Here is an 81,128-nt window from a genome sequence, read left to right as displayed (position 1 = left end):
TGTGTTCTTTGGGGAAAACCGCTTCCGATCCGCTCAAAAGCTCCCTGCGCTACTTCAGGGATGAGTATGAGGCTGGCATAAAAAAGACTGCTACGGCTTAAATGCTGGTTGGGTCAAACAAGAATTAAACTCTAAAAGAGTGTGGATACAATGAGTGAAATCAATTTACAGATAGATGGAAAAGAAGTTAAGGCTGAGGAAGGGATGACTGTTTTGGAGGCGGCTCAAAGTGCCGGTATATTTATCCCTACGCTTTGTCATAATGAGGTTTTGGAGCCTTATGGCGGGTGCCGCCTTTGCACCGTGGAAGTGGAAGTCAACGGCTGGAGCAAACTGGTTGTCGGCTGCCTTTACCCGGTTGAACAGGGTCTGATTGTCAGAACCAGGACAAAGATGGTGGATAAGGTTCGCAAACTGATTTTGGAGTTCCTGCTGGCGCATTCTCCGGATTCTCCGGCATTGCTGGAGCTGGCGCAAGAGTATGGGGCTGATAAAGACAGGTTTGAAAAAGAGTCTTCGTTTTGCCTGCTTTGTGGACTGTGTGTAAGATACTGTGCTGAAGTTAAAAAGAAAAATGTTATCGGATTGATTGACAAAGGCGGAAAACGGGAAATAAGTTTTATTCCTGAACTGGCCGCCAAAGAATGCTGGGACTGCAAGGAATGTTTTTCACTTTGTCCTACATCCTATCTACAGGCAGCTTACCATTTAACCAAAGCAATTGCGTTTCCTTCTCTTCCGCTTCCTGTCAAACCTGTATCAGAGGGAACAGCAAAAGCGATAAAATAATCTGATGATAATCAGAAGGAAAAAAATGAGAAAAACAAGTCTTGGCTTTAAATATGATATTGTTCCATTCTGATTCAAATAATTTGCTCAGGAGGCCGATTTTCCTCTGGTTGAATACATCAAGCAAAAAGAGATTGCGGCAATAGCCGCCTACATCGTATCCGCAATCTTTCCTTTCTTCAGGCCGTTTGCCTGATGAAGGCCATAATAAAACTGCCTGTTTTTCATCAGGGTTTTGTGGGATCCTTTTTCGATCACCCTGCCGTCCTTGATCACGATGATCTGATCCGAAGTGACCGCGGAACGGAGCCGGTGGGCAATGGTGATGGAAGTCCGGTTCTCCTTCAGGTTGGAAACCGCAATTCGGATTTTCTCCTCTGATTCCGTATCCACATAGGAGGTCGCCTCGTCAAAGATGATCAGGTCCGGCTGATGAGCAAACGCGCGTGCAATGGAAATGAGCTGTCTTTCCCCGCTGGACAGGGATGCACCTCCTCCGGAAATTCGCGTGGACAGGCCCTCCGGCATTTTATCAATGATAGACTGACAGTTGGAGAGCTTCAGGATGGAGTTGAGTTCCTCTTTTGACACATCCTTTTCCGGCGGCAGGATATTCTTCCGAATGGTTCCCGTAAACAGATAGGGGTCCTGGGTCACCAAGGCTATTTTTGACCGTATGGATCGAACGGAATAGCGTTCGATCTCATCTCCATTGATCAGTATCCTTCCACCTTTTGGTTTGTAAAACTGAACAATCAGGTTGATCAGGGTGGTTTTCCCGGACCCGGTGGGTCCCACAATGGCTAAAGAACTTCCCGATTTCAGGTCAAAAGAGAGATTATTCAAGATGTTTTTCCCCTTTTTGTATGCCATGGTCACATGGTCGAAGGAGAGGGTGTCCAGCCTTTCCAGTTCTTTTGAGCCCCCTTCGCCATGGAGCTTTTTGTCCAGGATCTGTACGATTCTTTCGCCGGATGCCAGGGCATTCTGCAGGATGTTATGCTTCTCCGCAATATCACGGATCGGCCTGAAGAACATCTTGATATAGGAGATAAAGGCAACCAGGATTCCAAGACTCACCAACTCCGAGACCACCCTTCCTCCACCGTAAAAGATCACGATAGCCAGGGTAAAGGAACCCAGCATGTCGATCACAGGCATGAAAAGTCCATAGATTCTAATCTGCTGAAGCCCGGCATCATAATTTTCACGGTTTATTTTCCTGAAATCATCCAGAGTCTTCTTTTCCATGGTAAACAGCTGAATCACCTTCATGCCTCCAATGGCTTCGGAAAACATCGAATTGATCTGTGCCACTTTAATCCTCAAAACCCTGAACACTTTCCGGGATTTTCTCGAAAAGAGAATGGCTGCCAGAAACACGAATGGGATCACCGACAAAATCGCAGCAGCGAGCTTCAGGTCCATATACACCAAGACCCCCAATATTCCCAGGAGCATGAAGGAATCTTTCATAACAAACGTGATGATGGAGGTAAACAACTCCTGCATATTCTGGACATCGTTGGTCACCCGTGTGGAAAGCCGACCCACCGTGTTTTTATCGAAAAAGGAGACGGGCAGTCGCTGAATATGCCTGTAGATGGAAAGTCTCAGATCATGCATGACCCACTGTCCGGTGTATTCCATCACCATGATCTGTACAAAGCTGAACAGAAACCGCAACCCCGCAATAGCCAACAACACCAGGCCCACCAGGGCAGTACCACGCAAATCATGGGCACGCATGATGCGCATCTCTTCCCGGGTCAGGCGGTCCAGGTGTTCCGATGAGAGGGTGGCGGTGTTTCCTTGTCTCTCAAAAAGCCCGGGATGACTGAGGATGACCGTTTCCATCTCTTTTGTTTTGATCTCAACTGCCAGGGCAGGGGGAGAACCTTCCCCCTGTATACCATCCCTTTGACTGGAAAAATCGAGTCCGGGTACAATATAGCGGTCCACAGCAATTCGGGTGACATAGGGCATGGCCAGGTCCAATGCAGAGATGGCCATCACCAGCGCCACAGAGACCGTCACCATCAGTTTGCGCTTCATGATAAAGGGGAAAAAACGTTTCAACAACCTTATATCCTTGGGTTTGTCCAGGCTTTCCTCATCCGGAAAATTCATGCTCAGTCTCATAACAGTTCCTTACCCGATCCTTTCTTCCGTAACCTGCATTTCATAAGCGTCCGCATAATAACCGCCGGACTCGACCAGCTCATCATGACGACCAGACTCCGAGATGATGCCGTCCTTTAACACGATGATCTTTTCCGCATGTTTGAACACGGAAAATCGGTGTGACACGATGATTATTGTCTTGTGCCCCTTAAGAGAACGGATCGTCTCTGAGATCGCCATGGCGGTTTCCATATCCACCTGGCTTACCGGGTCATCCAGGATGACGATGGGTGAGTCTTTCAGAAATGTCCTGGCCAGTGCCAGTCTCTGTTTCTGCCCCCCGGAAAGATAAACCCCTTTTTCACCGATCACGGTTTCCAGGCCATCTGGAAAAGACGCGATTGTCTCGGTCAGCCTGGCCATCTCGATCGATTTTATCAAACGTTCTTCCCCCGCACCAGGATCCCCGTAAATGAGGTTGTCCCGAATTGTGCCTGAAAACAGGAACGGCTCCTGGGGCATAAAGGAGATTGCGCGCCTCAATAGTTCAAGGTCGATCTCCTTGATCCCCATACCATCAATGGTGATCCCGCCGGTGGCGGCATCGAAGATCCTCGGGAGCAAACTCACCAGGGTGGTTTTGCCGCTTCCCGGAGGACCTGCTATGCCAAGGGTCTCCCCTGGATTCAAGAAAAAGCTGATTCTTTCAAGTACAGGGATCTGCCTCTCTTTGTTTTTGTAGTTAAAAGACAACTCATCCACACGGATTTCGCCGAAAATCTTTTTAGGAACCAATGCATTGTCTGAATTTCTAATCTCCGGTTCATGGGCCAGTATTTTTTCGATCCGCTGAACAGATGCCATTCCCCGCTGAATCATATTGGTGACCCAGCCAATGGCCATCATGGGCCATGTCAGGAGCCCAAGGTAGCTGATGAAGGCAACAAAATCACCGGGAGAAATGGTCATGGTGATCACCTGCCTCCCCCCTATGAAGATAACTATGGCAAGACTTATGTTGGTCAAAAAAATCATCATTGGGAAAATCAGGCCTGTATATTTCACCAGGCTCATGTTTTTCGACACATAACTCTCCGATCCCCTGCAAAAGGAATCCGACTCAAAATTTTCCCTGTTGAAGGCCTTGATGATTTTAATCCCGGAAAACCGCTCCCTGACCAACTCCATCAGATCAGAAAAACCGGCCTGAACGGTCATGTATTCGGCAAAGAGCTTCTTACTGAAGATTTTGGTAAAAAACGCGATAAACGGCATGGGAATCAAGGCCATCAAGGTCAGGTTAACGTTGATATATCCCATGAAAAAAATAGACGCAAAGCCCAGCACGATGGTGTCGGTGAGCGCCACAAGACCCATTCCCGATGCCATCCTGATATTTTTCAAATCATTGGTTGCATGGGCCATGATGTCTCCTGCTGTAAACGTTTCAAAATACGTGGCCGGCATCAACTGGACATGACGAAACATTTTCTCACGGATTCCTTCCTCAATTCTCCTGGATGCTCCGAAAATAAGCACACGCCATAAATACCTGAAACAACCGATCATCAGGGCGGCACCGAGGATGTAAAGGGCATAGGTCAGAAGACCGGCAGGGGTGATGTTCATAGCAGAGATGTCATCAACTGCCCACTTGATGATCCTGGGAATAAACAGTTGAAAAGCGTCCACCACAAGAAGAGCCGCGATTCCCCAAATGAGGTCCGGCCGGCGCTCGATAAAATAGGGTTTGATCAATTCGAAACTTTTCAATCATGCCTCCATAAAGAATGTTTCAGCAAGTGATACCGTTTAATAATTCGTCTATCCCTGCCTTTTTAAGTTTGGAAATGCAAAAAATATGCCGCCAATTTTATATTTAGAGGCCCGGTACAAAATAGTCATTCTATTTTAGATCTAATCAAGCAATTCCACATTTTAATAATTTTACACTGCAAGGTCCCTTTAATTTTATAAATCAATTCAAGTAGCTAAATAAAGATTTTAAAAAAAGCAATACAAAATTGCTGAAACCCAAATCCACCGCCTATTTTTTTTATACCCGTCCAAAGGTAATTCAGGTTTTTTTTTGCTTGGCGGGAACTTAGTCCGGCGAATGAAAGCCTTTTTAGGCACCATCCACCTGATTCTGAAGAATTTCAGGCGTAGCTATTCTATTGAGGACAAAAAAAAATAAATTTTTTACTGCACAAATCTTCCATCATTTCCATTGCAGGGAAGGGAACTCAAGCAGCTTAGGTCCTTATATGCCGGGCAGAGGCGGTTGTTCCTCAAGGCCTTGGCGTTTGGCAATATAGATGAGAATGTTGACTAAAACCTATCACTATATTACAAGTGAGAATAAATGATTGTTTTCAATTGCTGATTTTTTTAATATTTCAGAAAAAATTAAAGAACCCAAGTAAAAGGTAAAATTGAAGAATCCATGGAAATGGTCCATACCAAATTATTTGCTGTAACTGTTTGCTGCAAAATCTTATTTTAAGGAAATGTAATGAACGGAGAATCAAAATATATTGTTATTTATACGGGGGTTCTGACAACCCTTTTAATATGGTTTTTAAGTCTTTCAGGGGCGTTTAATCTGCCCAGCGGCATCCTTTATGACACTTTTGTCAACCACATCCCTGAACAGCAAAATGCTGCAAAAAAAACACTTCTTGTTGAGATAGATTATGACCAGCAAAAAAGTGGCGATGTGGTTTGGATATCTTTCTTGCAAAACCTTAATGCAATTGGAGCCGGTCAGGTTATATTTTCTTTTTTTCCTCCCAATGTATCGGAAAAATTTTATGACAAAGCCGTTTCCATGGGCAATGTCATTTTTGGCAGACAAAAACTTGGGAAACAAGATCCGGCAGGTGAAGATCTTTTTGATCCTATACCTGCCCGGGCCCGGGGAAAAAAAATTATCACGGCACCCTATGACCTTCCGCCAAACAATTACGGGGTGCATCGTTTTGAGCAGGCATATTTTACCGTCCAAAATAAAAAAACACCAAATTTCCTGGTGCTTGCCGCACAAATGAGAAATACACCAGAGCTTGGCGAAGACAATATCTTTTTTATCAACTTTATGGCGACAACAAAAAAACTTCCCAATATAGACTTTAAACGGATAGTCTCCGGTAATCTTGTCCCGGAACTGGTTCAAGACCGTAGTGTCATCATAGGGTTGAAAAAAGCTGCAAATTCCCCAGGTTTTAACACTCCTGTTCATTCGGGTGGCAACAGTATTTCCCTGGTCGAATATAACGGGTATGCACTCGATACTTTGATTGAACAAACCTCAATCAAGTGGCCTGCCCCCCTTACCACATTATGTTTCATTATTACCATCACCTTTCTTGGACTGACGCTCTATCCGCTGCTGTCTGAAATTATGATACTTGTGTATACCGGGGCGTTTTTCATGGGGTGCGTTATAGTGACCTGGGTTTTGTTATCCCATGCGTTTTTCTGGCCGCCTTTTTTTGAAATTATTCTCACCTGTGCAACCGTCCTGGTTTTTATATTTGCAAGAAAGTGTTCGTTAAAAAGCAGGCTTGCCAAAGAAATGATATTAAACCGGTCCATTCAAATTAAGAAAAAATTTTCTGCCACAGGGTTTTATGAATCCAAAGAGTATTGGTCAAGGATCATCAATATGGTTAACCAGACCCTGAATCTTGAGCGGGCAATTTTTCTTGACAAGGTAGAAAACGACCACAGGGTAAAGGAAATAATTGCTTTGAACACCTCCATCAGTGATATCAAGGAAAGGCGACGGGACTATCAGAGAACACCGTATTCCACTGCAATCAAAGAAAACAAACCCATTGAAATTCATTCTTATTTTAAGACAGCAAAGCCAAATGATGTGCAATACCTTGTTCCTCTGAGTTTTGCAGGCAGGCTTCAGGGGTTTTGGGCATTTGTGATTTCATCCGGCCACGCAGCGGATATATCCACTCTTCTTCCCACAATCAACCGCTTTGCAGTGGAAATAGGCGAAATCCTCTACAAGAGAGACAAATGGCATCTTGAGCAGGCAGGTCAAAAAAGTCTGATCAATAAAATTTTGCGTTTTGAAACAAAGGAAGATCTTTCCCACGAGATAAATAATATCATCAATCTGCTGGGAAGGCGGGTTTCCATTCTGGACCTGGTTTTTAACTCCATTGAATCCGCCGTTATTTTATATGATATTTTCGGACAGGTGACCCATGTCAATCAAGGCATGTCCAATTTTTTAAAAACCATGAACATTGCGCCTTTTAAAATGACGGCCCTTGACCTTGCAGTAAAACTGACGAACCATACGGCTCAACAGATGCGCAATTTGCTCAGCCAGACCATCATCAGCCATGACATATTAACCCTGCCCGTCACCATAGCCTACCATGACAAGTCATTTTTGCTCTCCATTCGTCCTTTGCTCATTGAAGAGGAAAACAGCCTGATTCAGGATGATGCATATCCGTTTGATCTGCATGGAATGCTTTTTGAGATGATTGACGTAACCGATGCCAAAAATTCCGGCACCTTGAAGGCAGACCTTTTTGAGCGCAGCAACATCCACCTTAAAGAAGGGGTAGAGTCCATAAGCAATGTATGCATGATGCTTGAAGATGACAAAATGGTTGCCGAACAGAAGACAAAACTCATTGAAAATCTAAATGATAAAAAAGACAACCTGATTAATTTTATTACAGAACTCAATGATTATATGAGCCTTGATGTGTTTTCAGAAACATATCAGGTGTTTCCCGTAAGCACCCTCAAAATCATTAAAAACTCCATATCCCAGTTGCAAGAAATCGCAGGCAAAAAAAGAATTTCTTTTGAGATTGCATCCGGCAGCTTATCTGATCTGGTTTTAGCCGGTCCCGGAGACCTGAAAAAACTTTTTATCTCCCTGTTTTCAATCCTTTTGCATGATGCCTATGAAGAAACAGCCATCCAAATCAGGTCGGAATCCAAGAACGGCAGTATCTTTTACAGCATATACAATACAGGGTATGGAATGCCGGATGAGGATTTTCAAAGGTATTTATCTTCAGGCCAGTTAAATAACTCAAAGTTTTTTCAAGAGATCCGGCAGCTGTCACCCAAGCTCAAACAATGGAAATGTGATCTGAATGGAACAAGTCAAGTTGGAAAAGGCATTCAATTTAACCTGATGCTGAATAAGTTTTAATCATGATTGAATCCTTTATACTAAATATCTTTCCGCCGGGAAGTCTTGCAAACTCAGTGACCACAACGGTCTGGCTTGGAGTGTGTGTGACCTGTTTTTTTAATCTGCGTCTGGGCTGGGTGTTAAGCGGCCTGGTTGTGCCCGGCTATCTTATTCCGCTTTTGATGGTCAAGCCGTTGTCGGCAGCCGTAATTATTTTTGAAGCCGTCATCACCTATTTTCTGGTCTGGCTTTACTCGGAATATTTTTCAAAATCAGGTTTGTGGAACAGTTTTTTCGGCAGAGACAGATTTTTTGCACTGCTGTTGACCAGCATCATTGTAAGACTGATCTTTGACACCATCCTGCTTCCACTGTCAGGAGAATATGTGACCAGGACTTTCGGGATTGTTTTTGATTACCGCAACAGCCTGCACAGCTTCGGCCTCATTGTTGTTGCCCTGCTGGCCAATCAATTCTGGAAGCCGGGACTGAAAAAAGGATTTCTCCAGGCTTTTATAACCCTTTTGACCACATGGCTGCTGGTCCGGTATGTTCTGATTGAATTTACAAATTTCAACATGGGCAATATCGTATACATGTATGAAGACATTGCCTCTTCAATGTTATCCAGCCCCAAAGCCTATATTATATTGTTAACAACCTCGATTGTGGCATCCCGGATGAATCTGCATTACGGATGGGACTTCAGCGGAATACTGATACCGTCATTGCTGGCCCTGCAATGGTATCAGCCTGAAAAACTGGTGTATACATTTCTGGAAACCTTTATTATTTTGATGATCGCCTCCCTGGTGCTGAGGCTTTCCATCTTTCGCGAAGCCAACATGGAGGGAGCAAGAAAAATTCTTTTGTTTTTCAATGTTGGTTTTTTTTATAAGTTGGTGCTGGGATGGGTCATTATTCATTGGTTTCCCAAAGAGAAAGTGACTGATTTTTATGGATTCGGATATTTGCTGACCACTTTGCTTGCAATTAAAATGCACGATAAAGACATTGCCGTCAGGGTCACACGGGCAGTTCTCCAGACATCGTTGGCAGCGGTCATGGCGGCAACCTGTATAGGTTTTGCCATGACCCATATTCCCAATATTCTATCATTGACTGCACAGCCTTTGACCCGGATATTGAATGTTAAAAAAGAGTTTGGCGACCAGCGGTTGATTGACATTTTAAAAGAAGACAAGGTCAGTCTGTTTACTTCCCTGAAAAAAAATTCCTTTGTGTCTCCTTTGCCCAGGGAGATGGAAATTTTTTCAGAAGCACTCAAATCCATTGAACACTATTGCGTTTCAAAGGATATTAATTCTCTTAAAACAGCTGAAAATCTTCTGGGCCGGATCAATTACGCCCTGGCAAAGGTTGAAGGCCATTATCTTTATGTGTATGAAGCAGAGCCGCGAAACGGGTGGGGAAGTTATGTTTTTAATGTTGATTTTAAAAACCCCATGATCCTTGAAGTCCCGGCTCCCCTTGATGAATGGGGCATCCTGGAAGCCGGGACATGGCTGTTTTCCGCTTTGAACGCCAAGGCTCTTGCCTTTGGCGGATCAGGACTGAAAACCAATGATGACGGGACGTCTGATGTTTTGAACAATCCTTTAACACTGTTTGCCGTGTTTCAGCGTTTTTTTCATGACACCAATATCCTTCAGGTTCGGGGTCACACCCAAAACACCATAAAGGTGCTGACAGGCAAGCGGGTTATCCCTACTCTGGGAGAACCCCCGGTTGTCGATTCCCTTCTCTGGATAAAATCTTCTTTACCGCCCGGGCTGGATCTTGTGCTTTTAAAAAACATACTGGGTACTTTTGGCATAAAATGGGAAACTTCTCCATTCAACAACCGGCTGCAAGACAAGTCGCATTCCGGGTTTGCCGTATTAATGCTGAACCGTCACCATGCAAGGGATTTGATGTTTAAAACACCTTTCAAGGGAATTGAACTGCCTGTTGAACTCAGTGAGCAGAGTATTGTGGGTTATCTTCAAGACTGGCTGCTCAGGGGCAAACAAAAAATTTCAGAAAAAGGATCGGGCCTGTATCAAGTACCAAGATTTGAAGAACTTTTGTTTTTTGACCATGAAATTTTAACCCCTTTGTTAAAGCTGTCCCGGCAATTGTATTCAGATAAGGGATGGGGACCGAATGCTGTAAATGAATTAAAAGCATTAAACACATCGGCTGCCGTTATGGGGTATGAAATCATCCAGTACCGCCATAAAACTTCACACCAGGATTATTTGATTTTATCGGAAAGAGATGATGCAGCCAAGCGGTTCTGGGGAAGTTATATTTTCCGTCTCGGCCCGTCAAATCCCTATCTGATCCAAACACCTAGGCCTTTATCTGAAATGAACGTGTTTGAGTACTCAGTGTCATTGTTTGAACGGACCAAGGCATTGGGCCTGATGATCAGTACGGCCCACCCTTTAACAAACCCGGACGGATCATCGGATATCATCAGGATGCAGAACAAAGAAAGCCTGTACACCCTTGTCAGCCAGGTGATGGTAAGAGAACAAGGATCTGATCCCTTGATGATCGTTCAATGCAGGGCACTTGGATTCAAACCGGATGCGCCTTTGCCGGATACTGATGCATTGCTGTCTTTTCGATCCGGAGTCAAGCTTTACAGTCAACCCGATACTTTGACCCTTGACCTGATCACCTCTTTGAAATCAAACGGATTGAGCATTAAACTGGCGGACGGGTCAAAAGCCACGGCCGGATATGAAGTCGGGGGAATTCCCCAGGCCATGTACCTGGACCAGTCCCGGAATAAAGAGTTTGCCATTATCTGGCTGTCTCCCGTCATAAGAGCCTATTTCAGGCAGCAAACGGAAAACAAGAGACAGGAAAGCCAGTTCAGAGCTTTGGGCATCAACACAATTGAAGCCGATCTTTTCGCCACTATCAACACAAGCCGAAACCAGCCGGTTGATTTGCCAGGCCGGTTTAAAACCCTTATTCAGACCTATATTGAAACCCATGATATTATTGTGCTGGATCAAATTTTGCATCAATGGCCAGGCCTGTCTTATCAAAGAATCATCGACCTGAATTCAAAACAGAGCTTTTTACTTGTATTCACAAAAGCAAAACAGCTTGCCGCAGTTATCAACCTGTTTCCAAAAGATATGGGCACAACACTTGCCGTAAACGTCTTGCAGGTTACTCAAGAACGCATATCCCATTATATTGACGCCAGACTTGCATGGCTGGAGTGGACAAAACAGTGAAAAAATATTTTTTAACGGCTGCTGCCGCATTATTTTTCATATGGCCTTGCCATACAATGGGTTTTGAATTTGAAAGTTTTTTTAAAGGGCTTAGGCAGAACATGCTGAGCTATTTAAAAGCCCCGGATGCAAAGATAAGCTTGTGCTATAAACTGGATCAAAATCACTGGACCAACTTTTATCTTCCCCCGGCAACAGACAGGGTCAAGATCATCACCACTGCCAATATCCCCAAAAAGGCCGACTATGATCCTGATACCCCAATGAAGTATGCCCTGGAATACCAGATTTGCGACAAAGAAAATAATATTATAAAATCAGGAATTTATCACAAACATACTAAAATCACCTTGTATAACGATGCTGCCGGGGACAAGCAATACACGGCAGGGTATTATCTTAAAACACCCCTGGTTCCCGCAGACGGCAGGAGTGTGGTTCTGGATTTTAAGAAAATCCCGGATAACCAGGGTTTAAAGATGAGATTCCGGCTTTTTGGTCATGACCCCATTATCTTTGATGTGGTAATGCGGCTTTATCTGCCTGAAACACCTTCTGAAAACAATTTAAAGCACCAGTGGCAGCGAACCGGCAAGGAAAAAAGAGAGCATCTGTCCCGTTTTAATATCTATCCTCCTGAATTTTTAACGCAGACCGAACAGATAAACCTTATGCGAATGGCCTGGCAACCTCTGGCACCATTGGGATCTGCCAGCAAAGATTATGTATTGCGCAAACTTTATGTCAGAAAAGAGATTGACGCCGACATTGTGCAACCGCCACCTTTCCCAACCGGTCTGGTGATTGATCAGCAGTTGCGGGTTACCGTACCCATCCCGGAACAGGGAATACAAGTCAAATGTGTATTTTCGCATGTTGCCCCCATTGTGGAAGGAAAGCCCCCTGCCCATATACAATTAAAATGGTTTGGCAAAAAACAAAAAAAACAAGAATGGACAGTGCCATGGAACGGCATTTTTGCTGTATATGAAAACCGGCTTGCCGGAGGCATAATGGAATTGAGTTCTGACCAGCCGGTTATTGTTCAGGTCTACAGCATTGACAAAGGCCAGAAGACTGATATCACTCCTGCCCCCCTTGTTGCACGGGCATTTGCCATGGACCAAGAGAACACTCTGACCTATCGGGTTTCCCATGCAAAAGGGCTGTCCACACCCTTTAAGGCCGTGTTCAGAAAAAAAACAAGCGACACAATCTCTGCTGATCAGTCTATTGATTACGCTCTGCTTGATCATAACGGAAAACAAATTTTAAAAAAAAACATTCCTTTTGACCCGGTTCCTTCCGTATATGATCACTTGATTGAAAATGATACCAGGATTATTTTATCCGATCCTGTTGCAGTTTATTTCAGGCTTCCTCCAAAGGTTTCCTCCATCCGGTTTTCATCTTCCAGCCCACTGCTGGCAACTGCATACAACCGTCCTCCTCAAAGGATGGCCCTGACCCGTGTGCCTGAAGACGGGTATGCCTCCATGGACAAAGAAGATGAAAAACAAGTCTCCTGGTTTCCCATAACACCGTTGGGATTTAACACGCTTTTTAAATTGCAAAGATCGGTTTTGCTCAGGCTTCAGCACAGACCGCCGGACATTGATTATGATCTGTCCTCAGGCCGTTTTGTATGGGAATCCTTTGCCCCCCGCGGCAATAGCAATGACAATGGCAACGGGCACTATATTTTAACGCCGGCTGAAAAAAAACAGTATCACCGTGATTCAGCCCTTGTGTCAAATTTTAAAAAAATACCCTTGAACATACCCGTGACAATCAATTTTAAGTCCCAAGGGGCTCTGAAAAAAATGAGGCCCCGGCTGATTTTTTACAGTGAAAACAGATCCCGGCCTTTTCATATCAAGGCGATACTTGACAGGAAAGATTATTTTCAAAAAGATCTGGCAGGGCTCACCGGCAGCGTGATGCTGCCGCCTGTCCAGGCAGGCATACACAAGCTTACCCTATTGTCTTCGGCTCCTGTTCAATGTTTTGTGAACCTTATCCGCTCTGAAGATGCAGGATATCATTTGAGATTTGCCTACCGCCTGACCCGAAAGTCAATGACATTGGACTATACCAAATTGTTTGATGAAGATGAAAATTTATCCCTGGCCCTGTTTTTTCCTTCTATGTATCACTCTGGTGATCAATATGGGGATCAACAAAGTGATCAACATAGCCAAAGACTCGTCTTTACAGCCAAAATCCAAAATCTTTCTTTTACGGATTATGGCCCGTTCAATACCCTTACCCGCAGAAAACGGCAATACAGCCTGAGACCGGACAACAATGAACCCGCCTATATTCTGAATTCATCCACCCCTTTGTTGAGATCCAGGCAGTCTTGTTTTTTTCCGCTCCGCTCGGATCTGAAACCCGGCAAATATGAAATCAGCCTGACCCTGGAACACGGCCCTGATGCCTATATCGTTCCTTACAGGGTAATTTCTGGTGTCTATCCCGAGCGCAAAATATTAAAGGAAATAAAATGATTTTGGACAAAACCGTTGCATGGCAATTTGCGCTGACCTTGTTTTTTTTATTACAGCCCTCCTTATCCCAAGGCGATAGCGGATATTTGCTTGTCAAACAGCATCTTCATGAGGCACGGACAAAAACCGATTTTGTGTTTCCTTCCAAAAAAGAGTTGCAGACAGTTCAGCACCTGTTTTATCGAATGTTAAAAAAAGAGCCTCATAAGGCATTAATTGAAGAGTGGAAACAACTAAATTTTTCCATGACAAATATTGAATGCAAAGGCAAGGAGTATACTCTTTTGTCGGAAGATGAACAAAATCGTACCGGCAGGGGTTTTTATATTTTTCCCACAACCCCGAAGACCAATCGTGTTCTGATGATACCCCACGGACTGCATGACTTTCATACTGACGATATCGGCATTCAATTAAGTCTGGAAGGACACTTTGCAGCTGCAGCATTTAATACTGTTCACAGGTATGGAAACAAAAGAAAAAATTCCCTGCCGCAAAAAAACAATCTTCAGCAGAAAAACCGCCCGAAAAATGATGAAGCCCATGATCTGGCAAAACTTTCAGACACCTTTTTTACGGCATTTACAGCCGCATTTGCCCGGGCATATCCAGACGGATCATTGTTGCAGGTTCATGGATTTTCAAAATCCCGAAGAAAAACACTGGAAGGCCGGAATTCAAACCTTGTGGTAAGTTCGGGAACACGACAGGCAAGCCGCCTGGCCAACAAGTTTGCAGACTGCCTGAAAAAACAATTTACCGGAAACGTCAGCCTGTATCCCCGTGATGTCAGAGAGCTTGGGGGCACCCGGAATATAAGCGGCATTCTTCTTCGATCCGCAGGCCACAATGGGTTTATACACATTGAACTGGATCTTGCAACCCGGCAGCAGATCAAAGATGTCCCTGAGATCAAACAATGGTTTTTAAACTGTATAGAAATGCTTTAAAGGAATTCAAATAATGACCAGATATCTTTTGATCCGGTTGATGGGAGCCGTTTTTTATTTTTTTGTCACAGGTTACGGCCATGCTGCTGTGGATGATCTGCAGATGCATCTTCTGAATGCCTATGACCTTCCGTTGAGATGGGACAATATTGAAAATAAAAAAAACATTATAGAAGGGCCATGCCCCAGGTACAGCCGTGAATACCGCATGCATCTGATAACCCTTGAGCCGGGAGAGGCCGTCAAGGTAAAAATTCCCGAACAGCGCATGCTAAGGCTTATATCACAGGATCACGAAACAGGGCTTGCCCCCTTAAAAATTTCCATGTCCAACGGCACCGGGCTGCATGCTTTTTTGAAAGTTCCCATGACTCCTGATAAACTTTCGGCCCTTATTGATCCTGATACAAATGATCCTGTAATCTGCAAGATTTTTCTTCCAACATACATAAAACATAACATAAGCATTGCCCTGTTTTTTTCCCGGCAGGAACCCTTGGGCACGCTTGCCCCGGCCAGGAAACTGATTCCCCTTGAGGGCACTGCTGTTTCAGTGTCGCATCAGGACACGGCGGGATCAGCCAGTTTTTGGCGCTTAACGGCTGACAAGCCTTCCCGAATCAGCCTGGACGGCCCGGCCCGGCTTGTTGTTGAAAATCGTCTGGTATACCCGGAGCGTGAATCTTTCAGGAGACTCAGGTACGGGTTAAAGGTGTTCATGGATGAAAAAACCCATGCTGTCCTGGATTTTGAAACCGTACCGGAAAGCTCACGGCTCATTTTTATCAACGGCATTCCCCGGCTCTGCGGACGGATCAAAACCTCTTTTCTAACCCTGCCAAAAGGCAACCATACACTTACACTTGTTCCACGTTCGGATCTTATTGTGCGGGTCATAAAACAGGAAGACCCTGATTATTTGTTGGCAAAATTCAATGCGCCAAAAACTTACAAAAAAAGCATGGACACGGTTTTGTCTCAAAAAACAGTTGTCATGCCTCTGAATAAAATGTTTGATATCATACCCAACCCGGCATTTTCTTTCTCCCAAATTGAAGCGGCAGCAAAAAAAACAGCACAAGACAACACACGGCCCCAGAGCGGACTTTTCAGCGCGTCTTTGATGGAAAAACTTGCTGAAACCCGGCCTGATGCCCCGCAACTCAAGCGTGAAGCAAAAAATTTATATGAAGGTCATACATTTTTTCGCAATCTTTTGCCCCGGATCAAGCCGGATAATAAATCCCAGGAACGCCTCGGATTCATCCTGCCCAGGCTCAGGAGAGCAGGGGACACCCGCATGGTTGTGGCACAACAGCACAGACAAAGACTCGTCAGCCTGATTCAAAAAGGATATTTCCTGAGCGTTCCCAATGACAAAACCCGGCCCCTGGTTTACACCATTCCCAAAAGAACGGCATGGTCAAAGCTTAGGGTCATTCTGGAGCCCAATAATCTGGAGACAGGCATTCTGGAGCCAGGAAATGGTGCAAAAAATTTTTTTGTTCAATTTAACGGAAAACCAAAGCTTTGCTTTACCGCTGAAACTAAATATGATGTCACACAAGATATGTTCAGGATCACTCCGGCAGAAGCGGGACTTGTACTCCGGCAACTTGAAAAAACCTTGTCCGATCCTTGTCTTGATCCGAAAAAATTGATCCAACCATCTTATTTTGAATTGGATCTGCCGCCCGGAGCAGATGAATTTTCCTTGTGGGGAGAAAAAAAATTTACAGGCAGAGCAGCAATCCAATACCTGGATTCAAAACCCTATGTCATGTCTGAATCAGACTATCTTTGGATCGGTAAACATAAAAAAATCTGCCCCGGCCTTTTTGACGACTTTGCTGTCCGGCTTTCTTCAGGCCGGAGTACAAAATTTTCAAAAAGTTACGAGGAAGGACAAGAAAATATTATCCGTAATTTAAAAAATTTTCAGACCTCCCTGGTTCGTATGATACGGTCAAATCATGCCGTGTTCACTGCCTCCCAGGCAGATACCCAGGCAGCTTCAAAGGCAAACCAACGGCCAGGCAAGGCTGATCATCGGGCAGCTTGCACAGCTTTTCAAACAGATTGCCAGGCTGTTAAACGTTCATATCCTTTCGGGGCAATGTTTTCAGATGCCCGGACAAACGCCCTGGTTAAAAAAGCCCGATACCTGGAAGACCAAAACCAGGCTCTGCCTGCCCTTGAAAAATGGTCGGCCGTATTCCACAACACTGCCGGGCAAATTCGCTGTACCGCAGCTTTAAAAATAGCTGATCAGCTGATGTCCCTGGGCGAAACCTATCTTGCAGAAGCATGGCTCAAACAGCTTTTTATCAACGCTGCGCAACCGGTTTCTGATTCCGCTTTTGAACGGCTGTTAAAATTTTACCGGCAGGCAAAGGACTGCTCTCAGGTGATGGCTCTGTATTGCACAAGGGCTGTTCGTTATCCCACACCAAATCACATAAGGGATTTGACACAACTTCTGGTCGAGCAGGGGCAGTTTTCCCAGGCATTGTTCCTGGCTGCGGTTCTTCCTTCAGACATTCAGCCCGTAATGCCGCTGTTAAAGGCGGCGGGCACTCTGGGCTGGGTTCGGGTGTATGATGATCTTGTCACCCGCTTAAACTCTTCGGAACAAGCCGCCTACTGGACCGGTATGGGCCTGCTGTACCAGTCAAAACCGGAACAGGCATGTAAAATCCTTGACTCTGCGGGAAAACCGGGAAAAATTCTTCAAACAGCTGTGGAAAGGGGGCTGGAAATCAACTCCGCTCTTTTTTCAGCGACCCCGGCCAAACGGCTTCAAGGCATACTGGACTGGGAAGCCTGGTCCTCCGGCCTGCCGCTGGATTACCATTGGCAGACTGCATCGGATTCGGTTATGGATTATGACGGAAGTGTGACATTATATACTTTGCCAAGAGATCTGTATTCCCAATCTTTCCGGGCCGTGCCTTCAAAACCTGTTACTGCAAGGTTTCACGGTCCCGGAACATTAAAGGTTATTGTAAGAGTTCTGCATGAGCAAACAGACAAACTGCCGGACACAATGCCAATGAACGGGTGGTTTACCATCCAACATAATAACAAAGATCATCTTGTCCCGATTGTCAATAATCTTCCGGTTCAGGCAATGGTGATTTCAGGAGACAACACCCATACTCCAGGAACCAGTATCAGCCATGACATCAATCTGATACCGGGAGCCAATGACATTGAAGTTTACAGCGCAACAACGCCACTTTTGGCTGCATTTCAAGTTTTAAGGCCGGACAGGCCCTTGACTGGTATTTTGCCTCAACTAACAACCGCCAATGTTGACGCGGTTTTAAAAGGGCAGATCATGCAGAGTTCTTGTTCCGGCGGCTCAGCTGCTGCACGGGAGCTGGCCGGATACGACAGCCACAGTCCGAAAACACTGCCGCAGATACCGGTTCTCTCCCGGAAAGATCTTGAAAACAGACGGAAGGCAAAACAGCAGGTAAAAACCCCGGAACCACTTTACCCGGAACCACTTTACCCGGATACATCTTATCTGGAACCATTTTCCAAACAAGGATTTTCCAGTGAAAAAGATCTGGTTTTCAAAACCATGTCCCAGCTTGTGCTGGCCGCGGAAAAACATCCTGAAAACATATTGCAAATCGAAGCCGACGCCCGTCAATTGTTTACAAAATATTCCCATTTAAAAGGATTAAAAGGGCTTTTAGGACAAATTACCAGACAAACTTCCTGGGAACCTGTCTCAATGGTTGAAGCCAATGCTGGAATTGAATCTTTTCCACTGGCCGGATGGGAGCCGGAATCAGATACCCTTCGCATCAGAAAAGCACTTTTGTCCCCGGTATCTTCGGGAGAACAGATCATAACAAAAGAAAACAATCTGGTATTGTTCATGAACAACACCCGGCCCGTTTTGCTCAAAGCAGACATATCCCTGCTGGATCTGCCTTTTTTGCAACCCGCTTTTGTCAAGTTTTTTTACCAGCTGGATGACCAGGCTCCCGAATTTATCACGCTTTTTCCAGGAATGACTGCCCACCAAGCGGCAATCCGGGTCTCAAAAGGGTCTCATAGGCTTACAATCGGTATTTCAGACAGTTATTCAAACCAGTTTTTAAAGGTCAAATTTTGTGAAAACCCGTCCGTTACAAAAACATATAGTGCCGAAAAATCAGTTGGCAAAACTTTAACAAACAGCACATGTACCGAGCTGCTAACAGACAATCCACCCAAGCGTTCCTTTTACAGGGCAACCCACAAAGACCCTGTAAGGGTTCACATCCAGGGACCGGCATGGATACGCATTGATACGCTCAAAAACAACGATACCCGGGTTGAGCATCAATATATGAATCCGGGCTGGCACACCCTTGTCCTGGAACCGGACAAAAATAAATCCCAAGCCCTGTTCAGGGTACACAGGCGAGCTAAGGCCATATTCCCACCCGATCCGTTAAATCCAAGACTGGTGAAAGCCGACTTTGACCTTGTTCCTGCTCCCCATGAAAATTTTTTACAAGATTTTTCTCCCGGCAACACCGTCTGTTTTCAAGACGCTTACGCCCTTGGGTCTCAGGAAGACGGAACCTGGTCTTTGGCCGGATCATATAAAAACTTGTTCAACAGCCTGGAAGATGAGGCAGAAGAAGACCAGGGACATATATATGAAATCTTGGCAACCCATCACTATTATCACGAAACTCTGCCTGGATATACCGACACTGGATTTTTAACCCGCTTCAGGCAAAATGCAGGACCGGTCATCGGACTGACACAAGATTTTTATTATTATCCCAGGCAGGTTCCCCTGGGCCTGAACCTTACAGGCCGCATATACCTGCAAAATCCTGATGCAGATACTTTTGCCATGTTTGACAACAGCCCTGCGGAATATTCCGGTCTTTTCAAAGCAAGAATTTTTCAAAAACGGCCACTATACTTGAAATTTGGCCTGAACTCTGGCCTGAAAGCTTTTCATATCCCATCTTTTTCCCTTTTTGGAAGAATATTGAGCATGGATGATGCAAACCAATATCCCAACCGCCTGGTGGACCGAGATATCTTTACCGACTACAAAAACGACCACAGGGCGGGGGCAACCCTTTCTGAATACGCCTCATACATGCCCTGGCTGGATACTGTATGGTTTTTGCAAGGATCAATCAGCAGCAATGAAAATATGAATTTGCTTCAACCGGATAATATGAAAATGAAAATCGGATGGAAGCAGCTTTTGGGTAATTTTCAGGCAAATCTTTCTTACGGCCACAGGTATTATTTTTCAGATGAGGACCGGTCCGCTGATATCAAAAGAAACACCGGAACCCTTGAATTGTTCTGGAATCACTGGACCCGTGATCAGCAACGGCTTACTTTGGGCCTGACCCTTGAACAGGACCTGGACAACAGTGACACCGCCATTGAGTTTTCAGGAGTCTGGTTTTTCAGCAAAGGCCGGGGTTTAAAAGATATCAGGCCGGGAGCCCTGGATTTTTTCAATATCCATAAACGAAACATGCCCCAAAAAAACAATACCTTTATCCGCAACCATTAGGCAAAATTGATCATGAAAAAAAACATGAAACAGATAAAACAAGAGACTCAACATATTTTAAAAGCAGACCTGTCAAATCTGGAGGACAAATTATTCACAGAAAAAATCAACAAGCTGACTGATAAGTTTCTGGCAGACAGATTTTTGCCCGATAAATTTCTAACAGATAAATTTCTAAACAGGAAGGCATTGAACAAGCAGGCAGCAAATTTTCCTGAAAAACGCCGCCTGTCCTATCAGATCATTAATTTTCTGGTGAATGAGTCCATGGCCGAGCAAGAAGCAATCCGCGCCTTGAACGTATTGCGTGTTGACTATAACCTGCGGTTTGCGTCCGCCAATACTAACATTGAAAAAAAAGCTCTGATCCTTCAGTTTGCCGTTGACCTGGGCGCTTCAGCTTCCCGGATCAAAGGCGACAAGCGGGCCTTTAAGCGCTGGTTCGGGTATGATGTTGTTCTTGAAAGGTGCAGCCGTAAAATTGCCCGGATCGAATACCATCTTGTTTTTCTGCTCAACCGGCTGGGGGTGATTGCCTCAAAAGCCCTGGGTTCGGTTTCAGATAAGGCGGAACAGGAAAGAATACTCAACCGTATCAACATTGAAAAGACATTAAAACCCCTGCTGGCCTTCAGCGGTGACGAGCGGGTAAAAATAGAAACCTTCAGGTGCATGACAAGGATCATCAGGACCCTTCCCTCACAGGTCAAAAATGAGATAATTGAAGAGGAAATTATCACCTTCATCTACCGGGCGTCCCTGGATGTCCGCCAGCAGATATGGATTCAGTGTGAAGCCTTTGACCTGCTTTCAGTACTTGACCCGGACTCTTTTTTCCAGGCAGCCACCCGACGGCTTTTCAATCCAGTAGATGGTGACGACCTGTTTGTCCGCAGAAAAATCATACAGCTGTTCCATGATCATTTTAACAATGAAAAAGAGATTAAAAAATTTATTCCAACCATTTCCAGGGATATCAGCCCTTTTGTAAGGCAGGCTGTTCCAGGGGTTTTGATAAAATTTCTGATCCGCCAAACATCCGGGACACAAAATGAGGATATCGTCTCCTGGCTCAGACACATCCTTTTCAAGGACTTCTCCCCAAAGGTAAGGGCGGCCGGGCTTTTAGCCGTGGCATCATCAGATGATCTGATACTTTTGTTTACCGGCACGGTCTCGGACCTGATTTTTGATCACCTGTCCATGGAAAAAGACCCCTTTGCTGTCCGTGTCAGCTTTAAATGCGTTTATGATATTATAAACACATTAAACACGGCAGGACACCACGATGGTGCAGCCGCGTTTTTTGAACGGCAACTGCCGGTTATCACACAGCTTCATAAGACCGCAAAATCTTTGTCTGTAAGACGCTGGGCTGCATTAACCCGGGAAAAACTGCTCATTCAAACAGATGATGAGGCAAAAGACTTGATGGAGAAACTTGCCGCCATTATCCCCCATATCAGACCCGGCAAAAAAAAGCGGCTTCCCAAGTCCTGGTTTAAAAATATGGACGACAACAGTATCGGCAGAATCCTTTGCGTACTTGCCCTGGAAGATTTCAGCCTGGGTCTTGAAAAAGGCATCACCGGAATTTTTCTTTTCAGAGGAGAGCGTTTTGGTTTCCGGGTCTGGAGATTTTTACATGAATTTTTTTCCCCGTCACCGGATAAACGGCAGGGGTTCAGCCACATCACCGGCAGAAAATATTTTGGACACCTGAGAGCCCCTTCAGGTATAGGCAGCGAACTTACCCGGACAAAAGTTCCGGGAGAACCCTTGTATGTTGACACTGAATCCGGGTGGAGGCCCTATCTTCCTCTGGTTGATGACGCCGTAGGCTGTTCAAAAACAGTTTTTTTAACCAGACCGGTTAAAATCTATACCCCGGAAGGTGTCACAAAAATGTATTCTCCCCGGTCTTTATTCAGGCGTGCCCTGGCCTGGATATCGCTCACCCTGGGATTTTCAAAACATGCGGATTTTAGAAACTGGGAGGAGACTAGCCGGGAAAACCCGGATAATTATATCCGCTCCTTGAGAAAACTGGGCTTTGACATACAATTTGAGGGTTTTGCCGTTATACCGCCACAAAAAGATGAAGATCCTTCAGTAACAAGATTTTTTGCTTTTGGCCTTCCCTTTTTCACCCCGGATGTATGGACCCGGTTCAAATATTATTTTTTTTCAGCCTATGAAAACTCTTTGTATGAACTGGGTCTTTTTTCAGCTGCACTGCTTTTTTTCTTTCTCTATAAAAATCTGTCCTTAAGCCATGCTGTTGCATCTGCCAGAAAACAAATAACCCTTGTCATCGGCGGATGGGGAACCCGTGGAAAATCTGGGGTTGAAAGACTTAAAGCCGCTGTGTTTGAAGCTTTAGGGCATGGGCTGGTGAACAAGACAACCGGATGCGAAGCCATGTTTCTTCATGCCTTCCCCTTTGGGAAAACAAGGGAAATGTTTCTTTTCAGACCCTATGACAAAGCAACCATATGGGAACATCATCATATGATCCGCATGACTCAAAAACTGAAATCAAAAATATTTTTATGGGAATGCATGGCCCTGTCTCCTGCCTTTGTCAAAATTCTCCAGCAGCAATGGACCCGTGACGATGTGTCCACCATTACCAATACTTATCCGGATCATGAGGATATTCAAGGACCGGCAGGCATCAACATTCCACAGGTCATGACAAATTTTATACCGAAAAAAGGTGTGCTGATTACATCTGAAGAGGAAATGAAACCCATCCTTGCCCGGGATGCACAAGAGAAAAAAACAAAAATAGAGTATACAGGCTGGCTTGAATCAGGGTTGCTGACACCGGACGTACTGGGCAGGTTTACATACGAGGAGCATCCCAGCAATGTGGCCCTGGTATTAAAACTGGCCGGTTTTTTAGACATAGATCCCGATTTTGCCCTCCGGGAGATGGCAGACAGGGTGATTCCCGATATCGGGGCTTTAAAAGTCTTTCCTGTTGCGCCCATAAAAAACAAAAAACTTGCATTTATCAACGGTATGTCGGCCAATGAGCGGTTTGCAACCCTGAGCAACTGGAAACGGATGAAACTTGACAGCCCTGATTATGAAAATACTCCTGAAACCATTATAAGCACTCTGGTCAACAACCGGGCGGACAGAATAACAAGATCCAGGATGTTTGCCTCAATTATTGTGGAGGATCTCAGTGCTGATTATCATTTTCTGATCGGATCAAACCTGTCTGGACTCATGGGATTCATTACTGCGGCCTGGGATGAATATCTGGAAAAAATCAATTTGTTCCCAACCGAGACCAATGACCGTAATGCAGGCCTTTCAACATTCCGGCAAGTTGCCGTAAAATTGAGAATAGCACTTTCTTCACAGACGGTTATCAACCGGGCAAAGGTTATGCTCAACAGCCTGGGAGCAAAACTAAGCCAGGAAGAAATCAAAACAGCCGTCACCCATCCTGCTTCATTGCTTGAAAATACGACATTAAAAAACTTGGAATTAAAAAACAGAGCAAAAAAAACAGAGCAAATCATACACCATATTGAGAAATTGAAAAAACAGAACAAAGAGGCTGAAGCATTCCAGGAAAAAATAAAACAGCAACCCAGTACAAAAGCCCTGGAAATGGAGTTTAAAACCCTTGTTACCAGATGGTTTAAGCAAAAATTAATTGTTATTGAAAATGTCCATGCCACAGGCGAACAGATCATCAATACCATTTGCAGCCATACCCCCCCGGGACTGTTGAACAGGGTCATGGGACTGCAGAACATCAAAGGCCCCGGCCTGGATTTTGTTTACCGGTGGCAGGCCTGGGAGCAGTGTTATCTGGCGGGGCAAAATTTATTGAATGACCGGGAACCAGAAGTCTTTGAGCAAGGGTTGAATATGCTCACGTCTTTCCAGGATTATGGCATGTTATGCCGGGATTATCTGATCAATATTTTAGATCAGACAGCAGGCAAAGGGATTGCTCAGACGGAAAAATATCAGGCAGGGATCGCCCTGATCCGGTCAAACCTTGACACTGCCGTCACTGCCATTAAAAATAATCTGACTGTTGCCGGATCTGAAAACAGCATCGCCTCTAAAATAACCGGAATGGTTGAGGCTGTTCTGGATGCAGGTGATGCTGTCAAGCGGCGTAAAATCGCCGACCGGATATACAAAGACCTGATCAATGAACGTATCAGCCATGAACGAGCCGCCATTGAACTGAAAAAATTAAATCAGCGTCAAAAAGGCGGCTGGCTTGCCGGATAACACAACGTGATGCAATGTGATAAAATGTGATGAACAGTTACAGTTAAGGCGGGAAACCCGCAATCCAGATATCTCTTCTAATTTTCTTGTTTTTTTTAACAAAAAATTGAGGAGTAAGGCATTAACAGATCACATGTTACAAAAGGCTGCGGATAAACTCCCCGGCTGCAGCAGCACCTTTTTCTTCCACGATCCTGATAGTCTGGGAGCCGATCACGGCAATATCTGCCTTGCCTTTTAAATAGTCCACATCAGCTTTTTCTTTTACGCCGAATCCCACGGCCAAAGGAAGGTCAGTGGCCTTTCGACACCTTGACAGATAAACGGCAAGATCATCTGAAAAAGCAGTGTCTTTTCCGGTAACCCCTTTCCTGGCAAGGCAATAGACAAAGCCTGAGGCATGGGAGGCTAAATATGCCAGTCTCTCATCGCTTGTTTCCGGGGAAAAAATATAAATGGGGTCCAGATTATTTTTTTGCATGGCACAGATATACTCTTTGCCCTCTTCAGGCGGCAGATCCGGCACAATGGCACCTTTTAGATTTATTTGAACCATTTTGTCTGAAAATTTTTCCATTCCGTATTTAAAAAGAATGTTGGCATAACTCATGAACAAAAACGGGATGGAAAATTCCTTTGATACGGCCCGGGCAAATTCAAAGCATTTTTGAACGGTTGACCCTTTTTCCAGAGCTGCCTGGTTGGCTTTTAAAATCACAGGACCGTCTGCCATGGGTTCTGAAAACGGCAATTGCAATTCCATTAAATCCACTCCGGCATCAACCATCTGCCTTACGATTTCAAAACAGTCTTCAAAGGAGGGATACCCCATGACAATATGGGTCATCAACAAAATATCACGGTTTTTGAGTCGGTCTTTTATATAGGATTCAAGCATTGTATTCTTTGGCCTTTTCAATAATAAATTCTTTCCATTTGGGATCATTAACAGCCTCTGCCACTGTAAAAATGTCCTTGTCACCCCTGCCGGACTGATTGATGATGATCACATCGTCTTTTGAAAGGGAAGGCGCTTCCTTAAATGCCCTGGCAAAAGCATGGGCGGATTCCAGGGCCGGGATAATTCCTTCTTTTTGCATGGTCAGTTTCAGCGCAGCCACAACCTCGGTATCTGTTGCGCTTTCAAACCTTGCTGTTCCCTGGTCATGCATGTGGGATAAAATCGGAGACACTCCCACATAATCCAGCCCGGCTGAAATAGAGTGGGTCTCTTTCATCTGGCCGTCATCATCCTGGAGAAAATAGGTCTTATACCCCTGGGCAATACCATGGCTTCCATCTGCCGAACTCAGCCGGGAGGCGTGCATGCCTGAATTTAAACCCTTGCCTCCTGCCTCAACCCCCACAAGCTCCACAGGATCATTTAAAAATCCTGAAAAAATCCCCATGGCATTGGACCCGCCGCCCACGCATGCATACACCCGTTTGGGAAGTTTTCCTTCCACATCCAGAATCTGCTGTCTTGCCTCCTTGCCAATAATGGATTGAAAATAAGAGACCATTTCCGGGAAAGGGTGTGGCCCGCAGGCGGTTCCCAGGACATAATGGGTGGTGTCCATGTTTGTTACCCAGTCCCGGAACGCTTCGTTGATGGCATCCTTTAAAATTCTTGTGCCGTCTTTTACCGGAACCACGGTGGCACCTAACTGCTCCATCCAGAACACATTGGGACGCTGGCGCAACACATCCACTTCCCCCATGTAGATGGTGCAGTCAAATCCGAACTTTGCCGCCATTGTGGCAGTTGCCACCCCGTGCTGTCCTGCCCCTGTTTCCGCAATCACCCGCTTTTTCCCCATACGTTTGACCAGCAGCCCCTGACCCATTACATTGTTGGCTTTGTGGGCGCCTGTGTGATTGAGGTCTTCTCGCTTGATATATATTTTTGCACCGCCAAATTCCCGGGTAAGGTTGTCAGCAAAGGTCAAAGGGGTGGGACGGCAGGAGTAAGATCCCATCAAGGTTTCATACTCTTTCCAAAAAGACGGATCTTTTTTTATTTTTTCAAACTCAATTTCCAGTTCATCAAACGTGGCAACCAGAATCTCAGGCAAAAATGCCCCGCCATGGTTACCGTAATATCCCCTGTTTTTCATGTTATTTGCTCCTGCTCATGGTTTATACGAAAGAACATTTAACCTGCTGAAATTAAATATTTTTCATTGTTTATTGTGGCAGAGTGATCTGCCATTGCCGTTATATGTAAACCATTGGTTCCAATGGCCGGATATGATCCGGTTTTTTGATTGTTTATGTCGTTTATGTCATCTTAAGGCTCATGGTCTGGGAAAATGCAAATTTATCCGTTCTGCAGTACAAACGTGAAAATATAGCTCCGGGTGCTTCCGGGAAATTCAAAGTCCGTTCCACTTCAAGAACAGGATCGGAAGGATTCAGGTTAAGTGCAGTTGACTTGTTTTCAGGCAGAAAAGATATTTTAAAGGTTTGCCTGCCTGTTTCCGGCTTCAGATAATACTGATCCGACACCACCCCGGAAAGGGATCTGTTTTCAAGATCCACAGTTTCCAGGCCCCTGAACAATACTGGATGAAGATAGATATCCTCCAATAATACAGGATCTGCCTTAACACAGGTTAGGCGCGATAAAAAAAAAGCGGGTTTTCCTTCAAAAGGATTGGTTTTATCATCAGTAACATTCACGGCAGCCAGAGGAGCCAGAAGTTTTGATTCAGTCTTGATCCCTTTTGTTTCAAACGCCTGGGACGTGCCTGCAAGACAAAACAGGTCCACCTGGTTGCCGGGTTGCTTCACAAAAGTTCCAGACCCTCTTTTGCGTTCAACAAGGCCTTTTTTGACAAGTGTATCCATGGCCTGGCGCACTGTTGGACGGCCAATGCCGTACTGCTTTGCCATCCCGTTTTCAGACGGGATAAGATCTCCGGGCATGTATGTTCCGCATCGGATCTGTTCTGTCAGGATGTCTGCCAGCTGATGGTATAAAGGAAGCGGTGACTTGTGGTTGAGCATTATTAACCCCGTAATAATTATTGGAAGAATAGCAAAAGATAAAAAATATCTGTAAAGTTGTCAAGACATTTTAACAAATATTGGATTTTAAGCATTCAAAAATGTTGTTTTTTCAAAATCCTTTTTGTTTTGAAACACTTGCTGTAGGTTTGGGGTAATATGAATTAGTTAAAATAAATTTACCTTGACTTTTTTACTGTCTGTCAATAGGAATACCTGTGTTTTGGTGCTTTAATGCTTAATAGGGAACTCCTGTGAAATTCAGGGACGGGCCCGCCGCTGTAACCCTGCCTCTTTTAAAATAAAGGGGAACTTTTTTGGCTGGAAAATGTCACTGTTTTGTTTGAACAAAATGGGAAGGCTGCCAAAAAAGAAAGGAAGTCAGAAGACCTGCCGAAACCTGATTGATAATCTGCTTTATGGACAGAAGTGGATTAAATGATTTTGAGGATAAAAAAAGGGACTTCCCGGATCAAACATTTGGAGTGATTCGGGATTTTTGTTTGCCCTGTTTCAAGCATATCAAAAACACTTTTGCCTGATGATCAGGAAAATTCCGAATCAATTATGGATTGTTTAATTATAATTGTGAAAGGAATTTAAATGAAACGCTGTCTTGTTGGTTTGATCTTTTTAGCTGTTTTTCTGCCTGCTTATGGAATGGCCTTGGAAATAAAAGAACCTGTTCATAAAATGGATGAATTGGTTGTCACCTCCACCAATAAAATAAATGCAATTAATACGCCTGCCAGTCTTTCCATTATCACTGGAACGGAATTGGAAGAAATGGGGGCAAAAAATGTTATCGAAGCCCTGGGTAAAATTCCAGGTGTTGTTGACAGTAGTGCAAAGCGCGGTACAGTTGTGATTCGCGGCAACAAAAGCGCAATGGCAGGGGGGCCTGTTATCCTGATTGACGGTATCCCGCAAAAAATCGGGGATTCCAGGTATAGTGAATTTGACTTTATTCCCGTAGCTCAAATTGAGCGCATTGAAGTGCTGCGCTCCGCCGGGATTGCATACGGGCCTGGTGCGGCTCGTGGGGTCATCAATATTATTACCAAAAAAGCAAAGCAAGAAGGCATTCATGGTGATGTCTCTGCCGCATACGGTTCATGGGATACCCATGATGAAACCGCATCCCTCCATGGCAGGCAAAACCAGTATGATTACATGTTAAATGTTGGAAACCATCACACTGATGGGTATGAGCAGGAAGAAGAAAACAGGTTATCGGTTCTTGCCAGGCTTGGGTATAATTTGTCTGACCAGACCCGCATTGGCATATGGGTTAATCATATGGACTATGATATGGAGACTGCGTATGGTTTTCGCAAGTACCTGTGGCAATTGGAAAATTACCGCAGGGACATCCATTTTCCGAAAAGTGAAACAGATTCGGATTTGATCTGGCATACTGAAAAAGAGCAGCAAAATTCAATCATTGCCCTTGAACTGTCTCATAAAGATGAGAAAAAATTTATCGATTCCGCACTTTCCTGGACAGGTTATGATGAAACAGACAAGAGCCTTGCTTATCTTTTTGATAAACCCTCAAGTGTGTATCACAATGATTCTGAACAAGATACTTATACGGTCTCAATTTCAGGCGGATACCATTTTAATTTTGGTGCCATAAGCTATACACCCTCAATTGGATTGAATTATGAAAGCATTGATAATGATGTAAGCCGGATATATCCGTTTGATCCGGGTAAAAACACGGATGCATACAATTTTGATCTCCAGGAGAAAACCTATGGTATCTTCTGGGATAATGACTTTCTTTTTCAAGAAAAATGGGGATTTAAAACAGGAGGACGACTGGACAGGACCGAAGTTAAACTGCAAGACAAGGTGCCAAATATTGCAGATGAGGATCGAACCATGTTCAGTTATTTTATGGCCCCGTCCTACCGTTTCACGGACAAGGCAAACCTCTATGTTTCAGCAGGAAGAAATTACTGGTTTCCAACGCCCCGGTATTATGCCTGGGCGGTTGAAGATGGCGGAACTTTTAACCCTCCTGAAAACCTGGAGCCAGAAGAGGTTATGACTTATGAAATCGGTTATAAGCACATGCTGAACAAGGCTTTCAATATAAATGCCACCCTCTATTTTTCAGATTATAAGGACAAGTTCGGCTCAGTCTATGAAGGAACGACATCTCGAGGACGGGGAAATATCGGTGATGCCGAGGCAAAAGGCATTGAGCTTGAAGCCGATGGCCGGGTGTGTTCTTTTTTCGGCTACCGTCTGGCCGGCACCTACCAGGATATCCAATGGACTTCAGGCACAGTATCTGCCAAACTTCATCCGTCAAACACCACGGATAAGCACGCCGACATTGCCGGAAAACAAATTTACTGGGTACCTGAATTCAGCGGTCTTGTGGGGCTTGATTTTTTTCCTTTGGAAGGACTCAAGTTAAGCATGGATATCAATTACATGGGTGAACGATATGTGGATTATTTAAACCGCATAAAATATCCTTCCAAAACAACTGTTGATGCAAGAATTTCCTATGCCTGGAACCAATGGAAATTCTGGGTTCTGGGTAAAAATATTTTTGATGAAGATCTTGAATATGTTTCAAATACTGCAGGCACCTTAACCAGTGCCGACGGCGAGCCTAAAAACGCCTACTATGTTCAGGACGGAGCATATTTTGAAGCAGGTGTCAGCTATAGTTTCTAATTAAAATACAATCAAAGCCTGATCCTTGGAGATGAATTAATGCATAGGCAGGGATCAGGCCAATATCGATTTTATAATCCTTGAAACAAAAAATATTAAAAAAGATCATTATCAAGGATCAAAGATGCCAGGGAAACCATACCGATAAGCTCTCCGCAATCTTCCACAGGAGCTCTTCGAATACCGGCACGGTAAATCAAACGGGCAACGTAACGAATGTCCATATCTGCCGGAACGGTAATAACAGGCTTGGTCATGATTTCATAAACATTAACTTCAGACGGTGAACGACCCGGGATTATCACCTTTTTAATGAAATCTTGAACAACCACCATGGCCCAGGCATCATCCTTGTGCCGTTTGTTGACAAGAAGATAAGAGACTTTTTCAGAACGCATTTTGGCGGCAGCCTCACTGGCTGTTGCAATGCCGTCAATAGAGACAATTCCCTTGGACATCACGTCTCTTGCCCTGATTATTGAGGTTTTGTCAGATACCATATTTTTATTCCCCTGTAGAAATAATGATAATTGTTTAAAAATAACTTTTTTTAACTTCTTCCTTAAAACTTTCTATCTGGCTTTCCAGACCGGCAACCTGCTCAACAGGAATCACAAAAGCAATACCGGTTCCAGGTTTGTGGAATTGTCCCGCTTTTTTTATCGCATCTAAAATTTTGCTAACAAGATGTTCTTCAATAAGCAGCATGGCAATATCGGTCCTGGCTTCCAGTGTGAGGCCAAAAAAGGTTTTCGCCTCATGGATGCCGGTTCCCCTGGCCGGTATAATGGTTGCCCCTGTGGCTCCAGCCTTTTTTGCCGCATCCACTATACGGTCAGTTATATCCTCTTTTACCAGGGATAAAATAAGTTTAAAGCGCATTTGTTTTCTCCAGTATTTTTTTTTTGTGTTTGGCAAACCAGTGCATCAACTGTGCATAGCCCATGACAGCTATAATTGGAAACAGACTGGCAAAGGCAATAAGGCCAAACCCGTCAAGAGCAGGATTCCGCCCAGGTACGGTGGCGGCCAGCCCAAGGCCAAGAGCCGCTACCAGTGGCACGGTAACCGTTGAAGTCGTAACCCCGCCCGAATCATAGGCCAGGGCAATAATGCTTTTGGGGGCAAACATGGTCTGTACGATAACAATCACATAGCCCGCAAGAATATACAAATAAAGCGGCGTACCAGTTACAATCCTAAAAGTGCCAAGACTGATTCCAAAAGCGACTCCCAGGGCCACGGTAATTCTCAGGCCCCATTGTTTGATCGTCCCGGCTGAAACCTCGCTGGCTTTAAAAGCCACTGCAATAAGAGAGGGTTCTGCAATGGTGGTGGCAAAACCGATCATTGCACCAAACAGGTACACCCAGCCATAAGCTTTCCAGTCTGCATGTGTGACAATTTCTTCTGTGCCGTAAATAAAGACCGGATCAGACAGCTGGGTTGCCATTATATTGCCCAAAGGGAAAAGTGCTTTTTCAAGTCCTGCCAGAAATAAAGCAAGACCAATAACAACATAGATGCCACCGACAATGAGACGGCTCAAATGGGGAATTTTTTGGCGTAAAACAAGTATTTGAAAAACGCTGATAAGAATAATGATCGGCAATACATCCCTACAGGTGGCTAACAATATTTTGCTGAAATCATGTATGAATTCCATTATAACAGGCCTTTTTTTATCTGAAAATAATCAATCCATAACCCATGACAAAAATCATGGGAAGAAGAGAAGCAAAAGCGATAAGACCAAAACCGTCCACAAGCGGACTCCGTCCTTTGATGGATGAGGCCAGGCCTACCCCCAAAGCTGCAACCAGGGGCACGGTGATGGTGGAGGTGGTCACGCCACCTGCATCATAAGCGATGCCGACAATTTCTTTGGGGGCGATGAATGTCATCAGCATAACAAAAACATAGCCGCCGATGATCAGATAATGAATTGGCCAACCGCGGATGATGCGAATAACACCGATAAGGATGGCAAGCCCCACGGAAACGGCAACAGACATGCGAAGCCCAAAGGCATATTTTTCCAAAGAGTCCTGGCCCGGATCAATAAGGCCTCCCTTACCGGCAATCTCTGCTGCTTCCCAGGCCACGGCTATGAGGGCAGGTTCTGCCACAGTGGTTGAAAACCCCAGAGCAAAGGCAAAACAGATCAGCCAGAAAAGACTGCCTTTTTGGGCTAAGGCATGGGCCATTGACTCACCAATGGGAAACAGGCCCATTTCCAAACCCTGAACAAACAGGCTCAAACCGGCAACCACAAGCAAAGCACCAAAAATGACTTCTCCCATTTGCGGCAATGGCTGTTTTAAAACGAAAATCTGAAAAAAAGCTATCACTGCAATAATGGGCAGCAGATCCATAAAAGCTTGTTTTAATTTTTTAAAAATTATTTGGATGATCATTATTTTCCTTAATTGTCATATTAACAGCATAATAATCAGTCATCCCATCTTCTTATCATGTATTATGAATATAGTCCTACAAATTTTCTTTTAAAAATCCTTTAAAGCATTCTTCCCGGCCATACAGGCAAAGGGCAGGAAAACATATCCTGCCCTTTGCGGTAAATCCAGAGTTGATCACAACACAAGTCTGACCCTATTGGCCCACTGATTGTGACGAATGGCCGACATTGTTATAAAGCTCGAAAATCCATTAAAAATCCACAAATTCCTTATCATCATCAAACGGTATCACCTGGTCAGGTCTGACTTCTTTTAACGGGGCGATAAGTTTTTTGTTTGCCGGCATAGAACGACGAGAGGTTCCGGAAATTCCTGCAACTGATTTTTGATGAAGTAAAGCAGCAGAGCGTTGTTCATTTTTACCTGTAACCAGCAGAACAAGATCCCCTACATAATCCTTGAGCTGTTCTGCCTGGGCGTTCATTTCTTCGGATGCGGAAGCCGATTCTTCAGCAGTTGCAGCATTTTGCTGAACCACTTTATCCATCTCCGTAATGGCAATGTTCACCTGTTCAATCCCGCCGGACTGCTCTTTGGAAGCTTCTGAAATTTCAGCCACCAATCCTGCGACTTTTTCACTGCTTTTAGCTACGTTGCCGAATGCTTCATTGGTTGTGGAAACAAGTTCTGATCCATGGTTCACTTTTTTCACCGTACCTTCAATTAATTGTGCCGTGTTCTTTGCAGCTTCTGCAGATCGTATGGCAAGGTTTCTCACCTCGTCTGCCACCACTGCAAAACCGGCTCCCGCGTCTCCCGCCCGTGCCGCCTCAACTGCTGCATTCAGGGCGAGAAGGTTGGTCTGAAAAGCGATTTCATCAATGGTTTTAATGATTTTACCGGTCTCATCACTTGCCCTGGAGATATCTTCCATGGAGCTGATCAGCTGGTTCATAGAGTTATTGGCGCTTGCTACCACACCGTTTGCTTCTTTCATCAAGGTGTCTGCATGAGCTGCATTTTCTGCATTCTTAGCTGTCATGGAGGCCATTTCCTCCATGGATGCAGAAGTTTCTTCTATTGATGCGGCCTGTTCTGACGACCCTTCTGCAAGAGACTGGCTCGAAGACGATACCTGCCCTGCTGCCGAGGCTACCTGCTCTGTGCTGGAACTTAATCCGGCGATTACACGGGAAAGGGTTTGAGAAAGATTTTTAACAATAAAAATACTCATTATGATCACAGCCGCAATGACCAGAATAGACACAAGCCCAATCATCCAGACACGGTTGAGCAATATCTGTGCGGCCACAGACTCGGTGACAACCTCTTTTTGATCGATTTCCGCCAGTAACGCCCATGTTGTATTGCCGATTGTGACAGGTGTATAAGCCGACAAAACAGGAGTGTCATTGTAGTCCATGATAATTTGATTGCCGGTTTTGCCGGAAAGGGCTTCAGTTACACCCAGGGTTTTAATACTTCCCTTGCCTGGGTTGGCAAAAGACGCTTTAACAGAATGTGATGCCGGATCAAGAAAAGAATCGGATCTCATCAGATGATCACTGCCGACAAGATATGTTTCACCGGTTTTGCCCAAACCCTCTCGTTCCTGCATGATGGAATTGATGGATTCAAGGGAAAGCTGTAATGCCACAATTATTTCCACTTGTCCATTGTGTATGAGGGGCTGTGCAATAAACGCACAAGGATCGCCGTTGCTGGGTGCATAAGGCGCGAAATCCGCCAGTCCGAATTGTTTGCTCTGCACCACCTGTTGAATCAAAGTTCCAAGATTGGACCGGCTGTATTTGCCGTTTAAAAAATTAGTCTGATAATCGGATTCCCTGGTAACCGTATAAAAAGCATACCCGTCAGGATTGAAAAGGAACAGATCATAATATCCATACAATTCCTTATATTTGGCATAAAACTCATTGCCGTCCGCATCAACGGGGCTCAAGGCTTCAGCCACATCAATTTCAGATATCATGGCCCAATAAACGCCGTTGCCCAGTTCAACTCTGCTCCATGCGGACAATACCGGGTTGCCGTTATAATCAACAATGACCTTGTGATTTGTATTTCCTTGTAGCGCATCTTTAACCGCTTCTGTCTTGACAGGTTTTTTGTTTTGAAAGGATGCTTTTACTGAGTGGCCTTGGGGGTCAAGATAGGAATCCGACCGCATCAGGCCGTCTTGGCCAACCAGGTAGCTTTCACCGGTTTTTCCCATGCCGTCGCGCATAAGCATGATTTGATTAATGCGGTCCAAAGGAATCTGTAATGCAACATATCCTTGAAGATTGCCAAAATCATCATGTATTTGAGCCATCATAAATCCTGCAGGCTTGCCGTTGGAAGGTGAATAAGGTGCAAAATCCGCAATGGCAATTTCGTCTTTTCCCATTGTTTTTGCATAAGTAAAGATTTTGCCCATGCCCTGATTTTTCAATTCGCTGCCGGTTATGTTCATGCCCAGATCAGCTTCACGCATGACCGTATAGATAATATTACCCTGCTTGCCAATCAAAAACATATCATACCAGCCGTTGCCTTCCATGATATTCTTGAGCCGGGAATGATATTCCAGTGCCACTGATTTCCATTCAAAGGACTCAATCTTATTGCCTGCTTTTGCAAAGGCCGTGTCAAACTCAAGCACGGCTTTTTGAACATACGGATCACCCTTTAGGCCCTGAATCGAACCTTTTACAGAACTTACATAATTCATAAGCTGCTGTTTTTTTATTTCCTGAACAGCAACCAGTTTTGCAAAAGCTTCCTGCCTCAAGGTGCTGACGGTTTCCACAAGAACCCCCATGTCGCCTTCCCGTTCTTTAAAAAACTTTTCGATCTGGCCTTTTTTAATGCTCCGGACAGAGGACAATTGTTCAAATTTGCTTTCAACAAATGATTGCTGTGCAGTCTTCACGGCCATTACACCTAAAATGACAAAGGGCACAATGGCAACCAAAGAAAATATCAATGTATTCAGCCCCATTTTTTTTCCGATTGACAGGTTCATGTTTTCTCCTTTCTGCTATTAATAATTAATTGTTGTTGATTGTTTGAATTGTTAAATTTTCCAGTTTTTTTTCTTTTAAGGTATTGTTCCAAATCATCTTGTTCAGCACGGCAGACATATCCTTAAATCCATGGCAGGCAAAAGCAAGATATCTTGGGTATAATAAAAGTCCTTTTTTGATTAATTGTTTATCTTCATTTGGAAGAATTAAAATATACTGTGAAGAAAACAATTTTTGTTTGTTGGAATATAAAAATTCAAGTTCTTCAGCAGATTTAATCAGAAAGACCACTATATACTGGCCATATAATCTGGATTTGATCACATTAAAAAAACTTTTAAAATCAAAAACCATGACAGGCATTATATTGCAAACGTGATAAATCTCTTTTTCAAGTTTGTCCTTTTGAGCGTTGCCTGCATCTGAATAAATAATAATGTCCATTTTCCTCCTTTTTCCAAAATAAAACCAGCCTCAGCATTTAATATTAACCAATACAAAAAGAGTGCCAGAGTGTTTAGCAGAAAAAAGTTTTTTAATAACAAGTAGTTATATGAGGCGGCTTTTTTTGACAATCAAGAACACGAATACAAATCGTACTAAACAATACGAATTTCAAATTTGATATGAATTTTTTTTATAAGAAAGTCTTGGCAAAACAGGTATGGATTTTCAATCTTTGTTGTGGACAGATTTGAATGAAATACCAAGTCTGCCCTTGGAAACTATACGGATCTGGAGATGTTATATTTTTTGAGCAAAGAATAGATACGGCTTTTGCTGATGCATGACAAGGTGCCGGCTTTATCAAGATCTCCGTTGGATGACTGCATCAGCTTTTCAAGATAGATCTTTTCAATTATGCTGATTGCCACGTCTTTTACCTGTTTTAGAGGTTTGATGGGATCTAATAGATTATCCGGCAGATCAATGGATTGAAACTTGTCCGATGTTTGGCTGACACGCTTAAAATCACACCCGGCCCTGGTTTTGTTCATGGAAGATTGAATATAGTGTATTCTTATCGGGTTGGGCAAACAATTGGGATAAAGAATCGGAGACACTGGATCAGCCAGTATGGCTTTTTCCAGGCTGCTGATAAGCTCCCTGATATTTCCGGGCCAGTCATAGGATTCAAGCGCTTTTAAAAACTCGGAGACAAACCCTTTGTTTTCAAAACCGTGATGATTGCACAAGGTATAAATATAATGAAGGGTAAGGTCCTTGATGTCTTCTTTACACTCTTTTAAAGGGGGCAAATCAATGTGAATAGTTCTGAGCCGAAAAAGCAGATCACTTCTAAATTGATTCTCCCTGACCATTTCTTCAAGATTCCGGTTGGTTGCCGAAACAAGCCTGAAATGGCTCACGACCTCGTTTGTGCCGCCAACTGGTTTGAATCTTCGTTCCTGAAGAATTCTTAAAAATTTTTTTTGTATGGATAAGGGCAGTTCTCCGATTTCATCAAGAAAAAGAGTTCCTCCATCCGCTTTTTTCACCAGCCCGTCCTGATTGGAATCCGCCCCTGTATAAGCTCCTTTGACATGGCCAAACAGCACGCTTTCAACAAGCTGTTCAGGAAGGGATGCACAGTCCACCACCACAAAATTATTCTTTTCCTGCCGGCTGTTCATATGAACAACTTTGGCAAACAATTCCTTTCCGGTTCCTGTCTGCCCGGTAATCAATACATTGGCATCACTTTTGGCGCATTGTGCAACCATGTTCAGTCGTGACAGAAGTTTGGGGCTTGACCCAATGATGCTGGATCTGTTTAAAATTTTTTCAGGTGAAGAATTCAGAGCTTTTTTTGATGCCCGAAAATCCAGGGAGCGTTTGACTTGCAGTTTGATTTCATACCCTGAAAAAGGTTTTAATATATAATCCCAGGCCCCGCTGTCAATTGCCATTTTTGCACCTTGCTCATCGCCTTCTCCGGTTATGATAATGACTTCAGGTTCAGATCTTGAGTTTTTGATAAGAGGAAGGGCTTCAATACCATTTCCGTCCGGCAGATTTACATCAAGAAATATAAGGTCAAACGTCCCTGAAGCGACCATCTCCAGTCCATCGGCAAGTGTTTCGGCAACCATTGGCATTTGATCAAGTTCATTCAGGTGTTTTATTAAAAGCTCTCGTATCTGGGGTTCGTCATCTATGATCAATATTCCGGCCATAAAGTTTCCTTTAATATGTTGTCCAATATTTTTTTTCTTTGATATTTATCTCTTTAGTTTCATCCAGAACAGTTCTGACGACATCAGCCAATTCCCTTTTAAGGATCGGTTTTGACAAGTAGGCATTAATGCCCATGGCCTTGGCCTGCTCGGCATTTATTATCTCACTGTATCCTGTACATAAAATCACCGGCATATCGGGTTTTATTTTAAAAATCCGCCGGGCAAGTTCCGCCCCTGTCATGCCCGGCATAGTCATATCCGTCATTACCAGATCAAATCCGTTGGGAGAATTTTGAAACACATCCAGAGTTTCAACGCTGGATGTCAACACAGTAACTTTATACCCAAGTCTTTCAAGCATTTGTTTATGCATCCGGGCAAGGTCTTCGTCATCATCCACCAGGAGAATGTGTTCCTTGCCGGTTGGAACCGGTGCTGTGGATCTTTCCCGAACATTTTTTTGTTTTTCTTCCGCCACAGGCAGATAAACGCAAAAGACTGTTCCTTTGCCGGGTTCACTGTGTACGGTAATATCCCCGTGCAGATTTTTGACAATGCCATGTACGACCGCAAGGCCAAGGCCTGTGCCTTCTCCCATGCCCTTGGTGGTATAGTATGGCTCAAAAATTTTATTTTGAATGTCTTTGGGAATGCCAATGCCTGTGTCACTGACCTCTAATTTCAGACAGGACCCTGTTTTAATACTAAGATTGCCATTAAGATCTTCACGGTTTAATTGTATCTGCTGCAAAGAAATGTTTAAAACACCTCCAGATTCTTTCATGGCATGATATGCATTGGTACACAGATTCATAAAAACCTGATGAATCTGTGTCGGATCAGCAACAACATTTTCACAGCCCGGATCAATATTTTGTTTGATACTAATTGTTGACGGGATGGAGGATCGTAACAGTTTTACAACTTCCTTGGCAATGATCTGGACACGCAGCGGTCTCAGCGTTTGATCGCTTTTTCGGCTGAATGTCAGTATCTGCCGGATTAATTCTTTGGCCCGGTGCCCTGCTTTTAAGACCTGATCAAGCTCGTGTTTTTTTCTGCTTTCTTCAGGAAGATCGAAAAGAGCCAGTTCCGTATATCCCAGGATAGCTGCAAGAATATTATTAAAATCATGGGCAATTCCCCCTGCCAGGGTTCCGATGGCCTCCATTTTCTGGGTCTGGCGAAGCTGCTCGTCTCTTTGCCTAAGCGCCTCCTGAGAATTTTTTCTCTCGGTAATATCACGGTTGATCCCCCGGTATCCCCATAAGGTTCCGTCATCATTGAATATTGGCCTGGCACTGGCTTCAAGAACCACCTTGTTACCGTTTTTATGTGTACAGGTGTTTTCAATGGCACTGAACATCTTCTGCCCGGCAACCATTTCCCGGAAAACAGTCTGCATTTTCAAACCTTCCTCAGGCGGCATAAATTCAAAAGGGGTCTTGCCCACAATTTCGCCGGGATCATACCCGAGCAGATTAAACACCCGTGGGCTGCTATATGTATAGACGCCCTCATGATTTAATTCCCATATCCAATCAACCGTATCCTCTATCAAATCCCGAAACCGGGTTTCACTTGCAAGCAAAGATGCTTCGGACAATTTGCGCCGCACCCCCAGGGAAATGGCATTGGCAACGCTCTCCAGTGATTTCATAACCATATTTGACAGAATGTTTTTCGAGAAAATGGCAACAACCCCAATCACCTTATCATCCACCACAAGAGGATGGCCTGCAAAAGAAACTATTTTTTCCTGCCTTGCCCATTCCTGGTCACAGATCAGCAAGTCACCCATAATGGTATTGGTTGTATGGGGGGATTTGCTTAAAAAAATTTTTCCGATCTTGTTGGTGCAGGCAACAGATTTTCGGCTATGTTTGCCGTTGATACGGGTATACATCCCTGCGCTTGCCTGCAGCACCAGAACATTTTGCATCTCATCAAAAAGCCAGACACGGGTAAACGTCGCATTCAGATGGTGAACAATGAGTTCACAGCATTTTTGCAGCATTTGCGTAATGGTTTCCCCCTGGATAATGGTTTGGCTGATATCAAAATTCAAGGACAGCAGTTTGAGTTGATTTTCTCTGATCACAGCATTTTGTGTGCGTATCTGTAATTCCCGCCTTAATTTATCTTGCTCTTGTTGTAAAGCCAGGGTCCTTTCATGGATTATCAGTTCAAGTTGTTTTTGATGTTGCTGCATCATGATGCAATTCTTGATTCGTGACAACAATTCAACTGCAAAGAAAGGCTTTGTTATAAAATCATAACAACCGGCCTCAAAGGCTTTTTCCTTATCATCCAATTCCGGCAGAGTGCATATAAAGATGATTGGAATATTAAGGGAGATATCATTTGAGTTTAATGTCCGGCATAGTTCAAATTCATGGTTGCCAGGCCTTTGAATATCTATGATGACTATGTCCGGCAGTTTTTTTTTTACAATGTCCAGTACTACCCTACAGGTTTTAGCATAATCAACTCTATAGCCTGCTCCTGAGAGAATTTCAGATAAAATATTCGAACATCCGGTATTGGTAACAATCAAAACAAATTTATTTTTTTCAAAAGGTATAGAAGAAACAGCTTTATTTGACATTTTTATTTGTTTCCTTAAAATACTCTCCGAATTCACAGTCTTTTTCAACGGTATGATGAAGAAACCATTCCGTTAAAAAACTGATAATGTCTTCAATTGTTGATTTGGCCATCTTAAAATAATTGATTTGATCATTTAACTGGCTGATAAGGTTGCGGTGAAGATCCTTATGGTCTTCAATAAACGGGTAGTTGCAGCGAATCATTCTGTTTTCTTCGCTGATAAAGTGAAAGGATGCATACTGTGACAATTCTTCCAATAGTCTGCAATTGTAATACTCATCTTTGGATTCAACCAGATCATCAATCAATTTATTGATCAGCAGAGTAAAATATTGATGCTGGAAGTCTATCTCCTCAATTCCTATTTTATAGTCTTGTTTCCAATCAATTTTTTCCAGCATAGCTCGTCCTTTTCATATGATTTTTACATAATATTTCAGCCTTCGGGATTTATAAGACAAATCACTTTTTTTTTCAACCTGGTTTCAAGTCAGCCTGTATGCGAAAACACAATTTTGAAGGTATTCAGAGGCCAATGCTGATGTTTGAGTATGGGGCTAATCTTAAAAAGAATCATTAAAAATACCGTCAAACCATACAATAATCGTATAGCTTTCAAGAGATGTTAACCGATTATTTTTGCAACAGCATTAAAACCCTGACATACTATTTTAAATTAAGATTTTTTTAATCTGCCAAAACTTTTTCAAGCTGTTTAACCATAAATTCTATTTCCCGGTCATTGATAATGAGGGGCGGAGAAATCCGGATGGTATGCCCGTGGCTGTCATTGACAATCAAACCGAATTTTAACAGCTTGCGGCAAAATTCCATGGCATTGCCGTTTTTCATTTCTATTCCGATGAAAAGCCCTTTGCCTCTGACCTCTTTGACATGAACGGATTTTTTGGCAATTTGTTCAATTTTGGCTTTCAGGATTCTTCCTTGTTCAGCGGCTTTTTCAGCCAGTTTTTCTTGTTCAAAAATCTTTAAAGCAGCTGTTCCGGCAACACAGGCAAGAGGATACCCGCCAAAAGTAGACCCGTCCGATCCTTTGGAGAAAACCATATCCATAATTTTTGCATTGGTAATAAACACGGACAGGGGAACAAGACCTCCGGATAATGCTTTTCCAAGAATCACCCCGTCAGGAACAATGTTTTCATGTTCAAAGGCAAATTTTTTCCCTGTTCTCCCCAGACCAACCTGGATTTCATCACAGATCAGCAGAAGATCATGGTCGTCGGCCAACTGTCGAAGCCCTTTGAGAAAGCCTTCAGGCGGTATTCTCATTCCTCCTTCTCCCTGCATGGGCTCCACAAGGATGCCGCATGTGTTGGGTGTGATGGCCTTTTTGACCTGTTCAAGGTTGCCGAATTCAACGGATACAAACCCGGGGGTCAAAGGTCCAAAGCCCTGTTTGTATTTTGGGGTGGATGAAAAAGAAACAACGCAAATGGTTCTGCCGTGAAAATTGCCGTCAAACACAATGATCTGCTGTTTTCCGTCTTCAATGCCCTTGTGCTTGAATCCAAAATAGCGCATGGTTTTTATGGCCGTTTCAACGGATTCAACCCCGCCGTTTTTGGGCAGCACTTTGTTTCCGTGATTACCAAACCTGGGTGCCATCTGGGGAGCAAAGCTGGCAGCCTTGGACAGAAAAATGCCCAGCGGGTCAGTAAATACGACATTGGACAATACCGAAGCATAATTTCCAGTCAACGCATCCATGACCGCTTGAGTAATAACGGGGTGATGGTGACCCGGATTTGCCGCAGAATAAGCAGCCAGACAATCCAGGTATTTATTGCCTTTTTCATCGGTCAGCCAGCATCCTTTTGCCTGTCTTACAACCAGGCCGATCCTGTCATAATGGTGGGCACCATAATTTTCTTCCAAATTAAAAATGGTGTTGTCATTCTCGGTGGAGAATCCGCTGGGATAATGAATTTTTCTTATTGCAGTCATACGACACCTCCTCTAATTATCCTGTTTGATAATCTGATAAATTCTTTGTTCGTCGTCTGTCAGTTCCTGGTGCCGATCCAGCATTTTTTCCAGAAAGCTGTGGTAGAAATCATGACGCAGACTGTCCCGGTTGGCCAGGATAACCCATTGATTTTTTGTCCAGTTGATGGGAGATTGATCTTCATTGCCGGTTTCAAATATTCCCACAAGGGCTTGTTTTTTATCGATGATCACATCTATGGATTGTCCGCCAATGGTCTGCTGTAATTGATCGCAATCCGGGTGCATCACCTGAATATCAAATTTTTTTTCAATCCTGCCCATGGCAATATAGCGAATATTGACGCCTCGTTTGTCTGCATCCTTCAAATATCTGCCCAGGTGCAGGTCTGCTTCGGGAAACAATCTGACATAAATCTCCTGTTTCGCCTCTTTGATCATTTCCATGGCTTTTTCCATGACCGCGTCATACCCGGTAAGGGGCCAGACATATTCAACAGCATTCTTTTGGCAGGCCTTTGCGATCTGCTCTTCAAATGCTTTGATGCTTGTGTTAAATTTTTTTTTCAGCTGTCTGATCAATTCATCCGGAGGCAGGGGTGCATATTGGCCGGCATTGATGTTCATCACATAACCCTTGGAAATCAGGCTGCGCAACACATCATATATCCTTGATCTGGCAATACCTGATTGCTTGCTCAACTGGGACCCGTTCACCGGGTGATGGCTGACAAGGGCCATATAACAGGCGGCCTCATATTGTGAAAATCCAAGATCTTTTAGATTTGAAAAGGATTCCATTTTATCCTCCAAAATGTTGCTACCCTAATAGCAACATAACTGTAACCCCAAGAATTGTCAACAGTTACGCTTCAAATGCCCGGTGAAAAAAATTATCCCTTTGACACCGGGTTTTGAATCAGGTAAATAGTTTAAAAAAATGAACATCTTAAATCTTATCCAAAAACAGGAGAATATAAATGGCGGGTCTTAATAAAGTGATGCTCATAGGGAACCTTGGCCGGGACCCTGAAATAAGGTATTCCCAGCAAGGATTGGCAGTAGTGAGTTTTTCCCTTGCCACAAGCGAACAATGGACAGACAAAAACACCGGTGACAGACAGGTAAAAACAGAATGGCATCGCATTGTAGCCTTTGGCAAACCAGCTGAAACTCTTGAAAAATACCTGTCAAAAGGCAGTCAGGTTTATATTGAAGGCAGACTTCAGACACGGAACTATGAAAAAGACGGTCAAACCCATTATACTACAGAAATCGTGGTATCCAATTTTCAATTCCTTGGCGGCAGACAGGATAACCAGTTCGGTGGCGGAGGATTCCAAGGCGGCGGAGGACAACAAGGCGGCGGTGGATTCCAGGGAGGTGGCGGTTATCAGAAACCCGATCCAGGAACCGACAGCAATTTCCAGGGTACAACAAGCCCGGGCATGACCGGCGGACAGCAGCCTATTCCTGATGATGATATTCCTTTTTAACCGTTTTGAAAATTTTGTTATTCTAAAAATAAAAAAGCCCCATGGTTGACCAATCGTCTACCATGAGGCTTTTGTTTAAAATGGTTCTAATCAGCCAAGCTGTTCTCTCATTGTAATATCATGCTTCATTTCCCGAAGCGGTTTTTTTACGGGCTTTTTTGCCTGTTCATCAAAATGACTTGCCACACAAACCTTTCTTAACTTTTCAAGGTTGTTTCCCAGCGCCTGTCTTTCTGACGGGGATAAATCTTTAATGCAACTATTATAATTTTGCTGACTTTTTCTTTTTGCTTTAAACTCCTGGTGCCTTCTCAGTGATCTTTCTTTCATAATACCGGCTCCTTTGTTTATAATAGTTTAAAAAATAATTTCCCAATACACACCTTTTAATTTGCATTCTTTTAATTTGCATTAAAGATGTGACACCCTTAACCTGAAAAAAAGAATAAACATTTAAAAAGAGTTTGGCAATCCTAAAATTATTTTCTTGGATGTTCTTTTCGCCACTGCTTGGGACTTTTATAGGAAGCCTTTTGTATCCACATCCCTTTTCGGGACTGCCTTGCCTTTGATTCTTCGGTTATATAGGCTTGGAAATCAAGATTTTTAGGCCGTCTGCCTTTATAGACTTCGGCCAGCCCGGCCCTTACCATCGCGATATTTACATTTTTATTGCCGATAAAAACTTCTGCCAGTTGCCTGTTATATCCGCCGATACCGTAACTTTTAAGGGTGATGTTTTTATTGTCCACCAAACCTGCCAGATACTGCTTTGCTTTTTGGCTGAAAGGCTGGCTTTTTTGACCTTTGAATCCGATTTCAGGAGAATCTATTCCTACCAGCCGTATCTTGAAAATCAAATCAAGCCCGCTAACCTTTATGGTATCCCCGTCAAAGACCCTTAATACCTTAAATACCTGACGGTTATTTTTTTCGGCAGTCAATTGTTGAAGAACGGCACGGCTTTCCGTCAGTTCTTCAACTGCTTCATCCAAAGGAGCGGTTGTGTTGCTGAAATGCTTGGTCCCGTTTTCATCGGTCCAAAAATAGATATTCCCGTACAAAAACAGGCTTAAAAAAAGAAGAAGAAAAACTTTAACAAAAGTTTTTATCATACAATTTGGTTTATCACCTTTTTTTTATCCACACAAACCCGGACCACTGTTTGTCATGTTTTTGCCAGGCAAGCTCAAATCCTTTTGCCGAATAGCAGGCGATAAGGGCTTGTGTTTCCCATTCGCGCACACCAGACAGAATGGCAATGCCATGATCTGTCAAGCTATCCCAAATCATATCAGACAAAGTTTTCAGCGTGGGAAACCTTAAATTGGCGCAAATGATGGAAACCTGAGAATTGCACTCTTTCATAGTGTCTTCAACGACGTTGATTTGTTTTGTCAGATGATTTAATGCAATATTTTTTTTAGCTTCATTAATGGACACCGGATCAATTTCATAAGCATTGCAGGCGGCAAGCCCTGAAAGGCACATTGCCATGGCCAGCACACCGGAACCGGTTCCGATGTCCGCGCCGACAAGGCCTGGTTTAAGATGAATCAGTTGTTGTTCAAAAAAACAGAACTCTATTGCGGCAAGACAAAGTTGTGTGGTGGGATGCTGGCCGGCCCCAAAAGAGATGCCCGGCTCAATAGTAATGTCTATATCGGTCGGGGTGGATTGTGTATCAAATCCAGGGGGTGTGAGAACAAAATGTCTTGTAATGCGGACCGGCTTTAGAAAACTTTTTTCCACATAGGTGGACCCGTAAAGATAGTGATAAGACAGCTCCTGTTCATCAATGAGCTGCCGCACTATCTTTTTGGCTGCTGAAGATGTGACCAAAACCCTGGACTTGATTTCTCTGATAAGCGCTTGAGGGGTCAGCCTGACATCTGATTGATAAAGAATATTTAAAATTGTTTCTTTATCCACTTGCATATCATGCATATCAGAGGGAATCATGACCTTCTTTTTTTAACAAGTCCTCATACCAGCGTGCAAATTCAAACATCCCCAGTATTCTTTCTTCACTATTGATAATACCCAGGCACATTTCAAAGGCACCCTGGGCAAAGGTATTTGAGTATTCATCATGATCAATCTGGGTCAAAAACTCCCGGATAAGAACCTGGCTGGTTCGCTTGGTTTTATCTTTCCGGATCTCAATGGGATCTTTGGGTTCCTGGAAAGGATTCCAGTCTTCATAGCCTTTTTTAAGGATCTGCTTCTGGCCTCTTTTGCCCATGGCATCAAAAATACCTTTTTTCTTTTCTTCAATCTGTTCGGGGGTAAATTCATCCATTTTTTTTGACTCCCATTTTTCTGATTCCCAGATATTCTTCATTAAAATCCGTAACCATGGCCATTGAAACAGGGATCAGCATTTCATGCATTTTTATGTTTTCAGAATTGATGGCTTGCACCAATTGGGCTGACAGCAGCTGGAGCTGGGTATAAATTTTGTCCATATTCAATGTGGGATAAGGCTGTCCCTGGTTAAAATTTGTCCGGCCGCAGATATGGCTGACACCTGCCGTGGATGTGGGAATACCATAAACCCTGCAGGTAATCGGCCTGTTTTCATACAGAACACACAGATTGTCCTGGCCCAGAAGGGGACATCTGACCCGTTCCTGGGACATTTTTCCGACAATTTCCAATTGATCTGCACCATTTTTGACTGCCTTAAAGGCATCCCGTTTCATCTTTGTAAGCACCCTGTCCGTCTTGTCCGCAGTTTCAATGAGATCATTTTTTTCTTTGCCACTGAATTTATTTAAAAATTTATTTTTCAAATAAAGCGCTTCGATAAGGGTGAGATCAAAAATTGCATAGCAGCAGTCACTGCATTTTTCCCTGCAGAACACTTCTTTGGGGTATTCGTTTTTCACACGGGCAAACACTGCATCCACCATCTGGACAAGTGCTTCATATTTTACAAAGTGTTCGTTTAAATCTAATGCCATAATGTTTATCCTTTATTCAGTGCCAACCAAAAACCGCCAATTTTACCGACAATTGCAGTGGAATTAAATCTTCATAGTTTTTTAGTCATACACTATTTTCCAATGCAAAAATTACTGAAAATATTGTCTAATATATCTAAAGACGCGGTTTCGCCTGTAATTGTTCCAAGAAAATCAATACTGCTTTTAACATCAATTGCCAGTATTTCCTCTTCTAATTTATTTGCCAGTCCTGTTTTTACCGCCTCAAGACTTGCAACCGTCTGTTCAAGGGCTTTTTTATGCCGTAAATTCGGAATGACCGATGATTTTTCCATATCCAGATGGCCAATACTGATGGTCACAATTTTTTGTTTTAATTTATTAATCCCTTTGTTTAAGAGGGCTGAAATTTCAATTGTAGGGATGTGCCGGTATTTTTCAGAAAGAGTCGGCAGATTGCCTTTGTCCAGGTCAATTTTATTGATCACAAAAATAACTTTTTTGCCAGCTTGATTTTCCAAAGGAACCATTTTTTCAAATTCCCTGTCGGAAAAAACAGTGTCGGGTTCTTTCATGAACAATACGATATCCGACGCGATAATATGATCTTTTGCCTTTTCAATGCCGATAATTTCGACCAGGTCATCGGTCTGGTGAATCCCTGCCGTATCTGCAATAACAAAGGGTATTCCCTCGATATTCAGCCCCTCTTCAATGGGGTCCCTTGTGGTTCCGGGGATGGCCGTGACAATGGAGCGGTCCTGTGCAAGCAGCCGGTTCATCAGGCTTGATTTCCCCACATTTGGGGCGCCGCAGATGGCGATCCGGATACCATCCTTTAAAAAGCAGGCATCCTCATGCTGCCGGATAAACTCACGGCAGGTTTTAAGCACATCATCCACCAGTTCCATCTCTTTTTGGGATGGTTCAAACGGGTCAACATCATCGGGAAAATCAATATTGACTTCAAGCAAAGACAAAAACTGAATCAGTTTTTGTCTTAACTCCTGGATACTGCTTTTTAATGTTCCAAGATTCTGAGACGCTGCAAATTTAAGTGCATTGACAGATTTCGCATTAATGATATCCGCCACTGCCTCGGCCTGGGTCAGATCAATTCTCTGGTTTAAAAAAGCGCGTTTTGTAAATTCTCCGGGTTCGGAAAGCCGTGCGCCACAAGAAAGTATCTCATCGAGAATGGTACGCAAGACAATTGTTCCTGCATGGGCCTGAATTTCCACAACATCTTCAGCCGTATAAGAGGACGGTGCCTTCATGGTAATCAATAAAACCTCATCAATCACGGATATGTTTTTCCGGTCAAAAACATATCCGTGATAAACCTTATGAGATTCTAACTTCTTACACCCTTTGGGCCAGTGTTTTGTTGTTGAAAAAAGCACTGCTGCGATATCAAAGGCTTTTGGTCCCGAAATCCTTATAACACCAATCCCGCCGCTTCCATAGGGAGTTGCTATTGCGGCAATTGTATCCGTCATGGCATGTTATCTTTTAAACCGTCTCTTTCCTCTGAAACTGTTTTTTTTTTTGGGAAAAATCACAAGTCTTCTGTAATATCCGTCACCCATGCTTTGAGTTCTGACACTGGCATCATCTTTTAAGGCCAGATGGACAATCCGCCTGTCCTGGGCGCTCATCTGGTTGATGGTTGCCGGACGGCCCGTCTTTTTTGCCTTGTCCGCCATTTTATATGCCAGGTGCCGGAGATTGGATTTGCGAGTTTCCATATAACCTTCAATATCCACCTTGACCCTGACCCTGGCGTCACTTTTCCGGTTGATGATTTTATCGGTTAAAAACTGCATGGCATCAAGGGTTTGGCCTTTTCTGCCGATCAGGATACCGGCATTACCGCCTTCAATCTTCAGGGTCAGCCTGTCCTGATCTGTATTGGCACTGACAGTGGCATCATCCGTGATCAAATCGGCCATTTTCTGTACCGCCTCAATACCGATCGCAATAGAGTCCTCAGACACGTCAACCGGATCTGGTGCGTCATAAGACTTGAACTCTTTTTTTCGGGGCTCTTCGCTTTCCGGTTCTTCACTTTCCTGTTCTTTAATCCGGGTTTCTTCGGTTTTGGGTTTTTCAATTCGGGTCTCTTCCAGACGGGTCTCTTCACCAAAAGCTTCATCCACAATGGATCTGATTCCTTCCATCTCCGATTCATCTGATTTATCAGTATCCATATTCGGAAGAACGACTCGGATTCTGGCATCTTTTCTGCCGACAATTCCAAAAATTCCTGAAGAGCCTTCTGAAATCACGTCATATTTCAATTCGTTCTTGGAAAGCATCAATTCTGCACAGGCATTTTTAATAGCGACATCTACATCTTTCCCGCTGAATTCCTGAGTTTGTGTCATTTTACCTCCTGCTTACAAAAATTTCTTTTGAATATAATACTGCTGTCCCATGGATATGATGTTGTTTACAAACATATACAGAACCAATCCTGCCGGGAAATTGATGAATAATACAGTCATGAATATCGGCATTAACATCATCATTTTGGCCTGCATGGGATCACCTGCAGTTGGAGTCATTTTCTGTTGCAATAAAAAGGATGCACCCATTAAAAGTGTCAGCATTGGAATACCATAGGGTTCCTGCATCATGGGAATTGCAAAATTAAAGTCAAACAGCCTGTCCGGGGCGGACAAATCAGATATCCATCCGATAAAAGGTGCATGCCGCAACTCAATTGCCTGATAAAGCATCCTGTAAAGAGCAAAGAAAATAGGCATTTGAACCAGTAAGGGCAGACACCCGCTTGCCGGGTTGACTTTATAGGTTTTGTAAAGCCCCATGACTTCCTGGTTCATCCTCTGTTTATCATTTTTATATTTTTCCCGAATTTCCATCATCAACGGCTGAACTTTTTTCATCTCGTTCATTGATTTGTAACTTTTTGTACCAAGGGGCCAGAAAATCAATTTAATTAAAACCGTTAAAAGGATAATAGCCACTCCATAATTTGGAATCACCTTGTGGATCATATTCATGGTGATCAAAAGTGGTTTGGCAATCACATTAAAAAATCCAAAATTAATGGCATTTTTAAGACTGGTGTCATATTGGCTTAACACCTGCTGGCTTTTCGGGCCCATGTAGAGACTAAACGAATAATTTGCCTGCTTGCCCGGGTCCAGCCGATCCATTTTTTGGATAAAATTAGCGGCAACCCGTTCATTTGCATAGGACAACAAAAATTTTGTATCATTCATGGGGCTGTTATCAATTGTTTTAGGCATGATAACCGTCATGAAATATCGTTCCATATAACCGGACCAGTCAATTTTTCCGCTATAAGTGTTTTTTTCTTCGATATCATCAACATCAATATCTGTATACACATCATCAACAAACACCACCGGTCCTTCAAACGCAAACCTGGATCTTTTCTTGACTTCCTCATTAAAAATTCCAGGAGTGTTAATCACAAGAGAATCGTTTAACGGCATGTCTGATCCGTTTTGAAAAACGATGTCGCAATCAATCATGTAAGAATCGGCATTAAAGGTGAAAATCTTTTTCACCACCATTCCACGGTCGGTCCTGAAGGTAAATTCAATGGTTTTTTTGCCTTGAGAAACAGAGGTCTCAGTCGCATCTGTTTTTGCGGTATAGACAGCATCTTTTAATCCGGGAATGGACTGACCTTCAAGATCAAGCAGCAAGGTTCCGGATGAAAGTTGTTCCGGCACCAATTGCTTTAAGGGAGAGTCTTTTTTGTTTGTTTCTTTATAATTTTTCAGTTCAAAACTTTTAACGGCAGCGCCATGTTCGGAAATGGCAATATTATACAGCGGTGTGGATACAAATATGGTTCGATATTTTTTTTCCGGGCGGTAGACCGGTTGCGAAAGCTCGCCGGTTCCGGCTCTATAATCGGAAACATTAGGGGTGGTTTCCTGAACCTTGGGCTGGTCTGCATTCTGTGTTTGAACGTCCCTGGGAAGACTATCCGGGTCCGGCGAGGTTACAAAAAACATTTGATACCCGATAAGAACCACAACTGACAGCACGACAGCTAATAATAACCGTTTTTGTTCATCCATTTTCTCTCCTAAACCTAAAATAAGTTGTAACGGCACGTCACTTTAAAATAGAATAGGAAATGAGTCGGGCATCTGGATAAATTATGGAACCGGATCAAACCCTCCTGCATGGAATGGATGACAACGCAGAACTCTTTTAACGGCAAGAGTTGTGCCTTTAAGGCTGCCGTATTTTTCAATCGCCTCAAGGGCATATGCCGAACAGCTCGGATAATAACGGCAATTTGCCCCGGTTAACGGTGATATAAAATATTGATAAAATTTAATAAATATTATTAATAGCGGTTTCATTACTTATGTACTGCAGCTATTTTTGTAAAAAGTTTATCAAGCTTCTCAATAATCTGCCTGTTGGATAGCGTAGTCAGACCCTTCCTTGCAATGATGTTTATATCATCCGGTCCTGAAATATTCTCTTTATTGTGCCTGAAATATTCTCTAATAATTCTTTTTATCCTGTTACGCTCTACTGCATTTCCTACTTTTTTCGATACTGTAATGCCAATTCGATTGTTTAGAGCTGTTCCTTTAAGTACAAGTGCTAAAAAGCAGTCTGTATGTACTTTTTTCCCTTGTTTCGAAAGTGTTAAAAATTGAGCTCTTTTCAGGAGCCTAACCTTTTTTGGCAAACAAAAGTTACTCAATAAATCCCTTTACTAAACGGTAAGTTTTTTTCTTCCCTTAGCTCTTCTTGCATTAATTACGCGTCTGCCGCTGGGTGTAGACATTCTTTTACGAAATCCGTGTTTTCGAGTTCTTTTCCTGTTGCTTGGTTGAAATGTTCGTTTCATAAATCAACAATCCTTAACTTTTCTTATTTTAACCATTATTATTACAAACCACCATAAACATGGGATATTAACGTTTTTTAAAAAAAATGTCAAGAATGAACCCGGGCCAATTATATGATTAACCCTATATTTATTTTACCAGGGACTCGAATATATGGTATTCCTCTATGTGGTAATGAGGCTCCGGGTATATGGCGATGGGCTTTGAAAATTGTTTTTCCAGTGATGAAATCAGATGTTTTTCCCTTCCATGAAGCAACTGGGCGATGTCAGGATGTACTTTTACAGTAAAGCGGTTGCCCATGATATCACCGGCTTCACTGACAAGATCTCTGTAAATTTTATGGCATATGGATTTTCCCGATAAAAGGTGTCCGTCTCCATTACAATAAAAACAGGGTTCACAAAGGGTTCTGGTCAGATTTCGCCGGATTCTTTTGCGGGTCATCTGCACAAGGCCAAGCTCTGTTAAAGGCAAAATATTTGTCTGGCTCTTGTCTTTTTTCATGGCTTCATTCATATGTGCCATTACCTTGTCCTTGTGCTGCTCTTTTTTCATATCAATAAAATCAATTATAATGATTCCGCCGATATTTCGAAGTCGCACCTGATAGGCAATCTCTTTAACAGCCTCAAGGTTGGTTTTAAGGATGGTCTCATCAAAATTGTGCTTTCCCACATACCTGCCGGTATTCACGTCAATGGCAACCAGGGCTTCTGTCTGCTCGATCACGATATATCCGCCGGACTTGAGCCACACTTTTTTCTTTAATGCCCTTGCCACATCTCCTTCAATATTATAGGCATCAAAAACAGATTCTCTTCCCTGGTAAAGCTCTACAGATAATTTTACATCCGGCATGAGCCGTTCTAAAAAATTCTGAACATTTTCATATTCTTCTTTTGAATCAATAATCAGTTTGTCCGCTTCATTGGCCAGAAGATCCCTGACCGCCCTGAAAGTTACCGTAAGGTCTTTGTATACAAGAGATGGCGCTCCGGCGGTCGTGCTTTTAGTCAGAATGGATTCCCAGTTTTTGTTTAAAAATTCGATCTCTTTTGCAATGGTATTTTCATCAATTCCATTGGCCTGTGTTCTTAATATATATCCGAACTTATTTTCACGGATGGACAATACAAGGTCTTTTAACCTTGCTCGTTCAGTCTCATTTTCAATTCTTTTTGATATGCCGATGTGATCCACTGTCGGCATTAATACCATATACCGTCCGGCAAGAGAAATGTGGGTGGTTATTCTCGGTCCCTTGGTGCCTATGGATGATTTTGCAACCTGGACCAGGATCTCCTGGCCCTCCGTCAATAAATCCTCAATACTGCATTCCTGGTTAAAAGAGGCTTTCCATGAGGTGTGACTGCCAGCCATAGAACCTGTCTGCATATTTCCGTTATCAGTGTCATCTGAATCATTGTCCTGCTCAAATTTCTGATACATCTCACGGCAGGCCGTATCCAAGACATCATCCACATAAATAAATGCTGCCTGATCAAACCCGATATCAACAAACGCCGCCTGCATGCCGGGAAGAACTCTTTGCACCCGTCCTTTATAAATATTGCCGGCAATGGATGTTTCATCTTCCCTTTCAATGAAAACTTCTACAATAGTACCGTTTTCAATCAATGCCACTCGTGTTTCATGAGGTGCCGCATTAACAACAAGCTCTTTTAACATGGTGTTATCCTTTGGGTTTTATCTTTTTGATTTTGGCTTTTTTTATGACATCTTCATCCAGTTTAAAATATTTTGTCAATATTTCCGTTGGTCTTATGGTTCTTTCGTTATATTTTTTTAAAACCATTTCAATTGTTTGCAAATCAATCAAACAAATTTTTTCAACTGATTTTCTCAAATCCGTTTTCCGTATTTTCCCTTTTTTGCTCAAGTCTTCAACCATAAATTCTGACAGATTTAAAAACTGATTTACTTTTTCCTGTTCAAGACAACCGTCCGCAAGACTTATGATATAACAAGCAGTCTGATCATTTCTTTTCTCAAATTTATTAAAGGGCTTGCATCCTGTAACCAGCAGGCCTTCAGGAAGGTTTCTGTTGAACAAGTCAACAATAATTTCAGGTGCCTGATTTTTCTCAAGGTAGATAAAAAGTTTTTCGTCTTCACTTTCCATTCCAACGGGCAGTGCGGTTTCAAAAGAAAGCCTCATGGAAGGATTAAATCCTTGTGAATATTTGACATTCAAGCCGGCTCTTTTAACGGCTCTTTGAACAATGGTGGCCAGTTCAAGATGGCCGAAAAACCGTGCTTTCCCGATTTTTGAAAATGAAATTTCAAATTTTTTAAACGCATCATCAGGCAAGTGTTTCAAGGGGGTGGCGGTTACCGGATCATTTTTCAGGTCATCTGTAATAACCCGGTCGTCTATAAGAACTTGATGCACAACAGGCATTATTGTTTTAAAATCACACACTCCACACCCGGTACACTCGTTATCCCTGCAGTCAAATGTCAATGAAGCGTCTTTGGCTTTTTGAAACTCTTTTTTAAAAAATTTGGACGATACTCCTGAATCAATATGATCCCAGGGAAGGACTTCATCATCCTCGCGTTGCCGGGTGGTGTAAAACAAAGGATCTATTCCGGTTTCTTCAAAAGATTTTTGCCATAAAGAAAAATTAAACTTATCGGTCCAGCCGTCCAGGCGGCATCCGTTTTCAAAAGCTGCTACCAAAAGTTTTGACAATTTCCTGTCACCCCTTGCCCAGACGCCTTCAACCATGCTCATCTCAGGACTCTGCCATTTGAGATTCACATTGCGGTGCCTTAAATTGTCTTTTAAATATTGCAGTTTTTCCGTGGTCTCTTTTAAAGAGATCTGTGAACATCTCTGAAACGGGGTGTGGGCTTTGGGGATAAAAGTGGTTGTGCTGACATTGATTTTTGTTTTTCCCCTGGCATAAGAAGAAGCCAGCCGTTTTGAAAGAGTGCATATGGCATCTATATCTTCTGATGTTTCAAAAGGAAGTCCCATCATGAAATAAAGCTTAATGTTTTTCCAGCCAAGATTAAGGGCATTTTCAACCGTTGCCGTAATGCTTTCTTCTGTCAGATTTTTATTGATAATATCTCTCAGGCGCTGGGAGCCTGCTTCCGGGGCAATGGTAAACCCGGTTTTCCTGACTTTTTTGATGATGTTCATCAATTGGGGAGTGAGTTTTTCCGCCCTTACAGACGGAAGAGAAATGGCATTGCAATACCCCTGGCCCAAATCCATCAGACCTTCCATCAACTGGGGCAGATTTGAATAATCTCCCGTACTCAAAGACAGCAGGGAAATATCGGAATACCCGGTTGTTTTTAATGACTGTTGGGTGATCTTGATCAGTTCTTCCAACGACCTCTCCCTGACCGGCCGGTATATCATGCCAGCCTGGCAGAAACGGCATCCCCTTGAACATCCTCTGGCAATTTCCAGGCGCAGCCTGTCGTGAACCGGTTTGGCAAAAGGAATGATGGGAGAAGTTGGAAATGTATCTGCTGTAAGCGAAGGCAAAAAAGCCCGTTTCACTTGTGTGTAATCGTCAAACAAAGGTGTGACCGTCTGGATGCCACGCTCATCATAGGATGGTTCAAAAAACGAGGGCACATAAACCCCGTCAATCTTTGACAAAAGTCTGAGCAGAGTCTTTTTGTTGCCGTCTCCCTGTTTTTTAAACTCCATCACCTGTTGTGAAATTTGAACTGCTGCCTCTTCACCATCTCCTATAACAAAAGCATCAAAAAAATCAGCCAGGGGTTCGGGATTAAAAGCACAAGGTCCGCCGCCAATAATAAGAGGAAACAGATCATCTCGCTGTGCAGAATAAAACGGAATGTTCGACAGGCTCAACAAAGTTAAAATATTGGTAAAATTCAGCTCATAAAGAAGACTGATTCCTATAATATCAAAACTTTTCAGCTCTTTTTGAGACTCCATGGAAAGGCAGGGAATGTTTTTTTTGCGCAACAGGGCCTCCATATCAGGGGCCGGAGCAAAAAACCGTTCTGCTGCAATTTTTTCATGGCGGTTTAAAATGGAATAAAGGATTTGCAATCCAAAATGGGAGGTTCCGATTTCATACAGGTCGGGAAATACCAGGGCAAATGTTAAATCCACCTGATCCGGATCTTTTTTAACAGTATTGATTTCATTGCCTGCATATCGGGTCGGCATTTGAACCAATGCAAGGATATCTTGATAATTTTGTTTATGCATGATACTGAATTTTATAAAAAAACCTTTATGTAATTTGGTACAATCAAATTTTCTAACATATTATTTTTTGCAGGATAACGCAATGAAAAGAACAAAAATCAATTTGCTCCTAAAGCTTGAAACCACACCTGGAAAAGTATTGGTCAAAGGATGGGTCAGGACAAAACGGGATTCGAAAAAGTTTTCTTTCATGGAAATCAATGACGGGTCCTGCCTGAAAAACATCCAGGTCATTGCCAATGATGACCTGGAAAATTACCCGGATATTCAGACCATTACCACTGGAACCTCTGTGTCTGTTACGGGAAAACTTTCGGCATCACCAGGTAAAGGCCAGAAATGGGAAATCCAGGCTGATCAAATCGAGATCATAAACATTGCGCCGGAATCCTATCCCCTTCAAAAAAAAAGGCACACAGATGAATTTTTAAGAACCATTGCCCACTTAAGACCCCGGACAAACAAGTATGGAGCGGCATTCCGGCTCAGATCGGAAATGGCGTTTGCCATACATAAGTTTTACAGGGAAAAGGGCTTTCGATATTTGACCACCCCTTTGATTACAGGCTCGGACTGTGAAGGTGCAGGAGAAATGTTCAGAGTCACCAGCCTTGATCCCAAGATGATAGAACAACAGGGCAAAATGGATTTTAAAACAGATTTTTTTGGCAGGGAATCAAGCCTCACTGTTTCCGGCCAACTGTCTGCTGAAATGTTTGCCCTGGCTCTGGGAGATGTCTATACATTCGGCCCCACGTTCAGGGCGGAAAATTCCAATACCAGCAGGCATGCCGCAGAATTCTGGATGCTGGAGCCGGAAATGGCATTTTGTGATTTAAAGCAAAACATGGACAATGCCGAAGAGCTTGTTAAAACACTGGTCCGGCATGCCATGGATGAATGCCCGGAAGACATGGCGCTTTTCAGTAATTTTGTAGACAAATCCCTGCCAAAACGCATGGACATCCTTTTGAACACGGAATTTGCAAGGGTTTCGTATACCCAGGCCATTGATATTTTAAAACATTCAAAAAAGACATTTGATTTTAAAGTTGATTATGGCACTGATCTGCAGTCAGAGCATGAGAGATACCTGGCCGAACAATATTTCAAAAAGCCGGTTTTTCTTACGGATTATCCCAAACAGATCAAACCCTTTTACATGCGAATGAATGAAGACGGCAAAACCGTTGCCGCCGTAGATCTGCTTGTTCCCCGGATCGGAGAGCTGATTGGCGGCAGCCAGCGCGAAGAGCGGCTGGAAGTGCTGGAAAAAAGAATGAAAGAGATGGGTCTGCCCATGGAAAACTATTGGTGGTATCTGGATTCCAGGAAATTCGGGTCTGTACCCCATTCAGGATTTGGCATGGGTTTTGAAAGATTTTTAATGATGCTGACCGGAATCAGCAATATCCGGGATGTCATACCGTTTCCAAGAACTCCCGGCAGTATTGACTTTTAACCTATGATAACTGAATCTTATTATTTTCATTTTGATGTTGTGATGCAAATTCTTGAAGCCATCAGAAACGACAAGGACAATGTCTGTTTGTCCCTGGATCTGAATTTGACGCAAAAGGTATGGCAGATTGCACAAGACCGGCTTATACTGGACAATGATGCCCAAATTGATGCCCAAATTGATACCCAAATTGATACCCAAATTGATACCCAAATTGATACCCAAATTGATACCGGGATTGAGACCGGAATTGATGCAAAACAGCTTGAAACTGTTTTGGCTTTTAAAAACAAGATTTTCATCTTTAAAAACAATATGCTGACTCCTGTTGAAGTCCGAAGCGACGGTTATTACAAGCTGGTTCCCACCACAAGCGCACCAACCCTTGAAATCAACGGGATCAAGATGCACAGGTCCAAAGACATTGACCCCTTAACAGATGCCCGGTTAAAAACCCAACTTGTGGTTGCACCGGGCGACCTGGTTTTAGATACCTGCGGCGGTCTTGGGTATTCAGCTGTGTTTGCCCTGAAAGCCGGAGCCAAAAAGGTGATTTCAACGGAAAAAAGCCCGGCTGTCATAAAAATACGCAATTTAAACCCCTGGTTGAAAAAATATGCCGACAATTGTCTGGAACTGATCCATACGGACATCAGTCAAGAAATTGACAGGTTTGAAAATGGTCAGTTCAACAGCGTGATTCATGATCCGCCAAGGTTTACTTCCGCTACCGGGGATCTGTACGGGAAAAAATTTTATGACGCGCTTTTCAGGGTCATGGCCTCGCGTTCAAAATTATTTCACTATACCGGCAGCCCCAAAAAAATAAAATCCAAAAAAAATTTTATTAAAAACACCATGAAGAGACTTGAACAATCAGGGTTTAAAGCTCTCTTTTTTCATGAAAACCTGCAGGGAATTTATGCACAAAAAAGATGATTTTTCAAAACAGTCCTTAATATAGATATGTTTAATATAGATATTTTGATTAATAGCGTTGTACAACATATTTGACAAATATCTTTGTAAAAAATTGTTTTGGATGATAATACCGGACAAAAAATACAACAACACCTTTGTTTGAAGGATAGCACAAGATGATTATTACCTTACTTGATTATGGGGCCGGCAATGTTCGAAGCGTGGTCAATGCCATTGAAAAACTGGGCGGAAAAATCAAACCAGTTACCAAACCCTCTGATATCCTGGATGCTGAAAAACTATTGTTTCCCGGTGTGGGAAATTATGAAAACATGATCCGTATCTTGACCGAAAAAAACTATATTGCTCCATTACGCGAATACCTTAAAGCTGACCAGCCGTTCTTTGGTATATGCCTGGGAATGCAGGCCCTTTTTGAGGGAAGTGAAGAAGATGTTTCAGGCAATGAGAGCTTGAGTATGTTCAAGGGAAGGGTCAACCGGTTCAAAACAGATCTGGCTGTTCCCCACATTGGATGGAACGGGGTAAACCTGAAAAAAGACTCGCCTGTGTTTAAGGATGTTTTGCCGGATACAAAATTTTATTTTGTCCACTCGTATCATATTGTTCCTGAAGATGAATCGGTTGTTTTAACAACCACAAATTACGATTATGAATTTGTCAGCAGTGTTCAGCAAGGCAATATCATAGGCACCCAGTTTCACCCGGAAAAAAGCGGAAATGCCGGTATTAAACTGCTGGAAAATTTTATTTATCAAAAAGACCTGAGAGCGAAAAAGGCCGTTGACATCAAAGCAAAAGGACTTTCAAAACGAATCATTGCCTGCCTGGATGTCAGAACCAACGATCAAGGCGACCTTGTGGTGACAAAAGGGGATCAATACGATGTAAGGGATGAAGGAAACGTCAGGAACCTGGGCAAACCTGTGGAGCTTGCCAAACGATATTATGAGGAAGGGGCAGATGAGATCACTTTTTTGAATATTACAGGATTCAGGGATTTTCCTTTAAAAGATATGCCTATGATAAAAGTGCTTGAACAGACCAGTAAAAATGTTTTTGTGCCTTTGACCATTGGCGGCGGGATAAGAGATTATACGGACAGCAATGGGAAAACCTATACCGCACTGGATGTGGCCTCCCGGTATTTCAGGTCAGGAGCTGATAAAATATCCATTGGCAGCGATGCCGTTGATATTGCCGAGCAATATTTAAAAACAGGTAAAAAAACAGGAAAAAGCTCCATCGAAGAAATTTCCAGAGTGTACGGCAACCAGGCGGTAGTGATTTCAGTGGACCCCAAAAGAGTCTATGTAAACTCGCCGGATGATGCAAAAAAACACCATGTGATCAAAACTCAATTTCCAGGCCCGAACAATGAAGCCTATTGCTGGTATCAGTGTACTGTCCAGGGCGGCAGAAAGACAAGGAACCTGGATGCGGTTGCACTGGCCAAAGCCTGCCAGGAACTGGGTGCCGGAGAAATTCTTCTCAATTGCATTGACAAGGACGGGACAAACTCAGGGTTTGACCTTGAATTGATCAATGCCGTAAGAAATGCTGTTTGCATACCTGTGATTGCATCAAGCGGGGCCGGGTGTGAAGATCATTTTTTCCAGGTGTTTGAAAAAACATCTGCACAGGCAGTCCTTGCCGCCGGTATATTTCACAGAAAAGAAGTGCCCATCCAAAATGTTAAAAACTATCTGCTTGAAAGGAATATAGAAGTTCGTTCTACAATATAGCTTTTGCAGATTTTTGATTGTAAACAACCTTGATCAATCCGGGCATAACCGTATTCCGCCCGTTCAGTTTGGCCTTGTAAAGCATGTTGTCCGCTTCCTGTATGATGCGGGTCATGTCTGCAGATTTGGTCAGCTCAGACACCCCGAAACTTGCGGTCACTTTTATGGTATCGTCACCATGCACAATAAGTTTGTTTGAAATTTTAATTCTCAGACGATCCGCAAGTTCCATGGCTTTTATTTTGCTGGTTTCAGGCATAATAACAATAAATTCTTCTCCCCCGTATCTGGCAAGGATATCATCTGCTCTGATATTATTTTTGACAATGCGTGTGACTTCCTGCAACACCTTGTCACCGGCCAGATGGCCATAGGTGTCATTTACGTTTTTAAAATGATCCAGATCAAACATAAATACGGACAAATCGTTTTTATGTCGAACTGCTCTTGAAATATTTCTTTTCAGCTGGTTCTCAAATTCTCTTCTGTTGTAACATCCTGTTAAAGAGTCCATAACAGCCGCAGTCCTTAACTGTTCCATTTTAATCTGCCGTGAGAGTGCGGTTGAGCATCCCTGGAGGATAAGATTTACAACTTCGTCATGGTGGTCGTACATCTGATTTTGGGGAAGCATGTAAATTCTTGAATAGCAGTCTTCATCGGTCAATTCATAAAAAACAAGATCTTTCATGTCGAATTTTTCTTCTTGCTCATCATCATGAAAAGTGTGATTCAGATAGTTTAAACTTTCTTTGTTTTTAATGTTAAAATCCTTTAACACAATATTCTCAAGGGATTTTTTGTACATTCTGGGGTCCAGCCAGATATCAACACTATTTTCTTTTTTGATCACAAAGGCAAACAATCTGTAATTGAGAATATCCTTCAAACACAAGGCAACTTCGCTGATAATTTCCAGAGATGATTGTTTTTTATTTAATTCAACAATGTGGTGGATCAGTTTTTTATGATCTGCCTGTTTTTGTGCTGTCTTGAAAATCATTGACAAAACTGCAGTCATTTTGTTGGATAGTCTGTTCAAAGATTGTTTCATGTTTTTACCTCGCTTCATTACATTAAGTGCTTCTGAAAGTAATTAAAGCAATACCCGTGCCAATGTTCGCAAGGTACACAAAATATATTAAAATTCAATTAGTTACAAGTTTAATTCCTTTGCAACAAACTTTTTAAACAGGGAAAAACATGCCGCTTTCGTCATGCATCTGACATTATTCTTTCCTTAACCCGCAAAAGTGTCATTATGATTTATAATTTTTTAAACCTATTTTAAAAGAACATAGCTAAAACTTATAATGGATGAGTAAAAACGATTCGATCAAATCCAAAAATCGTTCTCTTGACCAAATTTTAGAATATGTCTATAAATGATTCCATGAGCCGCCTCCTTTTGTTTGATGGTAATGTTCATACTTTCATCTTTAGCAAATAGGAAAGGTTCATGTCATCTGGGAATTGGGTTGCGGGCATCGCCCGCTTTAGAATAACAGTTTTCATAAATTAAAATTTATAGAAAGAGCCATGCCATGAAAAAAAAGTTCCTTTTTCCATTACTGCTGTTCATTTTCTTGATCGGCTTCGCATGTGAGAATGATAAAATACAACCTGGATTTTCTGAAGATGGTGATGCCGGGAAACAATTTAACCCTGAAAATATAGCCACTGTTGAAAAACAGGATGTCACCCGGATATATGAGGCTGTCGGGACCATAAGACCTCTGACGGAATCCATGATAGAATCCCAGGTCAGCGCCCAGGTGATAAAAGTTTTGCATGTTCCGGGTACGGCCGTCAAAAAAGGCGAGCTTCTCATACAATTGGATGCAAGACGGCTCACGGCACAGCTTAAACAGGCACAAGAAGGGCTTAATGTTGCAAAAAACCAACTCAAGCAGGCCCAAAAATCCATGGATGAAGCAAAGGCGGGTCTTGACCAGACCATGGCTGCATACAACCGGACACAAAAACTGTTTAAATCCGCCATTGTAACGTCTCAAAAACTTGAAATTGACAAATCCGCCTTTCTCCAGGCAAAGGCGCGCCTTGAAAAATCCCAGGAAGCTGAAAAGTCTGCAAAAGCATCCATCAGAAATGCTGAAGAGATTGTTAAAGAAGGACGGATTGCACTGGGATATTCACAGATCATTGCTCCTGCTGCCGGTGTGGTTGCAAAAAGAATGATTGATCCGGGTGACATTGCCGTTCCTGGCAAGCCCCTTTTAATTATTCAGACCAGCGGCGCCTTGAGACTTGAGGCCAATGTACGAGAGGGATTGATCAGCCGTGTCATCATAGGCAATGAGTACCGGATACTCATTAAAACCATTGGAAAAACCGTGCAGTCAAGAGTAGAAGAGATCGTACCCTATGCTGATCCAGCCACCCGCACCTTTCTGGTAAAGGCCACCTTGCCGGAGACTCCGGGTATTTATCCGGGAATGTTCGGCAGGCTTTTGATCCCGGTTGAAAAAAAACAGACCCTTCTCATACCGCAAAACGCGGTGATCCAGGTAGGCCAGTTGGAACTGGTCTATGTGAAAAACAACGACACCTGGCAATCAGTGTACATCAAAACCGGAAAAAAACTGGGTGACAAGATTGAAGTGCTGGCAGGACTCACCGGAAATGAAACCATAGGATACAAATAAGCATGCCTGAACAAAACGATTCGATTCTTACCGGCTCAATTCTTACCCGTATTGTACGGCTTTTTCTGACATCCCAGTTGTCGATCATGCTGATCATTATCTCATTGGTACTGGGTGCCTTCAGTATCTATATCACCCCTAAAGAAGAAGAGCCCCAGATAGTTGTCCCAATGGCGGACATCTATGTTCAGGCACCCGGAGCCAGTCCTGCGGAGATAGAAAAACTTGTGGCAACCCCTCTTGAAAAACTCTTGTGGGAGATTGACGGGGTTGAGTATGTCTATTCCATGTCCACAAGAGAAAAAGCAGTTGTCACGGTACGCTTTTTTGTGGGAGAAGACAGGGAAAATTCCATTGTAAAGCTTCACAATAAAATACAGATGAACCTGGACAGGGTTCCGCCCATCGTGACCAACTGGCTGATCAAACCCATTGAAATAGATGATGTCCCTATCTTAAATCTCACCCTTTATTCAGACAAATACAGTGACCATGAGCTTGAAAGGGTGGGTGAAGAGATTGTCGCAAGACTGTCAAGGCTTGAGAACATTTCAAGATCTTCCATTTACGGCGGCAGGAAAAGGGAAATCAGGGTTGAACTTGACCCTCTTCGAATGAAGGGATTTAATGTTTCAATCCATGATATTGAAAAGGCACTTCAAGGTGCGGATGTGTCTACCCAGGCAGGATATTTTAACAAAAACAATACCCAGATCACAATTACCAGCAGTTCGTTTTTAACGTCCATTGACCAGGTAAAAGCCCTTGTGATCTCAGGAAGGGAGGCAAAACCGGTCCTTCTTGAAGATGTGGCCACTATTATTGACGGCCCTAAAGAGGCAGAGGCATATACAAGGATCGGGTATTCCAATTTTTATAAAAAAAGTCGCAATATTGAATCAGATGTTCCTTTGTCTTTCCCATGCGTAACCCTGGCCTTTTCAAAAAAAAAGGGAACCAATGCAGTTAAAGTGGCCCAACACCTTATAGAAGAGGTTGAAAAACTCAAAACCACCATCATTCCCGACGGCATGTACATTGAAGTGACCAGAAACTATGGAAAAACCGCCCAGGCCAAGGTAAACGAACTGTTAAAATCCCTGGGGTTTGCCATTGTTTCCGTTGTGATTCTCCTTGCATTTACCCTTGGATGGCGCGAAGCCTGTGTAGTGGCCATTGCCGTTCCCATATCCTTTTCCCTGGCCCTTTTTATGAACTATCTGTTCGGGTATACCATCAACCGGGTCACCTTGTTTGCCCTTATCCTGTCCCTGGGTCTGGTGGTGGATGACCCCATAACCAATGTTGACAATATCCAGCGGCATATCAAACAAAAGATCCTCGAACCATTTGAGGCCACCCTTGCTGCGGTTCAAGAAGTTCTGCCCCCGGTGATCATGTCCACCATTGCCATAATTGTCTGTTTTACTCCCCTGGCTTTTATTACCGGCATGATGGGGCCCTATATGGCACCCATGGCCATCAACGTCCCCCTGACCGTAACCTTTTCCACGGTGTGCGCCCTGACCATTGTGCCCTGGATATCTTATCACCTGTTAAAATCCGTGAAAGAAAAGCCCGCACATAAAAAAGCATCTGAGCCGTATCCGGCCAGACTTTATAAAGCAATCCTGGCACCGTTTTTAAACAAACCATATCTTCGGATCATGCTGTTTATTGGAATCATACTTTTGTTGACAGGATCATGTCTGTTGGCGGTTTTCAGGTTTGTGCCCTTAAAACTTCTGCCTTTTGACAATAAAAATGAATTCCAGATCGTTATTGACATGCCCGAAGGCACTTCTCTTGAATATACTGACCGGGTGGTCCGGGAATTTGAACAATATCTTGCCACCGTGAACGAGGTCACAAATTTTGTCTCTTTTACCGGCATATCATCGCCCATGGATTTTAACGGAATGGTCCGTCACTATTTTATCAGGACCGGCAGCCACCTGGCCGATATCCGCATCAACCTGGCCCATAAATCCAAAAGGCAGCAGCAAAGCCATACCATTCTTTTGCGTATCAGAAAAGATCTTGAAAAGATCGCACAAGACAACAACGCCCGGGTCCAGCTGGTGGAAGTGCCGCCGGGACCTCCTGTTTTGTCCACCCTTGTGGCTGAAATCTATGGCGGTTATGACAAAACCTATGAACAACTCCTGGAGAACGCAGAATATATCAAAGCCGTCATGGAGAAGGAATCCAATGTTTCCGATATAAAAATCATGACCGAAAAAAACAGCCAGAGAAAGGACATTGTTATTGACAGGGAAAAGGCTGCGTTGCATGGAATTGATACGCGAACCATTCTTGATGCCTTGAAAAGCGCTGTGGGCGGCATCACCCCGGCAAGCCTTCACCTGGACCCGGAAAGAAACCCGTTATGGATCAGGATTGTTCTGCCCCGTGACAAACGCTCGGATATGATCTCAATCTCTCAGATTCCCATCAGGTCTGCTCTGGGCAAAATGATCCCCCTGGCTGAGCTTGTCCATGTGGTGGAAACAAACAATAAAAAGCCCATTTACCACAAAAATCTTGAACCTGTGGTTTATGTGGTGGGAGAAATGACCGGCAGGGCACCCGGAGAAGCGGTCCTGGACATGATGAAAACACTGAAACAAAATCCTCCCCAAAACGGCATACGCGTCAACTGGGCAGGAGAGGGTGAATGGAAAATCACCCTGAGAGTGTTCAGGGATATGGGCCTTGCCTTTGCCGCAGCCCTGTTTGGAATTTATTTTATTCTTGTGATAAATACCGGATCTTATTTTATGCCCATGCTCATCATGATGGCCATTCCCCTGACCATACTGGGAATTATGCCGGGATTTTTCATCTTAAACCTGTTTACTCAAAGCGCCGGGGGATTCAGTGACCCTGTCTTTTTTACGGCCACAAGCATGATCGGCATGATTGCCCTTGGCGGTATCGTGATCAGAAATTCCCTGGTATTGATCGAGTTTATCCAGGATGCCTTAAAACAAGGAGAGTCTTTCCAGAACGCCATCTTAAAAAGCGGTATTGTCAGGATGCGGCCAATTATATTAACAGCCTTGACCACTGCCATCGGAGCTTTTCCCATCACCTTTGATCCTGTGTTTTCAGGGCTGGCATGGGCGTTGATCTTCGGGCTTTTTGCATCCACCCTGTTTACACTTCTGGTGATTCCAGTCACCTATTATGCGGTTTATAAAAAAGAACACGAACCAGAAAGGAATGAATCATGAAAACAAAAATGGAAATGGAACAATATATCAGAGCCATTGCAGGTACATTTATTTTAATCACGTTAATCCTCGGGCATTTTCATTCACCTTACTGGCTGTTTTTTACAGCCTTTGTGGGCTTAAATCTTTTGCAATCCGCTTTTACAAAGTTTTGCCCCATGGAGAATATTCTGGAAAAATTGTTTCATATTCCAAGAAAATAGTGAGTTGCAAAACATGATCCTTGCAGTAGTCTAAAAATTTTATGTGCTGGCAGGCTGAGTCATTCTTTATTAAACCACCCTGTCCATAAAAGTTTCAAATCTGTCAGCCACTGCAAATTCAACGTTGTCATTCAAGGCTTTGAAATGTTTATAACCGCAATCTATCTTGGCCTGTTCAGCAGGCCGAAGCATATCAAAAAACATGCTGCCTTTGGTTTCAACTATAAAATACAGCTTTTCTGTATTATCCCGGTCCACCAGCACAGCCCAGTCCGGGTTATAACTGCCAAGGGGTGTATCTATTTTAAACCAGCCCGGCAACTTGGCGTAAACCTTTATGTCCTCACTTTGCTCCAAAGATTTGGCAAAACCAGCTTCCACATCTGAATCATAAACCACATAATCATAGACTGATTTTTGGCTTTTCAGCATGTTCTTGTTGAGATACCCTTGAAGCTCCTCATTTTCAAATAACTCCTGGGCATAATAATGTTCCTTGCCTATTTTCTCATATTTGATCCCGTCAACAATCACATGCCGCATTTGATTTTTGATGATGCTACTGACTTCATCAATGAATTTTTGAGGGTTATTTTTAAAATCATGCAGGCGTTCACACCTGGTTAAAATCTCAACCAGGGTTTTTCGTGTCAGATTGGTTTCATTTTGAAGAAAACTGATAATGTCCGGCAATTGAAAGTCTTTGGCATCATACACATGGATACTTTCCTGAACTTCTCCGCCTTCAATCCCGCCTTTTAATATTTTAACCTTGTCTTTTTCATAGATGAATTTTGTTTTTCCGACGACCAGGTTGTTTTTAATATAATCGGCACATTTTTCAACCAGTTCATTTACAGCAAAATCCACTCTGAAAGTGGTTTTGTATTTGATCCGGTTCCAGAGCTGTTTAAATTCCTCACCCAAATAAACCGCCTTGTTTAAATAAACCGGTTCTTTTTTACCTGCGTCTTTGATATTCAGGCTACCGGCCACTTTTTTCAAGGAAGCTGTAATCCGGCCTGCCTGCTCTTTTAACTCTTCAGGCAAGTTGACGCAATTGGCCTTTAAATCCTTTCGCAGGCTGTCTTTTATCTTGCCGTTCTGATCAATATAGTCTTGTTCCAACAGATGTTCCCAGATTTTTTCAGAGACCTTAGCACCTAAATATTGAGAGTCATGGTGTTCGTTTTCAACAACGATATTGGCAAAGGTATGTTTTTCCACCACCCCGAACCGAATCCCTTCCTCATCCTCAATCTCTTGTTGAAGCCGGCGGACAAAATCGTCATAAGATTCATTGGCCATAACGGTAAGGGTGTTGACATCAAACCCATAGACCCGTTCACCTTCCTGGTTCACGGCGATACGCATGCCCCTTCCGATTTCCTGGCGCTTTTTCATGACTGATACGGTCTCATTCAAGGTGCAGATCTGGAATACATTGGGGTTGTCCCACCCTTCTTTTAAGGCGGAATGAGAAAAAATGAATTTTAATTTTGAATCAAAACCGAGCAGTTTTTCCTTGTCCTTCATGATCAGCTCATATGCCGACCCGTCGGCAATGGTTGTCCCCGCCCCTTTTGATTCTTTATACAGGTTTTCTCCTCTGGCATCTTTTTTTTTGTCCACGGCAAAATACCCATTGTGAACCTGACCGGGCAACGACTCAATATCCACTTCTTCAAAAAGAGTATGATATTTTGGTTTTTGAATCAAAATTTTATACTCTTCTTCAAAAATTTGAGCATATTTACCCTTTTGGGGATTCCCATCTTCATCATAGAAACGGTAATTGGAGACCTTGTCGATGAAAAACAGGCTTAAGACTTTAATGCCCTGTTTGTTCAGGTGCAGTTCTTTTTCCAGGTGTTCTTCAATGGTCTTTCGGATCTGAAGCCGTTTATATTCATCACGATTGACGTCCCCAACGGATTGATTCAGCCTGATCACATCAGGCTTGCTGGTAAAATCAATATACTCGTTGCCTTGTTCGCAATAAATATCATTGATAATATACCCCTCATAAAGACTTCTGCCCTTGGAAAGCTCATATAGATCCACCCCGGATCGAACCCATTTTTTTTCCCGCTTTACCTTGCCGCCTTTCATGGCATCATATTCGATTCTTGCCGTGATCGGGCTTTTTTTATTATTGACCCCCAACAATTTGATATAGGCTTTATTGTGTCCATCCTGCACATTGACGGTTGCCACCTCGATCTGCTTGACCAGCTTTTGTTCATAGGCATCAATGGAATCCAATTTGTACATCAAATTGTACTTGTCTTTGTGTGTGGCCGAATACCGCAGGGTACACAAAGGGTTTAACGAGGCTATGGCTTTTTTTGATTTGGGCGTGCTGTCCACACTCTGGGGCTCATCAATGATCAAAATGGGGTGTGTGTCTTGAATAAATTCAATGGGTTTTGTACCGTTCAAGCGATCATTGGTCCGGTGAATAATATTGGCGCGGGTTTCCTTTGAAGGATCGGTAAAACTTTTGCGAAATGCATCAATATTGATCACCATGATCTGGATATAGTCACTGGTGGCAAAATTTCTCACCTCACCCAGCTTGGCCGAATCATAGATAAAATAATCATATTGAACATTCTCATACAGCCCTTTGAAATGCTGTTCAGTAATCTGCAAAGACTTGTACACGCCCTCTTTGACGGCAATGGACGGCACCACAATAATAAATTTTGTAAACCCGAACCGTTTGTTCATTTCAAAGATAGAGCGAAGGTATACATAGGTTTTTCCCGTGCCGGTTTCCATTTCAACGGTAAAATCCATTGAATTGAGGGTTTCTGACTGTTTCAACCCTTGTTTGAGCTGCATTGTGCGGACATTGTCCAGCAGCTCATCATCCAGCAGATCCAGCTTGTTGCCGATCCCAAGATCGGATTGTGTTTTAAACAGGTCAAAACTTGTCGGAACCGAAAAATTATTTTGACGGATTTTTTGCCCGTCAAAAATACCCAGGACGGAATTTACGGCATCCTTCTGATACCCCAGATTTGGATTGAATTTAATTTTCATCATGCAGCCCCTTTACAGACTCTTTACATCTTCAATCTGGTGTTGTCTTAAAATTTGAACGGCATTGGTTTTGACCACATCATTTTTAAACCCGCTGTCCTTGAAAACCACCCGCATGATTTCAGGTTCAAGCTCTTGTTTCAGCTTTCCAATGCCCTCCACCACATCAATGGTGATGTCGGAATCAAGACAGATCACCAAAGCGCCAAGGCCGATGACATAAATGGTTTTGTCTGCAATTTTGCGCTCTTCAATGGGCAGGGTCAAATCAAGGCCGAACTTGAGCAAGAGTTCATACAAAACATCGTCCTGGGTCCGATCCTTCTTAATGTTTTCAATTGAATCCCAAAGCGCATCTTCAAGGTTGTCAAAATCTGCATCCCAGGGTTTGATGTTGGAGGAATCCAGCTTGAATACTTTGAATCCGATATCCAGATTTTCTATGCCTTCTTTATCCTGGTTTTCTTCCACGATCTTGTCCCCGGCTCGACGGATACGTTCTTTTCCGATGTCTGCGATGGTTTTGTAACCGGCTTTGAAGGCTTCTGATTTTTCGCCACAAGGTTCAGGAAGCTGAACCATAATAAATTTTCGGGTAGAACCATCTTGTTTATTAAGCTTCATAACGGCATGAGCAGTTGGTGCGGTGCCAGCAAAAAAATCCATGATAATGTCTTTCTTCTCTGTTGCGATATTGATCATGTGCTGTATCGTTATTGATGGTTTTGGGTGGTCAAATATTTTTGTTTTTTTTAGAATTTGCTTAAGTTCTTCAGTACCATCTGAATTCATTCCGTGTTTGTCCCACCATGACTCAGCTTTAATTCGAGTCGAATCCCGTTCGCTAAGAAATTTTTTTTGCACTGGCCCTGCTTTACCTGTTTTTCCAAAAATAATTCTACCGTCCTCAATTCTTTTTTTTACATCAATTTCATTGAAAACCCAGTATCTACCAGAAGGTGGATTGTATACCTTCCCAGTATTGGGGTTTTTAATAGAGAAAAAGGGGCCTTTATGATTTGCTGAAAGATCTGAAGTAGTCCATAGACCCCTTGGATCAAGATCTGGGTTGGAATAATTTTGTTTGATAAAATCTTCCTCCAATGGAAAACCAAGAAGGCATTCATCAGATATGATTTTGGCATAACAGAGTATAAAATCGTGAACTGGCGGAACATATCCCATGTTGTTACCGTTTGTTTTCTTTTTCCATACAATTGTTCCTAAAAAATTATCCTCACCAAAAATCTCATCACAAATCTTTTTCAAATTCGCTGCTTCATTATCATCAATAGAAATAAAAATAACCCCGTCATCCCGAAGAAGATTCCTGGCCAGCTTCAGTCTCGGATACATCATATTTAACCAGTTGGTGTGATACCGGCCCGACTGTTCAGTATTGCTGGAAAACTTGTATCCTTCGTCATCAACCTGGCCTGTGTATCTTAAATAGGTATCCAGATTATCCTTGTAATTATCCGGATAAATGAACTCTTTCCCGGTATTGTAGGGCGGATCAATATAAATCATTTTTATTTTTTTGTGGTAGGATTTCTGGAGCAGTTTTAATACTTCCAGGTTGTCGCCTTCAATAAACAGGTTGCCGGTAGTGTCCCCATCCTTGCTTTCCTCTTTGCAGGGCCGCAGCGTGCCGGTGGAAGGGGTCTGGGCAATTCGTCGGGCCATGGATTTTCCGTGCCAGGTAAAATTGTACCGTTCTTCTTTGGAGTCGGTATAATCTCCCAATGCCTCTTTGAGTTTGTGAATATCGATTTTATCTTCTGTAAAAACTTCCGGAAAAATTTCCTTTAACTTTTCAATATTCTCCTGAACAATATCTTTGCTGCTGCCGTCAATTTTCGGGTCAAGTGTTTCCATTATCTGTTCCGGCATATCATATCCTTGATTTATGGTAGTCTATCTGCTCGGTTATTTTTTTTATCTGCATATTCAAATCCACCTTCCGGCTGAATTGAATTTGTTTTTTCAAGTCGGACCGTAACCTGTTTTGTTGTTGTTCCAAATCGTATATTTCCCTTAATTCTTCCACCCTGTCAACATCGGTTTTATGGGACTCCATTGTATAATTCCCGCTGATACGGGCGCAGTTAAGGGCCACAACTCTTTGGAGAAGATCCGCATACCAGTCATAAAAATGATTAAAGGCAAAATTATTGATGTCCAGGCTTTTAAAAAAATCCGTTTCCTGATCTGACGGGCTGTCAAGATTCATCCAATGGGTATCATGGAACGCTTTCACCATGATCTTATTTTGATCCGCCCGGTTAATTCGTTTTAATGCCAGATTCAAGGCAATGGATATGTCATACCTGAAAACAATCATGGCTGGATAAGGAATGGCCCTTTGAATGATTTTAGCAATTCTTTTATGCCGGTGTGGGGCTTTGAGGATCACATCGATAATCGCGACTTCAAGATATTCATGATCCTCGTCTTCATAGCGGGGAATGTTTATGGTTGAAGGCTTTAAGGTGTATTTCCACTCAATACCGTCAACATCATCGGCAAAGGCTTTTTTGTCTGTTGCATTGAGCTTTGTATGATCGTAAACAAGCTTTTTAAATATGCGTTTGCCCAGATAACAGGCATCCGGTATGTTCAATGCGGCATAAAAATCAATCATCTGTTTTCCCGGTTCAAAATAAGAAAACAAACCACTTCAAAATCCTCCATGCCGTTGAAGGTCTCTTGGGAAAGATTGGTACCGCCACGGCTGAAAAGACTTTCCACCCCTTTTTCCTCTTCCTTGCCGATAATGGTCTGGATGGCGGTTTCCAGCATATTTCGATAGTTTGACATATCTTTGGCGTTGTGGGTTTCCCGGTTGAACAGTTCAAGCGCATTCAGGTTCGGTGTGTTTTGCCGGACACATTCTTTTTTTAATATATCCAGGATCTTTTTTGCATGGATAAAATTCAATTTAATTTCACCATTATCAGAGACATACGCCAGATAATAGGGTTCAAGTGAACAGGCTGTTTTCCGGATTGTTTTGGCACTGATGTTTTTAAGGCAGAAAATAACCCCCGGTTCCAGTTCTTTTTCCGAAAACTGATTTTTTATGGTCGTTACCGCATAGATGGCAGACGGAGCCTTTTCCAGCGAGGCCATATTATTTTTCATGTATTCTGACAAATCCATTCGAAAATCATTCAATGTCAGGTCGGTTATGGAAATTCCGCCGGAAATATCCTCCAGATCCACCACATTTTCCTGAAGTTCTTTTAATTGCCTGCGACGGTATGCAAGATCATTCATTCCTTTTTTTTCATCATATTCAATAACGTTCTCTTCACCCGTGGCAGAGATATCCAACAGAACCATCCTGCCGCTCACACGGGCTTCAAGATTGATATATTCATCCAGTTCCATGTTGGGCCAGAAATTGACCAGCTGAACCTTCTTGTTTTTAGACCCCAAACGGTCAATCCGGCCGAACCGCTGAATAATGCGAACCGGATTCCAGTGAATATCATAATTAATCAGATAATCGCAGTCCTGAAGGTTCTGGCCTTCTGATATGCAGTCCGTGGCAATAAGAATATCAATTTGGGTGGACAGGGTATCATCTATTCTATCCCTTTCCTTGGAAACAGGAGAAAAAAAAGTAAGGATGGAATTTAAATCTTTTTGGATGCCCGGCAGGGTGGTTTTATTGGTATTACTGCCGGTGACCAGAGCAGAATGAATACCCTGTTCAGCATATGCCCATTTGGCAATATGTTGATACAGATACATGGCAGTGTCTGCAAAAGCCGTGAATATAATAATTTTTTTGTTGGTAAGATTTATAGGATTATCGCATTTCCAGGTAATGATGTCTTTGATCTTGTTGAGCTTTGCATCACGGGTTTGATTTATTTGCCGTGCTTCATTGAGTAATTCGGACAGATTGAGTCTGTCTTCTTCCAGATCCTGTTTCCATCGTATCCGGTCAATATCTTTGAGCAGCACCTTGATCTTGTTGCCAATCAAAAAGGCTTCAAAGTCTGGAGAGTCAATTTCAATATCCTCAATTCCGATATCTGCAAGCTCCCCGTCATTTTGGGTATCAACTCTTTCAATCAGGTTGTTGACCATTCGCAGCAGTTTTTCAAGGGTAATGGCAAAAGAGTTGATGGAACTTTCCATGCGCTTGAGTATGTTCACCCGCAACAAATGAATCAGACTTTGTTCACGATCCACCTGTTTAAATACAGATCCCCCTTTGACCGTAACATCATATTTCCGGCTGTATTCTTCGCGTTTTTCCATCTTGACATACTTGAGCGGAGCATAGGCACTCAGGTTAAGGCGTCGTATCTGGCGATTGATATGTCTTAAAGGAGGAAAACGATCTTCAAGATCAATGTCTTCTTTTATGTTGATGGGCGCAAGTCGTTTCGGGAATTCTCCGATTTCTTTGATGTCATAGTATTTCTCAATATGTTTTCTGGAGCGGGCAATGGTCAAAAGATCAAGCAGTTGAAAATAATCAAAGTTCATCATCTCCAGGAGATCTTGAACCCGTCTTTCATCGGAATCCGTCCTGAGCCATTGATTGAAACGTGTCTGAGCTTTTTTAAGGGTTTGCTCTATGCTGAAAATCCCCAAATCCGCATAGCTGTCATCAATGCCTTCGGTAATAAATGCCACCTGATTTTTCAAATCATTCATCCGGTTATTCACAGGAGTGGCGGACAGCATCAAGACTTTGGTTTTTACACCGGACCGGATAATCTGGTTCATCAACCTTGCGTAACGTGTTATTCCTTTTCTGCCGGAATTGTTGTTTCGAAAATTGTGGGATTCATCAATTACAACCAGGTCATAATTTCCCCAGTTCAGGGTCTCAAGGTTGATTTCCCCGGACATGCCGGAAAACCTTGTCAAATCAGTATGATTCAGCACATCAAAATTAAACCGGTCTGACGAAAAAATATTGCGCTTGTCATTGATGGTGTATATGGTCCAGTTCTCCCGCAGTTTTTTAGGGACAATCACCAAAACGCGATCATTTCGCAATTCATAATATTTGATAACTGCAAGAGCCTCAAAAGTTTTGCCCAATCCCACACTGTCTGCAATGATGCAGCCATTGTGTTTTTCAAGTTTATCAATGGCTCCCATCACACCGTCTTTCTGGAATTTATAAAGTTTGCTCCAGACTATCGTGTCTTTAAAACCGGTTTTTGTTTTTATGATTTTTTCTTCATCAATTTCACCCAGATAATCTTTGAAAATATTGAAAAGGATCAAAAAATAAATAAATTCAGGAGACCGATCCCGGCTGATTGATTCCAGGTGATCAAGAAACAATTCTTTAATATCTTCAACAGCACTCTTATTTTTCCAGATGCTGTCAAACCACTCAAGCAATGCTTTTGTGTTCTCCGTGTCTGATGAGCATATGTTCATGGCATAGGCATCAGATTCACAATATCCTAAACCGGATGCAGTGAAGTGGGAACTGCCGCTGATAGCAATAGATTCTTCTTGATTATTAATATGAAAAAGATTCTGATTTAATGTGTGCGGTTTTTTAACGGCCTTTATTTGGGCTTTCTGCGATAACCAGTTTATGCATTCTCTGGCTATCTTAGTCTGATTGAGCTGATTTTGAAATCGCCTTTCAAATTTGTCCCCATTTAATTTGCGGATCAAATGGGAAGAAAGACCATCTTTTGATACGGGTGGGTCTGAAAAAAGAAAAAAGGCACTTTCGACTTTAGTAAGTTCTTGTTTTAATGCTTCAAACCCATAAATAGAAAACAATCCTGAAATGATGGAAAGTCTTGAATGAATTGAAAGATATTCCCTGAATTTTTCGCCGACTTTGCCGTTCTTTTTATTGTCAAGAAGCATGATTTTGAACCTGATAAAGTATAAAAAATGAACCTCAATCCCGATTACTTGCGATATATACGAATAATCACAAATGAGTGAGTATCAATATATATTTTATATGTAAAGGCCTTTATAAGCTTGAGTCTAACAATTTTTTATGAAAACTTATGGATTATAAAAATTATTAGCAAACCGAGAATCAACAAAATCATTTCTTGAAAAAAAGTTTTAATCACGTTAATTTGTTTTATTTTTGTGAGCATGGAAAAATACCATGATAAAAAAACGAGGGGATTAATAGTGCAAACAAAATGACTATCAGAAAAGAATTATTCAAAAGCAGTATAATCCTTTCATGTTCAATATTAATAATATTCAGCATTTTATCGTCGAGTTTTCTTTACTATGCCGGCATTTCTAATGCTTATGTTGTTATCAGGCAAAGAAATCAAGCTGTAAATTATTTTATAGCCGGTTATTTTACCAAAATTCACAATGCCGTTCAATTTTTAGCAAGTAATAGAAAAATTCAAAATGCCCCTTCGCTTGGAGCAAACGATCTTCAAGATATATTGAATTTATACAAATCTCTTGAAATTGCTGATCCTGATATCAATTATATTTATTCAGGCTATAAGAATGGTTCTTTGTTGATAAATAACTATACACCTCCGGAAGGCTATAATTCAGTTGTTCGCCCCTGGTATCAAGAGGCAATAAAATCCGCACCAGACATTTCAGGCGGGCTGCCCTATAAAGAAATAAAAACTAAGGAGTGGTTGGTTTCTATCAGCAAGGTGTTGGTTGATGTTGAAAATAAAATTAATGGGGTTATATCGATTGATTGCTCTATTGATACGGTTGCAAATTTATTGAAAAAACGAGGGGAGAACTACGAATCATCTTATAGCTTTGCAGTAAAACCGGATGGGAAAATACTTATACATCATGAAAATTCAGTTTTAAGCAAAACCGTCTCGGATATAATCAATTCTTCAGTAAAGTTTGATAAAAAAAATGGGGAGTTTAGCTATAAACTGAAGGATACTTATAAACTCGCTTGCTACAGCCGAATTGACAACATTGGGTGGATTATTATAACAGTAGTGGATAAAAGAGAAATTATCAAGCCGATTATCCTGCAAACATTTGTCAGTATTTTAATCATCGGCGTTGTAGCCGTTTTACTTGCCTGGGTTTTAAGCGCTTCATTAAGCAAACGATTTATTGTGCCGTTAATTGAGCTTAAAAAGAGTGTTAATGCTATTGTTACAGGCAATTGCGATCATGACTCTGGCTATGAATATCCAAACAATGAAATTGGTACAATAGCCACTGATATCGAACAGTTCACAGAAAATGAGTTGTATAATAAAAATATAGAATTGCAAACTATAAATGAAAAGCTTGAATTGCTTTCTATAACAGATCAACTCACAAAATTACCAAATCGCCATAAGATTAATAATGAATTGGAAAAAGAATGGAAGCGTGCAATTCGATACAAAAATAGTTTTTCACTCATCATGATTGACATAGATTGGTTTAAAAAAATCAATGACACCTATGGCCATCAAGCAGGGGATTCTGTGCTTTATGAAATATCACAATTAATGAAAAACACTTTACGATCGACAGATATTGTTGGCAGATGGGGTGGAGAAGAATTTTTAGTGATGTGCCCTGAAACCGATTTGAGTGGAACTAAGGCATTGGCCGTAAAACTTTGTTCTACCATTGAAAATTATCAGTTTACAGTAGGTGAGACCATAACCATAAGTGCAGGATTGTGTGAATTTGATGGTCACAAAAGTATAGAAGACATGATAAAGGAAGCAGATAAAAAATTATATGAAGCCAAGCGACAAGGAAGAAATACTGTTGTGCATTTGACGAAGGGACCATAAAAAAATATAGTTTTGAACTCCCAAAAAAGTCTTTGCAAGATACATACATTTGACATGGCAAAACGGATTGCAAGAATTCTTAATATCAAAGTTGACAGAATCTCATAGTTCAGAGATAAAATCCCGGAAGTCAAAATCAACATCTCCCAAAGGAGTTTGAACCATATATAACGGAATTTGCCTTCCTGAACACTCTTTTCGAATTCTGGAGGCAATATCAATGACCTGCTGTGCGTCAACAGGCTGATCCGCATTGAACTTTTTTTGGATATCAAGACCTGCCACATACATGTGATGAAACTCTATGGCCGCATGTCTCAGCTTGTGGGCAAGAATTTCAAGAATTTCGGGCCGATCATTGACCCCCCGGATCAACGGGACATTGGCATATATGTTCACGCCTTTTTGAATCAATTTTTTTGCAATTTGTCCATGCAGGTCACCAATTTCTTGGGGCAGCATAAACCAGGCTTCAATCTCGATTCTTACTGGATCGGCAATTGAAAAGTCACACCATTGGGATATTGTATCAATAAGCTTTGTTGTAAAAATCTGTGGCTGACGATTAAACTGCAGGCAGCAGATCCTGATACATACAATATGAGCAAAAGTTTTCAGCCGTTTAACCACGCAACCTGTTTCTTTTATGGATTTTTCCACAGATAATGAACCGTCATTTTGCAAGTGAATCACCACATCCGTGATGTCGGAATTTTGCTGAATGTATTCAAATACACTATCGTCTGCGTCTGACCCCGGATACATTTCAACCCTGGTTTTATGTGTACGACAGATCAATTTCGACGGTGTCCGGTCAATGCCGGCAGCAGGCAATGGTCGGGCAGTCAGCAGGCAGGAACAAATATCTTCTATCTGTTCAAAAGTTACATCAGGTTCCGCTGTTTTCAGCAAAGCTTTGTCACAAGGTCTTTTGCCCGCAATCAAACGGTCATCGCCCATGTTGAGCAAAAACTTTGCGTCAAGGGTTCCTTCATCATTAACCCTGAAATCCGGCATTGACGAAGTGTCGGAAACAAAGGCATCAAAGTAGGCGGGTGTATAAGGGGTTCTGATCCAGGTGTAGTTCTCATCTGTCTTATCTGTTTCAACTGCCCATCCGCTGGTATGCCACTCGATTTTCCCCAAAGAAGTTGCCGTACACAATTTGGGAATACACCGGTCAGACACGTTTGCCCGCAGGTACTTCAACGCTTCAAAAGCCTGTGAAATAGGTGTCCAGTATTCCTTTGTTCCGTGGATGGTATGGCAGGGCGTAAAAATATAATAAATTTTTACCCCGGCCTGTCTTAACAGGGTGAACAACGTAGCCAAAGTCTTTCCATCCGTGTTCAACCCGTTTAAAAAAGGCGTCTGAAGATAGACCTGAATTCCATTTTTAACAAATTTCGATATGATGTCAAGACATTGAATGGAAACCTCGTCAGGATGAACAAAATGCAGCCCTATCTCAATGCGTTTGCCATGGGCCATGCATTGGGTGTTTTTGTCCAGAAGGTATCGGATATATTCCTTGTTGTTTTTTAAAAAAAGTTCCGGATAATAGGCAACAGACCGGGTGGCAATACGGATGGTTTGAACATGGTCAATCGTCATCAAGGAGTTGATGGCGGTTTCAAGATTTAGCTTGTTGAGCAAAGGCTCTCCGCCGGTGATCAGTATTTCTTTGATTTCAGAATGGTTTTTTACATGATCAACGGCAGCCAGAACATCTTCGGGTGTCGGAGTTTTTTCTTTGCGGGTACTTTTATGCTTTCTAAAACAGAACCTGCAATAGACAGGACAGCTCATATCCAGAAGAAAAATAACGCGGTTGCGGTACATCTGTTCCAATACCCCCGCCTTGAAATGGCCGTCAAAGGTAATGGTATGGCCTGTTGGATCAAGCTCTTCTGCAAACGGCAGATACTGTTTTGCAATGCCGTCCGACACCAGGGACTGGCGAATCACATGGTCGGAAAGCCGTACCGGAAACTGATCAATCACTTCCTGGAGTTTTAATTTATCATTTGCCCTGACCCATGCAATTTGTTCAAGTTGATCAATGGTTTTTACAGAATACAGATGGTTTCCCGGCACAAGGATTTCCAGCAGTTGGTACAGATAAAGGTTGGGAATTCGAATATTGTTGATGATGATTTCATTTTTTTCCCGACGGCTTATCTGTAAACAAACAGCCTGAAAAAAACCGGGGAAATTGTTTTCATATCCGCATCTTATCAAAAGCGTTTCAAACAATTTTTTTTTCGGCTCACCGTCCAGATTGGCAAAACCCAGATCGGTAAAAACTAAATCAGCAGAAACCAGATCAATGAAAAATTGTTCGCCCAAAAGCTTTCGGCTTCCGAAAATTTGAAAAAACAACTGGCTGGCCGTTTCAAGCGTATCAATATCCATGCATTGACTATCAAACATATTAACCTTTTTTGTATCCATATCTGTTGTATTCATTGTGTTATTTGTTTTGTTATTCATTGCCAGCCATTTTTTTAGCCCATTCACCTTTATCGTCTGATAACGGCGAATAATTTTGAAATTTTTCCAGAAGGCTTGTCGGGTGTTCGTCCACTTGTACAATAGTCCTGCAGGCTTTGTTAATAAAATCATGTAAAATCATGTGATCAATAAAATCAATCAATTTATTATAATACCCTTTTACATTCAAAAAACCGCAGGGCTTTTGAAGAATATTGAGCTGAGACCAGGTAAGTATTTCAAATATTTCATCCATGGTGCCAAACCCGCCCGGCAGGGCTATAAATCCATCTGAAAGCTCTGCCATCATAGCTTTCCTCTCGTGCATGGTTTCCACGACTCTTAAATCAGACAACTCGGTAAAAGCCACTTCCATTTCAAACAGCTTTTTTGTGATAACGCCTGTGACCTCACCTCCGGCTTTTACGACTGAATCGGCAAGAACACCCATCATTCCGACACTTCCGCCCCCGTAAACGAGTCCTATTTTATTTTTTGAAAGTTCTTTTCCCAGTTGTACCGCCATTTCAATATATTCCGGCTCTGACCCGGGGCTTGATCCGCAAAACACACAAATTCGTTTCATATTTTCCTTTAACTTATCAATTCTAATTCAGGCTTGATAACAATAAACTAATGGGGGTCTTGTGATCAGACCCTCCAATTCAAATGAAGTTGAATATTAACGCAGATTGTAAAAAAAACAAGAATTATATCTTCTGGTATGGATAGTGAATTTCAACAAATATCATCATCGTATTGTCTATTATTAAACGGATATGTTAAAAAAAACAGTTGTCAGGAAGCATCCAGAACCTTTCGGATCAAACCGGCAATCTCTTTTTGTGTAACAGGTTTTAATACAAATTGCTTAATTCCCATTTCCATGGCCTGGGTTTTAGAAAGGATTGAGCTGTATCCGGTACACAAAATAACACGAATATCCGGTCTGATTTGCATCATTTGTTGTGCAAGGTTTGCACCCGTCATTACGGGCATGGTCTGATCAGTTATTATAAGATCAAACCGGTCTGGTTTATTTTTAAAGATTTTCAAAGCTTCAATACTGCTTTGCCTTGCCGTAACCTTGTATCCTAATCTTTTGAGCATATCTGCCGTCATATTAAGCAGTTCTTCTTCATCATCCACCAATAAGATTCTTTCAGATCCTTTTTGAACAGGTTCATTTGTATCTTCTGCTGTGATTTTACTTTTTGTTGCAGGAAAAAACACATGAAAAGCAGCGCCTTCACTTTTGTTGCTTTCAATTGTGATTGCCCCTCCATAGCTTTGGACAATACCATGAACAATTGCCAGGCCCATACCTGTCCCTTTACCAATTTCTTTTGTTGTAAAGTATGGATTAAATATTTTATCTTGAATCGCAGGATCAATTCCAGGCCCTGTATCTTTAATGATTAATTCAATAAATTGCCCTTGTAATAGCCCGGTTTCATTGCGGATAACGTCTTTAACATC

The 81,128-nt window shown here is 42.7% G+C and carries 54 protein-coding genes and 1 riboswitch (1 of these 55 only partly in view); of the genes, 17 read left to right on the top strand and 37 right to left on the bottom strand.

All coding sequences use genetic code 11. The annotated features are described in order from the left end of the window. The first annotated feature begins 8 nt into the window (after positions 1 to 8). Both BLT94_RS22400 and BLT94_RS18045 read left to right on the top strand, forming a co-directional pair. A complete protein-coding gene (locus tag BLT94_RS22400) occupies positions 9 to 101 on the top strand; it encodes a hypothetical protein (protein WP_245743178.1) in 93 nt (30 codons plus the stop codon). Positions 102 to 150: 49 nt separating this feature from the next. Further along, complete coding sequence (locus BLT94_RS18045; RefSeq protein WP_014959473.1) at positions 151 to 789, top strand: 2Fe-2S iron-sulfur cluster-binding protein; 639 nt, start codon at positions 151 to 153, stop codon at positions 787 to 789. A 150-nt stretch (positions 790 to 939) separates the two neighbouring features. On the opposite strand, the gene BLT94_RS18040 is transcribed toward BLT94_RS18045, so the two are convergent. Both BLT94_RS18040 and BLT94_RS18035 read right to left on the bottom strand, forming a co-directional pair. After that, complete coding sequence (locus BLT94_RS18040; protein ID WP_245743176.1) at positions 940 to 2,931, bottom strand: ABC transporter ATP-binding protein; 1,992 nt, start codon at positions 2,929 to 2,931, stop codon at positions 940 to 942. A gap of 9 nt (positions 2,932 to 2,940) precedes the next feature. Further along, positions 2,941 to 4,686 (bottom strand): ABC transporter ATP-binding protein, encoded by a 1,746-nt coding sequence (locus tag BLT94_RS18035; RefSeq protein WP_014959471.1) that lies wholly within the window; start codon positions 4,684 to 4,686, stop codon positions 2,941 to 2,943. 742 nt (positions 4,687 to 5,428) lie between these two features. Here BLT94_RS18035 and BLT94_RS18030 point away from each other — a divergent pair. The 6 genes from BLT94_RS18030 to BLT94_RS18005 are packed head-to-tail and all read left to right on the top strand — an operon-like array spanning position 5,429 to position 24,638. After that, positions 5,429 to 8,113: a CHASE2 domain-containing protein gene (locus BLT94_RS18030; RefSeq protein WP_092237177.1), complete on the top strand. Its 2,685-nt coding sequence runs from the start codon at positions 5,429 to 5,431 to the stop codon at positions 8,111 to 8,113. A 2-nt stretch (positions 8,114 to 8,115) separates the two neighbouring features. Then, a complete protein-coding gene (locus BLT94_RS18025) occupies positions 8,116 to 11,355 on the top strand; it encodes a poly-gamma-glutamate biosynthesis protein PgsC/CapC (protein ID WP_092237174.1) in 3,240 nt (1,079 codons plus the stop codon). Then, positions 11,352 to 13,865: a hypothetical protein gene (locus BLT94_RS18020; protein ID WP_092237171.1), complete on the top strand. Its 2,514-nt coding sequence runs from the start codon at positions 11,352 to 11,354 to the stop codon at positions 13,863 to 13,865. The genes BLT94_RS18025 and BLT94_RS18020 overlap by 4 nt, the downstream gene beginning before the upstream one ends. Next, positions 13,862 to 14,815 (top strand): hypothetical protein, encoded by a 954-nt coding sequence (locus tag BLT94_RS18015; RefSeq protein WP_092237168.1) that lies wholly within the window; start codon positions 13,862 to 13,864, stop codon positions 14,813 to 14,815. The genes BLT94_RS18020 and BLT94_RS18015 overlap by 4 nt, the downstream gene beginning before the upstream one ends. Before the next feature lie 13 nt (positions 14,816 to 14,828). Next, entirely contained in the window at positions 14,829 to 20,369 is a 5,541-nt protein-coding gene (locus BLT94_RS18010; protein WP_092237165.1) for a hypothetical protein, read from the top strand. A 12-nt stretch (positions 20,370 to 20,381) separates the two neighbouring features. Further along, entirely contained in the window at positions 20,382 to 24,638 is a 4,257-nt protein-coding gene (locus BLT94_RS18005) for a hypothetical protein (protein WP_092237162.1), read from the top strand. Positions 24,639 to 24,774: 136 nt separating this feature from the next. Here BLT94_RS18005 and trpA read toward each other — a convergent pair whose 3' ends face one another. The 3 genes from trpA to BLT94_RS17990 all read right to left on the bottom strand — a co-directional run bounded on the left by trpA (position 24,775) and on the right by BLT94_RS17990 (position 27,647). Beyond that, positions 24,775 to 25,536 carry a tryptophan synthase subunit alpha gene (trpA, locus tag BLT94_RS18000; protein ID WP_014959464.1) on the bottom strand — a complete coding sequence of 254 codons (762 nt, stop codon included), beginning with the start codon at positions 25,534 to 25,536 and terminating at the stop codon, positions 24,775 to 24,777. Then, on the bottom strand, positions 25,529 to 26,755 hold the full coding sequence (gene trpB / locus BLT94_RS17995; protein ID WP_014959463.1) for a tryptophan synthase subunit beta: 1,227 nt from the start codon (positions 26,753 to 26,755) through the stop codon (positions 25,529 to 25,531). Before trpB ends, trpA begins: the two co-directional genes overlap by 8 nt. Before the next feature lie 163 nt (positions 26,756 to 26,918). Beyond that, positions 26,919 to 27,647 (bottom strand): GntR family transcriptional regulator, encoded by a 729-nt coding sequence (locus tag BLT94_RS17990; protein WP_092237159.1) that lies wholly within the window; start codon positions 27,645 to 27,647, stop codon positions 26,919 to 26,921. Positions 27,648 to 27,854: 207 nt separating this feature from the next. Next, positions 27,855 to 28,059, top strand: a riboswitch (cobalamin riboswitch). Positions 28,060 to 28,250: 191 nt separating this feature from the next. Here BLT94_RS17990 and BLT94_RS17985 point away from each other — a divergent pair. After that, complete coding sequence (locus tag BLT94_RS17985; RefSeq protein WP_092237156.1) at positions 28,251 to 30,344, top strand: TonB-dependent receptor; 2,094 nt, start codon at positions 28,251 to 28,253, stop codon at positions 30,342 to 30,344. 95 nt (positions 30,345 to 30,439) lie between these two features. On the opposite strand, the gene BLT94_RS17980 is transcribed toward BLT94_RS17985, so the two are convergent. From BLT94_RS17980 to BLT94_RS17930, 11 genes are all read right to left on the bottom strand, one after another. After that, a complete protein-coding gene (locus tag BLT94_RS17980) occupies positions 30,440 to 30,844 on the bottom strand; it encodes a CBS domain-containing protein (RefSeq protein ID WP_092237152.1) in 405 nt (134 codons plus the stop codon). Between the two features lie 34 nt (positions 30,845 to 30,878). After that, complete coding sequence (locus BLT94_RS17975; RefSeq protein ID WP_092237149.1) at positions 30,879 to 31,226, bottom strand: P-II family nitrogen regulator; 348 nt, start codon at positions 31,224 to 31,226, stop codon at positions 30,879 to 30,881. Then, positions 31,216 to 32,010, bottom strand: a complete 795-nt coding sequence (locus BLT94_RS17970) for a DUF1538 domain-containing protein (RefSeq protein WP_092237146.1) — start codon at positions 32,008 to 32,010, stop codon at positions 31,216 to 31,218. The genes BLT94_RS17975 and BLT94_RS17970 overlap by 11 nt, the downstream gene beginning before the upstream one ends. A 16-nt stretch (positions 32,011 to 32,026) precedes the next feature. Continuing rightward, positions 32,027 to 32,761 (bottom strand): DUF1538 domain-containing protein, encoded by a 735-nt coding sequence (locus BLT94_RS17965; protein WP_092237144.1) that lies wholly within the window; start codon positions 32,759 to 32,761, stop codon positions 32,027 to 32,029. 253 nt (positions 32,762 to 33,014) lie between these two features. Continuing rightward, the gene (locus tag BLT94_RS22745; RefSeq protein ID WP_092237141.1) at positions 33,015 to 35,792 is read right to left on the bottom strand and encodes a methyl-accepting chemotaxis protein; all 2,778 of its coding nucleotides are present in this window, start codon (positions 35,790 to 35,792) and stop codon (positions 33,015 to 33,017) included. Between the two features lie 25 nt (positions 35,793 to 35,817). Further along, positions 35,818 to 36,237: a hypothetical protein gene (locus BLT94_RS17955; RefSeq protein ID WP_092237138.1), complete on the bottom strand. Its 420-nt coding sequence runs from the start codon at positions 36,235 to 36,237 to the stop codon at positions 35,818 to 35,820. Between the two features lie 281 nt (positions 36,238 to 36,518). Further along, a complete protein-coding gene (locus tag BLT94_RS17950; RefSeq protein ID WP_092237135.1) occupies positions 36,519 to 37,970 on the bottom strand; it encodes a sigma-54-dependent transcriptional regulator in 1,452 nt (483 codons plus the stop codon). 10 nt (positions 37,971 to 37,980) lie between these two features. Then, positions 37,981 to 40,581 carry a response regulator gene (locus BLT94_RS17945; RefSeq protein WP_092237132.1) on the bottom strand — a complete coding sequence of 867 codons (2,601 nt, stop codon included), beginning with the start codon at positions 40,579 to 40,581 and terminating at the stop codon, positions 37,981 to 37,983. Beyond that, positions 40,571 to 40,984, bottom strand: a complete 414-nt coding sequence (locus BLT94_RS17940) for a bacteriohemerythrin (RefSeq protein ID WP_092237129.1) — start codon at positions 40,982 to 40,984, stop codon at positions 40,571 to 40,573. The genes BLT94_RS17945 and BLT94_RS17940 overlap by 11 nt, the downstream gene beginning before the upstream one ends. Before the next feature lie 286 nt (positions 40,985 to 41,270). Continuing rightward, the gene (locus BLT94_RS17935; RefSeq protein ID WP_092237126.1) at positions 41,271 to 42,551 is read right to left on the bottom strand and encodes an aspartate aminotransferase family protein; all 1,281 of its coding nucleotides are present in this window, start codon (positions 42,549 to 42,551) and stop codon (positions 41,271 to 41,273) included. A gap of 12 nt (positions 42,552 to 42,563) precedes the next feature. After that, positions 42,564 to 43,352 carry a TrmB family transcriptional regulator gene (locus BLT94_RS17930; protein ID WP_092237124.1) on the bottom strand — a complete coding sequence of 263 codons (789 nt, stop codon included), beginning with the start codon at positions 43,350 to 43,352 and terminating at the stop codon, positions 42,564 to 42,566. Positions 43,353 to 43,531: 179 nt separating this feature from the next. Between BLT94_RS17930 and BLT94_RS17925 the strand changes: the two genes are divergently transcribed. Beyond that, positions 43,532 to 44,047: a single-stranded DNA-binding protein gene (locus BLT94_RS17925; RefSeq protein WP_092237121.1), complete on the top strand. Its 516-nt coding sequence runs from the start codon at positions 43,532 to 43,534 to the stop codon at positions 44,045 to 44,047. 90 nt (positions 44,048 to 44,137) lie between these two features. Here the strand turns inward: BLT94_RS17925 and BLT94_RS17920 are convergent, their stop codons facing one another. From BLT94_RS17920 to BLT94_RS17860, 13 genes are all read right to left on the bottom strand, one after another. Further along, positions 44,138 to 44,377 carry a hypothetical protein gene (locus BLT94_RS17920; protein WP_014959448.1) on the bottom strand — a complete coding sequence of 80 codons (240 nt, stop codon included), beginning with the start codon at positions 44,375 to 44,377 and terminating at the stop codon, positions 44,138 to 44,140. 149 nt (positions 44,378 to 44,526) lie between these two features. Beyond that, positions 44,527 to 45,162 carry a thermonuclease family protein gene (locus BLT94_RS17915; RefSeq protein ID WP_092237118.1) on the bottom strand — a complete coding sequence of 212 codons (636 nt, stop codon included), beginning with the start codon at positions 45,160 to 45,162 and terminating at the stop codon, positions 44,527 to 44,529. Positions 45,163 to 45,175: 13 nt separating this feature from the next. Next, positions 45,176 to 46,009 (bottom strand): 50S ribosomal protein L11 methyltransferase, encoded by an 834-nt coding sequence (locus BLT94_RS17910; protein WP_092237115.1) that lies wholly within the window; start codon positions 46,007 to 46,009, stop codon positions 45,176 to 45,178. After that, positions 45,996 to 46,349, bottom strand: a complete 354-nt coding sequence (locus BLT94_RS17905; RefSeq protein ID WP_092237112.1) for a hypothetical protein — start codon at positions 46,347 to 46,349, stop codon at positions 45,996 to 45,998. Before BLT94_RS17905 ends, BLT94_RS17910 begins: the two co-directional genes overlap by 14 nt. After that, positions 46,342 to 47,013: a YkgJ family cysteine cluster protein gene (locus BLT94_RS17900; protein WP_092237109.1), complete on the bottom strand. Its 672-nt coding sequence runs from the start codon at positions 47,011 to 47,013 to the stop codon at positions 46,342 to 46,344. The genes BLT94_RS17905 and BLT94_RS17900 overlap by 8 nt, the downstream gene beginning before the upstream one ends. Before the next feature lie 92 nt (positions 47,014 to 47,105). Next, positions 47,106 to 48,494 (bottom strand): tRNA uridine-5-carboxymethylaminomethyl(34) synthesis GTPase MnmE, encoded by a 1,389-nt coding sequence (gene mnmE, locus BLT94_RS17895; protein WP_092237106.1) that lies wholly within the window; start codon positions 48,492 to 48,494, stop codon positions 47,106 to 47,108. 6 nt (positions 48,495 to 48,500) lie between these two features. Further along, positions 48,501 to 49,382 carry an RNA-binding cell elongation regulator Jag/EloR gene (jag, locus tag BLT94_RS17890; RefSeq protein WP_092237103.1) on the bottom strand — a complete coding sequence of 294 codons (882 nt, stop codon included), beginning with the start codon at positions 49,380 to 49,382 and terminating at the stop codon, positions 48,501 to 48,503. Between the two features lie 12 nt (positions 49,383 to 49,394). Continuing rightward, positions 49,395 to 51,077 (bottom strand): membrane protein insertase YidC, encoded by a 1,683-nt coding sequence (gene yidC / locus BLT94_RS17885; RefSeq protein WP_092237100.1) that lies wholly within the window; start codon positions 51,075 to 51,077, stop codon positions 49,395 to 49,397. 81 nt (positions 51,078 to 51,158) lie between these two features. After that, the gene (gene yidD, locus BLT94_RS17880) at positions 51,159 to 51,368 is read right to left on the bottom strand and encodes a membrane protein insertion efficiency factor YidD (RefSeq protein ID WP_092237097.1); all 210 of its coding nucleotides are present in this window, start codon (positions 51,366 to 51,368) and stop codon (positions 51,159 to 51,161) included. Continuing rightward, complete coding sequence (rnpA, locus tag BLT94_RS17875; protein ID WP_092237202.1) at positions 51,368 to 51,706, bottom strand: ribonuclease P protein component; 339 nt, start codon at positions 51,704 to 51,706, stop codon at positions 51,368 to 51,370. Before rnpA ends, yidD begins: the two co-directional genes overlap by 1 nt. A 27-nt stretch (positions 51,707 to 51,733) precedes the next feature. Next, complete coding sequence (rpmH, locus tag BLT94_RS17870; protein WP_014959438.1) at positions 51,734 to 51,868, bottom strand: 50S ribosomal protein L34; 135 nt, start codon at positions 51,866 to 51,868, stop codon at positions 51,734 to 51,736. A 130-nt stretch (positions 51,869 to 51,998) separates the two neighbouring features. After that, positions 51,999 to 53,561 carry an Rne/Rng family ribonuclease gene (locus BLT94_RS17865; protein ID WP_092237094.1) on the bottom strand — a complete coding sequence of 521 codons (1,563 nt, stop codon included), beginning with the start codon at positions 53,559 to 53,561 and terminating at the stop codon, positions 51,999 to 52,001. A gap of 4 nt (positions 53,562 to 53,565) precedes the next feature. Next, positions 53,566 to 56,100, bottom strand: a complete 2,535-nt coding sequence (locus BLT94_RS17860) for a TIGR03960 family B12-binding radical SAM protein (RefSeq protein WP_092237091.1) — start codon at positions 56,098 to 56,100, stop codon at positions 53,566 to 53,568. Positions 56,101 to 56,182: 82 nt separating this feature from the next. Here BLT94_RS17860 and asnS point away from each other — a divergent pair, with 82 nt between their 5' ends. The 3 genes from asnS (at position 56,183) to hisF (ending at position 60,249) form a co-directional block, all read left to right on the top strand. Next, positions 56,183 to 57,562, top strand: a complete 1,380-nt coding sequence (asnS, locus tag BLT94_RS17855; RefSeq protein WP_092237199.1) for an asparagine--tRNA ligase — start codon at positions 56,183 to 56,185, stop codon at positions 57,560 to 57,562. 3 nt (positions 57,563 to 57,565) lie between these two features. After that, the gene (locus BLT94_RS17850; protein WP_092237088.1) at positions 57,566 to 58,501 is read left to right on the top strand and encodes a class I SAM-dependent methyltransferase; all 936 of its coding nucleotides are present in this window, start codon (positions 57,566 to 57,568) and stop codon (positions 58,499 to 58,501) included. 158 nt (positions 58,502 to 58,659) lie between these two features. Next, positions 58,660 to 60,249: an imidazole glycerol phosphate synthase subunit HisF gene (gene hisF / locus BLT94_RS17845; protein ID WP_217641249.1), complete on the top strand. Its 1,590-nt coding sequence runs from the start codon at positions 58,660 to 58,662 to the stop codon at positions 60,247 to 60,249. Here the strand turns inward: hisF and BLT94_RS17840 are convergent. Further along, complete coding sequence (locus BLT94_RS17840; protein WP_092237084.1) at positions 60,239 to 61,303, bottom strand: GGDEF domain-containing protein; 1,065 nt, start codon at positions 61,301 to 61,303, stop codon at positions 60,239 to 60,241. The genes hisF and BLT94_RS17840 overlap by 11 nt on opposite strands. A 490-nt stretch (positions 61,304 to 61,793) precedes the next feature. Here BLT94_RS17840 and BLT94_RS17835 point away from each other — a divergent pair, with 490 nt between their 5' ends. From BLT94_RS17835 to BLT94_RS17825, 3 genes are read left to right on the top strand one after another with little or no spacing between them, the layout of a single operon-like run. Then, positions 61,794 to 62,915 carry an efflux RND transporter periplasmic adaptor subunit gene (locus tag BLT94_RS17835; RefSeq protein ID WP_092237079.1) on the top strand — a complete coding sequence of 374 codons (1,122 nt, stop codon included), beginning with the start codon at positions 61,794 to 61,796 and terminating at the stop codon, positions 62,913 to 62,915. A 2-nt stretch (positions 62,916 to 62,917) separates the two neighbouring features. Continuing rightward, the gene (locus BLT94_RS17830; RefSeq protein ID WP_092237076.1) at positions 62,918 to 66,151 is read left to right on the top strand and encodes an efflux RND transporter permease subunit; all 3,234 of its coding nucleotides are present in this window, start codon (positions 62,918 to 62,920) and stop codon (positions 66,149 to 66,151) included. Then, positions 66,148 to 66,354, top strand: coding sequence for a YgaP family membrane protein (locus BLT94_RS17825; protein ID WP_014959429.1), 207 nt, complete (start codon positions 66,148 to 66,150; stop codon positions 66,352 to 66,354). The genes BLT94_RS17830 and BLT94_RS17825 overlap by 4 nt, the downstream gene beginning before the upstream one ends. A 69-nt stretch (positions 66,355 to 66,423) precedes the next feature. Here the strand turns inward: BLT94_RS17825 and BLT94_RS17820 are convergent, their stop codons facing one another. The 4 genes from BLT94_RS17820 to BLT94_RS17805 are packed head-to-tail and all read right to left on the bottom strand — an operon-like array spanning position 66,424 to position 75,267. Continuing rightward, positions 66,424 to 69,405, bottom strand: a complete 2,982-nt coding sequence (locus BLT94_RS17820) for a type III restriction-modification system endonuclease (protein WP_245743175.1) — start codon at positions 69,403 to 69,405, stop codon at positions 66,424 to 66,426. 9 nt (positions 69,406 to 69,414) lie between these two features. Further along, the gene (locus tag BLT94_RS17815) at positions 69,415 to 71,295 is read right to left on the bottom strand and encodes a site-specific DNA-methyltransferase (protein ID WP_245743174.1); all 1,881 of its coding nucleotides are present in this window, start codon (positions 71,293 to 71,295) and stop codon (positions 69,415 to 69,417) included. 1 nt (position 71,296) lies between these two features. Continuing rightward, positions 71,297 to 72,046, bottom strand: a complete 750-nt coding sequence (locus BLT94_RS17810) for a DUF4391 domain-containing protein (protein ID WP_092237070.1) — start codon at positions 72,044 to 72,046, stop codon at positions 71,297 to 71,299. Next, on the bottom strand, positions 72,043 to 75,267 hold the full coding sequence (locus tag BLT94_RS17805) for a helicase-related protein (protein ID WP_092237067.1): 3,225 nt from the start codon (positions 75,265 to 75,267) through the stop codon (positions 72,043 to 72,045). The genes BLT94_RS17810 and BLT94_RS17805 overlap by 4 nt, the downstream gene beginning before the upstream one ends. A gap of 293 nt (positions 75,268 to 75,560) precedes the next feature. On the opposite strand from BLT94_RS17805, the gene BLT94_RS17800 reads away from it, so the two are divergent. Further along, positions 75,561 to 77,156, top strand: coding sequence for a sensor domain-containing diguanylate cyclase (locus BLT94_RS17800; protein ID WP_092237064.1), 1,596 nt, complete (start codon positions 75,561 to 75,563; stop codon positions 77,154 to 77,156). Positions 77,157 to 77,258: 102 nt separating this feature from the next. Here the strand turns inward: BLT94_RS17800 and BLT94_RS17795 are convergent, their stop codons facing one another. The 3 genes from BLT94_RS17795 to BLT94_RS17785 all read right to left on the bottom strand — a co-directional run. Further along, positions 77,259 to 79,649, bottom strand: a complete 2,391-nt coding sequence (locus BLT94_RS17795) for a radical SAM protein (RefSeq protein ID WP_092237060.1) — start codon at positions 79,647 to 79,649, stop codon at positions 77,259 to 77,261. Continuing rightward, positions 79,642 to 80,235 carry an LOG family protein gene (locus BLT94_RS17790; protein ID WP_014959426.1) on the bottom strand — a complete coding sequence of 198 codons (594 nt, stop codon included), beginning with the start codon at positions 80,233 to 80,235 and terminating at the stop codon, positions 79,642 to 79,644. The genes BLT94_RS17795 and BLT94_RS17790 overlap by 8 nt, the downstream gene beginning before the upstream one ends. A gap of 212 nt (positions 80,236 to 80,447) precedes the next feature. After that, positions 80,448 to 81,128 carry the 3' portion of a PAS domain S-box protein gene (locus BLT94_RS17785; RefSeq protein ID WP_092237057.1) on the bottom strand. The gene runs 1,896 nt beyond the window's last position, so 681 of the gene's 2,577 nt are visible here — the last part of the coding sequence; the start codon falls outside the window, past its right edge — the gene reads right to left on this strand; the stop codon is at positions 80,448 to 80,450.

Source organism: Desulfobacula phenolica, assembly GCF_900105645.1.
Lineage (GTDB): Bacteria > Desulfobacterota > Desulfobacteria > Desulfobacterales > Desulfobacteraceae > Desulfobacula > Desulfobacula toluolica.
Note: the sequence above shows the minus strand (reverse complement) of the source record. Positions and strands in the feature narration are given on the sequence as shown.

Coding starts and splice junctions, on each gene's coding strand:
- BLT94_RS18045 (WP_014959473.1), top strand. CDS start 151: ATGAGTGAAATCAATTTACAGATAGATGGAAAAGAAGTTAAGGCTGAG.
- BLT94_RS18040 (WP_245743176.1), bottom strand. CDS start 2,931: ATGAGACTGAGCATGAATTTTCCGGATGAGGAAAGCCTGGACAAACCC.
- BLT94_RS18030 (WP_092237177.1), top strand. CDS start 5,429: ATGAACGGAGAATCAAAATATATTGTTATTTATACGGGGGTTCTGACA.
- BLT94_RS18025 (WP_092237174.1), top strand. CDS start 8,116: ATGATTGAATCCTTTATACTAAATATCTTTCCGCCGGGAAGTCTTGCA.
- BLT94_RS18015 (WP_092237168.1), top strand. CDS start 13,862: ATGATTTTGGACAAAACCGTTGCATGGCAATTTGCGCTGACCTTGTTT.
- BLT94_RS18010 (WP_092237165.1), top strand. CDS start 14,829: ATGACCAGATATCTTTTGATCCGGTTGATGGGAGCCGTTTTTTATTTT.
- BLT94_RS18005 (WP_092237162.1), top strand. CDS start 20,382: ATGAAAAAAAACATGAAACAGATAAAACAAGAGACTCAACATATTTTA.
- trpA (WP_014959464.1), bottom strand. CDS start 25,536: ATGCTTGAATCCTATATAAAAGACCGACTCAAAAACCGTGATATTTTG.
- trpB (WP_014959463.1), bottom strand. CDS start 26,755: ATGAAAAACAGGGGATATTACGGTAACCATGGCGGGGCATTTTTGCCT.
- BLT94_RS17990 (WP_092237159.1), bottom strand. CDS start 27,647: ATGCTCAACCACAAGTCACCGCTTCCTTTATACCATCAGCTGGCAGAC.
- BLT94_RS17985 (WP_092237156.1), top strand. CDS start 28,251: ATGAAACGCTGTCTTGTTGGTTTGATCTTTTTAGCTGTTTTTCTGCCT.
- BLT94_RS17980 (WP_092237152.1), bottom strand. CDS start 30,844: ATGGTATCTGACAAAACCTCAATAATCAGGGCAAGAGACGTGATGTCC.
- BLT94_RS17975 (WP_092237149.1), bottom strand. CDS start 31,226: ATGCGCTTTAAACTTATTTTATCCCTGGTAAAAGAGGATATAACTGAC.
- BLT94_RS17970 (WP_092237146.1), bottom strand. CDS start 32,010: ATGGAATTCATACATGATTTCAGCAAAATATTGTTAGCCACCTGTAGG.
- BLT94_RS17965 (WP_092237144.1), bottom strand. CDS start 32,761: ATGATCATCCAAATAATTTTTAAAAAATTAAAACAAGCTTTTATGGAT.
- BLT94_RS22745 (WP_092237141.1), bottom strand. CDS start 35,792: ATGAACCTGTCAATCGGAAAAAAAATGGGGCTGAATACATTGATATTT.
- BLT94_RS17955 (WP_092237138.1), bottom strand. CDS start 36,237: ATGGACATTATTATTTATTCAGATGCAGGCAACGCTCAAAAGGACAAA.
- BLT94_RS17950 (WP_092237135.1), bottom strand. CDS start 37,970: ATGGCCGGAATATTGATCATAGATGACGAACCCCAGATACGAGAGCTT.
- BLT94_RS17945 (WP_092237132.1), bottom strand. CDS start 40,581: ATGTCAAATAAAGCTGTTTCTTCTATACCTTTTGAAAAAAATAAATTT.
- BLT94_RS17940 (WP_092237129.1), bottom strand. CDS start 40,984: ATGCTGGAAAAAATTGATTGGAAACAAGACTATAAAATAGGAATTGAG.
- BLT94_RS17935 (WP_092237126.1), bottom strand. CDS start 42,551: ATGACTGCAATAAGAAAAATTCATTATCCCAGCGGATTCTCCACCGAG.
- BLT94_RS17930 (WP_092237124.1), bottom strand. CDS start 43,352: ATGGAATCCTTTTCAAATCTAAAAGATCTTGGATTTTCACAATATGAG.
- BLT94_RS17925 (WP_092237121.1), top strand. CDS start 43,532: ATGGCGGGTCTTAATAAAGTGATGCTCATAGGGAACCTTGGCCGGGAC.
- BLT94_RS17920 (WP_014959448.1), bottom strand. CDS start 44,377: ATGAAAGAAAGATCACTGAGAAGGCACCAGGAGTTTAAAGCAAAAAGA.
- BLT94_RS17915 (WP_092237118.1), bottom strand. CDS start 45,162: ATGATAAAAACTTTTGTTAAAGTTTTTCTTCTTCTTTTTTTAAGCCTG.
- BLT94_RS17910 (WP_092237115.1), bottom strand. CDS start 46,009: ATGATTCCCTCTGATATGCATGATATGCAAGTGGATAAAGAAACAATT.
- BLT94_RS17905 (WP_092237112.1), bottom strand. CDS start 46,349: ATGGATGAATTTACCCCCGAACAGATTGAAGAAAAGAAAAAAGGTATT.
- BLT94_RS17900 (WP_092237109.1), bottom strand. CDS start 47,013: ATGGCATTAGATTTAAACGAACACTTTGTAAAATATGAAGCACTTGTC.
- mnmE (WP_092237106.1), bottom strand. CDS start 48,494: ATGACGGATACAATTGCCGCAATAGCAACTCCCTATGGAAGCGGCGGG.
- jag (WP_092237103.1), bottom strand. CDS start 49,382: ATGACACAAACTCAGGAATTCAGCGGGAAAGATGTAGATGTCGCTATT.
- yidC (WP_092237100.1), bottom strand. CDS start 51,077: ATGGATGAACAAAAACGGTTATTATTAGCTGTCGTGCTGTCAGTTGTG.
- yidD (WP_092237097.1), bottom strand. CDS start 51,368: ATGAAACCGCTATTAATAATATTTATTAAATTTTATCAATATTTTATA.
- rpmH (WP_014959438.1), bottom strand. CDS start 51,868: ATGAAACGAACATTTCAACCAAGCAACAGGAAAAGAACTCGAAAACAC.
- BLT94_RS17865 (WP_092237094.1), bottom strand. CDS start 53,561: ATGTTAAAAGAGCTTGTTGTTAATGCGGCACCTCATGAAACACGAGTG.
- BLT94_RS17860 (WP_092237091.1), bottom strand. CDS start 56,100: ATGCATAAACAAAATTATCAAGATATCCTTGCATTGGTTCAAATGCCG.
- asnS (WP_092237199.1), top strand. CDS start 56,183: ATGAAAAGAACAAAAATCAATTTGCTCCTAAAGCTTGAAACCACACCT.
- BLT94_RS17850 (WP_092237088.1), top strand. CDS start 57,566: ATGATAACTGAATCTTATTATTTTCATTTTGATGTTGTGATGCAAATT.
- hisF (WP_217641249.1), top strand. CDS start 58,660: ATGATTATTACCTTACTTGATTATGGGGCCGGCAATGTTCGAAGCGTG.
- BLT94_RS17840 (WP_092237084.1), bottom strand. CDS start 61,303: ATGAAACAATCTTTGAACAGACTATCCAACAAAATGACTGCAGTTTTG.
- BLT94_RS17835 (WP_092237079.1), top strand. CDS start 61,794: ATGAAAAAAAAGTTCCTTTTTCCATTACTGCTGTTCATTTTCTTGATC.
- BLT94_RS17830 (WP_092237076.1), top strand. CDS start 62,918: ATGCCTGAACAAAACGATTCGATTCTTACCGGCTCAATTCTTACCCGT.
- BLT94_RS17825 (WP_014959429.1), top strand. CDS start 66,148: ATGAAAACAAAAATGGAAATGGAACAATATATCAGAGCCATTGCAGGT.
- BLT94_RS17820 (WP_245743175.1), bottom strand. CDS start 69,405: ATGATGAAAATTAAATTCAATCCAAATCTGGGGTATCAGAAGGATGCC.
- BLT94_RS17815 (WP_245743174.1), bottom strand. CDS start 71,295: ATGCCGGAACAGATAATGGAAACACTTGACCCGAAAATTGACGGCAGC.
- BLT94_RS17810 (WP_092237070.1), bottom strand. CDS start 72,046: ATGATTGATTTTTATGCCGCATTGAACATACCGGATGCCTGTTATCTG.
- BLT94_RS17805 (WP_092237067.1), bottom strand. CDS start 75,267: ATGCTTCTTGACAATAAAAAGAACGGCAAAGTCGGCGAAAAATTCAGG.
- BLT94_RS17800 (WP_092237064.1), top strand. CDS start 75,561: ATGACTATCAGAAAAGAATTATTCAAAAGCAGTATAATCCTTTCATGT.
- BLT94_RS17795 (WP_092237060.1), bottom strand. CDS start 79,649: ATGAATAACAAAACAAATAACACAATGAATACAACAGATATGGATACA.
- BLT94_RS17790 (WP_014959426.1), bottom strand. CDS start 80,235: ATGAAACGAATTTGTGTGTTTTGCGGATCAAGCCCCGGGTCAGAGCCG.